The organism is Enhygromyxa salina (genome assembly GCF_000737335.2).
Lineage (GTDB): Bacteria > Myxococcota_A > Polyangia > Nannocystales > Nannocystaceae > Plesiocystis > Plesiocystis salina_C.
The window spans coordinates 1-115,343 of the sequence record NZ_JMCC02000010.1; the positions used below are offsets into that span (position 1 = coordinate 1).

Genomic DNA, 115,343 nt, shown 5'->3' on the forward strand with positions numbered 1-115,343 from the left:
TTCGCTCGGGCCCTCGGTCCGACCGACTGGGGAACGAGGCCACGCTCAAATCACACGTGATTTGTTCGTGGCCTCTTCTCTTTTTTAGCCCCAGTCGGCCCGACTCGACACGTGCTCGGCTGCGCCTGCGCGCGCGTCGACACCCTTCTCAGCGGCCGAGCGTGGGCACGAAGTGGACCGCGTAGATCGGCGGCAGGTGGCCGCGGATCTGCGTGAAGCTGTCGCCCGCGTCTTCGGTCACCCACAGGTTGCCGGTCGTCGAGCCAAACGCGAGGCGCTGGCCGGTCTGATCGATGTCGAGCGCGTGGCGAAACACGATGTCGTAGGCGTGGTCCTGCGGCAGGCCCTTGCGCAGCACGTCGAAGCTGCGGCCGCCGTCGCGGGTCCGGGTCACCACCACGCGGCCGTCCTCGGGTACGCGCAGCTGGTCGCTGATGCCGGGCACGAAGTAGGCGGTGTCGCTGTCGCGCGGGTGCACGGCGACGGCGAATCCGAACGTCGAAGGGCCCGCCTCCTCGATCTGGACCCAGCTGCGGGCGCCGTCGCGGCTGCGCCAGATGCCGCAGTGGTGCTGGACCCACAGGTGATCGAAGTTGGCCGGGCACGCGACCATGCGATGGGGATCTTGGATCACCGGATCGCCAGCTTGATCGGGGGGCATGAAGTTGGCCCGCATTCCGTCTGCGCGCACCGTCCAGGTCTGGCAGTCGTCGGTGGTCTCCCATACGCCGCCGCAGCTGACGGCGACCAGCATGCGCGAGGAGTCGCGGGGATCAACGAGCACCGAGTGGATCCCGGGATAGTCCGCGCCGCCGCCGAACCAGCGCTTGCGATCGGGGTGGCGCCACAGCGACTCGATCAGGGTCCAGGTCTCACCGTGGTCGTGGGACCGAAACAAGCCGCCCGGGATGGTGCCGGCCCACAGCTCGCCGGGTCGATCGGGGCCGCCGGGCGTGAGCGACCAGATCAATTTGAGCGCCCACGGCACGCTGCGGCCGTCGGCGCCGACGTCATCTTCTTCGTTGGGCTTGGGCGGGTACTCGGGCGCGCCGATCTCGACCCAGCTGGCGCCGTCGTCCTCGGAGCGGTGCAGCTTGGCGCCGAAGTGGCCGTGGTCGAGGGCCGCGTACCAGCTGCCGTCACGCACGTCGGCCATCGCCAGCGTCACATTGTCGCCAAGGAACGACGCGCGATCGACCGACCACCCCGATGCGTGCCGACGGACCTCGAACAAACCCTTGCGTGTAGATACCAGCAGCGTGTCGCTCACGAACTCAACCTCCGGACAGGGCCTGGATCACGTAGATCTCGGACTGGGGTGTGACGGCGTCGCTCAGGCCAACGCGATCACGGACCTGAACGCCGTCGATGAACACGTTCATGTGCTTGCGGACCGCGCCCTGCTCGTCGACGACATAGCCGCGCAGCCGCGGGTTTTGCTCGAACACGGCGGCCAGCGCTTCGCCAACGGTCACGCCCTCGACGACGAGCGTGGGGCTGACCACGTGACGTTGAAGGTTGGCCGTGAAGTTGACGGTGGGCATCGGCGCTCGCGGGTCTCGTCCATGATGGGGGGACCCGCACCGATCGAGCAAGCAACAAGCCGCTAGCCCGCCAGACCCAGGGCGCGCATGCGCAGCTTCAGCGCGTGGGCCGAGACCTCGAGCGCAGCGGCGGCAGCGGTCAGCTTGCCCCCGGCTTGGGTCACGGCGGCGGTGATTTCTTCGGCGCCGAGGTCTGCGGCCTTGCGGATCTGCGAGGACTGCTCGACGAGCGCGTAGAGGGAGGTTCGTGACAGGTTGAGCGCCTTCGCCGTTGGCGCCAGCCGATATTGATTGGCCCGCAGGACCTCGAGCAGCTGGGCCTCCGAGACCTCGCTGGGGGGCCGGTACAGGTGCCGAGCGGGCGCGCGGGGAGCCTCGAGCGTGTCGAAGATGTCTGGGCTGGGCCCGCCAACCTCGAGCATTGGCTCGGTGCGTGGCCGCAGCAGCGCGTCGAGATCACTGCCGAGCGACATCTCGGTTTGATAGCGGCCCACGATCACGAGCTGCCGGACCACGTTGCGGAGCTCCCGGACGTTGCCGGGCCAGTGGTAGCTGGTCAGCCGGGCGACGGTCGCAGCCGAGATCCATGGCTGCTCCTGGTCGCCGGTCTCGAGCAGCTTGGTCATGCCGATTGACTCGAGCTCGGTGCGAGCGAAGTGATAGAGCAGCGGGCCGATGTCGACCCGGCGGTCGCGCAGCGGCGGGATCGAGATGCGGAACCCTGCCAGGCGCTGCAGCAGCGCCTCGCGAAACCCGTCTTGATCGACGGCGCCCTCGAGGTCCGCATCTGTGGCTGCGATCACGCGGACGTTGACGGTCTGGGCCGAAGAGCCGCCGACCGGGCGCACGTCGTGGGTCTCGAGCACGCGCAGCAGCTGGGCTTGGGTGTCGATCGGGGTCTCGCCGATCTCGTCGAGGAACAAGGTGCCCTCGTGGCAGCGAACGAAGCAGCCGGTGTGGTTGCGGTCGGCGCCCGTGAACGCGCCACGCACGTGACCAAACAGCTCCGAGGCCGCGAGCGGAGCGGACAGCGTGGCCATGTTGAGGGCCTCGTAGTGACGATCCGCGCGGTCGCTCTCGCGGTGGATGGCGCGGGCGATCAGCTCTTTGCCAGTGCCGGACTCGCCGCGGATCAACACCGGGACCTCGAGGTCGCCGACGATGCGAATGTCGTTGCGGACCTGCTCGATGCCCTCGCTGCAGCCCTCGAGCCCGAAGGTGTCGATCCCGGGCTGCGACTTGCTGGGCCCGTAGTGCAGCAACAGAGCGACGCGACCGTGGAGGATCAAGATCACCCCGCGCTCGATGTCAGCGGGCTCGAAGCGGACCGGCTCGGTCAGCACCTTTCCGTCGGCGATGACCTCGATCCGGCGCTCGCCCGGCAGCACCCAGATCGCGTCGTCTTCGGGCTTGATGATGACCGGGCTGCGGCTCAGGTAGCGATCGCCGAGCGGGCGTGGGTGGCCGTCGGACAGCTGCGTGAACGCGGGGGAGCTGCGCGAGAGCTGCAGGGTGCCGTTGATGCGCAGCTGGCTGGGGACGCGCTCCGGGTTGGGATGCGCGATGATCGTGAGCGTGGGAATGACGTCGGCGCGCTGCTCGGTCGTTGTGGGTCGCGGGACTGTGGCCTCGTCGCTCATGGTGTGCTCGTTGCGGTGGGCGAAGGCGAAGTCGGCTCGGGCAGGGGGCTTGTAGTCCATCGCCCACGTGACAGAGCAAGCCGGGTGCCAAGCTCTGACCCGCGATGCCGGGACGATTGGCGGCCGATCGACGATGAAGCGGGACTGTCTGACGGTTGCCAACCGTCGCTCGGAGTGACCGACGGTCCCGGGCGGTCGCGGACGCTCAGATGTTCGCGCGTACAGATGGCAGCCGCATCTTCCATAGAAATCCGTCGAAGTAAAAGTGAACGAGCGACTGGTACACACCCCAAAAGCCCAACCAGTAGGCGGTGCGGTAACCAAACAGCTCCGGGCGATCGGCGTCAGGCATGATCCAGCGGCCCCAATATTTGAGCAGCAGCAAGGCCACGCCGAACGCCAGGATCATCCCAAGGTAGAACCACAGCGGACGTCGCAACATGTGGCCAAGCACGGGGCCGTGCGCGAGCGCGCTCTGGTAGCGCTTGCGCTGGTAGGCCCACACGAACACGCAGTACTCCAGGGCGTGGGAGAAGGCGAACGCGAGGTAGACCTTGACCGGGTCGAACACGAAGAAGCACAGCGCGAGGCCGGTGGTGCCCCCCGCCATCAGCAGCCGCGGGGCGCTGCGCAGCCGGTTGACGCGGAACTCGGCGCGCAGCCACAGCACGTGGATGACGACCACGAACGCGATCGTCACCGGCAAGCTCACGGGCATGGCTTGCTCGAGCAAGTCGATGAAGCCAGGCAGCACGGCCGCCGCGTCGTCGAAGTAGTCGACCGCGATCTCTCGGTACAGCGGGCCGAGGTACGCGAAGTAGAGCGGCAGCCAGCACAGCACCAGCGCGCGATCGATCCACCCTGGTACTTCTTGCTGGTCCTGCGCGAGGCCGCGCGCCTTGGCGTTGTACAGGCGCATGATCCCGTACTTTTGCATGTAGACGTGCCAGAAATTCCACAGCGCCGCGAGCACGCCAACGATCGCGATCAGCTGATCGATCGGGACCCCGGGCTGGACCTGGTGGCGCTCGAGCCAGGGGCGGATCACCAGCGCGAGGCCCATGAGCGCCAGGATCAACATGGACGCCGCGAACCGAGGTCCGCCGAGGCTGGCGATCGCCTGTTCGGTCGGTGGGGTCGCGGGCGCCTGCGCGCTCCGGCGGATCCGCTGCGAGTCGAACCACGTCGAGGCAAACAGCGCGGCCCCAAACCACCACCACGCGCCGTCAAAATCGATCCGCAGGCTGCGGGTGCAGACGTCGAGCAACAGCGCGGCGCTCAGCGCTCCGCCGAGCACCGTGGTCAGCTCGCCAACGGGGACGCCCGCCTCGCCGCCGTCACGGCGCAGGATCTGCACGAGCAGCACGACCAAGCCCGCGAGCGCGCACGCACCGACGGGGCTGAGCACCAGCTCGCTGTGGGCCAGGTAGGGGCTGGCCGCCCACGCCAGCAACAACACCGCCGGGAACAGCCAAAACCGGGCCGGATAGCGGGCCCGCACCTGGCTGTCCAGGTACACGTAGGGCAGGCCAAAGTGGCGGTGCAGATCCGTCAGCCCGATCGTGAGCAGGTACCAGAACAGGTAGTCCGCGCGGGCCGGCCCCAGCAGCAGCAAGGGCACCAGCACCCACACCCAGCTGAGTGAGTAGGCGGCGAGGTCGATCAGCGGTGAGACGTGCCAGCCCTCGACCTTGGCGTCTGGCTCGGGGACCCGAAACACGCCGCGCAGACCCAACTGCTGCATGTCGCGAACGGTACGCTATTTTTCGACCCTCACGGACACTGGGCCGTCCGCCGGCTGCGTCCGCTGTGGGGGGCGATTGGGCGCGGCGGGGGCTCGGCTGCGATGGCGTGTGCGGCCGCGCACAAGATCACTTTGGCTCTCGACTGTGTGTGCGGCATGTCCGTGGGCGCCCAGAACAGGCGTACACTCCGGCAAATGACGACTCGCATCGGCATCAACGGGTTTGGACGCATCGGTCGCTCGGTGTTCCGCATCGCATCGGAGCGCGACGACATCGAGGTGGTGGGCATCAACGATCTCGCCGACCCTCACAACCTTGGATACCTACTGGAGTACGACTCGGTTCACGGCCGGCTCGGAAAGCGCGTGCGCGCCGAGGACGGTGCGCTGATCGTCGGGGATCAGCGGGTGCCCTTCAGCCAGACCCGCAACCCGGCTGAGGTCCCGTGGGGCAAGTGGGGGGCCGACATCGTGATCGAGGCGACGGGCGTGCTGACCAAGCGCGAGGCGGCGGCGGGTCACCTCGCGGGCGGGGCCAAGCGGGTCGTGATCTCGGCCCCGGGCAAGGGCCCCGACCTGACGGTCGTGATGGGCGTCAACCACGACAGCTACGACCCGGCCAAGCACCAGGTCGTGTCCAACGCGTCGTGCACGACCAACTGTCTGGCGCCGGTCGCCAAGGTGCTCGAGGACAGCTTTGGGGTGGAGTCAATCCTGATCACCACGGTCCACGCGTACACGGTCAGCCAGGCGCTCTTGGATCAGCCAGCCGACAAGGACTACCGCCGCGGTCGCGCGGCCGCGGTCTCGATCGTGCCCAGCTCGACGGGCGCGGCCGTGGCCACCGCCGAGGTGATCCCCAGCCTCGCCGGCAAGATGGACGGCGTCGCGCTGCGGGTGCCGGTGCCGGACGGATCGGTCACCGACATCGTCGCGAACCTGGCCAAAGATGTGACGATCGAGCAGGTCCACGCCGCGCTGCGGGCAGCTGCAGCAGGCCCAATGGCTGGGTTCCTGGCCGTCAGTGAGGATCAGCTGGTCTCGGCCGACATCGTGGGTGATCCGCACTCGTCGATCGTCGACAGCCTCAGCACCATGTCGATCGGCGCGCGCACGATCAAGATCCTCAGCTGGTACGACAACGAGTGGGGCTACGCCAACCGCTGCGTGGATCTTGCGGTCTACATGGCTGGGCGCGAGTAGGCGCCGATATTCGCTTGCGCGCGGGCGGGCCATGGTTGGATGATCCAGCCATGAGCCCGCAACCGCGTCGACTGAGCTTTGCCGTTGGAACCACCCTGCTGACGGCGTCGCTCGCCACAGGCGCGGCCGGCTGTCAGAAAAAAGGCCCGACCGTCAACGTGGCCGAGCCGCCCGAGGAGGTCTACGTGAACGAGGGGCCGCAGCCGGAGCCAGACGAGCCTATTGGCGAGGACGGCGAGGACGGCGAGGACGTTGACGAGATCGAGGGCGAAGAGCCGCCGCACGTCAACACCCAGCCCAACGCCGCCGAGTCCGAGTCCGAGTAGCGCTTGTCGCTGGCGTCTTCGCGCTGCGATACTGGGCGCATGAGCCCGCCGCCGCGTCGACTGAGTTTTGCCGTTGGGACCAGCTTGCTGACGGCGTCGCTGTCACTCGGGGTCGCGGGCTGTGACGAGCAGACCTCCAACCCCGGGCCCGACAGGGCGGACAAGCACCCCGAGCCCGAGGGACCCACGGTCAACCAGGTCGCGCCCGAGCTCGAGCCCGTCGAGCCCGACCCCGTCGCGCCATCCGATGCCGGGCTCGATCCCGAACAGGTCGAGGGGCCCCACGTGAACGAGGGCCCCGAGCCCGAGCCCGAGCCAATTCCGCCGCCGGATCCCCAGGTCATGGTCAACCCCGCGAGTGTCCCCGATCTCGAGCCGGCGACGGAGCCCAAACGCGTCAATACGCGGCCGGAAGCTCCATCGCAGGACTGAGCCGCTTCACGCAGGCACGCCGTCGCCGATCTGGGCGAGCGTCTCGAGCAAGGAGAGAGCAGTTCGTGCGGGTGGAACTTTGGTGACCGGCTATCGTCGTGGCGGCATGCACCACGCCAAGCTCGCCCCGCCGCTCATGCTGTCGTTCTTCATGGCGGGGTTGCTCGGGTCCGGGGGCTGCGCGGATCAACGGGTCGCTCACGTCGCGCCAGACATCCCCGTCGAGTCGCCTCACACCGACGAACCCGCGGCTTCGGAGGTCGACCAAGCCGCGGACACCAGCGAGCCGGCAATCAGCTGCCCCGCGCTCGACTTCACCCCCGACCCAAGCGTCCTCGTTGCGCCCAAGCTCGCCGGGCAACCGCAGACCGGGGCGTGCTGGAAGCTCCCCAAGTCGATCCAGACCAAGCTGCGCAAGGATGTCCGCGATGCCTGGTCGTTCGCGCACGACCCCCACAAGCTCGACATTGATTTTGGCTGCGATCGGCTCGGTGCCGTCAGCGACATTCACGAGATCACCTTGCAATGGGGATCCGGCCACGGGGGCACCCTCAACCTGGCGCGGCTGCGCCGAACCGATGACGCCAGCGGGTGGGACCTGCTGGTGTTGCGCAACTCCAGCTACTACGGGCGGCCCGAGGACATGGGAACCTTTCGCGGCCAGGTCGCGGCCACGGACCTCGACGACGCGCTGACCTACGCACGCGCGGCGTTGACCGTAGAGGCCAACGAACCCCCGAAGTCCGGCTCTGGATCGTACTCCATGTCGAGCGGTGACATGCACACCTTCGTGCGGCTCACCGACACGCGCGGGCGCTCGCGCGGGATGGCGTGGTCTGGCTACATGGGCTCCGAAGACCAAGAGGTGTGGATCCCGGCGAGCTTGGCCGAAGCCGCGCTCACGGCCGTCGTCAACGCCGCCGCGCTCAGCCGCGTGGATCCAGATACCGACAGCCAGCGCTTCTTCGCGGAGCGCTTCGCCGAGGGCCTGTCCCAAAATTATTACGGCGAGTTCGCGGCCTGGTGGGTGCATGCGCGGCTCGTGCAGATGGCGGGTGTGCACGGCACGAACTCGCTGATCCCGGCCTTGGGGGCGCGGCTGTGCCCGATCGTCGACGAGCACGCACACGGCGGTCACCCGCGGGCGGACGCCTTGCTCGCGATCTTCGCGCTGATCGGGCAGGACCCGCCGCAGCTGCCCGAGGATGATGAGGCGCGAACCAACGAGTGGATCACGGCATGGGCCAGCGCGTGTGGTGTGCCGTGTCCCCAGCCTGTCAGCGGGTAGCCCGAGTTGGGGTCTTCACTTGTCGCCGAAGCTCGCCGAAGCAACGGTAGGTCGCTTTGCACAGCGGTCCCACGATCGACAAGACACGTTCGAGGCCCGTCGCGGCGGCGAACTGCTCATCGAAGAGCACCAGGCGTCGCGCTTGCGGCCGGCGCTGCTGCGCTGCGATGATGGACGCATGAGCCCGCCTCCCCGTCGACTGACCTTCGCTGTCGGCACCAGCTTGCTGTCAGCCTCGCTCTCGCTGGCGGTCGCGGGCTGTACGGAGAAGGGAGAGCAAAAGCAGCAGCAGCAGCCCAAGCCGAAGGAGCCGCAGGTCAACCAGCTCCCGCCGCCGGAGCCGGAGCCCGTCCCGCGACCCAACGAGGGGCCCGTGCCCGATCCACAGCCCGTTCCACAGCCAGATCCGCCGATCGAGCTCAACGTCAACGAGGGCCCCGAGCCGGATCCCTCCCTTCTCCCCCCTCCCAAGTCCAACGCCGTCAATTCGCCAGACTGAGCCGCGCATGGCCGAGCAAGCGCCCGACGGCGAACGAGCGATCCCCCCCACCACCCAGCACATGCTGGCGCCAGCTGGTGAGCGACTTGGCGGGGCGCACCGCAAGCAGGTTCACCGGGATCCGTGGCCCGCGTTCGAGCGCTTCGATCCGGCCCCCTGGTCCACCAAAGCCCGCCGCGCGGCCGCCTTGCAGTGGTCCGGCCGGGCTCGCAACGAGCACGGCTCGGTCCAGCAGTTTGGCCAGCTCACCCAGGTCCTCGCCAGCGCGTGCGTGGAGCTCGAGCTGCTTGGCGTGCTCGCCCGAATGATCACCGACGAGGTGCGTCACGCCGAGCTGTGCGCGCGGTTGGCCTTTGCGATCTGGCCCGAGGGCCTCACGATCGAGCCCACCTTGTTTCGTTGGCCGCAGCCGCGACCGCCCTGGCAAGACCCACCAAGCCCGCGCGCGCGCCTGGATCCCGAGCCGCGCTTGGCGTGGGCGGCCGGCTCGATCCTGACCGCCTGCTGCCTGGGCGAGACCCTGTCCAAGCCGATGCTCGAGGCCCTGGTCGTGGTCACGACCGAGCCAACCGCGGAGGCCGTGAGTCGCCAGATCCTCCGCGACGAACACCTGCACGCGACGTTTGGGTTCGAGGCGCTCGCGCTGCTGCTGCCGCGCTTGAGCGAGGCCGCCCGCGCGGACTTGCAGACCCAGCTCGCGGCAGACTTCGCCGGGTTCGAGCGCTCGGTCTGCGGCAAGGTCAGGATCGCCGACGTGGCCAACACGCAGGTCATTATCGAGCGCGGCGAGCCCAACCTCGGGGTGTTGAGCGAGCTGCAGTATGCGGTGATCTTCTACTCTTGCTTGGAGACGGAGATCTTTCCCAAGCTGCGGGCGCTCGGGCTGGATCCCGACGCGGCCTGGCGGGCTCGCTAGACCCCATATTCACGCAGTCATATTGGTCACGGAGGTGGGACTGTGCGTATTCATGCCACGGTGAACTGGGATGCAGGGTTCGTGACTGTAGGAATTAGGCATTGCGTGGATTACCAAGATTCTAAAAAGTAGCTTGAAATGAGCGCTTTGACTGGGGCAAGATGCATTGCGTTGGTCGAGAAGATGTACGCTCAAGCTCCAATAGCGCGAAACCGGCCGTGGTTGGGGTGTGCGCAATTCTCGAGCCCCACCCGCGGGGTATCGCGTCGCTTGGTCGCGCAGACCCAGGAAGAGCAGTTTTGGCGGCGCTTGTTTCCACGGTTGTTTGCCCCTGGAGGGCAGCCTGGGCCGGTTGCACGCGCGATCAACCACATCAGCGTCACGCCCATGGCGCATGTCACCTGCTTGAATCTCGAGTATCAGATCTACCTCAATCAGATCCTGCACACCTCGGGGGGGGCGTGGCTCACCCACGTCGTGTGCATTCCAGTCAACGTCGCCTTGTTGTTCTACGCGCTGGCGATCCACACGGGGTCGCCCGGCTCGATGTTCATGAACGCTGGGCTGCTGGTGCTGGCGCTGCTGGCTGCCTGGTACGTGGGCATGGCCGCCAAGCTGCGCAGTAAATTGTGGGGCGCCGTCGCGCTCGCCGTGCTTGCGGGCTTGTGGCTGGTCGGAACCGCTGGGGCGTGGTTTGCGGTGGGTGAGGGGGCCGAGCTGGCCTGGTACCTGCGGCCGATCACCCTGATCGCGGCGGCCTCGGGTCTGCAGGCCTACTCGCATCTGTTCGAAGCCAACGTCCCGCCCCGGGCAAATTTCCAAGATCGCTGGCAGCCCGTGCGTGAGTTCATCTGGGGTGATCCAGCAACGGTCACCCTGCGAAGTCGGCTGCTGCGCCTGGCGTGGACGCCGATCGGCGGGCTGTGGGGCCTCGTCGACGAGTGGTGGGCCAGCGCGAAGTTGCTGCCGCTGTACCTGCTCGAGCTGCTGTGGGCGCTGGGCTACCGCCGCGCCGAGCGGGACTACTTTCGCGGGCTCTCGCTCGAGGCCCTGGCCAGCGGTGATCCGGCGCTGGACTGGGTGGGTGTTGGCGGTGGGGCCTCGGTCGCAACGCTGGGTGAGGCGTGCGCCGACGACCAGCAAGCTTGGGTCTGGGTCTGGGGCTTGGGTCTGGGGCTTGGGCTTGGGCCTCGGGCTTGGGTCTGGGGCTTGGGTCTCAGGCTTGGGTCCAGCTCAGGCTCAACGTGTCATCAACCCCGCACGCGTCGAGGTGGACCTGACTGGGCTCGGTCGTGACCTGGCCGAGCTGGCTGCTGGGCGCGCCGCTGCGCACGATGTCGAGCACGACCTCCCCGCTGGCGAGGTGGATGAACAAGTCACGCTCGACGGTGGCCGTAGCCGTGCAGGCGTACGGTTCATAGCCGTACGTGTGGTCGTACTCATAGTCGTAGCCACCGCATCCGTATCCGTATCCGTAGCCGGAGCTCTGATAGCCCGACGAGCCGGAGCTCTGATAGCCCGACGAGCCGGAGCTCTGATAGCCCGACGACGCCGCGCCAGCGTAGTATCCCGAGCTGGCCACCACTGGGCCAAGCCCGGCCGAGCTGTCGAGCGCCCAGTCGCTTGGATCGACCTCCTCGCGGCTGTCGCTCACGACCCGCACGCGCAGCAGCGCCCCGAAGCGCTCGAGCGACAGCGAGGTCTCGTCGCCGCAGCTCGTCCAGGTGGGGTGGACCAGATCCGCCAGCACCGACACGCTGCCGTCGGCGCGCGGGACCACCAGGCCGATCGTTGCTTCGTTGTATAGCTCCAGCCGGACCAGGCGGGGTTCGTCGACTTCGCAGTCCTGATCCGCGCCGCACAAGATCTCGCGGGCTTGGGCCGCGCTCGAAGGGATGATCTGCGCGCGCGCGTCGTCGCTGTGGCGGTAGCCAGGGCGACCGCGTGGATCGAGCGAGGTGATCGGGATCTCGTTGGCGCTTGGCAGTCCGCCGCGCAGGGAATTCCAGGCCGCGAGGAAGTCGTTGGTCTGGGCGAGCGGGCGGCGATCTGGATCGACGCTCGCCTCACAGGGGGTGAAGCCAACCGCCCGCGAGCGCTCGTGCACGCGCACGCGGGCGCTGTCGATCGCCGTGACGGTGTGGGTTGGCGCCTCGGCCTGAAGCTCGATCAACAGCTTCTTGGCCGCGGTGAACTGCTGCATCCCAAGCAGCGCCTCGGCCTGGGCCAAGCGAAGGTCGGCGCGCTCGGGTTGCATGCTCGCCGCGAGCTGCAGCGACTCGTTGGCGGCGGCGAAGTGCCCGGCCGCGAGCGAAGCCTGGCCGCTGCGCACGGTGGCCTCGAACATGGTCAGCGGGTCGCGTGACGCGTCGCTCTCGATCCAGCCCGCGCCGGTCTGGCCAAGCTCGGGCGTCGCCGTGGCCGCGAGCTCGGTCGACACCACACACGAGCACAGACCCACCACCGGCAGCAGCAACAACGAGCGTGGGTCCTGGGTGAGCATCGGCGCAGCTACGCGCGAGCCCGGGCAAGGATTCCCCGCCGGCCCAGCCGGCACTCACTGCAGCAGCAAGTACGCGAGCGCGGCGAGCATCAACAGCACGATGATCGTGAAGCCCCGCGAGCCGCTCTGCGCGGTCGCGTTCAGCTCGGCCCCCGGCGTGGGCGCGAGCGCGCCGAGCTGCGCGCGGGACCGCTCGAGTTGGTCTTGCATCTGCTCGCGGTCGTCGTTGTCGAGCTTCGGGTTTCGCAGCGCCTTCTCGAGCACCGCGACCGCGTCGACGTGGCGGCCCGCGGCCGCGTACAGATCCGCGAGCGAGGTCACGGCGTAGGCGTCGAACTCTCGCTCGAGCGCGCGCTCGAGGCAGCGGATCGCCAGCTTGGGATCGTCAAACTCGACGTGACCGGCGAGATCCAGCAGCGGCTCCGAGCGGGTCGGGAATTCGTCCGCGATCTGCCCGAGCGCGGCCAGCAGCGCCCGGCTGTCCCCGGTCTCGACCTCGATCAGCGACAGGATGTGCGTCGCGTGCATGCGCGTGTCGAAGTGCTGGGGATCTTTGGCAATCGCCGCGTTGACCCACTTTTGTGCTTCGCTGAGCTCGTCGAGATCCGTGTGGGCGTGGGCGAGCCCCCGCATGGCCTCGATGTTCTCCGGCGCCGCCTGAACGTGCTCGGTGAACCATGCTCGGGCCTGCTCGGCGACCGCCCGGGCGATCGTTGGACCGTTGTGTCCGAGCGCGCGCTCGATCCGGCCGCGGGCCTCGGAGCTGTGCTGATCGTCGACCTCCTCCCAGGCGGACCACGCGAGGGCAGGCTCGTGGGCGCGCTCGAGCGAGGCCGCGAGCGCGGCGAACAGCGGCCCGTGCTGGGGTGCTGGCGGCCGCTTCACGCCGCGGGTCCACACGTACGCGGCCGTGAAGTCGCCCGCTGCCGCGAGCTCGAGCACGGCGATCAGATCCGCGTCGGGCTCGCTGCCGTTCGATGTTTGCCTGGCGATCTCCAAGGCCGTACGAAAATTCCCCTGCGCGAGCGCTTGGTTCAGCCGCGCTCGTGACTCGGGTGGCTCCGCCGCGCTGGGCGACGCGTCTAGCTGCGAGCGTGCGGCCGCCTGGTTCACCGCGCCGGGCAGAGCGTCCAGCTGCGAGCGAGCGCTCGCCGGGCTCAGCTGCGTGGGCGACGGTGGATCCGCGGGCGCCGGGCTCGAGGCAGGCGCGGGCTCGGCACTCGACCCGGGCGCGCTCGCCAGCTTCGGCGCGCGCTCGAGCAGCGCCGTGACCCCCGCGACATCGCTGGAGCCCGGGCGCAGCTCGAAGGTCTTGCCGTTCGCGCAGCGGACCGCGAGCGTGGACGAGAACCCGTTCGAGCTCAGCTCGATCGCTGGCGCCCCATCTTCGGCCAGCGCGAGCCACTCGAGCGGGTCGAAGATCGACGAGCGACACATCATCGCCAGCCCGTCGTCGAGCTCGAGCAACCAGCTCTCGCCGCCGATCGAGCTTGGCGACCCGGGCGTGCGGATCGCCGCGCGAACCCGCGACTGTGGCAACGAAGCTGGCAGCCCAGAGAGAAGGTCCGACGGGAGCGACACGCCCGCGAGTGTAGGCCAGCGCGGCGCTCAGCCAAACGCGGAAACCAACATCGTCACGCCCGCGATCGCGACCATGATCAGCACGAACCAGCGCACGACCGAAGCCCCCTTCTCGAGCTGCCAGCGCGCCCCCAGCCAGGCCCCGAGCATGGTGCCGGCCGCGAGCACGATCGCGGGCGCCCACGCGACCTGATCGGCGATCACGAACACGGGCAGCGCCACGCAGGTGGACGCGAAGATCAGGCTGGCCTTGACCGAATTGGCGCGGACCAGGTCGTAGCCAAGCTGCCCGCTGAGCAACGCCAGCAGCGGAAACCCAACCCCAGCTTGCAAGAACCCGCTGTACACACCAACCGCGAGGGCCAGCACATAGGTCAGCCAGTTTGGCTCGCGCTCCTCGTCTGGTGGGTGCAAGAAGCGCTGTGGCTTGACCACCAAGACCACCGCCCAGGCCAGCAGCAGCGCGCCGATCAGCGGGCGAAACAGCTGGTCGTCGAGCCGCGTCGCCAGCCACGCGCCCCCGAGCGCGCCCGCGATGATCGGCACCGCCAGGCCCAGGCTCGAGCGAGGGGCACGGACGCCGCTGCGGCGGAAGGTGCCGATCAAGATCGCGTTCTGAGCCAGGATCGAGACCCGCAGCGTCCCGTTGGCGGTGCCGGCCGGCAACCCAAGACCGATCAGCACCGGGATCGCCAAGAACGAGCCGCCCCCGGCCATCGCGTTGATGACCCCCGCCGCGACCCCGGCCACGAGCAACAGCGCGAGGTCGAGCCAGGGGTTGCCGAGCAAGCTCAGACCGCCGAGGTCGAGGGCCGAGATCGCGTCGAGCGCGGGCTGCACTGGCGGACGCTAGCATCCTCTGTGTATTTGGCGAGAGGTGATAGCTTGTGCCGTGCGCGTGCGGACCCGGACTCTGAGGATCCCCCGGATCGGGCTGGTCGCCTCGATCGCTCTGCTCACGGCCGGGTCGGCTGGGTGCGGGCAGCTGCTGATCGAGGGCTCCAGCGTGGGCGACAACGGCTCCGAGAGCGGCACCGGCGACGCTTGCGTGATCGGTGCGCTTGGCTGTGACTGCACGCTTGGCGGCGGCTGCGATCCAGGCCTCGAGTGCATGGCGGGGGTATGCGCTGAGCCCGTGTCCGAAGAAGAGACCGGGCCGTGCGTCGGGGTGGGTTGTCCGTGTGGCATCGAGGAGCCATGCGACGACGATCAAGTCTGCGTCGACGGCATCTGCGAGCTCGACCTGTGCGGCGACGGCAAGGTCGATCCCGGCGAGGCGTGCGACGACTCCAACGCGATCGAGGGCGACGGCTGCGACAACGACTGCACCCTGACGCAGATCCTCCAGCTCTCTTTGGGTGGGGCCCACACCTGCGTGTTGATCGAGGGCGGGCGCATTCGTTGTTGGGGCCACAACGGCGGCGGCCAGATCGGCTCGGGCGAGAGCCAAGACATCGGCGACGACGAGGTGCCTGCGACGGTCCCCGATCTCCCGCTGCCGGCCGCCGTTCAGATCGCAGCAGGCGGTGTGCACACCTGCGCCCTGTTCGAGAACGGCGACGTGCGGTGCTGGGGCTTCAACTCGGCCGGCCAGCTTGGCTATGGCAACAGCGCCGAGCAGCCGGCAATTGGTGACGACGAGACCCTCGAGGGGCTCGCGGTGGTCGACTTGATCGCCCCCGTCAACGGGATCGACGTTGGCGTGCTGCAGACCTGCGTGCGCGTGGCCGGGCAGCTGCGCTGCTGGGGCGGGGGTTCCTACGGGCAACTGGGCCTGGGCGGTGTCGCCAACATCGGCGACGACGAAGTCCCGCTCGATGTCCCCGTGGTCGCGCTTGGCGGTGAGCCGGTCAAGCTCGCGGTCGACGGCGCCCACGGCTGCGCGATCATGGCCAGCGGCGGCCTGCGTTGTTGGGGCCGTGGCGACAGCGGGCAGCTTGGCTACGGAAGCACCCAGCACATCGGCGACAACGAAGACCCCGAGATCGCCGGCGAGCTCGAGCTGATCCCGCCCGAGCTACCGCGCGGCACCACGATCGTCGACGTTGGCGTCGGCTTGGTCCACAGCTGCGCGCTGCTCTCGACGGGCGACGTGCTGTGCTGGGGCGCCAGCCTCTCGGGTCAGCTTGGCCAGGGCAGCGGCACCGCGTGGGGCAACCTCGCCGGCCAGACGCCTGCCAAGCTCGCGCCGATCCAGCTGGGTGGACCTGCGATCGCGCTCGCGGTTGGGTATCAGCACAGCTGCGCGATCCTGGAAGGGGGCGACGTGCGCTGCTGGGGCGAGGCAGGCTCGGGGCAGCTCGGCAACGGCGATGAAGAGTCGGTCGGCTTGGTCGATGTGCCGGCCGATCGCGACCCTGCGCAGATCGGCGGCCCGGCCAAGATGATCTCGGCAGGGGCCGTCCACACCTGCGCCGTGCTCGAGAGCGAGGGCGTGATCTGCTGGGGCAGCAATCAGTATGGGCAGCTTGGCTACGGGTTCACGCACACGATCGGCGACGACGAGCTGCCCGAGGTCGCCGGGCTGATCGAGCTGCTGTAGCGCGGGTGCGCCTGCAGCTCGCTGGTGTTGGGCTCGAGCACGCGATAGCCGGCTCGGCTATGCATCGACGCAGGTGTTCCGGGCGGCCATCTGCGTTCCTGCTAGTCTGCGCGCGTGCGCTGGATCGTCGGAGACCTGCAAGGCTGCGCCCGCGAGCTCGACAAGCTGCTCGCCGCGATCGCCTTCAACCCAACTCACGATCAACTGTGGGCCGCCGGTGATCTGATCAACCGCGGCCCCGACTCGCTGGCGACGCTCCGTCGCTGGCGCGAGCTGGGCGGGCGCGGGGTGATCGGCAACCACGAAGTCTACGCGCTGTGTGCCCGCGCCGGACGGTGGCCGCGCAAGCCCGACACCCTTGGCGAGCTGTTCGCCGCCCCCGACGCCGAGGAGCTGTTCGCGTCGCTGCGAGCGCTGCCGGCGATGGCGTTCCTGCCTGGCGTCGATGGCGGCCGCGACGTGTGGCTGGTCCACGCGGGGGTCGATCCGCGCTGGCTCGATCTCCACGCTGCAGCCGCGCGGATCAACGGTGCCGAGCACGACGACGACTGGCTGCAGTCTGACGACGTCTCGTTCGCTACGCGGGTGCGCTGCTGTACCGCGGAAGGCGAGCGCAACCGCTTCGATGGGCCACCCGAGCGGTGCCCGCCGCCGTTTCGACCGTGGGACTCGTTCTATGCTGGCGAGGCGTTGATCGTGCACGGTCACTGGGCCCGGCGTGGGCACTATCGGGGGGTGAACACGATCGGGCTCGACTCGGGGTGTGTCTACGGTGGTCGGCTGACGGCCTGGTGTCTCGAGGAGGACCGCGTCGTGCAGGTCTAGAGCGCCGATCAGTTTGGAGTCGCGATTGAGCTGACCGAGAGCATGGTCTCGAGGGTGACATTGACATCCTCGAGCTTGGTAATTGCGACAATCGCATTGACTGGGAATGCAACGGTTGACATTGATGGAAGGCGGCCGTGAGCTGCTGCGCAATACTCATTCTCATGAAACGCGTGTGGGTCGGACTCGCACCTGGACCCACGGCGAGCGAGAACCTTCAAAACGCGGCCCCAGTTGACTGCCGCTTGGTATATGATGATGGGGAAGCGACGCGCGGCTCAATCGCGCATGGTGCGCAATGGCGGTCGTGAGATCACAAAATGCCCAATCCCAACAACGACACCCATCGTATTCGCAACCTGGAGGCTCGTCAGGCGCTCGAGCAGCTCAAAGCGCATTATGCCCGCAACTCCGACGCAGTATTCAACACACCCGGGGCGGCGAGCGCGATCGCGCTCGCGGACTTGTTCACCGAAGACGGAGTGCTCGATCTTGGCCCCTACGGCAAGTACGAGGGTCGGGCGGCGCTGCTCAACGCGTTCGAAAACCTGCTTCCCCAGGGGACCCGGTGGAGCACCCACTACATGATGAATCCACTGATCGACGTTCAGGGCCAGCACGCCACGGGCAGCTGGTACTACCTGATTCGCATGCTCCCGGCTGGCCCTGACGCCACCGTCGTCGAACTCTCCGGGTCGTACGACGACATATACCGGCACACGCCCGGGGGTTGGAAGATCAAGCAATCGATCAGCGGCTTTTTCATCCCCCCCGTTTGATCCGCTGGCGAAGAGCCGTGCCATGAGGCATGCGCCATGAGCCTCCCCTTGACAGGGTACCGCGACACCCGGTTGTTGCGGGCCTCGGGGCAGTCCCAGATCTACGAAACTGTGCGCCGGGCCGATGGTCGCCGGGTCATCGCCAAGGTGTTCGATCTCGGCGACGAGGACATCGAGTCCCGGGTCGAGCACGAATTTGCGCTGCTCGAGGCGTTGGACGTCGAGGGGGTGGTGCGGGCGCTCGAGCTGCAGCGTGTGGGCGAGCAGCTGGTGCTGCTGCTCGATCGAGCACCAGGTGTCAACCTTGCGGTCCACTGTTGCGGTCGCGCGCTCTCGCTCGAGCGCTTCATGGCGGTCGCGGTCCAGCTCGCGGACATCCTGGCGCGGGTCCACGCCCGCCGCATCATTCACCGCGACATCAAGCCCACCAATATCCTCATTGATCCAGACTCGGGCCGGATCGAACTCGCGGACTTTGGGATCTCGGTGCTGCTCGAGAACGAGCGTCGTCATCTCTACGACCCCGCCGTGCTCGAGGGCACGCTGCCGTACATCTCCCCTGAGCAGACCGGCCGTACGGGTCGCCCGGTCGACTTTCGCAGCGATCTGTACTCGCTCGGTGTGACGTTTTACGAGCTGCTGACCGGACGCCGGCCGTTCGAATACACGGCGCCGCTCGAGCTCATTCACGCTCACCTCGCCCGGGTCCCCGCTTCGCCAGCGGTCCACCGCCCTGGTTTGCCGGACGGCTTGGTCCGCGTGGTCATCAAGCTGTTGGCCAAGGCGCCGGAGCACCGCTACCAGACGGCCACCGGTCTCGCCGCCGATCTGCGTCACCTCAATCGGCTGCTGACCAGCGCCGACGAGGGTGACAGCTTCGTGCTGGGCCGCAATGACACGCCGCATGAGCTGCAGCTGCCACATCAGCTCTACGACCGAAGCGTCGAGGCCGAGGGCCTGACCGCCGAGCTCGAGCGCGTGATCCAAACCGATGGCGCCCACTTGTTGTTGGTGACCGGGCCGGCGGGGATCGGCAAGTCGGCGTTGATCGCCAACTTCGAGGTGACGGTCGCGGGCTATGGCAGCTACGTCGGGCGCGGCAAGTTCGACCGCGATCGGCCCTACTCCGGGTTCGTGCAGGCGTTTGTCGGACTCATCGAACAGCTCTTGACCGAGAGCGAGGCGCGGCTGGGTCGCTGGCGTGAGCGTCTTGGGGTGGCGCTCGGTGGGCTTGGCGGCGCTGTCATCGAGCTGCTCCCGATCCTCGCCTTGGTGCTTGGCGAGCAGCCCGCGTCCCCTTCGCTCGAACCACACGAGGCTCGCAACCGGGTGCACCTCGGGCTCGCGCGGTTCTTGTCGGTGTTCTGCGAGGACGGTCGGCCGTTGGTGTTGGTGCTCGAGGACCTGCACTGGGCTGACAACAGCAGCGTCGCGCTGCTCGAGGCGCTGCTCGACGGCGGCCGCCATGGCGCGATGTTGATGATCGGCAGCGTGCGTACCCACGAGCCTGGCCTGGACTCGCTCGATCCCTTGATCCAGAAGCTCCCCACCGAGCGGGTCGGGGTCACCCGCCTCGGCCCGCTGTCTCGGGCCGCGGTCGAGCAGCTATTGGCCGACACCTTGGGCCGTCCCGCGTCGACGCTGGGGGCGTTGACCGAGCTCGTCATCCGCAAGACCGACAACAACCCGCTGTTCATCCGCCAGCTGCTCACGCACTTGTATGAAGCCGGGCTGATGCGACCCGGTCCGCAGGGGTGGACCTACGACGATGACGCGATCGGGGCCGCCGGGATCCCCGACGACGCGCTCGAGCTCATGGCCGCCAAGCTCGCGGCGCTGCCCGATCGGGTCCGCGAGTTGTTGCAGCGCGCGGCCTGTATCGCAGACCGCTTTGATCCCGCCACGCTCGAGCTCATCTGCGAGCGACCCAGCGCCGAGCTGACGGCGACGCTGTATGACCTGGTCGCCGCCGGGTTGCTCGATCATGTTGGCGGCGAGTACCGCTTTGCCCACCACGGCGTGCGCGAGGCCGCCCGGCTCGAAGCTGGGGTGGAACTGAGCCAGCGCCTGCGTTGGCGGATCGGTCAGCAGCAGCTCGCGCAGCTGGATCCTCGGGCGACCGAGGGGCTGCTCGCGGTCGTCGATCACCTCAACGCTGGGCTGCCTGCTGCGGGCCCGCTCGAGCCGTCCACGCGCATCGGGCTGGCCAAGCTCAATCTGCGGGCTGGCCAATGGGCGCTTCAGAGCGCCGCCTATGAGCCAGCGCTGCGCTACCTCGAGCAGGGCCTCGCGCTAGTTGTCGGCGAGCGCGAGGCCGTCGCGCGACTTGGTGAGCGAGCGCCGGGTCATCAGACGATCCTCGATCTCGAATTTGCGCGCGCTCAGGTGATGGCCGCTTGCGGGCGCTCGCAGCTGGCCCAGGAAGCGTTCACGACACTGCTGGGCTGGGCCTTGCGGCCGCGCGAGCACGCGCGTGTGGCTGCGAGCTGGATCGCACACCTGAACCTGTGTGGCCGCAACGCCGAGGCCGTCGAGTTTGGGCTCGCGGCGCTGGGCCGCCACGGTTGCACGGTCGAGCCCGCGCCCTCCGCCGCCGACGCGCGAGGGGCTCTCGAGCGAGCGTGGTGCCGGGTGCGTGGGCTCGACGGCGAGCAGTTCATTGCGATGGGGCGCTGCGCTGACGAGCGCGTCGCGGCGGTCATGACGATCCTGACGCCGACCAAGACCGCGGCCTACGTGATCGACGCAAACGTGTACATCGTGCTGATCAGCGCCCAGCTGGATTGGGTGCTGCGCCACGGCGTGTGCCCGGATACCTCGCTGGGCCTCGCTCAGCTGTCGATCTGCGTGGGCTCGATGTTGGGCGAGGTCGAGGGGGCGATCCGAACCTCGCGGGCCGCGATCGCGCTGGCCGAGTGTGTCGACTCGAGGTCGACGCAGGTGCGTGTCGACGCGGTCACGCAGCTGTTCGTAGCGCACCTGGGGCGGCCGTTTGTCGAGCCGCTCTCACGCATGGACCGCGCCTACACACGCGCGCTCGAGGTCGGAGACTTCCTGTGGGCCGGCTACACAGGCGCCGTCGCGCTGTCGATGCACCTCGAGGTTGGCACGCACCTGCAGGTGCTCGGCCGGCTGTGCGATCGGTTCGAGCGCGAGCTTGGCAACCGCGCCTCGGGCGAGGCGTGTGGGGCCGCGTCAAGCCTGCACGCGATCGGTGTCGTGCTTGGCGGTCGCGCGAGTGAAGACGCGCTCGAGCAGGCGCGCGCGTGCTTGCAGCCCGATCAGATCGAGGCCCAAGGAGGCAGCCGCTACTCGCTCTACGTGACCATCGCCAACCGTGCGTTGGTCAGCCTGGTGCTCGGCGAGTCGAGCGAAGCGCTGCAACTTTGCGCACGGATCCTCGACACCGTCGAGCGGGTGTTGTTTGCGTCGTGGGTGATCCCGCGGGTGGCGTTGACGGCGATCGTCGCTGCCCAGCGCCAGCGCGAGGCGGGCCCGCCAACGGCCCGCGTTGGCGAGCGGGCCATCGAGATCGTTCGCCGCTGGGCCGCGAACTCGAGCGAGAACTATGCGCACTACCTCGACCTCGCCGAGGGCCTGATCGCCGCCAGCGATGCATCCACGCGCGAGGCTGGGATCTTGCTGGAGCGCGCGCGCGCCCACGCGTTCGAGCGTGGCTGCCGTTGGGTCGAAGGTCTCGCCGCCGAACAGCTCGCCGCGCTCGCCGAGCAAGACGGCCTCACGGGCTACGCCGCGGGGGCGCGTCAGCAGGCATGGAACGCCTACGCGGCGTGGGGCGCAGGGGCGAAGCTCGACCAGCTCCGCGCCGCGCACAGTCACGAGTTTCCGCTCGCGGTCGCAGCCGACTCGGGCGGCACCGGCTCGAGCTCACACCGGCCCCGCGCTCCGCTCGAGACCAGCTCGAGCAGCCCCGGGCGTCGCGGTCACGCGGGCGCGCTCGACTTCGACAGCGTGCTGCGCAGCGTCGCCGCGATCAGGGCTGACCTTCGCCTGGACCAAGTCACCGCCGCGGTCCTGAATGTTGCGATCACCAACGCGGGCGCCGATCACGGCATGCTCGTGCTCGAGCACGCGGGCGTGTTTGGGATCGTCGCCGCGGCGGGCCTCGACGTCGTCGCGCCCAGCAAGCCGCTGGCGCTCGCTCGCGCTGGGGCGAGCGCGCCGACCTCACTCATCAACTATGTGCTGCGCACGGGCACGCCCGTGGTCCTCGATGACGCTGGCGCTGACCTGCGGTTTTGCGACGACCCGTACATCGCGGAGCGCGGTGTGCTGTCGCTGCTGGGAATGCCGATCACCCACGCCAAGCGCACACAAGGCGTGCTCGTGCTCGAAAACCGGCTCAGCCGCAGCTGCTTCACGCCCGAGCGTCTAGACGTGCTTCAGCTGATCTCGGGACAAGCCGCGGGCGCGCTCGAGCACGCCCGGGTCCACGACGCGCTGCGCGAAGGCGAGGCCCGCTGGCGCTCGCTCGTCGACGGCGCGCCCGACGTGATCGCCTTGATCAACGAGGACGGCGAGGTCGAGTTTGTCAACCGTAGCGGCATGCAGACCGCCACCGGGCCGCAAGTGGGCTCGCGTGGCGGCGCCGGGGAGCGGGCCCAGATGCCCGAGCTGTTCGCGGGGTCGCCTGCGGCGGCGGACTGGAACCACGCCGTCGAGCGGGTGCTCGCAGAGGGCGTCGCGGGGGAGCTCGAGATCGAAGTGCCCCGTGATGTCGGCCCCTCGCGCTGGTACACCGCACGGCTCGCGCCGATCGAGGTCGGCGGACGAGCCGAGCCTGGCGCGCGGGCGCATCGCAAGGCGATCGCTATCGCAACCGACATCAGCGCGCGAAAGCAGGCAGAGGCCGACAAGCGCTCGCTCGAGGCCCAGATGCGACAGCAGCAGCGGCTCGAGGCGATCGGTACATTGGCGAGCGGCGTCGCTCATGAGATCAACAATCCGATTCAGGGGATCATGAATTATGCCGAGCTGATCAGCGCAAGCCCACACAAGCGGGAGCTGGTTGAAGAATTCGCCGCCGAGATCTTTCATGAATCCGAACGCGTGGCCACGATCGTGCGCAACTTGCTGTCGTTCTCGCGCCACGAGGGGCTGGCGCCAGTGGCGGACACGAACCTCGGCGCGCTCGTCAATAGCACGCTGTCGCTGATTCACTCGATCGTATTCAAGGACCAGATCACGCTTCGGATTGCGATTCCGGCTGATCTGCCGCTGGTTCGTTGCCGGAGTCAGCAGATCCAGCAGATCGTCATGAACCTGGTCACCAACGCCCGCGACGCGCTCAACAGCACAATTGGTAGGGACCACGAGACCAAGCAAATCGAGATTCGCGCCGAGCGACTCTTGCGGCCGGAGCACGCGTCCCACGGCGCCTGGGTGCGCTTGACCGTCGAGGACCAGGGGCCGGGGATCCCCGCCGACATCTTGCCGCGGATCTTCGATCCCTTCTTTACCACCAAAGGGCGTGACCAGGGCACCGGCCTGGGGTTGGCGGTGTCTCACGGGATCGCCCGCGAGCACGGCGGCGAGCTGAGCGTCGACAGTGTGCCGGGGAAGGGCACCCGCTTCTTTCTGGATCTGCCTGCGGGTTGGTAGTCTTCACGCCCTTCTCGGTGCGCCCGTGCTCGGAGCTTCGCGCCTCCGTGCGGGCCGAACGACCCCGGAGTCGCGTCTCGCTGCTGCAAACCACTCGTTCATGCGACCCGTGGAGCCTGGATCTCCCGAGTCACGGAGACGCCGCCGCGGGCGGCAGTGGAGCAGGCGCTCGCGGGCGCGAAGCGATCGAAGCGTCGCCAAAGCCGACGGAAGCGAAGCCGCGAGCGGGCGCCAATCACGAAGAACGAGGCGGTCACGGCAAGCGCGACGAAAGGGTGTGCCCAGGCCAGCGCGGCACACCCAGGCGCCAGGCCGCGAAGCTGACCTGACGATCCCCGCGACGCAGGAGCAACCTCGGGCCGGGCTCGGCGTTGCCTTCGAGGTGTCGAGCTGCGCCCCCAGGCCAGGTACGCCGAGCACCGACGCGGGAGATCGATGCCTCGTGACATCGGCGTAGACGTGCGCAAATTCGCCGGAGCGCGAGGGCCAGGTTGGGCGCGTCGCCGCCCAGAAAAACCAGGCGAAACCGCGTGATCGCCTGCCACGAAAATATTCTGGTTTGACGTTGAACCGAATGCCAGCCGCCGACCCTCACTGGGGTTGCCCTGACTTCGGTGAGCGGCTATCTGTGCCCGCTTCCATGAGCGCGCGCGCCTCCTCCATCGCCGGGATCGACTTTGGCACCTCGAACAGCGTGGTCGCGCTGGCCGGGCCAGATCGTCGGCCTCGCTTCGCCGATTTTACGCTGCTCGGGCAGCTGACCCAGAGCTTTCGCAGCTTGTTGTTCTTCGATCTCGAGGACCAGCAATTCCGTGGCACAATCAACTATTCGGCCGGCCCCGAGGGCATCGAGGCCTACCTCGACGCGCTCGGCGACGGCCGGCTGATCCAGTCGTTCAAGACCCACCTGAGCTCGCGGACGCTCGGCCGCACAATGGTCGGGCCGCACTCGCTCGACCTCGACGGGCTGCTCACGCTGTTCCTCAGGCGCCTGCGCGAGCGCGCGCAGGCCAGCCTTGGCGTCCCGATCGAGCGGGCGGTGTTTGGCCGGCCCGTGCGGTTCGCGGGCGCGAAGGACGAAGAGGCGAACGCACGCGCAGAGGACCGGCTGCGCGCGGCCGCCCGCGAGGCGGGGATCGCCGAGGTCCACGTCGAGCTCGAGCCGATCGCGGCCGCGTATCACTACGAAGCGGGGCTCGAGCATGACGAGCTGGCGATGGTCGCTGACTTTGGCGCAGGCACGACCGACTTTTGTGTGATGCGGATCGGGCCGAGCCGGCGCGAAGACAGCGAGCGCGGCGCGGACGTGCTCGCAACCGGCGGGGTTGGGGTCGCGGGTGACAACCTGGACGCGGCGCTGATTCAGCATGTTGTGGCGCCGCAATTGGGGAAGGGGACGTATTATGAGGAGTTCAATAAGCGCCTGCTGATCCCACCTTCGTATTACTACAAGCTGTCGCACTGGCATCAATTGTCGTTCTTGCGGACCGAGCGGACCCGCAGTGACCTGCTGCGGCTGTACCAGCGCGCCGAGCAGCCCGAGGCGATCGCCGCGTTGGTGGCGATCATCGAGGACAATCAGGGGTTTCATTTGCACAAGTCGGTCGAGGCCGCGAAGATTGCGCTTTCGTCTGGGGCGACCGCTGAATTCCGCTATGAATATGAGGACTTCAAGGTGGTCGCGGAGGTCTGCCGGGGGGACTTCGAGGGGTGGATAGCGAAGGATGTCACGGCGATCGTGGATTGCCTGGATGAGACCCTGGCCAAGGTTGGGCTGGCTGCGGGGGATATCGATCGGGTGTTCATGACCGGTGGGACGGCGTTTGTGCCGAGCGTGCGGCGGGAGTTTGCGGCGCGGTTTGGGGCGAAGAAGCTGAGCAGCGGCGACGAGCTTTCGTCGATCGCGGCGGGGTTGGCCGCGTGTGGGCGGCGGTTGGGCTAGCGCTAGCCGGCCGCCACAGTCCCCTGAGCGCGAGGCCCCACCACTGGAACCGCTCGCATGATCAATCGAAGTCGACGAGGGCGGCCGCACCGATCCCGATCCCGATCGCGCTGGCGCTCGCGCTCGCGTCCATGAGCGCGGCCTCGATCACGACCAGCTCCGAGACTGGATCGACCTGGGGCGCGACGTGCCGCAGCTGCGCCCGCGTCTCACCACCGGCTTCAAACCGCACGGTGACCTGATCTCCCAGGGCCACGCCCGCGAGCGCCTCGGGCTCGACCGCGAAGCGCACCCACAGCGTGTCGACGTCGATCAAGCGGAGGATCGGCGAGCTCGGCCCCGTGACCGCGCCGCCGTCGAGGTAGCGCTGGGCGACGACCCCGGTGAAGGGGGACGTGAGCGCGCTGTCCTCGAGTTGCCGACGCAGCCTCGCGATTCGGGCCCGGCTCTCGGCGACGCTCGCGTCGGCCTGCTCGAGCGTCGCGGCGCTGCGCTTGGCGGCGAACACCGCCTCGTCCAGGACCAGCGCGGGCACGTGCCCCTGCGCCGCGAGGGCCTCGAGCTGGTCGGCCGCCTGGGCGCGCTGGGTTGCGTCGAGCTCGGCCGCGGCCGACCCCGCGCGCTGACGACGAAGCTCCGCCTCTGCGATCGACAGGTCCTCGCGGATCCGACGATCGTCGAGGATCGCCAGGACCTGGCCCGCGACGACCCGATCCCCGGGCTGCACGCGCACCTCGACCAGCTCACCGGCGAGCGATGGGGCGACGTCGACGGCCCGAGCCGGCACGACCACCCCGATCAGATCAGTCAGCTCGGTCAGCTCGGTCAGCCCGTCCGGCTCGACACGCGACGGCTGCCCGGAGCTGTCGGCCTCGGTCTGCGCCCGCGCTGAGGGATCGAGCGTCACCGCGGGCGACAACTCGACCGTGGTCGTTGGGTCCCCGGGCGCACACGCGACGAGCAGCGCCGCGAGGGCGGCCCACACACAAGCCATTCGATCAAGCATGTGGCTGCTCCTCCGCGGGCGCTCGCGGATCTCGCTCGCTGCCGGCCGCGACCAGGTCTCGATAGATCTGACAGCGCTCGAGCAGCAGCTCATGGCTGCCTGTGTCGACGATCTTTCCCTCGTGCATCACGACGATCCGATCCGCGAACGCGATCGTGCTCAAGCGGTGCGCGATGATCACCCGCACACACGACATCGCCGCCAGCTCGTCCATCACCTGCCGCTCCGTTCGTGTGTCGAGGGCCGAGGTCGCCTCGTCGAGCAGCAGGATCGCCGGCTCGTTGACGAGCGCGCGGGCCAGCGCGACACGCTGCCGCTGGCCGCCCGACAGCGAGCCCCCACCCTCGGAGACGATCGTGTCGTAGCCCATGCCCATGCCCATGATGTCGTCGTGGATCGCGGCGCGCCGGCCGGCCTGGGTGATCGCGTCGATCGTGACGCCTGGATGACTCATCGCAATGTTCTCCCGCAGGCTCTGTCCAAACACGTAAGGGTGCTGGGGCACAAAGCCGAGCTGACGCCTGACGCCGCGCAGGTCCAGGCCCGTGAGCTCGTGTTCGTCATAGTGGATGGTCCCCTCGCTCGGCCGATGCAGCGCCAACATCAAGCTAGCGAGGGTTGACTTGCCTGAGCCCGAGCGACCCACGATCGCCACACACTCGCCAGGTTCGACGTCGAGGTTGACGTCGCGGACCACAAACGGCGCCTTGGCGTCATAGCGAAACGACACACCCCGCAAGCTGATCTTGCCGGTCAAGCGCGGCGCGGTGGTGGTCTCGCGGCGATCCTGCTCGGGTGGGGTCGACAGCACGTCGCTGATGCGATCGATGTAGCCACCCAGGCGCTGAAACTGCAGGCCGCTGGCGACCAGCGAGGCGAGCGGCGCCAAGAACCCGGCCGCGAGCGCGTTGAGGGCCAGCATGCCACCGAGCGAGAGCTCGCCCTGCATCACCAACACGGCGCCCAGGCTCAGGATCACAAACGGCGAGGCCGTGCTCAGCCCGGTCATCGCGGCGCCGATCTTGGCCTCGAGTCGGCCGGTGTCGAGCGACACGTTGAGCTCGTCGACAAAGCGCTCGGACCAGCGCGCGACCGCCTGGCCTTCGGCGCCGGCGACCTTGAGCGTCTCGATCCCGCCAAGTATCTGGACCAGGTAATTTTGCGCGCGCGCCTGGGCCTCGAGGTTCTCGCGCATGAGATCCGCGACCCGGCGGCGCGAGGCCACAAACACGACGACCTGCGCCACGCCAAGGCCCAAGGTCACGAGCCCCAGCGCGGGGCTCAGCGCCATGATCAGCGCGAGGTAGATCAGCACCAATCCGCCATCGAGCACCGCTGACAGCGTGTTGCTGGTCAGGGTCTCGCGGATGTTGGTGTTGCTCGCCACGCGCATCATCAGATCCCCAGCGGAGCGGCGCTGAAAAAACGCGTAGGGGAGCTCGACGAGGTGTTCGAGGAACCCGAGCGTCAGGCGTACGTCGAGGTTGGTCCGCAGCTGCAGCAGCAGGTGGGAGCGGGTCAGCGCCCCGAGCACCTGAAACAAGACGACGCCGACGAGCCCGACGCAGACCACCAACAACAGGTGATGCTCGCTGCGCGGGACCACGTGGTCGACGATCAGCGCCGTCAGGATCGGCAGCGCCAGGGCCAGGATCCGCAGCAGCACCGACCCGACGACGATCCGCCACAGCAGCGCGCGCTGGCCAAACAGGTGGCCAAGATAGGTGCGCAGCCGGCTGTCTTTGAGCTTGTTGGGCTCGAACGCCGCGCCCGGCTCGACGACCACCGCGACCCCCGTGAACGAGCCGGAGAAGCGCTCGAGGCTGACCCGCCGGCGCCCCGCCGCCGGATCAACCAGCTCGACGTGGCGACCGACGACGCGATCAAACACCACGAAGTGGTTGAACTCCCAGTGCAGGATCGCGCCAGACGGGAGATAGCGCAGGTCCTCCATGTCGATCCTGAGCCCCCGCGCGCGCATGCCAAAGCGCTCGGCGCCAGCAACCAGCGAGCCGGCGTCGAGCCCATCGCGGCCGCTCCCGAGCTCGCGCCGGACCTCGTCGAGGCGCAGCTCTCGACCGTGAAAGCTCATCGCCATGGTCAAGCACGCCGCGCCGCAGTCGGCCCACTCGTGCTGCATGACGACCGGAACCCGACGCTTGTGGGGTCGGCGTCCGAGCCGGCGGAGCGCGGTGAAACGCTGGCCCAAGTCAGCCACGGGTCAGCGCTCCTTGGAGACCGGGGATCAACATCTCGAGCAGCGAGCGCGAGTCCACGCGAACCTCGGCGCGCGCCTGCATCCCGTCGTGAAACCGATAGCTGCGGCCATCGACGACAAACTCCGGGCTAGCGAGGGTCGCCTCGACCAACACCATCGGGCCCGCGATCGTGAGGCTGTCCGCCAACGCTGGACCCAAGAAGCGCTGGACCTCGGACGGACCCACGACCTCGTCGCTGACCCGCGAGATCGTGACGCGCTGGTAGGCGCGAGGGTAGCCGGGCAGCTCGATCCGCATCGCCATGCCCGGCTCGATCCGGGGGCTGTCTGCGCCCGGCATCAACGCGACCACGCGCTGCGCGTCGTCGGCTCGAACCAGTGACATCACGATCTCACCGACCCCAATGTGCTGGCCAGAACGAATCCGCAGATCACTGACGACCCCACCAACGGGCGCGCGGATCTCTCGCTCGGCCAGGGCCGCGCGGGCGTCGCGACGTTGCCGACGCAGCGCCACGACCGACGCTGCGGTGGCCTGATCTTGCGGGTCCAGCAGCCGCGCGCGCAGCTGCGATCGCCAGCTCGCTTCGACCCGCGTCAGCTCGTCTCGGGCCTGGCGGTCGTCGAGTCGCGCGAGCAGATCGCCTGGCTGCACCACTTGGCCGGGGGTGACCGCGAGCTCGCTCAGGGGCCCGCTCGCGCTCGCCGTGACCTCGCTGCGCGCCTGCAGCCGCACCACCGCCGGCCCCGCGCTGTAGATGTTGACCCGGCCGAGCACCAGATAGGCCAGCGCGCTGACAACCAACGCGACGACCAGGCGGTGGGTCCACACGACCCAGGCCCCATTCACCCGCACGACATCCCCGCCGCGGGCGACCTTCCTGCGCTCGCGCAGGGCCTCGGCGCGAAACGGTCCCTCGCTGCGGGTCTCGTGCTCGCGCACCACCAGCGCGACCTCTTCACGCCGCGCGAGGTGATCCATCATGGGCCCCGCTCGGGCCACGAACAGCCCCAAGGTCCCGCGCTCGCGCGGATCGAAGCCGTGACGGTGGGCCGCACGAGCGACGACGATCACCGCGTGCACGTCACCGCCGGCCCCACGGATCGGCGCGACCAAGAGCTGTTCACGACCGTCGCCGCCCGGATCGTCGAGCGCCCGACAATAGCGAGGATCCGCGTCGGCTCGGGTCGCCCACACCCCTCGGCCCGTTCGCGCGACAAACCCGCTGATGCCCTCGTTGGCCCAGCCTTCACGGGCGTGCGGGCCCAATGCCCACAGCGCGCCGGCGTGTGCGTCGTGCAGCAGGCAGTGGACACGATCGGCGCGCAGCAGCTCGAGCAACGCGGCGCAGACTGCCGCGGTCGCGGTCGCGGGGTCTTCGCTGCTCGCAAACCGGCCCGCTGCGTCTAGCACCGCTTTGTGCAGCTTCGCGTCGTCGATTGACTCGGGCACCGGATCGCCAGCCGGTGGCCCCATCAACGCGCTAGCGATCAGGTCGGTGAGATCAGGGGGAGAGATCTCTGGGCCGACGACAAAATAGATGCGTGGATCGGCGAGCGTCACCCACCCCTGGCTTGGGGCGCTCACGATCACGCGCGCCCGCGCCCCAACGACGGCGAGCCCCTTGTTTAGCGTGGATTCGTCGACCCGATGAAATACGACGAGTGCCACTGGCTCTGCCGCGAGACAAGCTGCCAGCTCCGTGGCAATGGGTCCACAACGTACAGTTTCAATATGCGCGCTCGAGGCGGCTTCGATTGCATCTAGTCCTTCGTCATTTCCAATCACCAAGACGGCAATGCCGTCCTCGCGGTCGGGTGACTTCAATGTTCGATCCAGGCTCATGGAGGGGGTGTGGTGGCGGTTGATGTGCTCACTGTGCGGTAATGACGTTGTTTCGACCAGCGATCACATGTGCTTATATCTCCATCGTCGTGATGGCGCGGCTGGCCGCGCTGTCATAACGCAGACCAACGAAAGTCGAAAGAAAAAACAATGAAGCACATCAATGATCGTATCGCATCTCGCCGCAGCCGTACGCCCGGAAAGGAGCTCCAGCGGGACGAGCTCGGCTCCGCCGTGGGCGGTGGCTGCTGCGTCCAGGGTTGCTCGGGCTGCGACCTCCCGGCGTTCCCGAAGCCGAAGCCGTTCCCGACCCTCCCGGGCGGCCAGCTCCCCAGCTTCCCGTAGGCTGTGTGGGCGGGCTCCACGTGGCGCCCGCCCCTTTTTATTGTGTATCTGCTCAATCGCACCCCCTCACTTGCCCCCACCTCACGGCGGGCCCAGCCGGACGATCTACCTATCATGCAGCTCCCACGCGAGACCCCTAGCATCGACCCCGAGGCCACCATCGCTCGGCACATCGCCGACGTCGCTTGTTTGCTGCGTGACGTCTCGCCAAATGCGGTCGCCCGAATCGTTGAGCAGCTCCACGCGACCCGCCTCGCGGATGGGGTTGTTTATGCATTTGGAAATGGCGGCAGTGCGGCGACGGCCATGCATCTTTGCAATGATCTGCTCGCCAACGGCGCGGGGTACCCCACGCCGCTGCGGGTCCAGTGTCTGGCCAGCAATATCAGTACATTCTCGGCGCTCGCCAACGACACCGGCTACGAGAACGTGTTCGTGGGTCAGTTGCGCAGCCTTCAATCCACGGATATGGTCATTGCGATCTCGGCCTCTGGCAACTCGGAAAACTGTGTGCGCGCCGTGGCCCGAGCCAACGAGGTGGGCGCGACCAGCATCGGGCTGGTCGGCTTCGACGGCGGGCGCCTGGCCACGACCTGCGCCCTGAGCGTCCACGTGCCCCGCCACGACTATCTCGCGGTCGAGGATGTTCACAGCGTGCTGTGCCACGCGATCGCCCGCGCGCTCGGCAATGCCTAGTTCTCGATCTTTGACGAAAGGGCCGCGAGGCCGCTCATGATGTCCGAATCAACCCATCCGACCCCCATCGACTGGTGGCCCGTCAGCATCGATGATCGCATTGGTGACGCCCTCGACGGGTTCATCGACACGCTCCAAGCCAGCCCGGTCGAGCTCGATCTCGCCGCGCTCGAGCATGCCGACGCGTGTCTGACCCACGCGATGCAGGTGGAGATCCACGACATCATCGATGGCGCCGCGCTGTCGCATTATTGCCACCTGATCAACGGCTGGGGCGACGCGCGCCTGGGCGGCGGGCAGCTCGGCGATGGGCTTGGTTTCTACGCCCGATCGGGCGCGACGCGCCCCTACATCCGCCAGTTCCATCGCGACGGGGACTTTCATCCGTGGCAGACCTTGGCCTATGCGGTCATGGCCGGCGCCGATCTCGACCGTGAATTGCCAGGGCTCGGGGTCACGCTGCGCCAGCTGTACCTCGAGAGCCGCGAGATCCCGACCGCCGAGGGCGAGGAGCTTGGCCACCTGCTGTTTGCGCTGGCCCACATGGATCCACCCGCGGACTTTTGTGTGGAGCTCGACGGTCGCACCTGCGGGCTGGTGGACATCATGGAGCTGGCGATCACAGCCCACCACCACGGGCACTTTCGGGTCTGCTGCAAGACCCACCTGAGCGAGGGTATCTGCGCCGCAGCGGCGAAGCTGCCCTCGCTGCACGGCTACCGTGAGCAGGCCCAGGCGTTCCTCGACGGGCAGCTCGACATGATGCTGTTGCTGACCCTCGCCGGGCGTGAGCGCTGCGCGGCCCAGCTGTCGGGCCAGCCGCTGGACCCGGGCTCACTGAGCGAGGCGATCTTGAAGGCGCTGGCGCGGACCAGCAACTTCGAGGATCACCTGTTCTTCGCGGGGCACCTGCTCGAGCTCGGGGTGTTTGCGGCCAGCTTTGGCTACGAGCTGCCCCAGGTCCATCGCCGCGCGATGGCCTTGCTCGCCAACCTGACCAACACGATCCTGCCCCAGTACCTCGGGCGCAGCGGGTTCGCCGAGCACTTCTTGTTTTACGGGCACTATCGCCGGGCGATCACCTTGTTGCCCACGATGCTCGCGGCGGCCGACGAACCCGGCTGGACGCTCGACCGCACGACCCTCGCGGCCTTTACCGTCGACTTCAATCTCCCGCGCGAGGCCCCGCAGCTGGTCGAGCCGCCCGGCGCGGACGCGTGGACGATCGCCCCCGCGGCGGTCCCTCGCGCGAACTTTCTGGACATCGTGCAGGCCGCCCGCGCGCAGCTGCCCGAGGGGTTCGAGCTGCGTGGAAACCGGGCCCACTATCGTCACATCAAGCCGCATCACTGGCCCAAGTCGCTGCATTACGAGCTGCTCGATCACACCAGCCAAGGCCCCTGGTACGCGCTCGAGCTGCACGTCGAAGACGACGTCGTCGCGGCGTTGATCCCGGCCCTCGCCGCCCAACAGTCGGTGTTCGCCGCGGTGTTCGGCGAGCCCCACGTCGCGTGGGTCCCGAGCTGGGGCAACGGCGCGCGGCTGCAGGCGTTCATCCCCGACGACAGTGACCCCGAGCAGGTCGCCCGCCTGGTCAGGGCTGCGATCGATCGCAGCTACGCCGAGGTCGATCGCGCTTACCAAGCGCTGCGCGAGCGGGTTGGTCCGCTCGGCCTCACCCAACCCGAGCTGTTCACGCTGCGCTGAGCCCCAGCGCCGGAGCCATCGTGGTCAATCCAACCCAAGGGGTCATCGCCGTGATCGTGGCTGGCGGCCTGGCCACCCGCATGGCGAGCGCGACCGCGGCGGTGCCCAAGGTCTTGCTGGCGATCGCGGGCAAGTCCGTGCTCGAGCACCAGCTGCAGCAGTTCCGCGCCGCGGGCATCACTCGGGTGATCGTCCTGGCTGGGCACCTCGCGGGCGCGATCGAGCTCGCGGCGGCGCGGGCCTCGGACCGCAGCTTCCACGTGGAGGTTCGGACCGAGGCCCAGGCGATGGGCTCGGGCGGGTGCCTGCGACAGCTGCACGATCTGAATGGCCCGGCCGTCGTCGTGTTTGGTGACGTCATGTTCGACGTGGACCTTGGCGCGCTGCTCGAAACCCACACACGCCAGCGCGCCACGATCACCGCGGTCGTGCACCCCAACACGCACCCGCACGACAGCGACCTGGTCGACGTCGACGCGGACCACCGCGTGACCGCGCTGCACCCCAAGCCCCACCCGCCAGGCTCGCGGCTGCGCAACCTCGTGACCGCGGGCCTGTTTGTGATCGAGCCAGCGTTCATCGAGCAGATCCCGAGCGTCCTCGAGGCGCCCAAGCTCGACCTCGTTCAGGATCTGATCACGGCCGCGCTAGCGAGGGGGCAGCGTGTCCAGGCGTGGCAGACCAGCGCGTACCTGCACGACATGGGCACGCCCCAGCGCTACGCACAGGCTCAGGCCGCGTGGGCCCAGGGGATCCCCGCGCGACGCCGACGGCCACGAGCGACCGTGTTCGTGGATCGCGACGGGACCCTCAACCGCCACGTCGGCTACCTGCGCCGGCCCGAGCAACTCGAGCTGCTGCCCGGCGTCGCCCAGGCGATCGCCCGGCTCAACCAGCTCGACGTCCAGGTCGTCGTCGTCACCAACCAGCCTGTGCTCGCGCGCGGCGAGCTCGACGAGGCCGGGCTCGCGCAGATCCACGCCGAGCTCGAGACCCAGCTTGGCCGCGCTGGCGCCTACGTGGATCGCATCTACCACTGTCCCCACCACCCCGACGCGGGCTTCGAGGGCGAGCGCCCCGAGCTCAAGTGCGCGTGTGCATGCCGCAAGCCTAGGACCGGCATGATCGACGCGGCCACGTCCGATCTGCACGTGGATCGGGCCGCGTCCGTGCTGATCGGCGACACCGAGCGTGACCTGGACGCGGCGTTGAACGCCGGCCTGCGCCCAGTGCTTGTCAGCGCTAACGCTCACGCGCTCGCCGTGGCGCGCGGCGTCCAGTGGTTCCCCGACCTCGCGCGCGCCTGCCTGGCGCTGTTCCCCAATCCGCAGCCAAACCCCCAGCCCAACCCCTCATGATGATCACGACCCGGACCCCGCTGCGCGCGAGCTTTGTTGGTGGCGGCACTGATCTGCCCAACTACTACCGCGAGTACGGCGGCGCGGTCGTGTCGACGGCGCTGCGTCTGTATGTCGACGTCAGCGTCCGCCGCCGCTCGGCGCTGATGGGTCCGCGCTACCGGCTCGACTGCGGCACCCATGAAGAGGTCGACAACATCGGCGCGATCGAGCACCCGATCGTCCGCGAGGCGCTGCGCATGCTCGACGTCGATGTCCCGCTCGAGATCGTGTCGTACAGCGACGTGCCCAGCGGCACCGGGCTCGGCTCGTCGTCCAGCTTCACCGTTGGGCTGCTGCACGCGCTCGAGATCATGTTGGGCCGCCAGCCCGCGCCCGCGCAGCTCGCCGCCGCAGCCTTCCAACTCGAGGCCGTGATCCTCGACCAGCCGATCGGCCGCCAGGACCAAACGATCGCGGCGCTGGGTGGGCTGCAACACATTCGATTCTTGCGCGACGACCGGGTCGAGGCCCGACCCGCGCCCACGCCCACGCCCACCTCGATCGCGCTCGAGCGTGGCGGGCTGCTGTTTTATCTGGGCGGTCAACGCCGCGCCGGTCCGCTGCTGCGCTCGCTGCAGACCCCGAGCGACGCCCAACGCCAGGGCCTGCGCGCGATCGCGGGCACCTGTGAAGCCTTCGGCGCCGCGCTGGACCAAGGAGCCAAGCTCGCCAAGCTCGGCGAGATCCTGGACCAGACCTGGCAGCTCAAGCGCGAGCTGAGTCCGGGCGTCGCCTCGCCCCTCGTCGACCAGGCCTACGCTGCCGCCCAGGCCGCTGGGGCCTACGGCGGCAAGCTGCTCGGCGCCGGCGGGACGGGCTGCTTGCTGGTCCTCGCCGATCCCAAGCGTCACCCGGGGATCCGAGCCGCGCTCGCGCGCTTCGCCGAGCTCCCGTTTCAATTCTCCGCGCACGGCTCGCGGGTGCTGCATGCGGCGACACCCCAGCGTGAGCACCCCAGCGTGAGCACCCCACCATGAGCACCACACGAATCGGGACATGGGGCTTTGGCCCGCACCCGTGGGTCAGCGTCGAGCGAACCCGGCAGTTCTACGCCCGCAGCCTCGCGCCGCAGTTCGAGCTGATCGACGCCGACGCGGATCCCCACGCCACGGTCGACGTGTACCTGTCGTTCGCCAGCTCCCGCTGGTACGCAGCCCCGCGCCCCTGCGAAGCGCCGATCGTGCTCGCGATGCACGGCGGCCCCGTCATCGAGCACGCGCACCTGCCCAAGTGGCTGCCGCAGCTGCGCACCACCGACACCTTGCTGGTCAACTGCGAGGCCGACGTCGAGATCATACGGGCGATGTGCGACGTGCCGCCGCAATTGGTCGTGCTGCCGCTGCCGGTCGACGCCGAGGTGTTTGTCCCCTACGACCGCGCCGACTGCCGACCGGAGTTTGGCCTGGCCAGCGATGACGTCGTGCTTGGCTTCGTCGCTCGCCTGGTCCCGCAAAAACACCTCCACGGGTTCTTGCGGGTGGTCGCCGCCGTCCGTGATCAGCTCGCTCCGCGCCCCGTCCGGGCCCTGGTGATCGGAAATTTTGCGAGCAGCTACCCGGTCCTCGACTACGGCTGCGGTGAGTACGTTGACGTGATCAAGTCCTTGGTCCACGAGCTCGGGCTCGACGACGCCCTGCGGTATTTTTCGGCCAAGCTCAGCGACGAGCAATTGGCGGCCGCCTACGCGTCGATGGACGTGCTCGTGCACCCAACCCAGGCGATCGACGAGAACTTTGGGTACGTCGTGGTCGAGGCGCTCGCGTGCGGGACCCCGGTGGTCGCGGCCGCCTACGGTGGTGTTCGGGACTCCCTGATCCCCGGGCCCGCGGGCGCGCTGTTGCCAACCTGGGCGAGCGGCTCGGGGGTCCGCATGGATCTGCGTGGGGCCGTCGCGCCGATCCTCGCGCTGCTCGAGGAGCACGACGCCGAGCTGCGCGACCGCGCGACCGTGCACTACGCCCACACACGCTATGGGTTTCAGCGCTGCGCCGGGATCTTGTGTGATGTGCTCGCGTCCGCGTGCGCCCGGGCCGAGGTCGGCGAGCCCGTGACGATCACGACCCGACCACCCGCGATCGATCGGGGCTTGCTGCCGCCCAGCGATCCGCCCTACGCGGACTTCATCGAGCCGATCGCTCACTACGTCAGCCACCCATGCCCGACCCTGCGCCCGGATCAGCGTGTGGTCTGGGCGGCCGGGATCGGCGAGTGCGACGGTGAGCTTCGGCTCCTGGATCCGACCTGGCCCGCGGCGCTTCGCCTCGATCCGCGTGACCTGGAGCTCCTCGATCGCTGCCGCGTGCCGACGCCGGCCAGCGAGTTCGCCGAGCCCCACACCGACGCGTGGGCGCGGCTGCAAGGCTACGTCGAGCAGGGTCTGCTGATCCCCGAGCAACGCGCGCTGCGAGGACCACGAGCATGACCAGCATGACCAGCTTGTCGATCGTGATCCCCTGGGCCAACCGCGACGAGCTCGCCCACACGCTGCTCGCCAACGCCCCCCAGCTCGCCCGCTACGGCGCCGAGCTGGTCGTCGTCGACTGCGGTGGCGACCCCGGCCGCTGCCTCGCCGCGCTCGAGCGGGCCGGTGTGCCCGTGACCCTCGTCGAGGTCCCGACCGACGGCTTCAACAAGGCCCTCGCGCTCAACCTCGGCGTGCACGCGGCCTCCGGCGACGCGCTCATGTTCCTCGACACCGACGTGATCTTGACCGGGGACTGGCTCGCTGACGCGCTCGCGGCCGTCGAGGCCGGCTCGTTCGTGACCGTTGAGCGGGTCCGCGAATCGGCGCCATCCCCCGACCCGATCCCCGCTGGCGAGCTGCAGTCGCTCGCCCACATCGTCGAGTTTGTGACAGCGGCGGGTGAGGTCATTCGGGTCGAGACCAATCGCCGCCAGTTTGCAGACGCCAGCCGCGGCGGCCCTGGCCTGATCTGTCTGCGCCGCGATCACTTCGTCAGCGTCGACGGCATGAACTCCGACTTGCTCGGGTGGGGCTGGGAGGACGTCGATCTCGTCGCGCGCCTGCAGCTCGCTGGTGTCGCGCCGCGGCTCGCCATGGGCGAGGCGCTCCACCTGAGCCACGACGACAGCGTCCGCGTCGTGAACGGCGGCGCTCGAGCTCACAGCGAGCGCAACAACTTCTCGGTCTGCGTGGCCAACTATCGCCTGGGCTGGTTAAGCGGTACCTTCGCGGATGACGTGCAGACTTGTGCAGCGCTGATCACCACGCGGACTTGGACCCCCCGTCCGGCCACCCTCGCGCCACAACAGGGCCACTCCGATGCTTGAACGCCAGCTCGTAGCCGGCTTTGTGCTCGCCGCGGTCACCGTGTTTGGCTGCAAAGATCCGAGCCATTCGCAGGTCCCCGCGACCACGGATCCCGCGACCACGGATCCCGATCCAGACCAGCCGGCAGCCGACCCGCTCGTGCCCGTCCACCTGTCCTTCGACGACGCCCCGCGCATGGACGATCCCGGGACGCCGCTGCGCGACGCCGCCGAGCTCAACCGCCTCAACGACGAGCTCATCGCCGTGCTCCAAGATCACGGCGCCAACGCGTCGGTGTTCTACAACTGTGATCGCCTGGTCCCGGGCGAGCGCACGATCGAAGCGTGGGACGCCGCGGGCATGACCGTTGGCAACCACACCGCCAGCCACGTCAACCTCGCGGAGGTTGGGCTCGAAGCCTGGCTCGACGACGTGCGCCGCTGCGATCTCGTGCTGCGCGAGCGCCTGAGCGCCCCGCCGACATGGCTGCGCTACCCCTACCTCTCCGAAGGTCACACGCCCGAGCTGCGTGACGGCGCTCGCGAGGCGCTCGCAGCCATGGGCTACGCCAACGCCCACGTCACGGCCGCGACGACCGAGTGGCTGCTGGCCTTCGCCTACCGCTACGCCAAGCAAGCCGGCGACACCAAGACCCAGGCCGCGCTCGTCGAGGCCTACCGCGCCCACATGCTCGGCGCGGTCGAGGCCGCCCGCGAGCTCGCGCGCTTCGAGGTCGAGCGAGAGACCGCTCAGGTCGTGTTGTTTCACGTCAACGAGCTCGCCGTGGATCACCTCGCCACCGTGCTCGACGACTATGAGGCCGCCGGCTACACCTTCGTCGGCATCGAAGAGGCCATGGCCGACCCGGTGTTCACCCGCGAAGATCGCTACGTCGGCGGCGGCGGCATCAGCTGGCTCGCGCGCATTCATGATCCCGAGCAGCCGCGGCCGCCGTATTGGTTTGGCCAGGAAGAAGGGCGGCTGACTGAAGCATTTGGCCACCTGCTCAACCCGAACGCCTACGCGAGCGAGTAGGCCCAGCGCCACCAACTCGATCCACGGCTCAGCGCTGGGCCAGCGACGGCCGGCTCAGCCCCAGCACCCGCGCCGTCGCGGACTGACTGCGCACGCGGTGCGAGAAGTCGCCAAGCCCAACGACGCGCTCGCCGAAGTTGGGCCGACCGAGATCACCCCCCGCACTCGGGGGCGCGCATCTTCTCGGCGACGACCTCCGCGGACGTCTGCATCTGATACCGCGCGTCCATGAAGTCGATGAACGCCTGATCGTAGCAGCCGCGCACGCACTCGAGCGGCCCGTCCTTCCAATGATCTGCGTGAATCGTCAGGCGATCACCATGAATCGTATATCGATAGCCGCGCTGAGCGTCATCGAGGTCTTCGGGGTTGCGCTGACCGTTCGGATATTCACGGTGGCGGATCGCAGCGCGAAACCCCTGGTCGGGCCCATAGGACAGCTCGTAGTCCTCGCGCGAGAACAGCCCGCCGCCGCCCATCGCGGCCATGGCCACGTCGCGGTGGGCACGGTGCCAATGTGGACCCCAGAACACGGCGACGCTCCACTCGCAGTCCCAGATCGTGCGATCGAGCTCGGACGCGGCCGCCGAGAGGGACGCCGTCGCCTGGCCCGGCTGCTCGACCGTGACCATCGCTGGCTGCCCACCCGCCGCTTCAGCGACGACCGCGTCCGAGCGCTTCGTGCAAGCGCCAGCGCCCAACACCATCGACAAGCCAGCGAGCGCTGCGTAGGTCCGATGCCTCACCAGCGGATCATACGCGAGTTCTTCATGGCAGCGAACAAGCCACGCAACGGCTCACAGGTTCGGCCGCGCCTCGTCGGGCGGCGCGTGCGGCGGCATCACCCGCGCCAGCGTCTCGGGGCTGACCCGGCTCGAGCTCGAAGCAGTTCACCCCACGTCGAGCTTGCAGCCTGGTCCCTCGTGATTGCCGTGGCTGTGGCCCCTCGAGCGGGGCGGAGCCTCGCCGATGCCCTCATCGACATGGGGGTGAACGCCTCATGGACGCTGGTGAGCGTCGTGCTTGGCTTGAATCATGACGTTCAAGCCCATTCTCAAGCCCATTCTCAGTTTGGTCAGCGTTGGTCTGTGCCTCGTCGCCACCGACGCGAACGCGTCGAAGGTCTGGAACCGAGACGCATCGGCCTCGAAGCGCTTCGTCACCTGTCACCCCCCTCTGTACAAGGTGCCGATTGGCATGACAGACGAGTTGGACGACGCAATCTGGGAACTCGACTACAATGAGTCGGTTCAGGTCGATACTTTCTTCTCACGCACCTACGACACACTCTACTGCAGTTGGTTCGCCACTTGGGATGACGCATTCGACTTCGTCGACGCGGCTCAGGCCCATGTCATCAACGATGAGTATCCGTACCCGTGGTTTGACGAGGACGCGTTTGGTGAGGCCCTCGCCAAAGGGTTCGCGCACTCCATCATGGACTGGTCGGGCGAAGTTCAGGCGGTCTACTGTGAGGAGAACCGGCGCGCCGAGTATACCACCCAGCATTCCGGCAACGTCCGGGTTGGCGCAACGCTCAGCACCGAACCACCGCGCGACTGCGGCCTCGACCCCGACCACGACTTCCCGGACGTGAGCCTCTATACCGTCGCGGAAGACCGCCTGTATGTCACCGACCAGACCATCTTGTCGGGGACGCCGATCAATCGGCTGACCGAAACCAATTGGTCCAATACGGCCGCGATGACTTCGCTCGGCAATATGCTCTATATCGTGCAGGGCAACTCACTGTGGGAGACCGATCCCGCCAACGGCAGCTACCGACGGCTCGGGAGCGTGGGGAGCTGGTCCAACACGGCCGCGATGACCGCGATCGACGACATGCTCTACGTCATTCAAGGCAACACCCTGTGGCGGGCCAACCCGAACGACGGCAGCTATCAACAACTCGGCTCGCCCGGGGCCTGGTCCAACACCGCTGCGATGACCGCAATTGACGGCATGCTCTACGTCGTGCAGGGCGGCACCTTGTGGCGGGCCAACCCGGACAACGGCAGCTACCAACAGCTCGGTTCGCCCGGAAGCTGGGGGGATACCGCCGCGATGACAGCTGTCAACGGGCTATTGTACATCGTGCAGGGCGACACTCTGTGGCAGGCACAGCCGAGCAACGGACAATGGCTTCGAATCGGGACAGAGGACGACTGGTGGAGCACCGTCAGCATGACGACGGACGATGGCTGGTTGTACATCGTGCAGAACGGGACGCTGTGGCGCGTCAACCCGGACAACGGCTGGTATGCCCCGGTCGGCCTGAGGGAAGACTGGCGGGGCACCGTCGTGATCACGGCGGCGTCGACCACCGCCTGCGCCCATGACGTCTGCAATCTCGGCGAGTCGCTGCAAGCGAGCTGCGACGATCCGTGCGCTGCCGAGATCTGCAGCGACGACCCATTTTGCTGCGATCCGAACGGGTCCTGGGACGCCCTGTGCGTGAGTGCAGCCACATCGATCTGCAACCTCAGCTGCGGTTGACCTCTAGCCGAATCAAGCCCAGCGCCTCAGCCCCCCGCGTGACCCTCGATCACTCCCGGCAGCCGCTCCACGTAGCAGACATGACAAGCCGGCGCATAGCTCTCATTCGCGCCCAGCTGGATCTGCTCGCCATCCGCGGTCGGCTGGCCATCGATCAAACGCATATTAAAAATCGCCTTGCGATTACAAAACTGGCAGGTCACCTTGATCTCTTCAATCGAGTCCGCCAGCTCCAACAGCCGCTGCGCCCCCGGAAACAACCGGGTCCGAAAGTCCGTGCGCAGCCCATAACAGATCACCGGCACATTGCAGGTCCGGGTGACGGCGCGCAGCTGCTCGATGACCCCAGTCGACAAGAACTGCGCCTCGTCGACCAGCGCGCAGTCGAGCTCGGCAAAGAAGGCCGGGTCGAGGGTGGTGTCATCCTCGAGCAGCAGATCCACCTCTTTTTTCAAGCCCGAGCGCGAGGCGATCACGCGACCACCAAAGCGATCGTCCAGCCGCGGCTTGAGCAGCGCGACGCGCTTGCCTTGCTGCCGGTAGTTGTGCGCCACCGCCAGCAAGTTCATGGTCTTGGCGCTGTCCATTGTCCCGTGGCGAAAATACAGCTTGGCCATGACGGTGGTCCTCAGTCGGCGGCGGGCGGGGGCTCGGCGGGTGTCGGCGGCAGATCCCGCTCGGCCAAGATATAGGCCATCAACGCGAGCGCGGCCGCGTTGCGCTCGAGGTGGTAGGGCGGGATCTTGTCGATCGTGTCCGCCGGGCTGTGGTGCAGGTCGAAGTAATGGCTGGTGTCGGGTCGCAGCGCGATGCCAAGCATGCCCTCCGCCGTCAGCGGCGAGATGTCGGCCCCGCCGCCGCCAACCACGAAATTGTCCGCCCCCAGCGTCGTGAACAGCGGCGCGTAGGGAAGCAGCGCGTCGAGATCCGCCTGACTCTGCCCGACGCCAAACCCCCACGGGGCACCCGCGCCGCTGTCGGACTCGATGCCGGCCACGTGCAGCTCGTCCGCGTGGGCCTGCGCGTATGCCTTGCCGCCGCGCAGCCCGTTCTCTTCGTTGGTGAACAACACCACGCGGATCGTGCGGCGCGGGATCAGGTTGAGCTCTTTGAGCATCAGCGCCGCCTCCATCGCCATCAGGCAGCCCGAGCCGTCGTCGGTGCTGCCATCGCCAACATCCCACGAGTCGATGTGTCCGCCGATCACCACGATCTCTTCTGGCTTCTCGCGGCCGCGCAGCTCGGCGACGGCGTTGGCGCTGACGGCATCGGGGAGCAGCTTGGCCCCGAGCGACAGCCGAACTTTGATCGTCTCGCCGCGCGCGGCCATGCGCATGAACCATTCGGCGTCCTCTGGCGTGATCGCGGCCGCCGGGATCTTGGGCTGATCCTCTGCGTAGTTGAGCGCGCCCGTGTGCAGCGTTCGCAGGCTGCTGGCCGTGACCGAGCGGACCAGCACGGCCTTGGCACCGTGGGCCCCCGCCTTCGAGGGGCCGTGCGCGCGGATCTGCACCGTGGAGCCATACGAGGCGTCGTGGCGCTCGTGGTCGTAGCCCGGCATCGCCTGGTTGATCACGACGATCTTCCCGGCCAGCTCGCTCGCGCGGCGGTCGAGCTCGTCTAGATCCGCGACGACGATCACCTCGGCGGTGATGCCCCGGCCCGGCGTGCCAACGGTCATGCCCAACCCCAGCACTGGCAGCGGTCGCTTCACCGGCCCCAGGATCTCCGCCGACTCTTTGCCGCGAACCCAGTGCGGGACCATGACCTTTTCGCGCCGGGCGTCGGTCAGGCCGTCGGCGGCCATGGTCTCGATCGCCCAGTCGATCGTCTGCTCGAGCGCCTTTGAGCCCGAGAGCCGATGGCCGAAGGTGTCAGCGACGTAGGCCAGGCGATCCCACGCGCGGGTGTCATCCTCGGCCAGGGCCGTCAGCTTGGTCGCCGCGTCGACGTACTTGGCCTCGAGCTCGAGCGCGGGTGTGCGCGGTGCCACGCTGTCGCTCGTGGGCGGGTCGACGCTGGGCGCGTCGTCGGCCGCGACCGGCAGCGGCATCTCCCCGGCCGGTTGAGCCCACACGGTGTTGGCCGAGCCTTCACTCGCGCAGCCAAGCGTGGTGAGCAGGGCAGCGACGAGGCTCGCCCGCAGGCCGGGCGCCAAGCGAGGTCGAGCGATCCCGACAGGAGCGGCGGTCTGCGACATACGCCAACCCATACCCGGCCCCCGCTTGCTGGCGCAAGCCGATGGGCAGGCCGCCAGGACAGCGGTGAAGACCCATTTTCGCGCTGACGCGTCGCATGGGCCCGTGCTCACATTAATCCTCGCGTTCTCCGGTTTCGCGCAGGCCCCGGCCCGCGCTATGGTCCAGCCCCGAGCGACCATGACTGTCACTGCCCGCACCACCTGGACCGCGCTGGTCTGCCTGCTCTGCCTGTGTACTGTGTCAACGGGCTGCTACATGAAGGCAGCGGGCACGTCGGCGTCAGCCCCCTACGATGAGTACGATGAGTACGGGTACGGCGGGGGCGACAGCGGTGGCGGCGACATGGCGGGTGCCAACGCCTACGACTTCGAGGACGACTCGGTCGAGGGTGAGATCCTGTCCCCGGCGAGCGCGTCGCTGAGCACGCGCGGTCGCTCGGGTCGCAGCGCGATGCTCGACACGCGGCGTGAGTTCAAGAGCGAAGAAGCCCCGCCAGCCCCGCCCGCGGAGCCCAGCCCGGTTCCCTCGCCGGTCGCGCCCCAGCCCACGCCCGCAGACACCAGCGTCAAGCCCTCGCAGCCGGCACCCACGCAGGTCGCGACCAAGCGCCAGGTCATCTACACCGCCAACATGCAGGTCAGCGTCTACGACGTCGAGCACAGCATGGTGCTGATCGAGTCGCTGCCAGATCTCTACGGCGGTTGGCTCCACCAGCGGCTCGACAACCAGATCGTCCTGCGGATCCCCGCCGAGCACCTAAACGCGGCGATGGACATGATCGCGGAGCTCGGGGTCGTTGACCTGCGCACGCTCGAGGGCCTGGACGTGACCGCGGCGTACACCGATCTCGAGTCCCGCATTCGGGTGCTCACGCAGATGCAAGAACAGCTCGAGCTGCTGCTCGCGCAGGCCAAGGACGTCGAGCAGGCCCTCGAGATCCGCCGCGCGCTCGGCCAGATCACCATGGAGCTCGAGCTCGCGCGCGCGCACATGCGTGAGCTCGCCAAGTCCATCGCGTTCTCTACGCTGATCGTACGTATCGTGGCGCGCGGCCCCGCCGTGGATCTGCCAACCAGCAACGATCCCTTCCCGTGGGTGCTCGAGCTTGGCGTCGAAGCCACAGAGTTCCGCTGAGCTGTCGGGCTCATCGTAAGCATATCCAACAGGGCTCCGTTGCCGCGCCGGACCCCTCACCCCCCATCAACTACGCAAGACTGGTGACTCCATGAAATCCAATCCTCTTCAAGCCTGGGCCGGGCGGTCGCGCTGGCGATTGCTGGCCCCGTTCGCGCTCCTGTTCGCGCTTGGATGCAGCAAAAACGCCGAATCGATGGCCTATCCTGGCACCGAGTACGGCTACCCCGCGGAGCTACCCGAAGCGGCAACGATTGACATTACTGGCAGCGGCGACGCCATCTACTCCGAAGACGGCGAATACGACTTTAGCGAGGAGCTCGCCGACTACGAGGGCGAGCCCATGGCCGATCGCAGCGTGCTCGCCAGCCGCAGCGCACGCGCTCCCGCGCAGTTTCAGACCAACGCCCCGCCGGCCCGCGACGCCAAGGGCAAGTCCAACGCGGAGGCCAAGAAGCAAACGGCGGCGGTCGAGGCGGCCGCCGCAGCTGCAGCCGCAGGCGAAGAGGCCAAGCCCGAGCCCAAGTCCGGGGACGAGCCCGACCACGGCCGTCAGATCATCTACATCGCTGGCATGCAGATCAGCGTGTACGACCTCGAGACCTCCATGGCCACGCTCGAGGCGATCCCCGACACCTACGGTGGTTGGGTTCACATGCGCAGCCAGACCCAGGTCGTGCTGCGGCTGCCGGCCGCCAAGCTCAAGCCCGCGATGGCGATGCTGGCCAAGATCGGGGTCGTCGAAGCCAGGACCTTGCAGGCCCAAGACGTGACCGCGGAGTACGTGGATCTCGACTCGCGCATCACGGTATTGCGCGACACGCAGACGCAGCTGCTGGATCTGCTGAGCAAGGCCAAGACCGTTGAAGAGGCCCTGCACGTTCGCCGGGCCCTCGACGAGGTCACGATGGAGCTCGAGCTCGCGCTTGGCCGCATGCGCCAGCTCTCGGATCTCATCGCCTACTCGACCCTGACCGTCAGCTTGTCCGAGCGCGGTCCACAAGACAGCATTCCCACCAGCAACGACCCATTCCGCTGGGTCGACACCCTTGGCGTCGAAGCCACGGAGTGGAGGTAAGCATGAGCCTGATCAAAAAATTGTCGTTGTGTGTCGTTGGTGCCGGGCTGCTCGCTGCTTCGGGCTGCGCCAGCTTCAAGCTGCAGAATCCGCCCCCGGGCTTCATCGAGGTCTCGGCCGATGCCTACGCGGGTGAGGCCGAGCTGCGCATGAAGGCGCCCGACAACGTGGGTCTCAACATCACCACCTTCAGCAACCGCCGCGGCGGCACCCTGGCGATCTGGGCAGACGACATGATCACCAAGCTTGGCGCCCGCGGCTACCTGCTGCAGCGGCAAGAGGCGGTCAAGTCGCGCAATGGGGTCAAGGGCACGCGCTTCGACTTCTCGTACACGCCGGCTGGCGCCGATGGCGAAGAGAAGTTCTATACGGCGGTGTTGTTCGTGACCGACAAGTGGCAAGTCGTCGTGCAGCTCGCCGGCCAGGCCGGGCTGAGCGCGGCGCACGGTGAAGACCTGGATCGGATCCTCGCGGACATCAAGATCCGCGGCTGCAAGGTTGGCTCGAAGGTGTGCAAGAGCGGCCAGCCCAAGCAATTCGACACGTCGCAAAAGCCCAAGCCAAACGTCAAGGCCGAGGACGCGGACAAGCCAGCCGCCAAGCCGGACGAAGCCGAGAAGCCAGCCGCCAAGCCGGACGAAGCCAAGACGCCAGCGCCCGCCAAGAAGCCGGCAACCGGTGACAAGCCGGAAAATTGACACTCCCACACACGCGCTCGCGCTTGGCCGAATTCTGCCGTTTCGGGTCTCGTCACTTCGCGCCTGGGCCCGGCGGGCCTAGCAAAGTCGTAGTCTGGCTCGCGCCGCGAACCGAAGTGATTCTGCGAATGGCACCATCGCACGACAGCCGATACGCTGTCGTGCGATGCTTCGATCCGTCCGCGTCTCTGTGTTGGCCTGCGCGCTCGCGCTGCCTCTGTTTGCCTGCGACGAGGAGACACCCGAGGTCGACCTCGTCAAGCTGCGCGCCGATCTCGACGCCGCCCAAGCCGACCTGAAAGCGGCCAAGGCCGCCCAGTCTGCGCACGCTGGCGACGAGGGCTGCGCCAAGGAGCTCGAGGCAGCGCAAGCCTCGCTCGCCGAGGCCAAGGCCAAGGTCGAGGCACAGGCTGCCCAGATCGCCGAGCTCGAGGGCGCGAAGGGCAGCTTGGAAGGCCAGCTCGTCGCCAAAGAGGCGGCGCTCGAGGCGGTCAAGGCCCTGCAGGATCAGCTGGCAAAGTCACTCGTCGAAGAGATCGAGACTGGGGATATTCGTGTCTCCCAGCGCCACGGTTATCTCGTGATCGACGTCTCGGACAAGGTCCTGTTTGCGGTCGGCGAGGCCGAGCTGAGCGAGCGCGGGAAAAAGGTGATCACCAAGCTGGCCGACAGCCTCAAGGCGCTACCTGACAAGTCGGTGTTTCAAGTTGGTGGCCACACCGACAATCAGCCGATCAAGTCCGAGGAGGTCAAGGCCAAGTTCCCAACCAACTGGGAGCTCTCGGCCGCGCGCGCGACCAACGTGGTGCGCTTCCTCGAAGAGACCAGCGGGGTCCCAGGCGAGCGCTTGGTCGCGGCTGGTTTCTCGCAGTTTCGGCCGGTCGCCGCCAACAACAAAGAGAAGAACCGGGCCAAGAATCGGCGGATCGAGATCGCCTTGTTGCCGCCCCGGCCCAAGTGATCGGCGTGCTCGTGACGCCTCGTGCCTGTGCTGGTAGTGTCCGCGCCGTGCTCGAGTTCGCCAGGATCCCGCTCATCGCTGCGCTCGCCCTGACCGTTCCGCTTGGCTGCGGCAAGAAGGAGGCGCCCAAAGCGGAGGAGGTCGAGGTGCTGCCCGAAGCTTCCAACGGCTCGCCGCTCGCGGTCGAGCTGGTGGAGTTCATCGGTGAGGGCGAAGAGCGCGGCCTGAAGGTCCGGCTCTACAACCACGGGGACAAGACCGCGGCTGGGGCGATGCTGCTATTTCGCTACTACGACGCTAGCGACAAGCTGCTGCTCGTCAAACCAGGGACGCCGTTCGAGAAGGACAATGACTTCACGTCGGTGTCGGGCGGCAAGTACAAGTGCGAGCCCAAGCAGAACAACACTTTCGAGCTCGACGGGCGCATGCTCGCGGTCCCGGCAGACGCGACGCGGGTGGAGATCTTGGCGTCCAGGGTTGACACGATCGCGGCCGACGGCAAGACGATCGAGGATTGGTGGAGTCAAGAGAACTTCGCCGAGTGGCCGGGGTAGTCCATGACCACTCGCTTCGCTCGCTCCCAAGGGGCGGCTTGTGGGCGTCGTTCGCCTATCGGGGCTCGAGCTCGAGCTGGATCACGCTGCCGCCTTCGACGACCTCGACGGCCAGCTCGTGGGGGCTGATCGACAGGCGCTCGCGCAGCTCCTGAACCCCGGGGCGATTCTGAAGCTCGCCGGGTAGCGGCCCCGAGGGCACGGCGACCTGAAAGTCGTCGATGTCACCTTTGAGGCTGCCCGATGCCGCGATCTCGATCGCCATCAGCACCTGCGGCAGCGCGGTCGCACCCGCGAACAGGGTCTGCTCGATCGGCCGCCCGCGCAGCAAGAACAGCTGCGCGGCCCCGACTTGGCTCGCTGGCTCGAACTGCGGCGTGAAGTCGGATTGGCCGAGGTTGGTCAGCGCCTCGTAGGCGGCGACCTTGCCGGGTCCGGCGATCCACTCGCGGCCTTCATCGGTCAAGCGGGCGCGCACACGCAAAACCGTGCCCTCGGTTCCATACGGGACCTGATGCGCGAAGCGATCGATCAGCAGCGGCGGCAGCACCCGAACTTCTTTGGTCTCGTCGTAGTGCTGGCCCGCGAACCGGGCGGCGAGCACCATGCCTCGATCCACGCGATCGAGCGCGGCCCGATCCAGCTCGACCATGTAGCCCTTGCGCGGCTCGAACAACAATTCGCGGGTCTGGGTTGGCGGGGCGAGGGCGGCGCGGTAGCGATCGATCTGCGCGTCGTCGAGATAGGGGAGCAGGGCGCTGAGCTCGAGGTCGAAGCCGCGGGCGCCAGCTGCCAGCCAGTCGGGGTACGCGAAGTGATCCAGGATCAAGTCGTCGTCGATCTCGCGGACAACCAGCAGCGCCCGCCCGCCATCTTGACGAACCACGGCGACCACGTGCTCGATGGCCAGCAGCGCCGAGATCAACTTCATGCCCGCGTGGGGCGGGAGCGGGGTCTTGCGCAGGTACACCTCGGAGCCGCCGGGGTGCCGCCCCAACAGATCCTCGTAGCGGGCCACGAACCGCCCGATCCGATCCGTGCGACCAAACAAGCGCCAGTGCACCCGAGGCACCTGCGTGGTCTCTAGCTTCGCGCGCAGTGGGGCCAGCAAGGTCGCGAGGGCCGAGACCTGCTCGGTCTCGAGCTCGCAGTCGAGGCGCGTGGGCTGGTCCGCGCAGCCCGGCACCATCGTGCGCGAGTCGAGGGCGTCGGCGTAGCTACACAGGCACCGCCCAAGCTTGCGGGCCTGGCGGGACAGCTCGCTGCGGGTCGTGTGCAGCTCGTCGATTGCGATGGCGGCGGCGTCGAGCTGCGCGGTGTCGGGCGCTTGCAAGGTCGCGCACACGGCCCGGTCGCGCTCGAAGCCAAGCTGGTCCAGCGCGATCGGATCCATGGTCCGCGCATACAGCCCGGTCGGCACCGCGGGGCTCGGCACCTCATCGAACATGCGCGGCAGCGACAGATTTGGCCCCGCCACGGTGCAGCGGACGACCGCTGCGTCGGCGCCGATCCAGTCCGGCGCGCCCTTGCCAACACCGCAGCTGGTCAGCAGCGCGGTGGCGCCCAGTATTGCCAAGCTGTGCGCTCGCGGGTTCTTGGCCACGGACGCACAGTAACAGAAGTCCGCGCCCGCTCGCGCCGGGTCCAAGCGACCCGTCCTCGCGCGAAAGTGTCCGAGTCACGTAGTGGAGCCCGCTGCCAGGGGGGCCACACGCACCCCCGCGCACAAACGGTCCCGAGGAGCGAAGCGACCCGACGCGAAGGCGGCTGCAGTCGGCGAGGTGCGAAAATCTGTGTGGGGGTATAAAAAGGGCTCTTGCGATCTCTCGCTGTGCTCGCCGCGATCGCGGTCCCGCTGCTGCTGACGATCAGCGCGGTTGCGAACCTTCACCCCGCGATGTTCTGGATCGGACCGCTGGCCGCGATCGCTTGCGCGCTTCCGATCGCGGTCAAGGCCACGACGGCCCGCGCGCAGGCGCTGGTGGGTGCCGGGCTCGCGGCGATGGCCGCCGCGTCCAGTCCCGAGCTGCCCGAGCTGCTGCGGATCACCGGCGACCCAGACGCGATGCCAGTCCACGACCTGCGCGAGGGCCCGCTGCCCGAGCAGCAAGACGGCTATGTCGCGGTTCGCGGGTATCTGCGCAAGGAGTGGGTCGTCGACGAGTACCGCGTGGCCGAGGGCGCGCGACCGGATCAAAACGAAGCAGCCAAGGCCGCGCTGCTGCCCTTGCTCGGGACCAGCGCCCTCACGATCGAAGCCGACGAGCAGCTGGGTCGGGTGATCGTCGCCCGGGTCAGCCCCGCGCAGCTGCCCGGCGCGTCGCTCGTGACCCTGCGAGGCCGGCTCGCCCCGGTTGGCCCCGAGATCGTCGACTCGCTGTTCTCGGTGCAGCTCGACGAAGAGGGGTTTGCGAGCGGCGTCCAGCTCCGGCCCAAGGCGGTCATGCTGGACACCTTTGACATGCCCACGCGCGGGCAGGCGCTCACGCGCACGGGCTTGGCGGTGGGGGCGTCGCTGCTCAGTCTGGTGCTGTTGCTGCTCGCGCTGCCACGCGCGAGCGCCAAGCCGCCAACGCCGCCGTGATCCAGACCTGACCGCAGGGGCTCGAACGGGCTCGAACGGGCTCGGCGGGCTCGTCCAGCGTCGCCAAACCAGCTACAACGCCGCCGATGGCCGAACCCAGCGTGCCCTCTGACGACCCCCCGGGCCCCACCGACGCCCAGCGCAACGCGATGGGCGTGCGCGTGTTGGTGATCATCGGTGTGACCTTGGTGGTGCTGATGGTGGTGTTCGGACGCGCGACCTCGAAGGGCTACGATCAGTTCACGGCCTACCAAGACGCCACGCTCAAAGACCCCGACAACCCGCCGCGCTGGACCACCGAAGCGCTGGATGTCGACGGCTGCGTCGATGCTTCGCTGGCGTGGATCGAGGCCTGTCCGGGGGTGTCGAGCTGGTGCGAGAGCTCGCTGCCCGACGTCATGGGCCAGTGCCTGGACACTCAATATCGCGGGGCCTACTGCGCCTCGGTCGGCGACGCCGTGCGCTCGACTCGGTTTGGCTTCGACGAGTGCTCGGCTCGCTATGACCAGATCAAGGGCCGCTACGCGCGGCGCTACGCGAAGAAGCACTGCTCGCTGATCTTCCGGGTGATCGCCGGGTACTGCGAACCCACGGGTGGTTGACAAATTGGCAGCTGGCTTCCGACAGCGTGACAAGAGTGCGCCGACAGAGGGTCGCGTGCCGGTGCAAGCTGTTGATTTTACAGGTAAAAGTAAACGGTGTAAACCTTGCTTTACCCGGGCTTGACGATGCACGAAGCCAGCGCGCAAACCGTCCTCGTCGTCGACGACGAGGCCAACATTCTGGAGGCCTTGCAGAAGGTCCTCACCAAAGAGGGCCTCGAGGTCCTGACGGCGGGCAACGGCCGGCAAGCCCTCGAGATTCTCCGCAAGCAGCCGGTGCGCGTGATGATCACCGACCTGCGGATGCCGGGCATGACCGGCGACGATCTGCTCAAGGCCGTCAAGGCGATCACGCCCGAAGTCGAGGTCATCGTGATGACCGCCTACGGCACGATCGAGAACGCGGTCGAGGCCATGAAGCTCGGCGCGTACGACTTTGTCAGCAAGCCGCTCAAGCGCGCGTCGGTGATCTCGGCGGTCCGCAAGGCGCTCGACAAGCAGGCCTTGGTCGCAGAGAACCGCGAGCTCAAGGCCCAGCTCGCCGCGGCGACCACCCGCTCGATCGTCGGCAACTCGCAGGTCATGCGCGCGACCTTGGAGATGGCGCGACAAGCCGCGAACTCTTCGGCGACCGTGCTGCTGCTCGGTGAGAGCGGGACCGGCAAAGAGCTGCTCGCCCGCTACATTCACGAGCACAGCCCGCGGGTCCGCAAGCCCTTCGTTGCAACCAACTGCGCGGCGCTGCCCGAGTCGATCCTCGAGTCGGAATTGTTTGGTCACGAGAAGGGCTCGTTCACGGGGGCCGTGCGGTCCCGGGCGGGTCGGTTTCAAGAGGCGGATGGCGGCAGCCTGTTCCTCGACGAGATCGGCGAGATCCCGCTGCAGGTCCAGGTCAAGCTGCTTCGGGCCCTGCAAGAGGGCGAGGTCGAGCCGGTGGGTGGTCGCACGACCTCGGTCGATTTTCGCCTGGTCTGCGCGACCAACCGCGAGCTAGTCGACGAGGTCAAGGGCGGCCGGTTCCGCGAGGATCTCTACTACCGCATCAACGTGGTGCCGATCCGAATCCCGCCGCTGCGCGATCGCCTGGAGGACGTCCCGCTGCTCGTCGATCACTTCTGGCGGATGTACGCCGTGCGCCACGGCAAAGCGATCGAGGGCATGAGCGAAGAAGCCGTCGATCTGATGACCCGCTACGGCTGGCCCGGCAACGTGCGCGAGCTCGAGAACGCGATCGAGCGGGCCGTGGTCCTGTCCCGTGGGTCGGTGATCCAGACCGATGACCTGCCGCCAGAGTTGCGCGATCCTCAGGCCGGCCACGGGCGACAGTTGACCTTCTCGGTTGGCACCCCGCTCGAAGAGGTCGAACGCCGGATGATCATGGAGACCCTCAAGTTCACCCGCGGCGACAAGCGCCTCGCGGCCGACTTGCTCGGCATCGCCACGCGCACGATCTATCGCAAGCTCGAGTCCGGGCAGATCCGCGACGAGAGCTACACCCCGCACCGGGAAAAATCACCAGGCGCGGCACCCGAGAAGCCCGACCCCAAAGGCGTGATCCACTGAGCCCGGAGGCACGGCGATGGAGAACCTGCTCAAGAAGTACTTTTGGCTGATCAAGCTGGTCGGCGTTGGCGTCGCGGTGATCTTTGCTGCGAGCGCGGGCGTCAACATGGTGGTCAGCAAGCTCGCGCTCGAGCCCGCTGGTGAGACGATCGCGGAGCAAGCAGGCGAGACCGAGGGCGAGACCGAGGGCGAGGACGAGGACGAAGACGAGCTGCGAGCGCGCCAGGCCCGGATGATGGACTCGCTCGCGGGCGTGAGCGACACGACGGCCTCGCGCAAGGCGGCGGCCGCGAACATGGTCGTGACCGGCAACATCTTCTGTCCGACCTGCGCACCGGAGCCCGAGCCCGACGAGGACGACGAGTCGTCGTCGCTTTCCGGCCCGCTGCGACCCGGCGAGATCAGGAGTCGCCTGCCCTTGATGTTGCTCGCCACCATGGAGTCCGACGATCCAGCCTACTCCATGGCGACGATCCTCCACACCGACAGCAACACGCTCGCGCCCTACAGCCCCAACGACACGGTTCGGGCGGGCGTCGTGGTCACGTCGGTCGAGCGCGGGCGGGTGGTGTTCCGCAACGGCGCGCAGATGGAGTACATCGAGCTCGGCGCCGCTCCGCCGCCGCAGGTCACGGCCACGACCACGGCCGCCGCGCTGCCCAAGCCGCCCGATCCCAACAGCCGCGAGATCGACGGCGCGGTCGAGGCGATCAGCTGCGACAAAGACTTCACCAGCTGCACCGTCGACAAAGCGTTCGTGGAGAAGCTGCTCGCCAACCCGGCGCAGCTGACCAAGCAAGCCCGCATCGTCCCCGCCGTCCGCGACGGTGAGACCAAGGGCTACAAATTCTACGGCATCCGGCCTGGGAGCCTTCCCAAGCTGCTCGGCATGAAGAACGGCGACCTGTTGACCTCGGTAAATGGTCAGCAGCTCGAGTCGCTCGATCAGGCCATGGACCTGTACACCAAGCTCCGCCGCGCGTCGCATCTGTCGGTGACGATCGAGCGCAAGGGCCAGCAGGTTCAAAAGGAAATTGACATCAAATGAGCATCCATCGAACTGACCTGCGCCGCACGCCGCGAAACCTTCGGAGCCCGGCAGGCTCCGAGCCGTCCCTGCGACAAGTGCTGGCCTGCTTCATCACTGCGTTGGCGCTGTGCGTGACCTCGCTGCCCGTGTTCGCGGCTCCGCCCGGGCGCTCGACCGCGCCTCCAACCTCCGCGACCGCGCCACCCACGACTGGCACGGCCGGAACGGCCCCCAGCGGCGGCGAGATGAGCGGCGACGAGGCCGGCCTTGGCCCCAACATGTGCAAGAAGTGGCCGGCCGACAAGAAGTTCACGATCACGATCCCGCGTGAGGCCGAGCTCGAGCAGCTGGTCCAGTGGATGATGACGATCTCGTGCCAGAAGTTCATCTGGAACGCGAAGATCCGCAGCGGCAAGGTCACGATCCTGTCGCCGGTCCAGGTCTCGCTGCGCGAGGCCTACGCAGCGTTTTACGCGGCGATCGAGAGCATGGGCCTGACCGTCGAGCCGGCCGGCGACTACTTCAAGATCGTCGAGAGCACCGACGCCAAGTCGCTCAATTTGCCGGTCTACGAGGACGGCAAGCCGGTCCCCAACAACGACCGCTTCGTGACCCAGCTGATCCAGGTCCAGCCGGACAACGTCAAGGACATCACCGACCTCGCCAACAAGCTCAAGGGCAAGCAGGGCGACGTGCAGGTGGTCGGCAATATGCTGATCGTCACCGACCGCGGCTCGGTCGTGCGCCGGCTGCTCAAGATCATCACCGAGGTCGACACCGGCGCAGCTGAGAACGGCGAGAAGATCTTCTTCTATCAGCTGCAGTACGCCGACGCCGAAGAGGTCGCGCAGATCATCCGCGACGTGTTTGGCGAGAGCGGCAGCAGCGGCGCGAAGAACAGCAAGGCGGCCGCCAGCGGTGGCGGCGACGCCAACTTCTCGCGGGTGATCGTCGACGAGCGCACCGGCACGCTGATCATCACGACCACGGCGAGCGACTACGTGACGATCCTTCGCTTGGTCCAGCAGCTCGACGTGCGGCTGCCGGGCGGTGGCGGTCGCATCCACGTCAAGCGGCTGCGCAACGCGGATCCCAAGGAGCTCGCCACGGTGCTGCAGAGCCTGGTCCAAGGCGGTGGTGCCGGCGCCGCGCAGACCCGCGCCAAGGGGGCGAGCAGCGAGGCTGGCGTCGGCGTCGAGCTGTTCTCTGGCGACGTGAAGATCACCGCCGACGAAGCCACGCGCTCTCTGGTGATCGTGGCCTCGGCGGCCGACTACACCAGTCTCGAGCCGGTGATCGACGAGCTCGATCGCGACCGCAAGCAGGTGTACCTCGAGATCTATCTGCTCGAAGCCTCGGTTGGGCGCACCCTCACGACTGGCGCGGGTGGCCACTTCGCGTTTCCGGTTGGCGCCAACTCGGCCAACGGCCCGGGTGTGGGCTTGATCTCGTCGGCGCCCTCGCAAGACGTCAACTCGCTGGTGCTCTCGCCCCAGGCCCTCCAAGGTCTGGCCGGCGGCGTGCTCGGTCCCTTGCTGCCCGGCTCGGGTCAGCTGCTGGGTCTTGGCTCGGACATCCCGTCGTTCGGCGTGGTCTTGCAGGCGATCCAGAGCAACGACGACGTCAACGTGGTCGCCGAGCCGCACATCTACACGGCCGACAACAAAGAGGCGCAGATCGAGGTGGGTCGCAAGGTCCCAACCCCAGGCGCCCTGCAGTTCGGCGGCGGCGCTCAGGGCAGCTCGCTGACTCCGCTTCAGTCAATCAACCGCGAGGACGTCACCCTCGACATCAAGGTCACGCCGCACGTCAAGGACGAGACCTCGCTGACCCTCGACATCGAGCTCGAGGACCGCGACGTCGTCAGCCAGGATCCGGTCCTCGGCGTCACGACCACCAAGCGCCGCATCAAGCTCGAGAACGTGCTCGCCCGCGATGACTTGCCGGTGGTGCTTGGCGGGCTGATGCGCGAGCGCGAGCTCGAGAACACCCAGCAGGTGCCTGGACTCGGCTCGATCCCAATCCTTGGCTGGTTGTTCAAGCGCCGGGTCAAGACCAAAGAAAAGATCAACCTGTTGATCATCTTGATCCCCCACGTGGTCGAGACCGCTGACGACATCCGCCGAATCCACGAGCGGCGCACCCGCGAGCGCTACGAATTCCTCGAGCGCGAGACCAGCTTCAAGCGCCGCGATCTGGCGACCAACGTCAACTACCGGACCAAGGCCGGCCTGCTGGCCAACATCGACCGCGAGGCGCGACGGCTCGAAGCCGAAGAATTGCTGCTGCGCCAAGCCGAAGCCGAGCTCACCGCTGATCGGATCACCGGTGAGATCGGCATGAGCCCCCGGCTCGCCGATGAAGGCGAGGACGACGGCGAGACCAGCGCGGCCAAGCCCCGGCCCCGGCCCCGACCCTCGACCACTACCAAATAGATGAGCGAGCCCAACCCACCCGCACGGCGCGGACCGCCGCCACCGCCCCCGCGGCACCCCGTCCAATCGTCCCCCGTCCAAGCGGACGCGGGGACCGGCGCGCCCCCGCCAGCACCCCCGCCAGGATCTGGTCCGGCGCAGCAAGCCGCCGCGCCGCCTCGCTTTCAGCTCGAGCGTCGGCCGATCGGCGAGATTCTGCTGGAGGCCGGCGTGATCCGTCCCGAGCACCTCGCCGAGGCGCTCTCGGCTCAACACCTCGAGGACGAGCGGGTTGGCGAGACCTTGGTGCGGCTTGGCCACTGCACCGAGCTCGACGTCACCAAGGCGCTCGCCCGTCAGTTTGGGCTGCCGATCAACAGCGAGCTGAGCGACGAAGACGTCGACGACTCGCTGATCGAGCGGCTCCCGATCGGCTACGCCCGCGGCAACCTGGTCCTGCCGTTTCGCTTGGATCGCGCCGACGACCGGCTCGAGGTGCTCGCCGCCGATCCGCTCAAGCTCGACGAGATCGACGATCTCTCGACGGTCTACGACGCCGAGGTCGAGGTCTGGCTGACTAGCCAGACCCGCGTGCTCGAGCTGATCAACAAGACCTACTCGAAGCGGACCAAAGACGTCGATCTCGAGAAGAAGGCCGACGACTACGGCGAGGAGGACGAGGACATCCTCCACGCCTCGGCCGAGGACGCGCCGATCATCCGGTTCGTCAACTCGCTGATCTTCAACGCCTCTAAGGCCAAGGCGTCCGACATCCACATCGAGCCGGGCGACAAGGAGATCGTGGTGCGCTACCGGGTCGACGGCGTGCTCAAAGAGGTCCGCCGCGCGCCCAAGGGCCACATGTCGAGCATCATCGCTCGCGTCAAGATCATGGCCGGGCTCAACATCGCCGAGAAGCGGCTGCCGCAGGACGGCCGGATCCGGCGCAAGATCGCCGGCAAAGAGGTCGACATGCGCGTCGCCTCGGCCCCGGTCAGCCACGGCGAGCGGATCACGATTCGCTTGCTCGACAAGTCGGCGGTCATGCTCGATCTCGACAGCATTGGGATCGCCAAGGACCACCTTCGGGTCGTGCGCGAGACCATCCACCGGCCCCACGGGATCTTCTTGGTCACCGGCCCAACCGGCTCGGGCAAGACCACGACGCTGTACTCGGCGCTGTCCGAGATCAACACGCCCGACCTCAACATCCTCACGGTCGAGGACCCGGTCGAGTTTCAGCTCGAGGGCATCTCGCAGGTTCAGGTCAATTCGAAGATCGATTTGACCTTCGCTCGCGGGCTGCGCTCGTTCTTGCGCCACGACCCCGACGTGATCATGGTCGGCGAGATCCGTGACATCGAGACCGCCGAGATTGCGATCCAAGCCTCGCTGACCGGGCACTTGGTGCTGTCGACGATCCACACCAACGACGCGGCGACCGGCATCACCCGCCTGGTCGACATGGGCGTGCAGCCGTTCTTGGTCGCTAGCTCGTTGGTCGCGCTGCAGGCTCAGCGCCTGATCCGTCGGGTGTGTCCGCTATGCTGCAAGGCGGCCGCGCCCGATCCCAAGCAGCTCGAGATGATGGGGGTGATCCCAGAGGCGTTCTTTGCAGGCGAGCCTTCGCTGCGGGTCCCGGTCCGCGACGAGCATGGCACCCCGATCGAGATTACGGCCCCAGAGGGCTACCGGCTGCCGCCGACGGGTCAGCTGTGGACGGCGGTCGGCTGCGAGAAGTGCAACGAATCTGGCTACAGGGGCCGGACCGGCGTCTATGAAGTGCTGTCGGTGACCGAAGAGATCCGCCGCATGGCGATCCGCAACGCCAGCGGAGCCGAGATCAAGCGGGCCGCGATCGCTCAAGGTCTGCGAACCTTGCGTGATGACGGCGCGCACAAGGTGCTGTCGGGGCTGTCCACGATCGACGAGGTCTTGCGCGTGACCGCCGAGGAGGCCTGAACCGCTCATGCCTGCCTACGCCTATACTGGACTCAGCCCTGCGGGAAAGACGATCAAGGGGATCGAGACAGCCGACAGCGTGCCGGCTCTCAAGGCCCTGCTCAAGCGCCAGGGCGTGTATCTGACGGCGGTCACCGAGACCACGCGCGGCGCTTCGGGTGGCGGCGGCGGGACTGGGTCCGGTGGTGGCGGACGCGAGATCGATCTGGGTCAGCTCTTCGATCGCGTTCGGCCCAAAGACGTCGCCGCGATGACGCGGCTGATGAGCACGCTGCTGTGCGCTGGGGTGACGCTGCCCGAGTCGCTGCTGGCGCTGACGGATCAGGTCGAGAGCCCGCGGTTCAAGAACGTGCTGTCCGACGTCGGCAGCAAGGTCAACGAGGGCTCCTCGCTGGCCGACGCGCTGGCTGGTCACCCCAAGGTGTTCAGCAAGCTCTATATCAACATGGTCCGCGCCGGCGAGGCCTCGGGCTCACTCGAGACCGTGCTGATCCGCATCGCCGACTTCATGGATCAGCAAGAGGAGCTGCGCGGCAAGGTCACGACCGCGATGTTCTATCCAATGGCGATGGGCTTGGTCGGCGTCGGCGTGGTGACCTTGTTGATGGTCAAGGTCGTGCCCGGGATCGCCGAGATGTTCGCCGGCCAAGGCGCCGAGCTGCCGTTCACGACCCGCTCGTTGATCGCCATCTCCGCGGTGATCTCGGGTTACTGGTGGCTGCTGATCATGCTGATGGTCGGCGCCGTCTACGGGTTCCGAAAGTGGCACTCGACCCCGGCCGGCCGCGAGCTGACCGACCGCGTCATCCTGAGTATGCCGGTCGTTGGCGGGCTCGCGCGCAAGATCGCCATCGCTCGGTTCGCGCGCACGCTCTCGACCATGCTCGCCAGCGGCGTGCAATTGCTGCAGGCCCTCGACATCGTGCGCAGCCTGCTCGGCAACGTGGTGCTCGAGAAGGTCCTGACGACGGCCCGCGACGAGATCCGCGAGGGCGCCGGCATCGCCCCCTCGCTCAAGCGCAGCGGGCAATTCCCGCCGCTCGTGACCCACATGATCGCGGTTGGCGAGCGCTCGGGCCAGCTCGAGCAGATGCTCACCGACCTCGCCAACGCCTACGATCGAGAGACCTCGGCAGCGATCACCCGCGCGACCGCGGTGCTCGAGCCGATCATGATCGTGGCGATGGGCGGCAGCGTGGGCTTCATCGTCTTCGCAATCATGACGCCAATTCTGCAGATGAACCAAATGGGGGGACATTGACACCCCGACAGGGCGCGGGCATCCGCGCCGACGATTTGACAAACGACCGCAAGAAAGTTGCATCCGCGCAGCTCCTTGCCACGATCTCAACCAGCGCACTCAGCCCCTTGGGCTTGGAGACAACCGCCATGCCGAACACCGTGATGACAACCGACGCTACCCCTACATTCGAGCCGGGCCGTGAGCCCGCCTGTGAGCCTGCCTGCGAGCCTGTCATGGGGCCGGCTACCACCCTCCCGCCGCATGCGCTGGCGCGCGCGGTCGCGGCCCGCAGCAGCCGCGGCATGACGCTCATCGAGATCCTCGTCGTGCTGGCGATCATCGGCCTGATCATGGGCGGCGTCGCAATCGTCGCGTTCAATGCGTTTGACGACGCCAAGACCAAGACGGCCGCCAAGGACATCGGCACGCTGGCCCAGAGCGTGGAGATGTACCGGCTGCAAAAGAACAAGTGCCCCAAGACGGCGCAGGACATCAAGGCCGCCGGCATCATCCAGAAGATCACCAAAGATCCGTGGGGCGGCGACTACGTGATCAAGTGCCCGGGTGAGCACGGGCCCGTGGACATCTCGTCGGCTGGCAAAGACGGCGACATCTCGACCGAAGAGGACAACATCAACTCTTGGGACGAGAACATCGGCGAGACCCCCGAAGAAGAGAGCTGAGCTCCCCAACGAAGAGCCACGAGCCCCGCCGATGACCACGATCGAGATTGAGCCGCGCTGCCGCGCCAAGTCCCCGCTGATGGGGATTTGGGCGCGCGGGCGTCAGCGCGGCTTGACCTTGATCGAGATCCTCATCGTCTTGATGATCATTGGCCTGATCATGTGGTCGGCGTCGATGAGCATGGGCGCCGCCAGCCAGGCAGAGGTCGTGCGCACGACCAACCAGCTCGCGTCCACGGTCCGCTTCGCCTACGACCGCGCCCGCTTCACTGGCTACTATTACCGGATCCACATCGACTTCGAGCAGCGCAGCTTCCAGCTGCAAAAGGCCGAAGACGCCATGTATCTGCCGTCAACCGACCGCGACGGCGAGCTGTTTGCCAAGGACGACGACAAGCTGCGCGACCAAGCAGAGCGCGACGCTCGAGCGGCCGACAGCTACTTCAGCACGGTCGCGGCCGCGGTCTACAGCGCCACCGGTGAGGACAACCCCTACGATCCCTACACGGTCCAAAAGAAAGAGGTCCCGCGTCAGCGGCCGCCCTTGTTCGAGGCGTTCGAGGACGACGCGACCTTGGGTGATCTGGGCAAGCCCATCGTGTTCCCCGATGGCGTCGAGATCCTCAGCGTCCAGACCGACGCCGACCCCGAGCCGATCACCGAGGGCGAGGCCGATCTCTACTTCTTTCCGCGCGGCCAGACCCAGCTCGCCGCGATCCAGCTCAAGGGCAAGCCCAAGCTAGGCGCCAGGATCACCGGTGAGGACGACATCGAGTACACGATCTTGGTCCAGCCGCTGACCGGCAAGGTCACCGTCGAGGCGGGGATCGTCGATCTGGAGCTGCCCGCTGTCATCGACGACACCGACGACGACCTTGGCGACAAGGCTGAGCGGAGGAGCTTCTGATGCCCGGCCCGACTACGAACTTGCCTGGTCGTGGGCCTGGTCGTGGGCCTGGCCGTGGAGGCGCAGATACGTCCGGCTTCACCTTGCTCGAGGTGTTGATCGCCGTGGCGATCCTCGCCGTCTCGCTGAGCTCGTTGATGGCCTCGCAGATGAACAGCATGGCGGCGACCCGCTACGCGCGTGACATCTCTGCGGTCGCGCTGCTCGCCGAGCAACAGATCGTCGAGATCGAGTTTGCCCACCGCCTCGACGGTTGGGTCAATTCCGACGTCGAGCTCGAGGGTGACTTCAGCGAGCAGGGCTACGACGACATCACCTGGATGTGCACGATCCACTTCATCGAGCTGCCCGAGTACAACCAGCTGCTCGAGTCAAAAGAGGGCGCTGACGAGGCCTCGGGCGCGAGCGACGACAACGTGATGGACTCGGGCGACCAGGCCTTCGGCGCGCTCGGCATCGTCTGGCCCATGGTCAAGGCCGCGATCGAGAACTCGATCCGCAAGGTCGACTGCACGCTCACGTGGAAGCAAGGCAAGATCGAGCAAGAGTTCACGATCCAGACGTTCTGGACCGATCCCAACGCGCTGCAAGCCGTGGCCGACGCTGGTGGGGGCGAGTTCACCGAAGCGGACGACGACTCGGGCACCAGCGAAGAGAGCAGCTCGAGCACCGGTGGTTCCAGCGGCGGTGGCCGTGGCGGTGGCAATGCTGGCGGCACGCGCCCACCCAGCATGGGTGGCGGCAGCGGCGGAAACATGGGGGGCAAGTGAGCTCGCTGCCCACAGTGAAGCGGTCCGCGAGCCAGCGCGGCATGACCCTGATCGAGGTGCTCGTCGCAATGGCGATCGTCACGGTCATGATGCTGTCGGTCTGGAACAGCTTCTCGGCCACGATCACCGCGACCAAGATGACCGAGGACATCCAGGTCCGGTACGCCGCGATCCGCAATTCGATGGATCGCATGTCCTCGGAGGTCGCCTCGTCGTTTCTCTCGTTCAACCGGCGGCCCGAAGAGGTCCGCCACTTCACCCTGTTCGAGGGGCGGTCGAGCTCGAGCGGCGACAACCTGACCTTCTCCAGCTTCTCGCACCTGCGGATCCGCAAGGACGCCAACGAGAGCGATCAGTCCGTCATTCAGTACTTCCTGGCCGACGATCCCGACGACAGCTCGCGCACGCACCTGTACCGGCGCGAGACCAAGCGCCTGACCGGTGACCTGCCCGAAGATCTGCGCCGCTACGCGCCGGCCTACATCATGTGTGAGGACGTCGAGAGCCTCGAATTTCGCTACTGGGATCCCACCCGCGAAGAGTGGCTGGACGAGTGGCGAACCACCGCCGTGGACCAACAGCCCGACCGGCTGCCACCGCGGGTCGAGATCAAGCTTGGGATCATGAACGACGATCGCGAGATCGAATACTTCGTGACCCAGACAACCCTGCCGATGCAGGAGAAGATCGATCTGAGCAAGTGATGGCCGCCAGCGACACCAAGCCGCCGCGCCGGAGCAGGCGCGGAACCAAGGCCAAGGCCAAGGGCCAAGAGGGCATTGCGATCCTCATGGTGTTGATCGCGTTGGCGATTCTGTTCCCGTTCACGGCGTCGTTCAACTACAAGGCCCGGGTCGACTGGCAGTCCGCGATCAACCACGGCGACGAAGTCCGGGCCCGCGCGGTGCAGCGTGGGGCGATGCAGCTGTCGGTCCTGATGTTCGAGCTGCAGCGCATGGTGTTCAACCAAAAGCAGTTCCGCGACATGATGGGCGCGATGGACATCACCATGCTCGCGCCCTACCTGATGTCGATCTTCGGGACCACGGACGGGGCCGAGGGGCTCGGCGCGCTGGTCGGGCTCGACACCAGCTCGCTCAACGAATTGGCGTTGGACGGCGGCGGTAGCTTCGAGGTCCGGCTGATGGCCGAGAGCGGCAAGATCAACGTCAATTGCCTGGCGATCGAGAAAGACGGCGAAAATTCACCGCGGGCGCGGGTCACCGAGACGCTCGAGGCGTTGATGCTGCCCAGGCTCTACGACCCGCTGTTCGACGAGGAGAAGAGCGACGGCGAGCGCTACAATCGCCAACACGTGCTGCAGGCGATCGTCGATTACATCGACGATGACACCAAGCGGTTTGACGCGTATCGCCTGCGCCAGAGCTCGCAGGATGAGCGCTACGGCTACACGGAGCTGCACGATCCCTACGAGTCACGTGACTCGCGGCTGGACTCGGTGTTGGAGCTGCACCTGGTCGAGGCCGTCGATGACGACTGGATGGCCGCGTTCAGCAGCGATCTCACGGTCTACGGCGGCTGCAAGGTCAACCTCAACTTTGCGAGCGCCGAACAGATCGCGCAGGTGCTGCGCCACGCGGTCTCGGGCGCGGATCGCTGGAAGACCGAGGGCGACAATTTCTTGATGATGACGATGCCGCTGGCGAACTTCGTGGTCGAGTCGCGCGAGTTCAGCTTGTTCGGCAAGCTCGAAGACTTCAAAGACCTGGTCGCCAAGCCCGATCAATTCGTCAACCCAATGAGCCTGCTCGGCGGCAGCAGCGACGACGACGACTACGGTGCCAACCTGCCGACCGTGCCCGATGGCATGGAGGTCCGGGTCAAGGGCGGAAGCAACAAAGACGGCGCGAGCTGGGGTGGCCTCCAGGACGTCGCCAGCGTCGAACCCGAGCGGATCTATCGGCTCGAGATCATCACCACGGTCGGCAGCGTGCGCAAGCGCCTGACCGCCGTTTACGACATCCAGTACGCCCGCAGCCAGAGCGCTGGCAAGGGCGCTTGGCTGTATTACCGGGAAGACTGAGGCAAGGAACATGGCCCAGAAGTTCGTCGGAATCGATCTCGGAAACCGCAAGGTCAAGGTCGCGGTGGTCACCGCCGGCCTGCGCGGTGCCCAGGTCATGCATGTCTGGGAGCAAGAGGTGCGTGCGTCTTCGTCCCGCGGTGGTGGAGGCGCGGGGGCCCAGGTCGATCCGCTCGATGCGGCGATCGACACGGCGCTGCGCATGCTCGACGAGCGGGGGCTTCGACACCTGCCGACTGGCGTGGCGCTACCCGGTGGATCCGGCAGCTATCGCGTGTTGAGCTTCCCCTTTGATGACCCGCGCCAGATCGCCCAGGCGATCAGCTTTGAGCTCGACGGTCAATTTCCCGTACCGATCGAAGAGCTCGCCACGGATCATCTGCCGATCAAGCTTGGCGATGGCCGCGGGCGGGCGTTGGTCGTGGCGGCCAAGCGCGCGACGATCGAGCACGTCAGCGCGCGGCTGCAGCTCGCCGACATCGATCTCAAGTTGATCACCACGGGCGCGCTGGCGATCGCGCAAGCGCTGGCCAGCACGCCGGTGCCGGGGCTGCGCGCGGGGGCTGCACCGGGCCTGCAGCCGGCCAGCTTGATCGTCGACTTTGGCCACAAGAGCACCGAGCTGGTCGCGCTTGGCAACGACGGGCCGATCGCGGCACGCAGCATGCGTCGCGGTGGGCGTCAGCTGCTGCGTGAGCTCAGCAAGGCGTGGGGCCTGGACATGGCCGCAGCCACGATCGCGCTCGAGCGTGACGGCAACACGGAGGATCCGCGGGTCCGCCAGGCGCTGCAGCCCTTGTTGCGGGAGATCGAGCACACCCGGCAATGGGTCAAGTCCGAGTTTGCCTGCGAGATCGTCGAGCTGCGTCTGTCGGGCGGGGTCGCGCGGCTGCGGGGGCTCGATCGCTGGCTCGCAACCGAGACCGGGCTCGAGGTCGGCGTGGTCGCGCCCAAAGAGAGCGGCGCGCTGCGTCAGGTTCAGGGCCGTGACTGGACCGGTTCACTGATCGCGCTTGGGACCGCGGTTGCGACGGGCCGGCGTCCGCTGATCCAGCTGCACGACGCGTTTGATACCGGCGGCGGCGAGGGGGCGTGGTTTCAGCAGCACTTCTCGACCGTCGCGGCGCTGGGCGTTGCGATCTTGGCCTTCGCTACTGTCGACAGCATGGTCCGGGTCAAGGCAGCCGAGCGCGAACTCGACGCGTATACGGCCGAGCTCGAGCATGAGACACGCACGGTGTTTGGGGTCGCGCTCGACAACAGCGGCGCGGTGCGGACCAAGCTTGGCGAGGCCGAGGGCGGCGACGTGAACGGGCAGATCCCCGAGCGTGGCGCGCTCGAGGTGCTGGAGTTGGTGACCAAGGCGGCGACCCCCAAGGTTGCCGCAAGCGCGTCGGCGATCGATGGCGGCCAGCTGCCGCCGGGCTTCACGACGGGGGTTGGCAGCGACGGCTCAACCACGATCATTGGTCCTGACGGCGGCGTCCTCCCGCTCGATCCCTCCGGCAACCCGGTGTTTCCAGCCGACGTCGTCTATCCCGGAGGTCCACCAGGAGGTCTGCTCGGCGGCCCGCCAGGCGGCGAGGGCGAGGGCGAGACCGAGGGGGCGGTCGAGGCTGGACCTTCGCCGGTCACCGACAGCAACGCGGGGATCCTCGCCGATGACCAGCTGTTGTTGGCCAGCGTCGAGATCCGCAACCTCAAGATCGAGCTCAACCTGTCAGCCACGCGCGCGACCGCTCAAGATCGGCTTGGCGTGCGGCTGCGACAGTACGGGTGCATTCGCGGGATCACCAAGGGCATGATCAAAGATCGCAACGGTCGGCAGTCGTTCGAGATGTCCGTTGACCACAATTGCTTTACGGGCAGCGTCGCGCTGCAAGGAGCGACCGACGATGGCGAAGGTTGACACGAAGCACAAAGGGCCAGGGTTCTGGGAGCGGCTGCAGCCACGCGAGCGGGTGTTGGTCATGGCGCTCGTCGGCGTGTTCTTGCTGATGGCCATGGGCGTCATGATGTTCCTGCGCCACAAGCGGCTGTCGGAGATCGACGAGCAGATCGCCGACAAGCGCGAGGGGCTGGATCTCGCCCGCACCTTTGGGCCCTCGTATCAAGAGAAGCTCGCGCTCAAGGCCGAGGCGCAGAAGAAGATCTCGTCGACGCCGCTGCTGTTTAGCACCCTGGTCGAAGAGGCCCAGACCGTCGCCGAGGTCACGGCCTCGAACCAGGCCGAGAAGCCGGCCGTCGAGGTCGCGCCGGGGCTGCAGATGCGCACCTACGAGTTTGACCTGCGCGGCATCACGCTCGCGCAGCTGACCAAGTTCTTGAGCACGGTCGAGAGTAAAGAAGGACACGTGGTCTTGACCCAAGGTCTGACGATCCGCTCGCCGAGCGGCAGCGAGGATCGCCTCAATGTCGACGTGGTGCTGGCAACGTGGGAGCGCGTGAGCCCCGAAGACGACCAAGAACAGGAACAAGAAGGCTGAGCGATGAGCGACGATCTCAACCCCCGCGAGCCCAGCTACCCCCGCGAGCCCAGCTACCCCCGCGAGCCCAGTCAGACCCTGGGACTTGGTGCGGGGGGGGACCTGCCTCCACTCGACGATCTGCCCCCGGCGCCGGGCGGCGCTGGACCTGGCGTGAGCGCCGCTGGCATGAGCGGATCCGGTCTGCGCCCAAGCGCGAGCTTGGCCGGCGGGCTGACCCCAGGCGGCATGGGCTTCGACCTGCGCGCGATCGGCCGCAAGGTCGGACGGGTCGCGCTGTGGGGTGGCGCGCTGTTCTTGCTGTTCATCATCTCGGCGTGGATCAGCCTCCCCACTCGCTCGATCGCGTGGCGGATCTCGCATGAGGCGCGCAAGGCTGGGTTCGCCATCACCGTCGAGGACGTGTCGATCCGCCCGTGGGGCTCGGCCACGCTCGAGAACGTGGTGTGGAGCTTCAAGCCCTCGCGGCCTGACTCGACGCCGGTGCCGTTCGTGATCGAGGAGCTCGACGCCAGCTTCTCGGTGCTCAAATACTTGTTGTTTGACGAGATCGACGTCGAGTTTGAAGCGACGATGGACGAGGGCACGATGAGCGGTGCCTACTTTCAGGGCGAGGAGGAGTCTCACGTCGCCTTCAACATCGCCGACCTTCCGCTCTATGGGGTGCCGAAGCTGCAAGACTCCGTCAACGCGCCGGTTCGCGGCGTGTTTGCGCTGAGCGTCGACATCACGGCGCCCAACAACGAATGGGCCAAGTCCAGCGGGCGGCTCGAGGTCCACTGTTATTCGTGCACCGTGGGTGACGGCGAGACCAAGCTGTTCGTGCCCGGCTCCAAGAAGACCAGCATGTTGTCCAAGGGCGTGACGATCCCCGAGATCGATCTTGGCACCTTGGACGGCGTGCTCGAGATCGTTGACGGCTTGGCGGTCGCCGAGGAATTCGGGACCGAGAGCAACGACATCGTGTTCAAGATCTCCGGTGAGATCGAGTTCAAGGATCCGATCGCCAATTCACGGTTGAATCTGCTGATCAAGGTGTTCATTGACCCGTCGCTGCGGCAGCGCAGCGATAACGTCGATCTGCTGGTGCTGACCGCGAGCCCCAAGGTGTTGATGGATCCGCCCGATGAGGGGTGGATGGGGGTCGTGCTCGAGGGCAACTTCAAGCACCGCCGGTTCCGCGGGGTCAAGTCCAAGTCTCGCCAAGAGCAGCTGCGAGAGAAGCGGGAGGCCCGGACCAACCGCAGCAAGGAACGGGCGGAGCAGCGCGCGGCGCAGCGCAACGCGAAGCAGCAGGCGGCGCAGGAGGCCGCGGCGGCCGCGACGGGTGACGAGGAGATCGAGCTGCCACCCCCGGAAGAGCGCACGATCCCGCCCGAGATGGGGGTGATGGTCGAGGGTGCCGAGGGCGACGACGAGGGCGGCGACGAGGGCGGCGACGAGGGCGGCGAAGAGGGCCATGGCGAGGACGAGGGGGGTGAAGAGCCCTCCGCCGAGGACGAGGGCGCCGTCGAAGAGGAGCACCCCGAGGAGCAGACGGAAGAGCACAGCGAAGAGCACTCGGAAGAGCACTCCGAGGAGCAGACCGACGAAGAGCAGCTTCCTCAGTAGGCGGGCGTCGCCGGGGGCCAGCGCTTGACGGATCCTACCGACACCGCCAGTCAGCATCCGCTCGCGCGCCTGCTTCGCTACGCGCGTCCCCACCAGCGCGCGATCCGGGCGGCGACGCTCTACTCGTTCCTCAACAAGCTGTTCGACCTCGCGCCGCCGATCTTGATCGGGGCGGCGGTCGACATCGTGGTCTCACGTCAGGACTCGTTCATCGCCAAGCTGGGGTGGACGCAGGTTGACACGCAGCTGTGGATCCTCGCCGGGTTGACCATGGCAGCTTGGGGCGCGGAGTCGGTGTTCGAGTATGCCTATGCGCTGAAGTGGCGGCGTCTGGCCCAGACCGTCCAACACGAGCTGCGTGTGGACGTGTATCGGCACATGCAGGAGCTCGAGCTGGGCTACTTCGAGGATCGCAGCACCGGCGGGTTGATGTCGGTTCTCAACGACGACATCAACCAACTCGAGCGGTTCTTGGACGACGGTGCCAACCAGCTGATCCAGCTGCTCACGACCGTCTCGCTGGTTGGTGGCCTGTTCTTCGTGGTCGTGCCGTCGGTCGCATGGATGACGCTGTTGCCGATGCCCTTGGTCATCTGGGGGTCGGTGTCGATCCAGCGCCGGCTGGTGCCGCGCTACCGCGAGGTCCGCGAGCAGGTCGGGCTGCTCAACGCGCAGCTGGTCAACAACCTTGGCGGCGTCGCCACGATCAAGAGCTTCACCGCCGAAGCCCACGAGGTCGAGCGGATCACCGCGCTGAGTCGGGCCTACGAGGCCGCAAACAGCCGCGCGATCAAGCTCAGCTCGGGCTTTGTGCCGGTGATCCGCATGATCATCGTGCTCGGCTTTGTCGCGATCTTGGTGTTTGGCGGGCAGATGGTGCTGGCGGGGCAGCTGAACGTGGGGGTCTATAGCGTGCTGGTGTTCATGACCCAGCGCCTGCTGTGGCCGCTGACCAAGCTGGGGCAGCTGCTCGATCAGTACCAGCGCGCGATGGCCTCGACCACGCGGGCGCTCGATGTGCTCGACACCCGGGCCAAGATTCGCTCGGGGGATGTGCGCTTGGCGATCGAGTCGGTCCGCGGCGAGCTCAGCTTCGAGAATGTCGATTTTCACTATGATCGACACAGTGAGGGTGACGGGGCCGAATCCACCGAGCACGTGCAGATCTTGCAGGGCTTGTCCGTTCGGATTCCGGCCGGCGACACCGTGGCCTTCGTTGGCGCGACGGGAGCCGGCAAGAGCACGCTGATCAAGCTGATCCTACGCTTTTATGACGTCGAGGCCGGCCGCGTATGCCTCGATGGGATCGATGTGCGCGAGCTGGAGTTGGCGAGCTTGCGTCGCGCGATCGGGCTCGTCAGCCAGGACGTGTTCTTGTTCCACGGCAGCGTGCGCGAGAACATCGCCTACGGTAGCTTTGACGCGTCGCTGGACGCGGTGATGACCGCCGCGAAGGCAGCCGAGGCCCACGCGTTCATCATGGCGCTGCCGGACGGCTATGACACGATCGTTGGCGAGCGCGGTCAGAAGCTCTCGGGGGGCCAGCGCCAGCGGGTCTCGATCGCGCGCGCGTTGCTCTTGGATCCGCCGGTGTTGATCCTGGACGAGGCGACCTCGAGCGTCGACAACGAGACCGAGGCCGCGATCCAGCGCTCGCTCGAGCGGATCACCAAGGGACGCACGACGATCGTGATCGCCCATCGTCTGTCGACGATCCGCCGCGCCGACCAGACCTTCGTGCTCGAGCGCGGGCGGGTTGTCGAGCAGGGGCAGCACGACGAGCTCGTGGCACAGGCGGGCATTTACGCGAGCCTGTGGCGAGTCCAGACCGGTTCGTAGAGCGGCGTAACTCCTGTCAGCGCGGCGCGTATCGGGGCGCATGCGCGCGATCTGGAACGGCGAGACCATCGCCCAGAGTGACGACACCGTGGTCGTCGAGGGCAACCACTACTTCCCGCGTCGCTCGATCGTGGCAGCACACTTTGCCGAGAGCGACACCCAAACGGTGTGTCCGTGGAAGGGGACCGCGCGCTACTTGACAGTAGAGGTCAACGGCCAGCGTAACGTTGACGCGGCCTGGTACTACCCGGCGCCCAAGGAGGCGGCCAAGCAGATTGCGGATCGCGTGGCGTTCTGGCGCGGGGTCGAGGTGGTCGAGTAGGGTCACCTGGCGTTGGCGCCGAGGCGCAGCTCACCGTTGGCGGTGTAGACCAGCTCGTTGCTCCCACCTTCGGCCCAGATGACGACGCGCCAGATCGGCGAGCCATCCTTGCCCAGCTCCACGGTCGCGCTGTTGGGGGTCCCGCCGGTGCGCTCGGCGGCGGCGGCCAGGATTTGCGGCAGCGCGGTAAAGTCGATGCTGTTGACCGCGAAGCTGCTGCCCGGAACGGGCGCCTCGCCTCCCCGGCGCAGGTGTGTGCCGTCGGGGTCGATCGTGTAGCGCTGACCCTCGACGTCGTAGACCTCGATCCCGGCGTGAGTGATCTGGATCCGCCGAAGCTCGGCGCCGATCATCTCGACCCGCTCGGGCACGGTCTGCGGCTCACGCAGGTAGTCGTCGATGATCGGAAAGGTCCGCTGCTTCTCGGCGCCAAGGGTGGTGTAGAGCGTGAAGGCCACCGCGAAGATCGTGGCCAGGCCTGCGAGGGCGATCACGACGAACAAGCGCCGCGGGACGCGGCCGGTGCTGGGCTCGGGGGGGCTCATGGCCGGAGTGTGCCACGCGTTGCGCCGGGCCCGACGAGACGGTCGAGTGAGGGGCGGTGCCAAGCGCGACCGCAGGCTGACCGAACAGGTGGAGGGGCGGACGAGCGTGGGTGGGCGCAAAAGACGCGCACATGTTGTTCGAGCTTCGGTCATTGGCCTCGATCACGGGCGAGCTCCGGCCGCGACGTGAACGCGTTGACACAAACACGAGTGCGTCCGACATGGAGGCGAAGCGCCGCCCGAGGGATTGCCACTATTCGCTGTCCTCCAAGGCCGACGACAAATAACTTCACATTCGACCTTGACCGCCTGCATCTGCCGAGTACAATGCCCGAACTTCGCAAGGTATTGAGATGGCCCGCCCAGCACAGATCTGTCGATCGCAAGTCACTCCCACCGTCGCGCCCCGTAGCGTCGTTGGAAGTCGCTCGTGGTCTGGCAGTACTGAGGCGTGTTGCTGTCCAGGTTCCTGGCGATAAGATCGGCGCGTCCGCGCGGTCGCCCAAACCGGCAGTAGCACGCCCCCTGGTGGGCATTGGCGCTGAGCTGAGCGCAGTTGCGCATGCAGGCTAGAAGCCACGCCCGAGTTGAGGCAGTCATCGCCGCGCGTCGGCGAGGGCCTTGGCCGAGCTCAAACGAATAGTCTCACGGAGAGGCAAGCCGAAAGCTGGCGACGGCACCCGATTCGAAGTCGGACGAGATCGCATGGTCCTTGGGAGTTCGACCCTCCCTCTCTCCGCTTGAATGTGCCTTTGGAGAGGCAAGCCGAAAGTTGGCGACGGCACCCGGCCGCTACCCGGACGAGATCGCATGGTCCTTGGGAGTTCGACCCTCCCCCTCTCCGCTTCATATTGACCCAACCCAAGAAAGTGCCTGGAGAGGCAAGCCGACAGTTGGCGACGGCACCCGGATGGAACCCGGGCGAGATCGTTAGATCCTTGGGAGTTCGACCCTCCCTCTCTCCGTTCATATGATTCAACGCAACAATGGAGAGACAAGCCGAAAGCTGGCGACGGCACCCGATTTGAACTTGGACGAGACCGTGAGGTCCTTGGGAGTTCGACCCTCCCTCTCTCCGCTATTCCAAAACCGAGTGAGGAGGGTTCGAGTCCCTCGCGCGCTGATCTTTACGCAATATTCTCGATGCAGTGGCCGAAATGGATAGGCGCACGGCTGCAGTCTGTGTTCATGCGGGTTCGAGTCCCGCCTGCATCTTCTTCATCACCCGCGGGCCCCTGGCGCTAAGGGGGGGCCGGCCGAGCGACGAGGTCGTCGCTCTAGACCCGAATCAAGCGCTGCGCGCTCGACTCGGGCCTACTATGCCTTCAAGGGGGCTCTCGAGAGCCCCCTCGCTTTGGCGGCGGAGCCCCTTCACTCACCCCAAACGCTCGCCTGTCGGATTCAGCGCTTGATTTGGGTCTAGAATAGCTCGGGCAGTGAGGTGATCGTGCTGGCGCGCGCGAGCAGGTTGGCCAGTTGGTCGCGCTGCGTACATGCGAGGATGGCCTCGCGGGTCTGGGGGTCGACTTCGATACCTCGGGCGGCGAGGACGGCGAACACGGCTTGTTGGAGGGCTTCTTCGCGGCCTTCTTCGCGGCCTTCTTCGCGGCCTTCTTCGCGGCCTTCTTCGCGGCCTTGGCGGAGGCCGCGGGCGTAGGTCGAGCTCCTGCGGCGCTCCCACTCGAGCTCGAGCTCGCTGAGGGTCTCTTCATCTTCGGTGGGCAGTTGCTGACGGGCTTGTTGCATGACTTCCTCGCTGACGTTGGAGACTACCAGTTGTACATAGCGCGTGAGCTCCCGGGGCGCGACGCGGAGCAGGGCCTGTATCGTGACGGTGACGCACTCGACGGCGTGAGGTCCGTCGCCGTGGATGATGGCAGAGAGGATCGCGCGTGGGTAGTCGGCGAGCGCGAGCATGAAGTCGCTCACCGGCGGGATCAGATCGTGGGTGATCGGCAACGCAGCGAGGTCGGGTTCATCGGCGAACAGATCGTGCTGCACCCAGCTGATCACGCTGCGCATGGGGCTGAAGACGACCGTCCAGGCCGGGCACCTGTGCCGATAGCGAGCTGCTGCGCGGTACAGGACCATGGACCAGAGCTTGTCGGGGTCCTTGCCGAGCTGGACCTCGAACACGATGGCTACCTTGGCGCCGTCGTTGTCCGAGGCGACGATGAGGAGGTCGGCGTGGACCGTTCGGCCGGGGTAGACGGGGTCTTCGAACTCGGTGCCAGCGGGTTCGAGGTTGTCGTAGAAGCGCTGGGTGCGAGCGCCCGCCGCTCGGGCCAGATCGATGACGAGTTGGGGGTGCTCTCGAAACAAGAGCAGGAGGTTTTGATGGGTTTCGCTGGGCATGGTGGTTGTCCTCTGGCCCCTCCTCTCATGAGAAAATTGCCGGAATTGGCGCGCTTCGCGGCGAAAATTGGTGAATTTGTGCGTAGCTGGTCCAGATCGCCAGAAGCGCGAATTGGGGTGGCCCAAAGGTGGGCCAGTGTTGGCGGTTGGGGGAGGCGCTTGCCCGCTTGTGGACCGGTTCGGCGGCGGGCTGGGTGTCCGAGCGGGCCGTTTGGGAGATTTTTTCACGGACCTCCAACCCAGACAGGTTCCGGTCGGCTAGGGAAGGGCGGTGCCCACTGGACTCACGCAAGCCGAGCGAGCCGAACTCGCCCCCAATGGCTGGTCGAAGGAGCTGCTCACCGGCTTCAAGGCCGGCGAGCGGGCCGCGTTGACCGAGGTCTACCGGATGCACGCCGAGCCGGTCGCGCTGTTGCTTCGGCACGGGTTCTCGTTCGAGGCCAGCGGCACGCGGCACCGCTTCGTGGGCTACGGCTCGGGCTTCGAGCTGCAGGACGTCCTGCACGAGACTTTTCGACGCGCGTTCGAGCCGCGGTCGCGCGCCAACTACGATGGGATCCGCCCGTACGGCGCCTACGTGACCACGATCGCCCGCAACCTTGTGTTGCGATCGTTTCGTGCGCGCGAGGTGTTGTTTCCGCTGGAGGACGGCGAGCACCCGACCGCGGCCACGTTGGCGTTGCTCGACGAGGGTCCAAACCCCGAGCGCGAGCTGCACGACGCCGAAGTGCGCGAGCTCGTGACGGCGTTCTTGGCGACCCTCGACTCGGACCAGCAGCGGTTGGTCCAGCTGCGCTTCGTCGAGGGTCTGTCGCAGCGTGATGCAGCGGAGGCGCTCGGGCTTGGGCGCCAGCGGATTCGCACCAGTGAGAAGCAGCTGCGGCGGGCGCTGCTGATCTACCTGCGCGAACACGGCGAGGCCTCGCTGATCGAGGGGGTGGTCGCGGCCGTGGGGCTGCCGGCGCTGTTCGGCGCCGAGCTGTTGCGGGCGCTCGATGAGGTGACCCGATGAGTCGACCCAGCAAGCTGCGCCGCGCGATCGAGCGCGAGATGGTCGACGGGCTGCGAGCCGGTCGGCGGCGGGTGTTGGTCGAGCGGCTGCGCGGCAACGAGAGTGAGCGACGCGGCTGGGATCGGGCGATCGCGGCGCTGCGGGTGCTCGAGGATCGAGCTGTCTCGCGCACGGAGATCGATCAGGTCGAGCGCTGGCTGTTTGATGACCTGGCGACGCAGGGCGTCGTCGAGGCCGCGCCCGCGGGGCGTGGGCGGGGTTGGACGTGGCTCGGCGCGACCCTGGCGACCGTGGCGACAGCGGCGACGTTGTTGATCTGGATCGGCGGCGGCGAGGGCGACCCGCAGCCGGCGATCACCACGGGCGACACGGGCGAGCTGATCGGGCGCGGTGGGCTTGGGATCGCGCGGCCGCTCGGGCTCGAGCTGGTCTGCGGGACGCCGCCGCGGCCTGCGAGGGATCACGGCTGTGCGCTCGACGAGCTGCTGGGGTTCTCGGTTCGGCTTGGCGACGAAGCGCTCGACCCTCGCGCGGCCGCTGCCTTGGCCGAGGCGCCGCTGCATCTGAGCGTGTTTGGGATCGCCGAGACCGGCGAGGTCCGCTACTACCTGCCCAACCCTGGCGCCAGCGAGCTGCCCGAGCTGGCGATGACCAAGGGCTGGACGGCGCTGCCGACGTCGGTCCGGCTCGCGGTCAACCATGGCCCCGGTCGCGTGCGGGTGTTTGCGCTGGCGAGCGCGCTCGAGCCAAGCACCGCCGACATCGATCGCTTGGCCGCGTCGCTGGCCGAGCAAGCGCGGGCCAGCGTCGATGATCCACCCTGGCATCTTCGTCTCGAGGCCGATGAGCTCGCGCCGCTATGTAGCGACGTCGATCGCTGCGCGTCGGCCGAATCCGAATTCCTGCTGCTCAACCCTGATCCCGCGAGGGATCCCGCGAGGACTCGCCCATGAACGCCGTAACTCATGCTCTGTTGCTGATGGTCGCTGGCGCGCTGGCGCTGCTTGGCCCGCAGGCCGCCCACGCCGGGCGCCCCGAGGGTCCGCTGCCGCTGGCGGCGGTGGCCCCGACCGTCGTCGCCGAGCCGGCCCGCTTCGCGCTGGTGATCGGCAGCAACGAGACCACCAGCAAGGAACAAAAACCGCTGCGCTTCGCCGACGATGACGCGGCCCGGATCGCCGAGCTGTGGCGCGAGCTCGGGGCCGAGGTCGAGCTGCTGACGGTGTTCGATCAAGCCAGCCAGGCGCGGTTTTCTGGGTTGGTCAAGTCGTCGCAGCAGCCGACCAAGTCGAAGCTGGATGCGGCGTGGGCCCGGTTGCTGACCAAGATGGACGCTGCGGCCGCGGCCGGGCGCGAGGTGGAATTGCTGATCTACTACGCGGGCCACGGCGACGTGGGGCCCGACGGGCAGGGCTTCTTGACGCTGGCCAACGGCGACACGCTGACCCGCCATGATCTGTTCTCCAAGCTGCTCGGCGCGTCGCCGGCGGATCACAACCATGTGATCGTAGACGCCTGCCGCAGCGAGCAATTCGTGCTCTCGCGCGGGGAGTGGCAGCCTGATCATGGGCCGGCCGACTACGGCGACAGCATCCGCGAGTACCTCGACGGCAACCATCTTGGGGCCCACCCAAACACCGGCGTGGTGCTGGCCCACTCGGCCGATCAGCAGACCCACGAGTGGGAGCGCTGGGAGGGCGGGATCTTCACGCATCAATTGCTCAGCGGGCTGCGCGGCGGGGCCGACATCAACGGCGACGGGCGGATCGAGTACTCGGAGCTGGGCGCGTTCGTGTCGGCGGCCAACAGCGGCGTCGGGGACACGCGGGCGCGGCTCGAGGTCGCGGTTCGTCCGCCCCGCGGCGACGAGCGGGCGCCGCTGTTGGTCCACGAGCGCATCACGGATCAGCGGGTGCTGTTGTTCGCCGGGGGCGACTCGGGGCGCTACAGCTTGGAGGACGCGCGCGGGGTCCGGCTCGCCGATCTCAACCATGCGAGCGGGCAGCCTGCGTACCTGCGGCTCCCGAGCGGCGCGGTGTTCTTGTATCGCCACGCGCGGGCCGACGGCAGCCGCGACGGCGAGGTGAAGATCGCTGCCAACGAGACGGGGGTGGTCGCGCTTGGTCGCTTGGAATTTCACGAGCCGCAGTCCGACGCCCGCGGTCCGCTCGACGACGCCCTGCGCACGGGCTTGTTCAAGGTCGCCTACGGGCCGGGCTACTACGCGGGCTACACGGATCAGGAGCAGCTGCTCGCCGTCGCCGATCCCGACTGGGAGGTCCACGTGTGGCAGCGCGATCCCCAAACGGGCGAGCTCGTCGAGGTCGCGCGGGTGACCGGCGAGGATCCGGCCGACGACGCATCCAAGACCGAGACCGTGATCATCGAGGAGGTCGAGGTCGATCCGGAGTGGAGCTGGGACTGGGATCGCACCTGGCTGTCGTTCGCGGTCGGGGCCGAGTTCAACGTGCTCGCGCCGACCGGGCGGATCCAGCTGCCGGACGCCCGGATCAAAGCCAACGAGCTGCCGGGCTTCGATGACAAGGGGTTTCCATCGGCGCTGCGTGGCGTCGATGTTCGGGTTGGCGCGTTCTCGGGGCGGACGCCGACTCGCTACCCCGTCGTCGAGGGCTTCTTTCGCACGGGCTACACCGAGGGGCACGCGAGCTTCATCCCATCGGACGACGTCGACGGATTTGACCGCGGCGACGCGATGCAGCTGGACTACCTGACCGTTCCGCTGTTCTTTGGCGGCAACATCTACTTTCCTCGGAAGTGGCCGGTGCGGCCCTACGGCGGGCTCGGAGCTGGGTTTGACGTGATGCGACTTCGCTATGCACGGCACGACGCCGATGACTACGTGGCCGCCGGGTTGCGGATCGGCTTCGAGCTCCACGGTGGCATCGACGTTCGGATCACCAACTACTTCGGACTGTTCGGCGAGGTCCGCCAGCTGTGGAGCGCGCGGATCAAGACCGGCGCGGCGCTGCCTGACTTTGGCAACACCGGGTTCTCGGTGATCAGCGGCTTGAAGTTTGGGATCCCGGTCGGCCCAGGCGCGGCGGCGACCCAGCGCGAGGCGGAGCGTCGTCGGGATCACAAGCTTCGCGTGGTCAAGCACGTGGAGACCAAGCCCGCGCCCAAGGTCCACACGATCGTGGTGCCCGGTCCGGCGCCCGCTGGTGCGCCAGCTCCCGTCGCGCCGCCGGCCCCCGCCGTAGAGGTGACCGCGCCCGCGCCCACGCCAGCACCGATCGAGCCGCAGCCGGTCGCGCCGCCTCCAAGTGGAGCGATCGAGGTTGACCCGAGCGCGGGCCAGTAGCACCGACGACCACGACAACGAGCGGCTCACCCACGCATGGGGCGAGCCGCTCGTTCGCGTTGGTTGCGTTGGCGATTCAGGCCGCGTCGAACTGCGCGACTTCGGTGCTGCCCTGCATCGCCATGGTCGAGGACTGCCCGCCGCTGATCACCTGCGTGACCCGGTCAAAATACCCAGTCCCCACTTCGCGCTGGTGACGAACGGCGGTGTAGCCCGTGGCTTCGGCCGCGAACTCCTCGGCCTGCAGCTGGGCATACGCGCTCATGCCCGACGCCTTGTAGCCCCGCGCCAGCTCGAACATCGAGTGATTCAACGCGTGAAAGCCCGCGAGCGTGACAAATTGGAACTTGTAGCCCATGGCCCCGAGCTCGCGCTGGAACACGGCGATCGTCGCGTCGTCGAGCTTGCGCTTCCAGTTGAAGCTGGGCGAGCAGTTGTAGGCGAGCAGCTTGCCGGGGTAGCGCGCGTGGATGGCCTCGGCGAAGCGGCGGGCTTCGTCCAGGCTCGGGGTCGAGGTCTCGCACCACAGCAGATCGGCGTAGGGCGCATAGGCCAAGCCACGCGCGATCGCAGCCTCGATCCCGTCCCGGACTCGAAAGAAGCCGTCGGGGGTGCGCTCGCTGCCAAGCAAGAAGGGCCGGTCGCGCTCGTCGATGTCGGAGGTGAGCAACTTGGCGCTGTTGGCGTCTGTGCGGGCGATCAGCACGGTCGGCACGTCGCAGACGTCGGCCGCGAGCCGGGCGGCGACCAGCGTGCGCACGAACTGACTGGTGGGAACCAGGACCTTGCCGCCGAGGTGCCCACACTTCTTCTCGGACGCGAGCTGATCTTCGAAGTGCACGCCCGCGGCCCCGGCCTCGATCATGTTCTTCATCAGCTCGAACGCGTTGAGCGGCCCGCCGAAGCCGGCCTCGGCGTCAGCGACGATCGGCGCCAGCCACCTGCGGCTCGCGGTCCCGGACTCGCTGCGCTCGACTTGATCGGCCCGCTGCAGCGCGTTGTTGATGCGCTTGACGACGGCGGGCACGGAGTCGGCCGGGTACAAGCTCTGATCGGGATACATCTGCCCGGCCAAGTTGGCGTCGGCGGCGACCTGCCAGCCCGAGAGATAGATCGCCTCGAGTCCTGCGCGGACCTGTTGAACGGCCTGGTTGCCGGTCAGGGCCCCGAGCGCGTTGACGTAGTCGCGCTCGTGGAGCAGTTGCCACAGATGCTCGGCGCCGACGCGGGCCAGCGTGTGCTCGACGACCACGGATGGGCGCAGGCGCTCGACGTCGGCGTGGGTGTAGGGGCGTTCGACGCCGTCAAATCGGCGCGCGCGGAGGGTCTGATCTCGAGTGTTCATGATTCGTCTTTCATCAGCACGAGGTGCGGGTAGGCGCGTAGGGTCGAGAATTCGGCGAGCTCGTCGGCGAGGACCAGCTCGAGCAAGAGATCACGCGCGAGGGCGAAGCGTCCGGCCTCGAACTGCGCGTCGCCGAGTTGGGCGCGGATCGTGGTCAGCTCGTCGGCGACCACCGCTCGCAGCAACGCCTCGTTCACGGGCTGGCCGTCGTCGAGGGTGACGCCGTGGTGGCGCCACTGCCATAGCTGCGCCCGCGAGATCTCGGCCGTCGCGGCGTCCTCCATGAGGTGATAGAGCGGCACGCAGCCGTGGCCGCGCAGCCAGGCCTCGAGGTACTGCAGGCCAACCCGCACATTGAGACGCAGGCCGGCCTCCGTACGCGCGCCGCTGGGGACCGCGAGCAGCTGCTCCGCGCTGATCTCGAGGTCTTCACGCAGGCGCCCGAGCTGGTTGGGCGCCGCGCCAACGACCGCAGAGAATGCTCGGCGTGCTGTGGGGATCAAGCCCGGGTGGGCGACCCATGTGCCGTCGTGGCCGTCGGCAGCCTCGCGGCGCTTGTCCTGCGCGACCTTGTCGAGCGCGGCCTGGTTGGCGGCGGGGTCGTCCTTGCGGGGGATCTGCGCGGCCATGCCACCGATCGCGTGGGCACCCCGTTTGTGGCAGGTCTTGATCAACAGCTGCGAGTACGCGCGCATGAACGGCTGCAGCATCCCGACCTGCGCGCGGTCGGGCACGATCCGGCTGGGGTCGGCACGGAATGTCTTGATGTACGAAAAGATGTAGTCCCAGCGACCGCAGTTGAGCCCGGCCGCGTGCTCGCGCAGCTCGTACAGGATCTCGTCCATCTCGAACGCTGCGGGCAGGGTCTCGATCAGCACGGTCGCCCGGATCGAGCCGCGCGGGAGATCGAGCAATTGCTGGGTCGCCACGAACACCTCGTTCCACAGCCGGGCCTCGAGGTGGCTCTGCAGCTTGGGCAGATAGAAGTAGGGGCCGGTGCCGCGCGTGAGCAGCTCGCGGGCGTTGTGGGCCATGAACAGGCCAAAGTCGACGAGCGCGGCCGGAGCCGGGCGACCGCGCCACAGCAGGTGTGCCTCGGGCAGGTGCAGGCCGCGTGGGCGCACGAGCAAGGTCGCCAACTTCGAGGCTTGAGGGTGAAGCCGGTAGTGCTTGCCGGTGTCGGCGTCGCGGTACTCGAGCTCGCGCCGAACCGCGGCGCGCAGTGCCGTCTGACCGCCGATCAGGTTGGCCCACGTCGGTGCGCACGAGTCCTCGAAGTCGGCCATGAACATGTCGGCCCCGGAGTTGAGCGCGTTGATGATCATCTTTGGCTCGACGGGGCCGGTGATCTCGACGATGCGGCGCTGCAAGTCCTCGGGTGTTGGCGCCACGCGCCAGTCACCACGGCGGACCGGCTCGGTCTCGGGCAAGAAGCGTGGCAACTCGCCGGCGTCGAAGCGGGCTTGCGTCTCGCGGCGCTGGCCGAGCAGCGCATCGATGCGATCTGCGAAGCCCAGGCACAGCTCGCCGACCAGCGAGAGCGCGGCGGGGGTCAGGATCTCGGCGCCGCCCGGCACCGCGCCAGCGGCGGACCCGGCGATCTCGAGACTCCCCTTCATTTTGTCCGACATGGTTTACAGATTCTAGGCATCCACATGTGGATTTCAATAAAATATGTAGTTTCAAGTAGTTGGCGATGTGAAGATGAGTCATGGACGAGCGGTAAAGTTGTGAAGTCTGTAAATTGTGCGCGCAGATCCAGCGCCCTTCGGATTACTCTGGGGCCGGTGGCCACGACCAACCTGGGTTCGAAAGTCCGCGCGAAACGTCGCGCCCGGAGCATGACGCAAGCCGAGCTCGCGCGGCGGCTGGGGATCTCGGCGAGCTACCTCAACCTCATCGAGCACAACCAGCGCCCGCTGACCGCGACGTTGCTGATCAAGCTTGCCCAAGAGTTTTCGCTCGAGCTGAGCGAGTTCGCGGCCGACGATGATCAGCGCCTCGCCGCGCACATGTTGGAGGCGTTCGCGGATCCCGTGTTCGAGGAGCACGGCCTGAACTCGGCCGAGGTCCGCGAGCTAGCGAACAGCTCCCCGGCGATCGCTCGGGCCGTGCTCACGCTCTACGAACAATTCCAGCGCGCCCGCGAGTCGCTCAACGAGCTCGCGCAGGTCTCCTATGCCAAGCAAGAGGGCCACGCCGACGGGGCCGTGAACTTGCGCGGCGAGGTGCTTCCGTCCGAGGAGGTCAACGAGTTCATCCAGCATCACATGAACTACTTTGGTGAGCTCGAGGACCGCGCCGAGCAGCTGTGGGTCGACGCCAAGCTCAAGCGTGGGGCTCGGTTCGCGGGCATGGCCGAGTGGCTCGAGCGACAGGGGATCGGCGTGCAGTCGTCGGAGGGCGAGGGCCGGATCGTGCGTCGCTATGATCGTGAGCTGCGGCGCATCAGCCTGTCCGAAGCGCTGCCGCCGTCGAGCCGCAACTTTCAGCTGGCGACCCAGATCGCGCTGATCTGCCACCACGATCTGCTCGAGCAGCTCAGCGAGGACGACCCGATGTTGACCGGTGCGAGCTCCCGCATGCTCGCGCGGCTGGTGTTGGCCAACTACTTCGCCGGGGCGGTGCTCATGCCCTACGCCAGCTTTCATCGGTCCGCGGTGTCGCAGCGCTACGACATCGAACTCCTGGCGAATCGCTTCGGCACCAGCTTCGAGCAGGTCTGTCATCGGCTCACGACGCTGCGGCGGCCCGGCGCCGAGGGGGTGCCGTTTCACATGCTGCGGGTCGACATCGCGGGCAACATCTCGAAGCGCTTCTCGGGCTCGGGGATTCGCTTCGCTCGCTTCTCTGGGGCGTGTCCGCGCTGGAACGTGTTTCGGGCGTTTCAGACGCCCGGGCTGATCCGGGTGCAGACCTCGATCATGCCCGATGGCGATCCCAACAAGTTCTTCTGTGTGGCTCGCACGGTCGCGCATGGGCGCGGCGGCTACGGTGCGCCGCGGGCCACGTTGGCGGTTGGGCTGGGGTGCCCGATCGATCGCGCGCCGGAGCTGGTCTATGCCGATGGGGTCGACCTCAGCGACGAAGAGGGGATGCTCGCGGTCGGGGTGACGTGTCGGCTGTGTGAGCGGCGCGACTGCGAGCAGCGGGTGCTGCCCTCGCTGCGCCAGCCGCTGCAGCTGCGCGAGGATATCCGGGGGGTGTCGATGTACACGGATCCTGAGCGCAGCTAGGAAGAAGCCACAGGTCTTCGCCCGGGTCATGTTCGAGCTTGGGCTCCGCGGCGTGTTCCACGGCTCGAAGCAGCGCGCCGCCGGTCGCTTGCGTGGGCGCGGGCGCTGCGGCTATTCACTCGCCGTGCGAGAGCGCTGCGCTGACCACCCCTGGCTGCAGCTCGTGGATCCCCGCGAGGCTCGCCCATGATCGTGCAAGCCTGGATCGCGGTCGCGGTGGTCGCGGCGGTGTTCGTGCTGCTCGCGGTTGCTCGGCATCCGCCCTACTTGATCTTGCTGGGCGGCCTCGCGGTGCTGCTGGTCACCGGGGTGGTCGAGCCCAGCGCCGGGTTCTCGGGGTTTGCAAACCCGGGGCTGATCACGGTGGCGATCTTGTTTGTGGTCGCGGCGGGCCTGCGCCAGACCGGCGCGCTGGCGTACTTGGTTCAGCGCGCGCTCGGTCGGCCGCGCTCGGCCACGCAGGCCCAGCTGCGGCTGGTGCCGCCGGTCGTGGTGGGCAGCGCGTTCGTCAACAACACGCCGGTCGTGGCGATGCTGATGCCGGTGGTCATGGATTGGTGCAAGACCACGCGGATCCCCGTCTCGAAGCTGCTGTTGCCGCTCAGCTACATCGCGATCTTGGGCGGCCTGTGCACGCTGATCGGGACCAGCACCAACATCGTCGTCAACGGGCTGTTGGTGGCGCAAGGTATGCCCGGGCTGGGGATGTTCGACATCACTTGGGTCGGGCTCCCGTGCGCGATCGTGGGCGTGAGCTTCTTGCTGATCTCGGCCCGGTGGTTGCTGCCGAATCGTGACGGAGAGCTTGGCGTACCAGAGGATCCGCGCGAGTACACCGTCGAGATCACCGTCGCGGCGGGGGGCCCTCTGGTCGGCAAGTCGATCGAGGCGGCTGGGCTGCGGCACCTGCCCGGGCTGTACTTGATGGAGATCCACCGCGGCGGTCACATCGTCCCGATCGTCAACCCGAGCGAGCGGCTCGAGGCCGACGATCAGCTCGTGTTTGTGGGGGTCCTGGACTCGGTCATGGACCTCCAGCGGATCCCCGGGGTCGGGCCCGCGACCCGGCAGGTGTTCAAGCTGGACTCGCACCGGGCCGAGCGCTGCTTCGCCGAGGCGGTGGTGTCGTGGAGCTGCCCGCTGATCGGAAAGACGATCCGCGAGGGCCGGTTTCGCAACAAGTACGACGCGGTGGTGATCGCGGTGTCGCGCAACGGCGAGCGCATGCCCGGGCGCATCGGTGACATCGAGCTGCGCGCCGGGGACACGCTGTTGATCGAGGCGCTGCCCTCGTTCGTCGAGCAGCAGCGCAACTCGCGAGACTTCTATCTGGTCAGCCGGCTCGACGGCGCGGGGCCGCCGACCAAGGCGCAGGCGCCGATCTCCCTCGTGATCTTGGCGGGCATGGTCGCGCTCGCGGCGACAGGCTTGCTCTCGATGTTGCAGGCGGCGTTGCTCGCCGCGGCGGCGATGCTGCTGACCCGCTGCTGCTCCGAAGAGACCGCCCGCCGCAGCATGGACTGGCCGCTGATGCTGGCGATCGGGGCGTCGTTTGGGCTGGGCAGCGCGCTCGAGACCACCGGCGCCGCGCAGACGATCGCGGAGGTCGGGCTGGGCTACGCCGGGACCAACCCGCTGCTGGCGCTGATCGTGATCTACGCGGCGACCACCACGCTGTCGGAATTGGTGACCAACAACGCGGCGGCGATCATCGTGTTTCCGATCGCAATGTCGACCGCGGCGCAGCTGGGCGTCAACCATATGCCCTTCGTGGTCGCGGTGATGGTCGCGGCCTCGTCGAGCTTTGCGACGCCGCTTGGGTATCAGACCAACCTGATGGTCTATGGCCCCGGCGGCTACAAGCTCTCGGACTTCTTGAAGATCGGCGTGCCGATGAACCTGCTGATGTGGACGGTCACCTGCACGCTGGCGCCGCTCATCTGGCCGTTCTGATCGCCGGGGCCGGTTCGGCAAGAGACTCCTGCAAGATCGGCGCGACGTCTGGGTTGAAGAGGCGCCAAACTGCGTTGGTGCTATGTATCCGGCATGATCGCAGTCGGAACCCAAGCACCCACATTCAAACGTGTCGATCACCTTGGCCGGGAGCAGGATCTCGCGGCACTGCGGGGAAACCGCCACGTGATGCTGTTGTTCTACCCGCTCGACTTCACCCCTACGTGAAGCGCGGAGGTACCAGCGCTGGAAGCGTTGGCCGAGGAGCTTCGCGCCGCTCACACCCAGGTGATCGGAATCTCGATTGATACGGTCTACTGCCATGCGGCCTGGGCCGAGCAGCTTGGGGGGGTCTCGTTTCCGCTGATCTCCGACTTCCACCCGAAGGGCGAGATCGCCAAGTCGATGGGCGTGTATTTGGCCGATCGGGGCATCACGGATCGGGCGACCGTGATCCTCGACGCCGGCGGGACCGTCCGCTACGCCCAGAGCGTTGGCCCGCCCAACCGCCGCGACGTCGAAGCGCTGGTGGCCGAGTGCCAGGCGATCGACGCGAGCTGGGCGGACGAGCTGCCCGCCGCCGTCGCGCCCCAGGGGTTGGCGGCCGGCGCCGAGCTGTACATCAAGGACTCGTGCATGTTCAGCCGCTGGGCCATGTCTGCGCGCCGCAACCTGCACCTCGAGCAAACGTTGCCGTTGCGCAACGTCAGCCAAGATCAGGCGGCGCTCGATGAGCTCGTGCGCCTGGGCGGCAAGCCGCAGGCGCCAGCGTTGGTGATCGGCGATCAGGTCATGTACGAGTCGGCGGAGATCGCCGCGCACCTGGCGAAGAACTGCAGCTGGACGTAGCGCCGCAGTCGGCGACGTATCAGGTCCAGGCCCAGGTCATTGAGCCCGCGACAGCCACTTGCCGCCTGCGACCTGATACACGAGCGCCCCCACGAGCAGCACGGCGTACCCAACTACGGCCTGCTGCAGCAGCGCGTTGAACCCAATGTTGATCATCGCGGCCAGCGCATATGCTGACCCAACCACGCTCGCGAGCGTGCTCAGGCCGTAGCTGATCGAGACCGTCTGCGCCCGATCCTGATCGACCAGACACGAGACCACGTGCGGGTAGAACAACCCGAGCACGGTCCCGAGCGGCGCAGTGGCGAGGGTTGCGAGCACCAGCTTGAGGGCGACCGGGAGGTGCAGCAGGTTCCCGACCATCCAGTCGAGGGTGAACATCACGAACATGACCGCGAGCACCGCCAACCCCGCCAGCGCGCGGGTGTCGTGGAGCTTGGTCAGCCGCGGATAGATCGCGCTGCCGACCCCGCTGGTCAGCAGGAACAACGACAACACCGCGGCCATGCTCAGCAGTGGTTGGGTCAAGAACAGCTCGAGCTTGGCCATGATCGCGACCTCGCAGAGCATGAAACAAAACCCGGTCACGAGCAGATACAGCAGCACTGGGATCGGGGCTCGGGCGTCGCGCTTGAGCGCCGCGACGCCGATGAACAGCAGCGCGATGCCAGACAGCACCACGACCGTGGTGATCTTGATCCAGGTGACGTACCACCCGAGCGTCTTGGCGTCGCCCTCGGGCGGAAGCAGCTCATAAGTGTCGAGCTCGAGGTCCTTCATGAAGGGCCGATCGTCGACGAAGGTCTGGCCCGGCTCACCCTCGATCGTGTCGCGGTACTTGTGGTCCCGGAGCCGCTTTTGATTGAGGTAGCGGATCTTGCGGGCGTTCTTTTTCTTGTTGCGGCCCTCACCGCGCGCGACCGCGACGACCCGATCGAGCTCCTCGTCCGTGAAGCCGTCGGGTGACAGCACCAGGTCGTCATCGCTGCGCCCCTTGTCATCGACGATCATGATGCGATCTTCGAAGTTCTCGATGCCGCGCTGGGCGAACACCTCGCGCATGTTGTAGATCCGCTTGTGGAGCGGCTGGTGGTCGAACACCATGATCCCGCCGGGCGCGAGCAGATCCAGGTAGGTGTTGTACGCCTCGACCGTGTCCAAGTACTTGGTGGTGTGCCCGGTGACGGCCGTGGTCGCGGCGTTGGAGCCCAGGTAGATCAGGTCGTACTTGGTGCCCTCGGGCCGGGTGGTCAGGAAGTGGCGGCCCTCGTCGATGACCAGGTCGATGTTGGGCTTGTCGAGGAACTCGGCGATCCGATAGCTGGCGATGAGCTCGCTCTCGCGGCCGAATTTTTTGACCAGGCCGTTGAGCTCGACGCCGGTGATCTTGGCCTTGTGGTGGGCCAGCTCGTCAAAGCGGATCATCTCTGCGCCGGTGCCGGCGAACATCACGAGGATGTTCTTGGGCTCGCGACCCAGCGCCCACGCGGCGTCGGTGCCTTGCAGCACCGAGACCGAGCGCACGCGATCTCGGTAGGGCCACACGTGGACGTTGCTGCGCGAATTATTGTGGATGATCGCGTGGGAGGTCTTGCCGCCGTCGGAGACGCGCTTGACCACGGCGACCCGCGAGTGCTCGTTCCAGGCCCGGTCGAGCTCTTCGTAGGTGCCGGCGGCGCCCCACTGGGCGTAGGACACGGTCCGATCGGCGTAGTCGATCAGCCGCTCGGAGCCCAGCGCGACGACCAGCGCGACGCTGGCGACGATGATCCGCGAGCGCCGCTCGGTGCTGGCCAGCAGCAAGGGCGCAAACGAGAGCACGATCAGCACGACCACGACCGTGGGCAGCCCGCCGAAGTGAAACGCGACTGGCGTGAGCGCGCAGGCCAACGCCGCGCCGAGCAGGTCGGCCGCGTAGATCGAGCCGATCTCGTCGCGGCGCAGCTGGTACATGGAAGTCAGGATCCGCCCAAAGCTGAAGAAGGGCAGGACCATGATGATCACGAACACCGCGGTCTTCTTGGCCAAGTAGTCGAGCTGCTTGGCGATCACGACCGACGATGTGACGGGCATGATCCAGCTGAACAACACGAACGCGAACAGCAGCCCGCCGACGCACAGCGCCGCGAGCACCATCAGCTCGCGCTGAATGTTGAACTTCTCGAGGGTGGTCGGCCGGAAGTGCACGTACAGGCTGCCGAGCGCGAGCCCAAGAAACGCGATCGGCAGGGCGAGGTAGGCGTTGTCGGCTCCGAGGTGAAAGTCGACGAGGCGCGAGAGCACCAGCTCGAACATCAAGCAGCACAGCGCTGTAGCGAAGACGAGGCGGCGGTAATCTAGGCGGGGGGCGGGCGCGGACGCTTGCATGGGTTCAGTCTCGAGGAGTGCCAGGGCAGGGAGGGCCGGTAAAAGTACCGCTTCGCCAGCGGCTTACGTACACTTTGGGAGTGAGGCGACTCCTCCAGCGCGGCCGCGCGAGTTTGACCTGGGTTGGGCTGGTTGGGGTGTTGGTTGGGCTCGGGTGCCCGGCGGACGACGTCGCGATGGAGGACCCGGACGACGGCGCCAGCGAAGCGCCGCCGCCACCCAGCTTCGAGGACCCCCCGAGCCTGGAGCTGGTGGTGAGCGCCTCGGAGATCCAGGACATCACGCTGGCGGTGGCCGGCTTGCGATATGACACGCGGGTCGAGATTGACGGCAGCTCCTGGGCGCTGGGTGGTTCCGGGCCGGCCGGGCTCGAGGGCGACGAGCTCCGGCTCGCGCTGGGGGGGGCGATGGTGGTGGGGCGCCACGAGCTGGCGTTGGCCCACAAGGTTGGGTCGGTCGAGCTGCGGTCCGAGCTCGTGGAGATCCAAGTGGTGCCGAGCATGCCGGGGTCGCTGAGCGCGACCTTGCAGCCCGAGCAAGTTGACAGCGGGGATCACTTGGTTGTGCACGGGCAAGGCAGCGAGGCGGTGTTGGGCGTGGTCGACTCCGCCAGCGCGCGCGTGCAGGTCCGGGCGGGGGCTTGGTCGGCGGCGGGCTTCGAGCTCGAGCTGCCGGGGTTGGTCATGGGCGGGGCTATGGGCGGGGTCGGGGGCGCGGGGCTGGATCTGTCGGTCGTGCCGGGGGTCGGCGACGAACAGGCGCGGTGGGTGGTGGCGGCCTACTTGGCTGACGATGGCGCCACGGTCTACGCGCGGATCGTGAGCGTCACCGGGCCGGGGCTGGTGATCGGCGATCCGGGCGAGCCCTTCGCGGTGTGGAGCCTCGACGATGACGAGCAAGCCGCGGCCCTTGGCCCGCATGAGCTCGCGCGGATCGAGGCGGTGACCTTGCTCGATCGCATGGTGGTGCTCGGCGTCGAGGCGCGGCGCGACGCCGAGACCTCGAGCCCAGGTGACCGCTTGTTGGTCACTCGATGGCTGGCGTCGAACGGCGCCCCGGCGCTGCCGGTGCTGCTGCGTGGGCCCAACTCGAGCGACCTGGATCTGCCTGGTGACGCGCGGCTGTGGAATTTTGCCGGGCATGACGCGGCGCTGGGGGTTCGCGTGGGTCTGGGGTTTCCGTGGCTGCTGACGATCGGCGGCAACGGGCTGCCGAGCCTCGGTTCGGACCCGGGCCAGCTCGCCAGCGTGCCGGTCGCGGCAACGTGGATGCGCAGCGCCGATGGGGCGTTCGGCTCGCGCCACGCGTTCGCGCTCGAGGGCGGCCCGCAGTCGCCGCGCCTGCGCGTGGTTCGGATCAACCGGTGGTCCGAGCAAGCTGATGATCCCAACGACATTGTCGACCTGGTCGAGCTCCCGGCCATGCCAACGGGCTCGCCCAGCCTCGCGCTACTCGACGGCGTGCCAACCTTGGTCATGCCGATGGGTTCCGAGCTCGACGTGTTGGCGCTGCGCTCGACCGGGGTCGACGTGATGCTCGAGTCGCTCGCTGGGCTTCGCTGTGACGAGGTCGCCGTTGTCGGACCCAGCTTCGATGGCGTCGGCGACACGCTGCCGCTCGCGTGCCTGAGCGGCGGGGAGCTGCGAACGGGCGTGCTGCGCGTGGATTGAGCGCGCCTTGGTTGTGGCTATACTCCGCGTCGTGGCAGCCCGCAGGAAGCTCAAGATCTTCGCGCTCGCAGCAGGTGTCGTGGTGCTTGGGCTCGGCGCGGCGGCTTGGTCGATGTGGCCCGAGGTTGATGAGATCCCGACGCAGCTCGACGAGCTCGACCCCGAGGTCTCGATCGCCGAGCTCACGCTCGATGCCCAAGGTCCCGAGCCGGCCCTGCGCCTGGGGGATCTGCAGGGCAAGACCGTGTTCATCATGATCGAGGGCAAAGAGAGCATGACCGGCGGCGAGGGCAAGCTGCTGCGTCGCGCGCTGCACCGCTGGACCCTGCCCGCGGACGTCGTTGGCTTCAGCGTTGGCGACGCGCCGGCCGGGGCGATGATCATGAAGGGCAAGATCGAGAGCGACTTCGTCGGCCCGATGCGCGACGAATTGAAGCTGCCGATCTACGTCGACTTTGGCGGCAAGTTCACCGACGCGTTCTCGCTGCCCAAGGGGCACCTGGGGTTTGTCGTGCTCGACGCCAAGGGCGAGGTCGCGCTGCGTCATGCCGGCGACGCCGACGAGGCCACGCTCGCCGAGATCAAGCAGCTGCTGCGGGCACAAGAGCCCGCTCCGGGGCCGCAGGCGCCAGCGTTTGTGGTTGGCGAGCTCAACAACCAAAGCTGCGCCGACCGGGCCTGTGTGCTGGTGTTTCTAGACGCCAAGGTCACCCGCGCCGAGATCCCCGGCTTCGAGGACGGGGGCTTCGAGGGCGAGATGCAGGAGGTGTTCGAGCAGATCAAGCAGCCGTCGATCCGGCTCGCGCGGATCCTTGCCGCAGACTGGGAGCCCGAGCAGCGCGCGGGGATCGGCGGCGTGATCGTGGGCGAGGCGGAGGGCTGGGAGGTCGAGGGCTGGGCGTTCGTGCCCGAGGCCCCCGATGCTCGCGCGGCGTTTGGGATCGACGGGGCGGGGCTGGTGATCCTGGATGATCAGGGCCGCGTGGCGTTCTCGGAGTCTGGGCGGGTGCCGTTTTGGAAGCTGTCGATGGCGGCGGATGTGCTGGGGATCGAGGCCAAGGAGTACCGCGGCCGCAAGCGCGACAAGAAGTAGAGAACAACTGCCCGCAGGAGATCAGTCAGCTCGACTCTTGCCCATGTCGAACGTAAGTTGTCGCGGCAAATGAATTCGATCGTTGTTGTGGATCTTGACTCCCGGACGTCGACGGCCTTTGTCAGGGTCATGAATCTCGACTTCTCGGTCGAGCGATAGCTGTCGCAGGACACTTCGGACCTGCTCGCTCGTGGCGGGGCTCTCGTTGCAAATACCATCGAAAAAGTCCCAGAACCGGACACCGTCGTTCTCTGGCGTGTGAAGCCTGCGAGGCAGTTCGTTGGCGAGCGCGCTCATGATCGCTAGGCTCGAGTCCTCAGAAAAATCGAATACTTGCTGGGTGTTGATCGCAATGTCGTTACGTGGATCGTAGCCCAACATACCCAAGCCGTGACGTCCGTAGTGAGCAAAGCGGTTCTGGAGCATCCAGTGTAGCTTTGCCATTTCGTCCCTGGCCCGCGCGTGTCGGGACAGGTGTACAAACCAATATTCTCGGTGGGCCTTGGGTGACAAGATGAAGAAGGGCGTGAAATACTTCGCACCACTTTGCTGGACCAAGTCTTGATGCAGGACAGATTGCACCAGGCGGCGCCAACGTGGGTCACGGTGCTCTTTGCAAGAGACGAGGACCTCAAATTGGTCCGCCATGTCGACCAAACCCATCTGCTCGAGCCACTGCGAGTTGATCGTACCAAGCCTGGACATCTAGTCGATGAGCCAATCTGTAGCGAACGTGAGCAGGAACTCGGCTCGAGGCAAGCGAGCCATGATGTCTCGCAAAGTTGCCAGTGGCACGTTCGTATAGCCATACTGGTCCAACAAGAAGATCGCTCGCCCCGCGCGGCCTTTGGTCTCCACCTGGGCGACGATCTCTGCCACCCGGTCCTCGAAGCTGCCTCGGAGCACATGGATTCGGCCCTGCTTCTCGTAGGCAATCGCGGTTGGGTCGATCCGGAGCGTCGCTTCGAGGACCTCGATATTCTGACGCCTTTTCTCGATGAAGAAGAAGTCTGCCTCGATGGCGAAATTCTTGTTGCGAGCAGCATTTGCTGCGGCCTCAGCGTCCCTGATCGCGTGGATCATTTGGAGCGGAGAGCCGAGGTGGAGTCCTCCTCGCTCAGTCGTGTAACATCCTCCACCGGCGAACCCATCGACGAGCGTGAGACGAAACTTGTCGATGACCGGTCTCGTCGTGAGGACTTCGACATAGGTCCTGAGGTATCGATCCAAAACCTCGTGTTTGGCGAGGCTGTGATCATTGATGAGCGGAGGTGTCTCTCCTGGTGCCCAATTATACTCTGACTTGCCCATGAGGTAGCCCCGTCCGTCAGTACTTGAAACCGAGTTGCCCCGAAGGTGTGTGCCTGGTGACACTCGTCCAGATACGGTCGCCCAGTGGGTGTTTGGAGGCAAAAATTAGACGGTACAGTTCACTTCCCGCCCTCATGATTGGTATCATCCGATTTTGTGTGCCTGTGTAGCCCAGACCGGCGAGAGAATCTACGAATTGACTGGCGGTCTCGAGCGCGATGTCCCCCGGTCCGAGGCGCTCACGCCACCCGGGGACACCCAACGCGCGTGCGACGACTTCGTTTGTGGGGTCGATATAGTGATCTTTGTTGCGACGTAGATCGGAAGTTGGAAAATTGACGATCAGATCCAAGTGCTCGACCTGAGAGAGGATCCGCAAAGTCTCGAAATGGAGCGGTGCGAGACCGAAGGGGTCGACCAGCACGAGATTGAGGCCGGGGGGCAGGAGCCGGACGAGCTCGTGGACTCTGGAGTTCGAGTCGCCATGGAGTATCTCTACTCGATCGCCATACCGCGCCGTTCGGTGGCGCAGCGCGTCGACGTTGACCTGCGCCAGGTCGCAGAGGACCACGCGAGAAAACGGCGCTGAGTCGTGCGCGAGCGCGAGCAGGGGGCTTCCATCGAAGATCTCACCGCGTTCGCGGACGCAGACCCTTCCCGGTCCGGCGAACAGATCTACAAATCCCGACTCACTGAATTTTCGCCGCGCTTCCCGCGTGGCTTCGATGTAGGCACGGAGGTAACCGTGCTTATCGTTCTCGGCCCACTCGCCGACGCACTGCACGACATGCCCGTCCTCGAGCGGTCGCGGACAGTTTCCCTCAGGTGTTCTTTGACCACAATTTTGACACTTCAAACTGGTCACGGAACCGAGTAGACCGTACACTCTGGGCGGTTGGCAAGAATTTTCGAGCGACGGTGTCAGCGCCTTGTCTCGACGAGATCATTGGCCTTGACGGTGGCCTTCGCTCGTGATCTGCTGACCGCCGTGAGCGACCACAGCAGCATCGAGTGGACCGACGCTACTTGGAATCCGGTTCGTGGTTGTACAAAAATTTCTCCCGGTTGCAAGCATTGCTACGCTGAGACCTTCTCCGAGCGCTTCCGCGGTGTGCCAGGACACCCCTTCGAAAACGGCTTCGACCTACGCTTGGTATTCTCGAAACTTCCCGAGCCCCTACGCTGGGCCCGCGCACGTAAGATCTTCGTCAATTCGATGTCCGATCTATTTCACGAGCGCGTTCCTGATGTCTACATCGAAGAGGTGTTTCGGGTGATGGTCGAGGCTGACTGGCATGTATACCAACTGTTGACCAAGCGCGCCGATCGTCTTCGCCGGTTGACCCGGCAACTGAGTGCGGGGGCGGTCGAGCACGACCACATCTGGTTGGGGGTCAGCGTCGAAGATCGCAAGTACGGACTCGCTCGGATCGACGAACTACGTCGGGCGCGAGCAGGGAAGCGGTTCTTGTCGATCGAGCCGCTGCTCGAGGATCTGGGGGAGGTCGATCTTCGCGGGATCGACTGGGTCATTGTCGGCGGCGAGAGCGGCCCAGGCGCGCGACCAATGGCCGAGGCCTGGGTTGCTCGGCTCCGTGACCAGTGCCGCGCCGCGAAGGTCCCGTTTTTCTTCAAGCAGTGGGGCGGGGTCCAGAAGAAGAAGAACGGGCGAAGGCTGAGGGGAGTGGTCTATGACGAGTTCCCGGCAGCTGAGGTCGGTGTGGTTCCACCGCGGGCTCATCGAACGGCGCGGCTGCACGTGGCCGAGGATCGGGCCAAGGAGCTCGAAGGTCGGCTCGGCCCGGCGCCGCTGCTGGAGATTCGGCGCGCCGTTTGAGGGGGCGGTTTCGAGTCGGCACGAACGCCGACCGCCAGAGTAGCCGGGACACCGACTCGGCGAGGGTCCAGCCTGGCCCGCTCTGGCCCGCTCTTGTCAGGGGGCGTAGGTTACGCAATTTTGCGGCACGGACAGCTGAGGCGGCGGGGACTGCCCATCTGCGAAGGGGGAGCGGCGGACCAGCCGTCCTGGTACCGTCCCCGCCATGCTCGGTTTGTTCGACCTCCTCGATCACCAGATGAACTGGCCCATGTGGGCTCAGATCGTGTTCGCGTCCATGTTCGTGGGTGTGGCGATCTTGTGGATCGTTGGCGGCTACTACCACATTCGTTACTACGTGCTGCGTCGCCACGAGCCCGAGACCTGGAAGTGCCAGCCCAAGCGCTTCTTGCGGCCAGATCAGTCCCGCGAGGCCGCGCTGCTGAGCACCTTCAACCTGGCGCTTGGTGGGTTCGTGTCTGGCAACTTGGTGTACGCGTACCTCAATGGCTGGGAGGCGCCCAAGCTGTTCACGGATGTCGCGGAGTACGGCTGGCTGTATACGCTGGGCAGCACGGTGCTCTTGTTTGTGTTGATGGACGGGCTGGCCTATTACGCGCACCGGGGGTTTCACCTGAAGCCGCTGTTCAAGCACATTCATCGCCACCACCATCGCTACATCGCAACGTCTCCGTTCGTCGTGGTCGCCATGCACCCGCTCGAGCTGCTGGGGCTGCAGGCGGCGACCTTCTTGCCGCTGTTCGTGCTGCCCTTTCATGTGGTGTCGGTGATGTTCGTGCTTGGCTATGTGCTGATCTTCAACATCATTGATCACTCGGGGGTGCGGCTGGTGTCGCACTTTCCCTGGCAAGGTCCCAGCACCTACCACGACGATCACCACGTGTACTTTCACGTGAACTTTGGCCAGCACCTGATGCTGTGGGATCGCATGCACGGGACCTTGCGCCGCAAGGGTCGCAAGTATGGGATCAACACCTTTGGCGGCAAGGGTACGCCCTCGGGCGGCGACGGGGACGACGAGTTCGTCGACTACTGACGCGCCGGCTGCTCGCGCGACGGGTCGCGTAGCTCCTCGCGCAGCTGGTCGCGCAGCTGGTCGCGCAGCTGGCCGAGCATCGGCGCCAGGTTGTGGCCCACGCCAGCGACCGGGCGCAGCTCGATGTCGTAGCCAAGCCGAATCAGCTGCGCGACGCTGGCCTGGTCCGCGTCGAAGCCCACGATCGTGTCGCGCTCGCCATGCAGCGCGATGATCTGCAGCGCCTGCGCGGTCGGGTTCGCGGCCTGGGTTGGCCACAGCGGCTTGGGCAGCCAGCCGGACACGGGCATCGCGGCCGCGAACAGCTCGGGGTGTCGGATCGCCAGGCCGTAGACCAAGATCCCGCCTTGTGAATGACCGGTGACGATCGGCTTGCCGATCGTGGGTCGCGCCACGGCCAAGGCCGAGATCGCGGTCGCGACTTCGTCAGCGCGCTCCGAGATCTGCAAGCTCAACGCGGCGAGCTGCTCGGGGCTGGCCTGCGCCTCGTTGGCGGTGATCGAGAACCACCGCAGGTGGCCCGGGGTGTGGGCCGGCTGGGTGCCGCGCAAGAAGATGCAGCGCGCAGGCGTGTCGAAGATCGCGGCCGGGTGATCGCTCGTGCCCGGGTCGCGCAGCAACGCCTGCTCCATCAGCCGCGGGAACGCGCCGTTGCCATGCAGCGCGACGATCATCGGGAGCGGGTCGGTTGGCTTGGCCCCGCCGGTCACGACCTCGAGGTATCCGATGCCGGCGATCTCGGGCAGCTCGAGCGCGGGGACGATCGGGGCTTGCTCTGCGGGCTCGGGCGGCGCTGGTTCAGGGGTGGGCTCCGGGGCCGCAGGTGCCGGCGCGTGGGGCTTGGGCGCAGGCGCGCGATCGCAGGCAGACGCGATCGGTGCCATGCACAGCACGAGCGCGGCGACGAGCGAGCGACAGCGTGCGCCGGTCATGCCTGCATGCTCGCACATGTTCGTTGTGGGGATGATGACCATCCAGCGCCTGGCCGCGAGGGCGGGGACGGGGCGTCACACTCCTTGCTATGCTCGCGGGCTCCGGGCGCTTGGCGCTCGTACCGGTCGCGCGTTCGCAGGCTCATGGACCTCATCAATCAGACCCCCGTCGTCGCCGATGTCCGCGTCGCGACCCTCGATGGGACCCGGCATCGCTACGGTCTGCTGACCGCCAAGGCGACCTTCGTGGTCGGGCCCGACGGCAGCACCGCGCTCGACACCCAGGCGCCGGTGCCGTTGTTCGAGGCCGACGAACCCACGGATCTCGGCCTGCTCCCCGGCGACGCCGTACCCCGTCAGGATCGCGTGTTCGAGGTCATCGCCCTCGCCAACGCCTACGGGGCCCACTGCGGGGCTGGCCGCGCGCAGATGATGGTCGACATGGCGGTCGGCAACTACCGTCGCACGCTGCTGGTCTCGGGGGATCGATGGTGGGCGCAGCACGCCGGCAGCGCGCGGATCTCCGATCCCAAGCCGTTCCAGACCATGCCGTTGAAGTGGGATCGGGCCTACGGTGGTTCGGCAGAGTGTTGGATCGACGGCGAGAGCGTGATCGACCTCGAGCACAGCATGAACAAGTACGGGCGTGGGTTTGACGCGCACAAGCTCGCTGTCGATGTTGGCAAGGCGTTCTCTGCTCCGGCTGGGTACCCGCGGCTGGCCCCGGATCACTTTCGCCTGCTGCCCAACCTCGAGCACCCGCAGGCGCAGATCCAGCGATGGGACGACGAGCCGCGGCCGTATTGCTGGGCAACGGTCCCCACCGAGATCGGCACCCACGTGCAGCGGGCCCACGACCACATGCACCAGACCGGCCAGCCGCTGTCGCAGGCCGACATGCTGCGCATGACCTACCACCGGGCCCACCCCGATTGGATCATCGACATTCCGGCGCAAGACGAGGTCGTGATCCTGCGGGGGGTGACCGACAGCGCCCGCTGGGCGTTTCGGATCCCGCGCTTGCGGGTGCTGGCCGACTACGAGCTTGGCGAGCGCACGGGCACCCGCGAGCTCGAGCCGCAATTGCTGATGCTGCTGCCCGAGCAATCTCGCTTCTATGTGGTGTACCGCCACTTCTTCACGATCGACGAGGTCACCCCCGACATGAGCCGTTCGTTTCGCCTGCGCCTCGCCGAAGGTTGGTTTCAGCCATGACCAAAGTGACGATCCAACGCGACATCTGCCTGAACATGGTAGTGCCGCTGACCGCGACCCACGACTTCATCCCGCTGCCGCCGTTTCCTCCGGTGCCGCCGCCGATGCCGGCCGCGCCCTTGGCCCTGACCGCGTGCGCGATCGAGTCGCCAGTCAACGCCTGGTGGCCGCCAGGCTACGCGCTGGGCGGCAACAAGTTCACGACCAGCGTGGTCCACTGCGGCATGACGATCTGCCAGATGGGCCACGACTGCGGCAAGTTCATCCCCCACGTGCAGGTCGCCCCGGCGCCCAACAACACGCTGACGCTGCTGCACATCCCGCTGTCCTCGCGCAAGGCCAACTTCAGCGCGAGCACGGTCAAGATGAACGGCAAGCAGACCGCGTGCATGACCATGATCGGCTGGCCGCCAACGCCGATGACCTACTGCTCCAACCCGATCAACATGCCGCTCGCGAGCGCGCCAACTAGCCACCTCAACACGGTCACGGTTGGCATGACCTTCGGCGACTGGTTCGCGGGCGCGTTTGCGATCGCGGCGGGGATGCTCCTGGATTGGCTGATGTTCAGGATGGGCGGTGGAACCAAGGGCTTTGGCCAGGGCGCGGGCAAGATGATCGCCCAGAGCCGCGCCGGCCAGTATGTGTATCAGATCCTCGCAAGCAATTTCATTGGCAGCATCACCACCGACGTGACCAAGTGGGGGATCAAGCAGGGCGTGGGGGTGCTGACTGGCGCGGTGCGGATCCTTGCCACGGGCGAGGGCGAGATCGGCGTTAGCCACACGATCGGCGGGCCGTTCTTGGGGCTCAAGCTTGGGGTCTCGGCCACCTACAGCAGCGACACGGGGTGGTCTGGCAAGGGCGGCGCGAGCGGCAACGCGGGCCCGCTCACGGGCAATCTGGACACCAGCGGGGCCGGCATCGCGGGCAATCACCCGCTTGGGCTCGGGTCCGAGAGTCACTCGCACAGCTGGGAGAAGGGCTCCACGTCAACCACCACAGAGATTGGCGATCCCTTCGGCGGCTTTCACAATCGGACCACGACGACCGGCCCCGACGGGACCACGACGATCGCGGACACGCGGCCTTCATCGGTGAGCAATCCGCTATGAGTGAAGCGAGTGAAGCAGGCGCATCGGGCGGGCGTGAACCAATCGCGGAGGCCTACGACGCCATCGTCGACTTTTACCCGCCCGAGTCGATGCCCGACATGGTCTACGGGCTCGTCAAGCTCACGTATGATCTGATCGGTGATCAGGCGATTCCAGCCAAGGTCGAGCCGCTGTATCACGACATTCGGCTGCCCGAGACCGAGCCGCGCTGGTCCCCGGGGAGCGACTTTTGGCCAATGAAGATGCAGACCGACGTGGTCGTGCGCGGCAGCGCGTTCGCCCCCGGCGGGGCCCCGGTGCCGTCGCAGATGATCCGCGTGACGGTGGGTGGCCAACAAAAGCTCATCGCCGTATTTGGTGATCGCGCCGTAGACTGGCCGGCGCGCGGGGATGTCCGGTTTGGCCCGCCCAAGCCCTACACGCAGATGCCGATCGTGTGGGGCAACGCGTATGGTGGCTATGACCCGCGGGTGCCGGTGGGCAGCGACGAGATGACCGTGGCCATGCGCGGGCGGCTCGAGTACGACCACCCCGGCGTGTACCCGCGCAACCCGTTTGGCAAGGGCTACGTGGTCGTGGACGAGCCGGCGCCGGGGTTGAGCTTGCCCAACCTCGAGGACCCCCAGCAGCTGCTGCGGCCCGAGACGCTGATCACCGGTGACCCGCGTAGGTGGTACCTGCAGCCGCTGCCGGCCTGCTACGAATTCACCAACGCGATGATGTTCCCGCGCAACGCGTGGCTCGGCGTCGAGGCGTGGTTTCACCCGCCGAGCGACGCCCCGCTGCGCGAGGTCCTGCTTGGGGCGCTGCCGACCAATTGGCACGAACTCCCGGTCGTCGCCCCGCCCGATCCGCTGCCGCCACCGGTCTTGCAAGAGGGTCCGATCGGGCTGGTGTTTCCGCCGCTCGAGGCCGGCACGCCGATCATCATTGAAGGCATGCACCCCGAGCGGCCGCACGTTGGCTTTCACTTGCCGCGCGCGCCCAAGCTGGACTTCTTCATCGAGGGCAAGGTCTACGCTTCGCAGACCCAGCTGACGACCGTGTTGATTCAGCCGGACCTGGGTCGCGCCTCGCTGACCTATGTGGCCCGGCACTGGGATCTGCCGCGGGTGTTCGTGCCGGGGATTCACGCCAACATTCCGCTGGCGTTGGTCATTGATGATCAGCACACGGTCCCGTACTTGTGCCCGCCAACGCTGCGCGAGCAGGTCAAAGCCGGGTCACCTGGGCAGGCGGGGCCCGAGCGGGCCTGAGCAGGCCTGAGCAGGTAGGATCGCCGCCATGGCCGAGATCATCCAAGCTGTCGCCACCGCCCGCAGGCTCGCTGGGGCCCATCCCCAGGCGACCCTGCCGTGTCCGGGCTGTGCGGCCAGCGTCAAGGCGCAGAACCTCGAGCGCCACCTCGCCAAGCTTCACGCGGGGGCGCTGCAAGCCGCTGGCGGTGAGACGCAGCGGGTGACCCTGGGCGGCGCGGATCGATGGATCGTGCGCCCGGCGATCGGGCTGGTTGTCGTGTGGGCGGTCGTCGTCACGGGTGTGTTCGCGTCGGGCGTGGCGCTGACCAACCCGCTGATGGCTGGGATCGGCGCGGCGTTGCTCGTGGTGTTCACGGTGTTGTTGCTCGCGCTGCTTGGCGTGTTCAGGGCCCGGTTGGTGCTCGAGCACGATCACGTCCAGCTGCGCTGTGGGCTGGGGTTGGTGTCGCGGTCGCTGCAGCTACCGACCGAGCTCGAGGTCGGCAGCCTGATCGAGCGCAAGGACAGCTCGCTGACCAACCTGAGCAGCAACGCGGTCGCCGAGGATCGGCGCGTGGGTCGATACCTGCGCTTGGTCAACGGCGGGCGGGCGATCACCGTGGGGGCGGCGAAGGCTGCCGGCTTGGGTCAGCACTGGGCCGCGGGCGGCTGGCGAGCAGGGAGCAAGCGCCGCGGGTGGGACATCAGCGTCGATCGCGAGACCATGATCGCGCTGGAGTACTACCTTGCCGGGCGCGGGTTGCTACAGCCGAAGGTGTGAGCGGCCCCATTTTGGGCTGCCAGCCGCCGGCCTAGACGCCGAGCGGGTCAAGCGCCTGGGCGTGGCGGTCTCGTCGGAGTCGCGATTCATGGGTCCCGGGCTAATTTAGCGACCTTTGGTTGAGGGAGCCGTCTCGCCGCAGCTGCTTGGATTGCTTGCGTTGCTTCGTCAAGGTTCCCGCGCGAGCTTGCTGTGGGTGTGACCGCACGTCGCCTCTGAGCTTGGGTGACTGCCGCGTGACCCCGGCTCGACTAAACTGCGCCCCGGGATTCAAACATGAAATCAGCATCGCTTGTGTGTGTCATGGGGCTCGGCATTGCGCTTGGTGGGTGTGGCGACAGCGGCAGCGTCGACGCGGGTTCAGGCGGCAACGACGAGACGGGTAATAGTAACAGTAATAGCAACAGTAATAGCAACAGTGCAGAGGGCGCCGAGAGCAACGGCGACGGCGATCCCGGAGACGGAGACCCCGGCGACGGCGATCCCGGAGATGGCGACGGTGATCCGGGCGACGGCGATGCCGACGGTGGCAGCAACCAAAAATTCGACACGCTCGCGGTCCCGGACGCGGCGCTCAACTGTGGCGGCGGAAACGACGAGCCAGAGTTCTCGTACCTGTGGGCGGCAAACAGCGAGCAGGGCACGATCAGCAAGATCGACACGAAGACCGTGACGGAGATCGGTCGCTACATCGTCCGGCCCGACAGCAACGGCTCGCCCTCGCGCACCTCCGTCAGCCTGTCGGGGCACGTCGCGGTCGCCAACCGCTTCGGCGGCGTGACCAAGATCTACGCCGACGCGCAGTTTTGCAAGGAGTCGAACGGGATGCCCGGCATCCAGACCTCGAACAGCAACCAATACCTGGCGTGGGGCACGGAAGAGTGCATCGCTTGGCACAAGCCAATGCAGTACCAGTCGCAGCGGCCGGTCGCGTGGGGCCCTGGCGAATTCAACGAGGGCACCTGCGCGTGGGAGGACGAGGAGCTGTGGACCGCGGCGACCAACGGCCAGTCGATCGATGTCTACGTGCTCGACGGTGACGACGGCTCGACCAAGGAGATGGTCACGCTCAACGGCATCGCGCCCGAGTACTTCGGCATCTATGGGGCCGCGGTCGACGGCAACGGCGACTTTTGGGGCTCGCAGCTGGGCTGGGGCACGCTGGTTCGGGTCAACCGCGACGACATGACCTACGACACCTGGCCGTCGCCGCAAAACGGCTCGTGGTACGGCATGACCGTCGACTCCGAGGGCTACGTGTGGCTGTGCAGCGACTACGTTGGCCGCTTCGATCCCGCGAGCGAGACCTGGCAGACCGCCGCGGTCGGGGGCTACACCGGTTGCATGGCCGACGCCGCAGAAGATGGGTTGTTGTGGATGTCGGACGGGCAAGGGGTGATCGGGGTCAACCGCGACACCTTGCAGGTCGAGAAGCAGTGGAACGCTGCGGGCTCGTATGGGGTCAGCATCGACTTCGAGGGCTACGTGTGGACCGTCGCGTTCGGCAGCAACGTCAGCAAGATCGATCCCGTGACCGGGCAATTCTGGACCTACAACGGCTTGGTTGGGGCCTACACCTACTCGGACATGACCGGCTACGCGCTCAGCAACGTGGGGTCGCCGAACGGCTGATTCCCGGTTAGCCGCGGTTCAGCACCGGGTGGGCGAACAGCTCGTCGCCCAGCCCGTGCAGATCAGCCCGCGCGCCATCACGGTCGATGTGCAGCGCGGACAGACCGGCTGCCTTGGCTCCGCGGACGTCGTCTCGGAGCGTGTCGCCGATCATCAGGAGCTCGCTCGCTGGCAGCTCGAGCTTGTCCGCGACGAGCTCGTAGATGCGCCGCTCGGGCTTGGCCAAGCCGACCTCACACGAGAACACCAGCACGTCGAAGTGGCGGTCGAGCCCCAGCTCGAACACCGGCTGCTTGTAGGGACTGGCAAGGTTCGACAGCAGCGCGACACGCAGCCCCTCGGCGCGTGCGCGCGCGAGCGTGGGGATGCTGTCGTCGTACAGGCGGATCTTGGCCATGCCCGCCGCGACGAGGCGCTCGAAGTACGCGGGGGCAGGCCCCCGGCGCGGACGGAAGTGAGCATGGAACGCGGAGATCGTCGGGAACTCTGCGGTCAGGGCCAGGTGCCGAGCGTGCCGCCACTTCCACGGCGGCAGCGTGAGAACCAGCTCACGGTAGGCCCGCGGTCCTGGGCCACGGGTGACGAGGGTGCCGAACAGATCAAAGACGAGGCCACGGATCGGCATGGTCGCTTGTCTCATGAACCGGGCTATCGTGCAGCCAAACGTCGGTCCAGGTTGGTCGCTCACTTGCGAGCGTGAGTTGCTACAATCGCGCCCAGTCATGGACCATCTCCGATTCGAGTTGTCGCTTCCTCTGGCTCTGACCGCGTGCTTGTTGACGGCGGGCTGCATTGACGACAGCGAGGTCAGCGACGCCGAGACTGGCGAGACCAGCACGACCGAGGACGCGGGCGACGGGGATCCCGGAGACGGCGACGGAGATGGAGACGGCGACGGCGACGGAGACGGAGACGGCGACGGCGACGGAGACGGAGACGGCGATCCCGGAGACGGCGATGGCGATGGCGATGGCGATGGTGACGGCGACGGCGATCCCCCGCCCATGCTCCCGCTGTGCGGGACCACCCCTCCCGACGGGGCCGAGCTCGCGCCGCCCTTGCCGAGCTACAACGGCACCTGCCCGGTGTTGGAGTCGGGCATGGAGAACATCATCGCAACCGGCGGCGGGGACCGGAGCTTCATCTTCGTCGCGCCCTCGGATCTGCAAGAGGACGAGCAGCTCCCCGTCATCTTCTTGTGGCATTGGCTGGGCGGCAGCGCCAACGCGGTCTACCAAAAGGCCGAAGTTCAGGACGCTGTCGACCACTACCGGTTCTTGGCGGTGATCCCCAACGGCCGCGACATCGACGAGTTCGTGCCCTTCAAGTGGCCGTTCGCGGTCACCGATCTCGACTTCTTGATGGATCAGGACTTTCAGCTGTTCGACGATCTGCTCGCGTGCACGGCCGAGCAGTACAACGTGGACAAGGAGTGCGTCTCTTCGATGGGCGTCAGCGCCGGGGCGCTGTTCACCAGCATGCTCGCGAGCCGCCACGGGGATCGCTTGGCGAGCATGCTGTCGCTGTCTGGCGGCGTGGGCGGGCTCGTCAAGAACTGGCAGCCGGGCGGCAACATCATGCCGGCGATGGTGCTGTGGGGCGGACCGACGGACTTTTGTATCGCCATCGACTTCCAGATCGGGTCGCAGGATCTCGAGGTCGAGCTCGAGGACAACGGTCACCCGGTGATGGAGTGCATCCACAACTGCGCCCACGCGACGCCGCCGCTCGAGCCGCCGGTCGACCAGCCGGATCTGCCGGTGTTCGGGATGGTGTGGGAGTTCATGTTGGCCCACCCGTATTGGCTCGAAGATGGCTACTCGCCCTATCAAGACTTCGCGGAGCTGCCCTCGCCGTTTCCCGAGTGGTGCGCGATGGGGGCCGGCAACGCGAGTCCGCGCGTGGGCGAGTGCGGGCCGTCGGAGTGCTGAGCTTGACCGCCCACCGATCCACACGCTGAAATCACGTGCGCGCCAGCAGTGAATCGCGGTTACCCTCGGACACCATGTTCAAGAAGATCGCCTTCACCATGTACCCCGTGACTGACGTAGCGAGGGCGCGCGCGTTCTATGAAGACACGCTCGGCCTCGAGCTTGGCAACCACAGTCAACACGGCGCAAACGCCGAAACCCACTGGATTGAGTACGATCTGCCAGGTGGCGGCTGCCTCGCCCTCACCAACGTCGTGCCGGACAAGCCCGCGGCGGACGCCGGCGGCACGGTGGCGTTCGAGGTGGAAGACCTCGACGAGTTGATGGCGGACCTGCGGGCCAAGGGCGTGGAGTTTCGCAGCGACGTGATCCACAGCCCCGTGTGTCGGATGGCGGTCTGCGTGGACTCCGAGGGCAACGCGATCCTGCTGCATCAATTGAAGTCCACGACGTAGGCCCGAGCCCCGGGTTCTGCGCGTCAGAAACTGCAGCGCCCGGGGGTCTCGCAACCCCCGGGCGCATCCATGTCACGCCGTCACCTCCAGGATGACTCCGGCGCCTACGGTCTTGCCACCCTCGCGGATCGCAAACCGCATCCCGGCCTCGCAGGCGACCGGCTTTTTGAGTGAGAAGCTGATCTCGGCCCGGTCGCCCGGGTTGACCGACCCAACCTCACCCACGTTGATGATCGCCGTCACGTCGCCCGCACCAAAGAAGAACTGCGGGCTGTATCCGGTGCCGAACCCGGTGTGGCGACCGCCCTCTTTCTCGGTCAGCGTGAAGATCTCCGCCTTCCCGAGCTTGTGCGGCTGGATCGAGTTTGGCGCGATCGCAACCTGTCCACGCTCCACGGCGTCACGCTCGACCCCGCGAAGCAGCAAGCCAACGTTGAGCCCCGCGTCCGCGGACGGGATGTCCTTGTGGAACGCTTGGATCCCGGTGATCACCGCCTCGATCGGCTTGCTGTCGCTGCGACCGACGATCTGGACCTTGTCGTTCAGCTTGGCCGTGCCACGCTCGACGCGACCCGTCACGACGGTGCCGCGGCCCGGGATCGTGCACACGCCCTCGATCGGCATCAGGAACGGCGCCTGCAGATCCCGGATCGGGACCGTGAGGTGCTGGTCCATCGCCTCGAGCAGCGCGACGACACACTGGGTGTCGTCACCCTGGAGGGCCAACAGCGCGGAGCCCCGGATGAAGGGCGAATCCTCGAATCCCTGCGACTCGAGCATCTCGGTGACCTCGAGCTCGACCAACTCGAGCATCTCGGGATCAGCGATGTCCACCTTGTTGACGAACACGACCATCTGCGACACCCCGACCTGACGCGCGAGCAAGATGTGCTCACGGGTCTGGTGCTGCGGGCCCTGGCTGCCGTCGACGAGCAGGATCGCCCCGTCCATCTGCGACGCGCCGGTGATCATGTTCTTGATGTAGTCGGCGTGGCCGGGGCAGTCGATGTGCGCATAGTGGCGGCTGTTGGACTCGTACTCGACGTGCGAGGCCATGATCGTGATGCCGCGCTCCTTCTCCTCCTTGGCGTTGTCGATCTGATCAAACGCCTTGGCGGTGCCGCCGAATTGTTGCGCCGCGACCTTGGTGATCGCCGCCGTGAGGGTGGTCTTGCCGTGATCGACGTGACCGATCGTGCCAACGTTGAGGTGTTGCTTGGTGGACATTGGACTGTTGCGCCTGCTTTCTACTCATGGTTGATGGTGGGTACTGACAGCTAATTCGAGTCGCCGGCAATCGCTGGTGTTGCGATTACTGCGATGATTGGCGGGGTGGGAATCGAACCCACCGTGCGCTCGCGCGCTGCGGATTTACAGTCCGCTTCGCCACCTTGGCTGTTCCCGCCAGCGATCCGGTCGCGTGTCTGACAAACAGACACCGACCCGGAGCGTTGAACTTCGGTCCGGCAGGCTGTCTGCCGGTTCCTGGTAGTCCGCTCCGTAGGGCGTGCTGGGGCGTTTTAGCGGCTTAGCCTGCGGCCAGCCGACCAGCCCACACGATCCCACGGAGCGGCAAATAAGCTAGATACGTCGCGTTCACTTGCTTGGCTCCTTTCGTGGGTCGGGGTTGATCGTCCAGCCGCGACTGCGCGGCGAGACTCGGATATCTAGATGAGCTCTACCGCAATGTCAAGGCTTCAATGTCGATTGATTGAAATAGCCCGAATCTGACGTTCACCTACATTGGCGGCGAGCCGGCTCCGCGCTGGATCTAGTTCAATCGAACGACCTCGCCGCGCAGCACCACGTCGGCGCTGGCTTTGATCGAGACCTCGCCCTGCTCGGCCTCGAGCTCGATCTGCTCGGCCTTGATCGCGAGCTTGCCGGCAAGTTCGACGCGGACGTCGGGCTCGAGCAGACGCACGATCGGGCCGTCCTGATCGTGCGAGAGCTCGAGCAAGGCCTGGCCTGCGCGCGAGACCACCCGCACGGCTTCGTCGGGCTGTAGCTCGAGCCGCGCGGCCTCTTGCTTGTCAACGCGGGGGCGCTTGGCGAAGCCATCGATCACGCCAGTGACGATCCAATCGTCGCCGGCCTCTTCGCCCCAGGTGGCGCTGTTGTCGGGCCGGATCATCAGCACGCGATCACCGGCGCGGACCGAGAGGCCCTGCAGCCGCGGGACCCAGCGCTCGCGCAGATCCCCGCTGTCTGGATCGCTCAGGCGCACCCGGACCCGGCCCTGCAAGGTTGGGTGACGATCGTCGAGACACTCGCCGACCAAGCAGGTTGAGCGGGGCCCCAGCGGCGGCTCGCGGCGCGCGACTGGGGTCTCGAGCAGCTGCTCGAGCGTTGCCTCGGTCGAGGTCTCCTCGCTGAGCGTGTCGCCCTCGGGGGCGGCCTGGCGGTGATCGTCCATCGCGGGTCCTGGCAGCATGGTAGGCGCAAAGCAGCACAGCGACCAGCGCCTGGAGGTTGGGTGGTCGCCCGTCTGCGCGGTGGGCTCTGTGCCATCCGCCATCCGCCATCCGCCAAGCAGCTCAGTGCCCGTCTCGGCGTCGCAGGTGCGCCCGCAACATGTCGCCAAAGCCAGCGCGCTCGAGCCGGCTGCACAGCTCTAGCTTGTCTGTGTTGAGCGCCGCGGCGCTCGCGTACAGATCCCAGTCGTGGCGCGCGAGCGTGCTCAACAAGTAGCCCCGGCGGACCTGCGCCTCTGACAGGCGAAAGGTCTTGAGATACGCAGTCTCGCCGTCGCGTCCGGTGATCTGTTCGCCGATATGGTTCTCTTGCCGGAGCCGAAAGTCCGGCAAGAAGCGCTCGAGCCGATAGCTCTTGCCGAGCCGGTACACATGCTGGACATGGACGTCTTGCTCGAACAGCCCGCTGGCCATGCTGTGGTGTGAGGAGGTCCAGTCGGCGCGCGCGCGGGCGAGCTCGACGCGGAGATCCTCGAACGAGTTGATGTTCTTGTCGCGTAACGGGCGGACCAACGCGGCGGCCTGGGTGGACAGGCACGCGTAGCGAAACACCAGCTCGCCGTAGCAATCGCTGAGCAGCGTGCGGTGGAGCCGACGGTAGTCTTCGGGGTGCGGGAGCACGAACGCGCCCGCGAACACGTCGGCCACGAACAACAGCATGCCAACCTGACCGTCGCGGATCTCGAACACCCGCAGCGCCTCTTCCAGACCGGGCAGCCAGGCGCCTGGCGTGACCATCTCTACGCGCGGGCTGAGCCCCTGCGACAGCACCCGCTGCGAGTACTCGCGCCGGAGCACGTTGGGCCCGGCGAAGTGCAGGGCCAGGTAAGCCTCGAACGCGGTGTGCAGCGGCAAGAAGCGCAGGCGTGGCACGGCGACGCCCCGCTGGCGCTCGCGCTTGGCCATGCGGTGGGCGAAGCGAACCTGGAAGTGCTGGGACTTGGACTTGGCGGCGTTGGCGGGCTGGGTACCGAGCGAGGCAACGGGCGTGTCGTCGTGCGACCACGACGCGACGAAGGCGTGGGGGATGAAGGCGAAGTAGCTGGTGTTGTCGGGCAGCGAGACGGCGGTGGGGCCACCCCAACACTGCTCGCTCAGGCGCAGGTCTTCGATCGGTTGATCGCGCGTGAGCGGGACCAGCCGCACCGACCCCCACACCTGCGAAGTGCCGAGCGACAGCCCGTTCAGGGCGATCTGGGTCGGCTGCGGGCTGGTCATCGGAGGTGGTCCTTGGCCGCGAGCAGGTCGTGGGCCCGTGCCTGTAGGTAGTCCTGCAGCTCGTGGAGATTGGCGCTGCCCGCCGCGAAGCGCACGAAGGTCAGCAGCGTGGGGATGCCCTCGACGTCGCGGATCCCAAGGCTGTGCATGGCCGGGTGGATCGACTTCACCATGTACGAGCCGGCGTCGTAGGAGGGGCTGAGGTGGATCAGCGAGACGGCGCCCTTGGGGTCCAAGCGCTCGCGAAACACCCGCACGACCTCGGCGGCGCCGCCCGGTGGATCATTGTCGTAGCCGTCGGACACCACGATGAGGAGCTCCGGGCGCAGCGCGAGGGCGTTGAGGATCGGGGTGGCGAGATCCGTGTGCCCGCGCGGCCGCAGCTCTGCCAGCGACGCGATCGGCCAGGTCCAGTGGGTCGTTAGCTCGCTCGCCGCCGCGCCGAGCAGGTAGTGGGCTGCCAGGGCCAGGGCCAGCGGACGCTTGCGCTTTTGACCCGAGCCGCGCGACGAGTAGCTGTTGTCGGCGACCAGCGCCACGCGCCCGAGCTTGGCGCTTGGGTGGCGGACGATCTGCTGGGCGGCCCGCTGCATGGCGGCGTCGAGCGCCTCGAACTGCGCCGTCCGTTCGCGCAGTGAGAGCGACAAGAAGTAGATCGCAAGGCGCGTGAGCGAGTGGCGAGAGAGGTCGGTCTCGGCGACGGCGGCGACCCCGAGCGCGGCCGCGCTGGACTGCAGGCGCAGCCGCTCTCGCGTGGTCAGGCGCGGCGCGATGCCGCGCAGGAAGGTCTCGCGTGGGATCTTGTGGCGCGCCGCGAGCCCCTCGGCGACGGTGTAGGGCAGCTCGTAGACCGCTCGCTTTTCGTAGTGGGCCCGGCGGAAGGTCTCGAACAGCGGGGTCTGGTACCTGCGCAGACGCTTCACGTTGAACAGCACCGCCGACTCTTCGGGCTGCAGCCGCAGGTGAAAGTGTGCGGCGATCTTGGCGATGCGGCGCCGATACTTGAGCGCGTGCAGCTGTGGATCGCGGCGGCCCGCCAGGTAGTCCGCGACGATCCTGCGGGTCCGACGGTTGTTGACCCGGCGATCGACCAGCGCCTCGAGCAGCCGATACACCCGCGGCGGCGGGAGCTCGGGCAGGGCGGCTGCGATCAGTCGGCCTTCTTGCTCGCGCTGCTGCGCGGGCACCCCCGCCGGGGTCGTCAGCAGGTTGAAGATGATCTTCGTGCGGTTGAAGTCGTTGATGCCCGCGGCCAGGCAGTGGGCGTAGAGCCGCCGGTAATTGCCGAGCACGTACGCATGAAAAAAGCCGATCGACAGGGCCTGGCCGGTCGCGTCGCCGTAGAATTCGTCCTGGCCCGTGCAGGCGAGCGCGGCGTTGATGAACGAGAGTAGATCCTCGCGCTCGAGCTCGAGCAGGCGCGTGGACATGGACTCGCGGGCTGTCATGGTCAGTCGAGCAGGGGAAGCGCCGGTCGGGGCGATGTGGAGCGACAGCGAAGTATCCGCTACAGAGGCGAGGTCCGGAAGTCGCTTCCGAGTCCCGCGACCGGCCCGCTGATGATAGCCCACTCGGGCGGCGCGAGGAGCCTAAAATATGAGGGTTTGCTCGCTCAGAACGACGCACGAGTCCAGCGCCCGCGCGTGGACTTGAACACCCGCGTGGGCATGTCCGCGTCTTTCTCGAGGTCTGGCGCATCATGCAAATGATAGCTAGCGATCGGGTCGAGCTGCGAGACGCACATTCGCAGCAGCAGATCACCCTGCTTGCTCAGATCTTGCTTGCCATTCTCCCAGCGCGAGACCGTGGACGGGGAGACCTTGAAGTACTTGGCAAAGTCTTCGCCCGACCAGCCAAGGTGCTTGCGCAAGAACCGGATCTCCGGCCCGCGAAGCCGCGAGGGATTGTCCATGATCGCCGCAGCGATGACGTCGTGAAGCCCCTCGATGTTGGTGACACCGAGGTGCTCGGCGCCACAATTGGCGCACGTGAATACGGTTTGCTCGACCTCGAGGCGAAGCCCCGAGTTCTCCAGATACGGCCGAGTTTGTATGGTCTTCTCAAGTGAGCCCTGCGCGCCGCAGTCGTAGCACATTTTCATGATTGAACTCCCTAACTCCTGCGCCAAGCGGTGACGACGATTGTCTCTGTCTTCGAGTCGAACGCGACGACGACACAAAAGCGCGACGTGTTGACCTGATAGCGATGACTGCTGCCCTGGTATCCGTCGTGGGTGACGATCCCGCCGCGGAGGACATTGAGGGCGTCCTGTTCCGTCATTTGATCGTTCGCTAGTTCGACGCGAGCGTGCTTTGTGAAGATGACCACGCCGCCCGCGCCGAGGCAGGTTCGGATGATTCTCTTGGCGTGGGCGGGGCTGAAGGGCTCGCCATCGAACACACTGGGAGGCTGACGCACGCTTGATAATTTGTCAAGGCGGAGAGAGCGCGCATGCGGCGGAGTCGGCGCATTGTTGCCGGTGGCATGTCAGGGGGGCCGGTGGCAGCCCCTTCTACGCCTACGGCACAGCCAGGCGGTCCAGCGGCGCTCGCCCGTGTGCGGCGCTCAGCTGCAGTAGCCGCCAGGCCGGCTCGCCGCCGATCCCATCCCAACCAAAGCGCCAAGTCCAGCACTCGGTCTGCCCCGGCACGTTCATGCGGTGCGACGCATCGAGCCCGAGCACGTCTTGGAATTGATAGATCGCCAATTTCGCCGGGGACGCCGACGCAGCGCGGATCATTGCCCAATGTAGATCATGCCCGCTGCATCCCAGGTATGCCCGCGCGAACGCCTGATCCCGAGCGGGCGCGTGTTCGTACCAACCGCGGACCGTGTCATTGTCGTGGGTCCCGGTATAGACCACGCAATTCTCGGGATAGTTGTGGGGCAAGAAGGGATGGGTGGCGTCACCGAAGAACGCGAATTGCAGCACCTTCATGCCCGGCAGCCCCAGCTGGTCGCGCAGGGCCTCGACGTCCTCCGTGATGATGCCAAGGTCTTCGGCGATCACCGGGAGGTCGCCGAGCGTGGCTTGCAGAGCCTCGAACAGGGCGGCGCCCGGGCCCGGGACCCAGTGGCCGTCGGTCGCGAGCGGGCTGCTGGCGGGGATCTCCCAGTAGCTGGCGAACCCACGAAAGTGGTCAACCCGGATCAGATCCGCGAGCGCCAGCTGCCGCCGCGCGCGGGCGATCCACCAGGCAAAACCATCGCGGGCCATGGCCTCCCAGTCGTACAGCGGGTTGCCCCAGCGTTGCCCCGTCTTCGAGAAGAAGTCTGGCGGGACGCCGGCGACGACCGTGGGCTCGAGATCTTCGCCCAGCAAGTAGAGCTCGGGTCGGCTCCAACAATCGGCGCCGTGGGCCGCGACGAAGATCGGCAGGTCGCCGACGATCTGCACGTTGCGATCATTGGCGTATTGCTTGAGCTCGCGCCATTGCTGATCAAAACAAAATTGCACGAAGCACCAAAATTGCACTTCGTCGCTGTGTTGCTCGCGGATCGCCGCGAGCGCTGCCGCTTCGCGCCGGGCCAGCGCTGGGGGCCAGTCTGTCCAAGCGACGAAGTCACCGCCACGCCCCTCTTGTTGATGCAGCCCGTCCAGAGTCATGAACAGGGCGTAGTCGTCGAGCCAGCTGGCTTCGGCCTGGACATAGGCCGAAAACGCGGCGCGCTGCTCGGCCGTGGCGCCCGCAAAGAACCGGCCCGCAGCCTCACGCAGCTTGGCCATGCGCCACGGGATCACCCGGTCGAAGTCGACCCGATGTGGGTTGAATTGCGCGAGCTCGTCGGGCCTGGGCGGGGTCAGCCACCCGGCTGCAATCAGGGGTTCGAGCGCGACCAGCAGCGGGCTACCCGCGAACACCGAGACGCTGGCGTAGGGCGAGTTGCCGGCCCCGACCGGGTTGAGCGGCAGCACCTGCCACAGCCGCTGCCCGGCGCTGACCAGCCACTCGACGAAGTGCCGCGCAGAGGGGCCAAGATCGCCGATGCCGTGCGGCCCCGGCAGCGAGGTGGGGTGCAGCAAGACTCCAGAGGCGCGTGAATCGAAGGTGGTCATGGTTGGGTGTCGCGGTTGGGGTGGGTGAGCACGACGACGGACTGCGCCCCCACGCGCAGGGTGCCGGGCCGAGGATTGGCGCCTGGGCCAAGCGCGTCGCTGCAGAGCGCGACCAACCACGGGCCGGGTGGCAGCGAGAACGGCACGAGCTCGAGCGAGGGATTGAACAGCAGCAGCAGCTCGTCGCTGGCCTGGCCAAGCCGCACCGCCAGCGCTTGGTGAGACGTCGTGTCCCAGTCGGCGACCTGCATGATCGCGCCGTCGGGGCGCCGCCACTCGACGGGCGGCCCGCTTGGCTCTGGGATGCGCGTGGCATGACTCATGCGATCGCTGAGCCAGCGGTCGCGTCGCAGCGTGGGGTGCTCGCGGCGAAGCGTGATCAGCTCACGGACGAACGCGAGCAGCTCGTGGTCGGCCGCGGCCCAGTCGATCCATGTGGTCGGACCATCTTGGCAGTAGGCGTTGTTGTTGCCGCGCTGGCTGCGACCTAGCTCGTCGCCCGCGAGCAGCATCGGGGTGCCCTGCGACACGAACAAGCTGGTGAGCAGCGCCCGGACCAGGCGGCGGCGCTGGGCTTGGATCTCGGGATCCTCGGTCGGCCCTTCAACGCCGCAATTGTCGCTGAGGTTGTGGTCGTGGCCGTCGCGGTTGTCCTCGCCATTGGCAAGGTTGTGCTTGCGCGCGTAGCTGACCAGATCCGCGAGGGTGAAGCCGTCGTGGGCGGTGATGAAGTTGACCGAGGCGCTGGGCTTGCGCAGGTGATGAACGCCGGGCCCAAACCGATCGCTCGAGCCCGCCAGCCGCCGGGCAAGCTCGCCGCGGCTCACGTCACGACCCAGCCACGCCCGGCGCATGCCGTCGCGGTAGCGGTCGTTCCACTCGAGAAAGCGGCCCGGGAACCGGCCGAGCTGGTACCCATCGGGGCCTAGATCCCAGGGCTCGGCGATGAGCTTGACCCGGGCCAACACGGGATCTTGTTCCAGCGCGACGAGCAAGGGCGCGCGCGGATCGAATGCCGTGCGCGCCCGCCCGAGCGCAGTCGCGAGATCGAAGCGAAACCCGTCGACGCCCATGTGCTCGACCCAATAGCGCAGCGAGTCCAGGACCAGCTGGATCACGCGAGGCTGGCCGAGGTCCAAGCTGTTGCCGCAGCCGCTGAAGTCTTGGCTGCGGCTGGGATCCTCGGGCAGCGAGCGGTAGTACAGCGCGTTGTCGAGCCCGCGCAGGCTCAGGGTCGGGCCGCGCTCGTCGGCTTCGGCGCTGTGGTTGTAGACGACATCGAGCACGACCTCGAGGCCCGCGCGATGCAGGGCCTGCACCATCGCGCGAAACTCCGCTCGGGTCGCGGTGGGATCGTCTGGCGTGCTCGACCACCGCGGATCGGGGCAGAACCACCCGAGCGTGTTGTAGCCCCAATAGTTGGTCAGCCCGAGCGGGGTCAGGTGTCGCTCGGACAAGCAGTAGTGAACCGGCAACAGCGAGAGCGTGGTGACCCCGAGCGCGCGCAGGTACGCGACGCTGGCCGGGTGCGCGAGCCCAGCGTAGGTGCCCCGCAGCGGCTCGGGGGTCGCCGGGTTCAGCTTGGAGAAGCCCTTGACGTGGAGCTCGTAGAGGATCGTGTTGGCGGCGGGGACCCGCGGTGGCTCGTGCTCGAGCGGCGGCAGCGGTGCCGCGACGCGGGCGGTGAGCGTGTGCCCGGCGTTGTCTTGGGGGTTCAGCGCGCCGCTGCCTGCAGCGTGGCCAAACTGGTAGCCAAACTGCAGCTCGGACCACTCGAAGCGACCGACGATCTCGCGCGCGTAGGGATCGAGCAGCAGCTTGTTGGGGTTGAAGCGGTGACCCTGGGCGGGGGCGTAGGGGCCGTGGGCGCGCAGACCGTAGTCCAAGCCCGGACCCGCGCCGGGCAAGAACCCAAACCGCACGTCGTGCGCGCGTCCGGGCAGCGCGAGCCGACGTTCATCGCCGCTGGCGTTGAAGCTGCACAGCTCGATCTTCGTGGCGTGCTCGGACACGACCGCAAAATTGACACCGCCGTCGCGGACCGTCGCGCCGAGCGGATAGGGCAGACCCCGCGCTTCGTCAAAGCTGGCCCTCATGTGTTGGGCTCGAGGATCACCGTGGCCAGCGGCGGTAAATTGAGCGTGATCGATTGCTCGTGCCCGTGGGCGGCGATCGGCTTGGCGGTGATCGGTCGGGGCTTGGCGCCGGGCTTGTTCCCGGTGCAGGGGTAGTCGCTGCCGGCGTAGCGGAGCGCATCGGTGCTGAGCGAGACCCGCCAGTTGCCAGGCATGGCCACGCCGATCCGGTAGCCCGGTCGCGGCACCGGGGTGAAGTTGCAGGCCACCATCACGCACCCGCCCGCGCTGTCCTTGCGCACGAACACCAGGACCGAGCGCGCCTGGTCGTCGACGATCACCCACTCGAAGCCCTCGGGCGCGCAGTCGAGCTCGTGCAGGGCCGGCCGGGCCCGGTACAGCCGGTTGAGATCGGTGATCAGCGCCTGCACGCCGCGGTGCTCGGCGCTGCCCTGTGTGCTTGGATCGAGCAGCTCCCAGTCGAGCGCGCGATCGTGGTTCCACTCGCGCTGCTGGGCAAACTCGCCGCCCATGAACAGCAGCTTCTTGCCGGGGTGGGTCCACATGTACGCGAACAAGGCCCGGAGGTTGGCGAACATCTGCCAGCGATCCCCGGGCATCTTGTTGATCAGCGAGCGCTTGCCGTGCACGACCTCGTCGTGGGACAGCGGCAGCACGAAGCGCTCGTCAAACGCGTACATGATGCTGAAGGTCAGCTTGTCGTGGTGGTGCTTGCGATACAGCGGATCGTTGGCGAAGTAGCCAAGCGTGTCGTGCATCCAGCCCAGGTTCCACTTGTAGTCGAAGCCCAGCCCGCCGGTCTCGGTCGGCCGCGAGACCCCGGGCCACGAGGTTGACTCTTCGGCCACGGTCACGCAGCCGGGCGCCTCGGCGCGGACGACCTCGTTGACGCGGCGGACCAGCGAGATGGCTTCTAGGTTCTCGCGCCCGCCGTGCACGTTGGGCACCCACTCGCCGGGCTCGCGCGAGTAGTCGCGGTACAGCATCGAGGCGACCGCGTCGACGCGCAGGCCGTCGATACCCCAGCACTCGAGCCAGTACAGCGCGCTGCCGACCAAGAAGTTGCGGACCTCGGTGCGGCCAAAATTGTAGATCAGCGTGTCCCAGTCTTTGTGGACGCCCTCGCGCGGATCGGCATATTCGTAGAGCGCCGTGCCGTCGAAGTGGACGAGCGAGTAGGCGTCGTTGGGAAAATGGGCGGGAACCCAATCGAGGATCACGCCGAGTCCGTGCGCGTGGCAGGCTTCGATCAGGGTCGCGAGGCCAGCGGGATCGCCAAACCGGCTGGTCGGCGCGAACATGCCGGTGACCTGGTAGCCCCACGAGCCGTCGAAGGGGTGCTCGGCGATCGGCAGCAGCTCGATGTGGGTGAAGCCGAGCTTGGCGACGTACGCGGGCAGCTGCTCGGCGAGGGTGTCCCAGGTCGGGAAGCTGTTGTCGGCGCCGCGCCGCCACGAGCCGAGGTGGACCTCGTAGATCGAGACGGGCGCGGTCGGGGTGTTGGCGAGTCGCCGCGGCTCCGACAGCGGCTTGGCGCGGGGAAACGGCGCGACCACGCTGGCGCTGGCCGGGCGCAGCTCAGATGCGAACGCGTAAGGATCTGCCTTGCCCGGGAGCACCCGGCCGTCGCGGGTGCGCAGCTCGTACTTGTACTTGGCGCCCACGCCCACGCCCGGGATGAACAGCTCCCACACGCCGTTGCTGGGGTGCAGGCGCATCGGGTGGCGGCGGGGCTCCCATTGGTTGAAGTCACCGATCACCGCGACACGGGCGGCGTTGGGCGCCCACACGACGAAGCGGACCCCGGCCACACCTTGCTGCTCGCGGGCGTGGGCGCCCAACACCTGCCACGGGCGCAGGTGCGAGCCCTCGCCGAGCAAGTGACGATCCAGCTCGCCCAGCGTCGAGCCGAACCGGTAGGGATCGTCGATCCGCTCGGTGTGCCCGTGGGGGTAGTGAACCTGCAGCTGGTAGGCCCAGCCCAGCGCGGGCGGGTTCGTGTCGAGCAGCAGCTCGAACAGGCCGTCCGGGTGGATCGAGGCGAGCGGGGCGACGACGCTGCCATCCGTGTCGAGCAGCTCGATGGACGTGGCGCCCGGCAGCAGGGCGCGGACCCACAGGCCGGCGTCCGACAGGTGCGGGCCAAGCACGGCGAAGGGGTCGTCGTGCTCGGCGC

At 67.2% G+C, this 115,343-nt stretch carries 92 protein-coding genes and 6 tRNA genes (1 of these 98 running past the window's edge); 64 read left to right on the plus strand and 34 right to left on the minus strand.

What is annotated here, in order from left to right; all coding sequences use genetic code 11:
• Window positions 1-148 precede the first annotated feature (148 nt).
• From DB30_RS05040 to DB30_RS05055, 4 genes are all read right to left on the minus strand, one after another.
• Complete coding sequence (locus DB30_RS05040) at window positions 149-1,270, minus strand: WD40/YVTN/BNR-like repeat-containing protein (protein ID WP_052546832.1); 1,122 nt, start codon at window positions 1,268-1,270, stop codon at window positions 149-151.
• A gap of 4 nt (window positions 1,271-1,274) precedes the next feature.
• Entirely contained in the window at window positions 1,275-1,544 is a 270-nt protein-coding gene (locus DB30_RS05045; RefSeq protein ID WP_052546833.1) for a MoaD/ThiS family protein, read from the minus strand.
• 62 nt (window positions 1,545-1,606) lie between these two features.
• A complete protein-coding gene (locus DB30_RS05050; protein WP_052546834.1) occupies window positions 1,607-3,244 on the minus strand; it encodes a sigma 54-interacting transcriptional regulator in 1,638 nt (545 codons plus the stop codon).
• A 145-nt stretch (window positions 3,245-3,389) separates the two neighbouring features.
• Window positions 3,390-4,928 (minus strand): hypothetical protein, encoded by a 1,539-nt coding sequence (locus DB30_RS05055; protein ID WP_052546835.1) that lies wholly within the window; start codon window positions 4,926-4,928, stop codon window positions 3,390-3,392.
• A gap of 195 nt (window positions 4,929-5,123) precedes the next feature.
• Here DB30_RS05055 and gap point away from each other — a divergent pair, with 195 nt between their 5' ends.
• The 7 genes from gap to DB30_RS05090 all read left to right on the plus strand — a co-directional run bounded on the left by gap (window position 5,124) and on the right by DB30_RS05090 (window position 10,888).
• A complete protein-coding gene (gene gap / locus DB30_RS05060; RefSeq protein WP_052546836.1) occupies window positions 5,124-6,131 on the plus strand; it encodes a type I glyceraldehyde-3-phosphate dehydrogenase in 1,008 nt (335 codons plus the stop codon).
• A 50-nt stretch (window positions 6,132-6,181) separates the two neighbouring features.
• Window positions 6,182-6,457, plus strand: coding sequence for a hypothetical protein (locus tag DB30_RS05065; RefSeq protein WP_052546837.1), 276 nt, complete (start codon window positions 6,182-6,184; stop codon window positions 6,455-6,457).
• A gap of 39 nt (window positions 6,458-6,496) precedes the next feature.
• Entirely contained in the window at window positions 6,497-6,889 is a 393-nt protein-coding gene (locus tag DB30_RS05070) for a hypothetical protein (protein ID WP_052546838.1), read from the plus strand.
• Window positions 6,890-6,971: 82 nt separating this feature from the next.
• Window positions 6,972-8,177 (plus strand): hypothetical protein, encoded by a 1,206-nt coding sequence (locus DB30_RS05075; RefSeq protein WP_205632914.1) that lies wholly within the window; start codon window positions 6,972-6,974, stop codon window positions 8,175-8,177.
• Between the two features lie 178 nt (window positions 8,178-8,355).
• A complete protein-coding gene (locus DB30_RS05080; RefSeq protein ID WP_153258235.1) occupies window positions 8,356-8,676 on the plus strand; it encodes a hypothetical protein in 321 nt (106 codons plus the stop codon).
• A gap of 7 nt (window positions 8,677-8,683) precedes the next feature.
• Window positions 8,684-9,592: a hypothetical protein gene (locus DB30_RS05085; protein ID WP_052546841.1), complete on the plus strand. Its 909-nt coding sequence runs from the start codon at window positions 8,684-8,686 to the stop codon at window positions 9,590-9,592.
• Between the two features lie 387 nt (window positions 9,593-9,979).
• Complete coding sequence (locus DB30_RS05090) at window positions 9,980-10,888, plus strand: hypothetical protein (protein WP_146658068.1); 909 nt, start codon at window positions 9,980-9,982, stop codon at window positions 10,886-10,888.
• Here the strand turns inward: DB30_RS05090 and DB30_RS05095 are convergent.
• From DB30_RS05095 to DB30_RS05105, 3 genes are read right to left on the minus strand one after another with little or no spacing between them, the layout of a single operon-like run.
• Window positions 10,809-12,095 carry a tetratricopeptide repeat protein gene (locus DB30_RS05095; RefSeq protein WP_052546843.1) on the minus strand — a complete coding sequence of 429 codons (1,287 nt, stop codon included), beginning with the start codon at window positions 12,093-12,095 and terminating at the stop codon, window positions 10,809-10,811. The genes DB30_RS05090 and DB30_RS05095 overlap by 80 nt on opposite strands.
• 54 nt (window positions 12,096-12,149) lie before the next feature.
• The gene (locus tag DB30_RS05100; protein WP_146658069.1) at window positions 12,150-13,676 is read right to left on the minus strand and encodes a tetratricopeptide repeat protein; all 1,527 of its coding nucleotides are present in this window, start codon (window positions 13,674-13,676) and stop codon (window positions 12,150-12,152) included.
• Between the two features lie 27 nt (window positions 13,677-13,703).
• Window positions 13,704-14,516 (minus strand): sulfite exporter TauE/SafE family protein, encoded by an 813-nt coding sequence (locus tag DB30_RS05105; RefSeq protein WP_052546845.1) that lies wholly within the window; start codon window positions 14,514-14,516, stop codon window positions 13,704-13,706.
• 58 nt (window positions 14,517-14,574) lie between these two features.
• Between DB30_RS05105 and DB30_RS05110 the strand changes: the two genes are divergently transcribed.
• From DB30_RS05110 to DB30_RS05130, 5 genes are all read left to right on the plus strand, one after another.
• A complete protein-coding gene (locus DB30_RS05110; RefSeq protein ID WP_146658070.1) occupies window positions 14,575-16,218 on the plus strand; it encodes a hypothetical protein in 1,644 nt (547 codons plus the stop codon).
• Window positions 16,219-16,332: 114 nt separating this feature from the next.
• Window positions 16,333-17,043 (plus strand): metallophosphoesterase, encoded by a 711-nt coding sequence (locus DB30_RS05115; RefSeq protein ID WP_052546847.1) that lies wholly within the window; start codon window positions 16,333-16,335, stop codon window positions 17,041-17,043.
• A 320-nt stretch (window positions 17,044-17,363) separates the two neighbouring features.
• The gene (locus DB30_RS05120; protein WP_052546848.1) at window positions 17,364-17,822 is read left to right on the plus strand and encodes a nuclear transport factor 2 family protein; all 459 of its coding nucleotides are present in this window, start codon (window positions 17,364-17,366) and stop codon (window positions 17,820-17,822) included.
• 36 nt (window positions 17,823-17,858) lie between these two features.
• Window positions 17,859-23,444 (plus strand): protein kinase domain-containing protein, encoded by a 5,586-nt coding sequence (locus tag DB30_RS05125; RefSeq protein WP_052546849.1) that lies wholly within the window; start codon window positions 17,859-17,861, stop codon window positions 23,442-23,444.
• 640 nt (window positions 23,445-24,084) lie between these two features.
• Window positions 24,085-25,386: an Hsp70 family protein gene (locus DB30_RS05130; protein ID WP_052546850.1), complete on the plus strand. Its 1,302-nt coding sequence runs from the start codon at window positions 24,085-24,087 to the stop codon at window positions 25,384-25,386.
• 61 nt (window positions 25,387-25,447) lie between these two features.
• Here the strand turns inward: DB30_RS05130 and DB30_RS05135 are convergent, their stop codons facing one another.
• The 3 genes from DB30_RS05135 to DB30_RS05145 are packed head-to-tail and all read right to left on the minus strand — an operon-like array spanning window position 25,448 to window position 30,282.
• Window positions 25,448-26,392: an efflux RND transporter periplasmic adaptor subunit gene (locus DB30_RS05135; RefSeq protein ID WP_165703632.1), complete on the minus strand. Its 945-nt coding sequence runs from the start codon at window positions 26,390-26,392 to the stop codon at window positions 25,448-25,450.
• Window positions 26,385-28,610, minus strand: coding sequence for a peptidase domain-containing ABC transporter (locus DB30_RS05140; protein ID WP_052546852.1), 2,226 nt, complete (start codon window positions 28,608-28,610; stop codon window positions 26,385-26,387). Before DB30_RS05140 ends, DB30_RS05135 begins: the two co-directional genes overlap by 8 nt.
• Entirely contained in the window at window positions 28,603-30,282 is a 1,680-nt protein-coding gene (locus tag DB30_RS05145) for an HlyD family efflux transporter periplasmic adaptor subunit (protein ID WP_052546853.1), read from the minus strand. The genes DB30_RS05140 and DB30_RS05145 overlap by 8 nt, the downstream gene beginning before the upstream one ends.
• A 633-nt stretch (window positions 30,283-30,915) precedes the next feature.
• Between DB30_RS05145 and DB30_RS05150 the strand changes: the two genes are divergently transcribed.
• Genes DB30_RS05150 through DB30_RS05180 form a run of 7 tightly spaced genes read left to right on the plus strand, consistent with a single transcriptional unit; the run spans window position 30,916 to window position 38,910 of the window.
• On the plus strand, window positions 30,916-31,497 hold the full coding sequence (locus tag DB30_RS05150) for a D-sedoheptulose-7-phosphate isomerase (protein ID WP_052546854.1): 582 nt from the start codon (window positions 30,916-30,918) through the stop codon (window positions 31,495-31,497).
• Between the two features lie 36 nt (window positions 31,498-31,533).
• Window positions 31,534-33,204 (plus strand): hypothetical protein, encoded by a 1,671-nt coding sequence (locus DB30_RS05155; RefSeq protein ID WP_052546855.1) that lies wholly within the window; start codon window positions 31,534-31,536, stop codon window positions 33,202-33,204.
• 20 nt (window positions 33,205-33,224) lie between these two features.
• Window positions 33,225-34,562 (plus strand): HAD-IIIA family hydrolase, encoded by a 1,338-nt coding sequence (locus DB30_RS05160; protein WP_052546856.1) that lies wholly within the window; start codon window positions 33,225-33,227, stop codon window positions 34,560-34,562.
• Window positions 34,559-35,581 carry a GHMP family kinase ATP-binding protein gene (locus tag DB30_RS05165; RefSeq protein WP_052546857.1) on the plus strand — a complete coding sequence of 341 codons (1,023 nt, stop codon included), beginning with the start codon at window positions 34,559-34,561 and terminating at the stop codon, window positions 35,579-35,581. The genes DB30_RS05160 and DB30_RS05165 overlap by 4 nt, the downstream gene beginning before the upstream one ends.
• Entirely contained in the window at window positions 35,578-37,026 is a 1,449-nt protein-coding gene (locus DB30_RS05170; RefSeq protein WP_052546858.1) for a glycosyltransferase family 4 protein, read from the plus strand. The genes DB30_RS05165 and DB30_RS05170 overlap by 4 nt, the downstream gene beginning before the upstream one ends.
• Complete coding sequence (locus DB30_RS05175) at window positions 37,023-37,895, plus strand: glycosyltransferase (protein WP_052546859.1); 873 nt, start codon at window positions 37,023-37,025, stop codon at window positions 37,893-37,895. Before DB30_RS05170 ends, DB30_RS05175 begins: the two co-directional genes overlap by 4 nt.
• Entirely contained in the window at window positions 37,888-38,910 is a 1,023-nt protein-coding gene (locus tag DB30_RS05180; protein ID WP_052546860.1) for a polysaccharide deacetylase family protein, read from the plus strand. Before DB30_RS05175 ends, DB30_RS05180 begins: the two co-directional genes overlap by 8 nt.
• 152 nt (window positions 38,911-39,062) lie before the next feature.
• Here the strand turns inward: DB30_RS05180 and DB30_RS05185 are convergent, their stop codons facing one another.
• The gene (locus DB30_RS05185) at window positions 39,063-39,656 is read right to left on the minus strand and encodes a hypothetical protein (RefSeq protein WP_052546861.1); all 594 of its coding nucleotides are present in this window, start codon (window positions 39,654-39,656) and stop codon (window positions 39,063-39,065) included.
• A 289-nt stretch (window positions 39,657-39,945) separates the two neighbouring features.
• Between DB30_RS05185 and DB30_RS05190 the strand changes: the two genes are divergently transcribed.
• Window positions 39,946-41,406, plus strand: coding sequence for a Kelch repeat-containing protein (locus DB30_RS05190; RefSeq protein ID WP_052546862.1), 1,461 nt, complete (start codon window positions 39,946-39,948; stop codon window positions 41,404-41,406).
• Between the two features lie 26 nt (window positions 41,407-41,432).
• Here DB30_RS05190 and DB30_RS05195 read toward each other — a convergent pair whose 3' ends face one another.
• Together DB30_RS05195 and DB30_RS05200 are read right to left on the minus strand one after the other, a co-directional pair.
• A complete protein-coding gene (locus tag DB30_RS05195; RefSeq protein ID WP_052546863.1) occupies window positions 41,433-42,023 on the minus strand; it encodes a thymidine kinase in 591 nt (196 codons plus the stop codon).
• An 11-nt stretch (window positions 42,024-42,034) separates the two neighbouring features.
• Window positions 42,035-43,606, minus strand: coding sequence for a M20/M25/M40 family metallo-hydrolase (locus tag DB30_RS05200; protein WP_165703633.1), 1,572 nt, complete (start codon window positions 43,604-43,606; stop codon window positions 42,035-42,037).
• 178 nt (window positions 43,607-43,784) lie between these two features.
• Here DB30_RS05200 and DB30_RS05205 point away from each other — a divergent pair, with 178 nt between their 5' ends.
• The 5 genes from DB30_RS05205 to DB30_RS05225 all read left to right on the plus strand — a co-directional run bounded on the left by DB30_RS05205 (window position 43,785) and on the right by DB30_RS05225 (window position 48,032).
• The gene (locus DB30_RS05205) at window positions 43,785-44,741 is read left to right on the plus strand and encodes a DUF4349 domain-containing protein (protein WP_165703634.1); all 957 of its coding nucleotides are present in this window, start codon (window positions 43,785-43,787) and stop codon (window positions 44,739-44,741) included.
• Window positions 44,742-44,832: 91 nt separating this feature from the next.
• Window positions 44,833-45,819, plus strand: coding sequence for a DUF4349 domain-containing protein (locus DB30_RS05210; RefSeq protein ID WP_146658075.1), 987 nt, complete (start codon window positions 44,833-44,835; stop codon window positions 45,817-45,819).
• Window positions 45,820-45,821: 2 nt separating this feature from the next.
• Window positions 45,822-46,517: a hypothetical protein gene (locus tag DB30_RS05215; protein ID WP_052546867.1), complete on the plus strand. Its 696-nt coding sequence runs from the start codon at window positions 45,822-45,824 to the stop codon at window positions 46,515-46,517.
• A 166-nt stretch (window positions 46,518-46,683) separates the two neighbouring features.
• Window positions 46,684-47,478 (plus strand): OmpA/MotB family protein, encoded by a 795-nt coding sequence (locus DB30_RS05220; RefSeq protein WP_146658076.1) that lies wholly within the window; start codon window positions 46,684-46,686, stop codon window positions 47,476-47,478.
• A 47-nt stretch (window positions 47,479-47,525) separates the two neighbouring features.
• Complete coding sequence (locus DB30_RS05225) at window positions 47,526-48,032, plus strand: hypothetical protein (RefSeq protein WP_146658077.1); 507 nt, start codon at window positions 47,526-47,528, stop codon at window positions 48,030-48,032.
• Window positions 48,033-48,087: 55 nt separating this feature from the next.
• Here DB30_RS05225 and DB30_RS05230 read toward each other — a convergent pair whose 3' ends face one another.
• Window positions 48,088-49,635 (minus strand): hypothetical protein, encoded by a 1,548-nt coding sequence (locus DB30_RS05230; RefSeq protein WP_052546870.1) that lies wholly within the window; start codon window positions 49,633-49,635, stop codon window positions 48,088-48,090.
• A gap of 213 nt (window positions 49,636-49,848) precedes the next feature.
• Here DB30_RS05230 and DB30_RS05235 point away from each other — a divergent pair, with 213 nt between their 5' ends.
• From DB30_RS05235 to DB30_RS05315, 17 genes are all read left to right on the plus strand, one after another.
• Window positions 49,849-50,616, plus strand: coding sequence for a hypothetical protein (locus DB30_RS05235; protein WP_146658078.1), 768 nt, complete (start codon window positions 49,849-49,851; stop codon window positions 50,614-50,616).
• An 86-nt stretch (window positions 50,617-50,702) separates the two neighbouring features.
• A complete protein-coding gene (locus DB30_RS05240; RefSeq protein WP_052546872.1) occupies window positions 50,703-51,218 on the plus strand; it encodes a hypothetical protein in 516 nt (171 codons plus the stop codon).
• Between the two features lie 126 nt (window positions 51,219-51,344).
• Window positions 51,345-52,781: a sigma-54-dependent transcriptional regulator gene (locus DB30_RS05245; RefSeq protein ID WP_052546961.1), complete on the plus strand. Its 1,437-nt coding sequence runs from the start codon at window positions 51,345-51,347 to the stop codon at window positions 52,779-52,781.
• 16 nt (window positions 52,782-52,797) lie between these two features.
• Window positions 52,798-53,829, plus strand: coding sequence for a type II secretion system protein GspC (gene gspC / locus DB30_RS05250; RefSeq protein WP_052546873.1), 1,032 nt, complete (start codon window positions 52,798-52,800; stop codon window positions 53,827-53,829).
• The gene (gene gspD / locus DB30_RS05255) at window positions 53,826-56,246 is read left to right on the plus strand and encodes a type II secretion system secretin GspD (protein WP_146658079.1); all 2,421 of its coding nucleotides are present in this window, start codon (window positions 53,826-53,828) and stop codon (window positions 56,244-56,246) included. Before gspC ends, gspD begins: the two co-directional genes overlap by 4 nt.
• Window positions 56,247-58,187 carry a GspE/PulE family protein gene (locus tag DB30_RS05260; RefSeq protein ID WP_052546875.1) on the plus strand — a complete coding sequence of 647 codons (1,941 nt, stop codon included), beginning with the start codon at window positions 56,247-56,249 and terminating at the stop codon, window positions 58,185-58,187.
• 7 nt (window positions 58,188-58,194) lie between these two features.
• The gene (gspF, locus tag DB30_RS05265; protein WP_052546876.1) at window positions 58,195-59,448 is read left to right on the plus strand and encodes a type II secretion system inner membrane protein GspF; all 1,254 of its coding nucleotides are present in this window, start codon (window positions 58,195-58,197) and stop codon (window positions 59,446-59,448) included.
• A gap of 215 nt (window positions 59,449-59,663) precedes the next feature.
• The gene (locus DB30_RS05270; RefSeq protein ID WP_052546877.1) at window positions 59,664-60,113 is read left to right on the plus strand and encodes a type II secretion system protein GspG; all 450 of its coding nucleotides are present in this window, start codon (window positions 59,664-59,666) and stop codon (window positions 60,111-60,113) included.
• 31 nt (window positions 60,114-60,144) lie between these two features.
• Window positions 60,145-61,020: a pilus assembly FimT family protein gene (locus tag DB30_RS05275; RefSeq protein WP_052546878.1), complete on the plus strand. Its 876-nt coding sequence runs from the start codon at window positions 60,145-60,147 to the stop codon at window positions 61,018-61,020.
• Window positions 61,020-61,790, plus strand: a complete 771-nt coding sequence (locus tag DB30_RS05280; protein WP_146658081.1) for a type IV pilus modification PilV family protein — start codon at window positions 61,020-61,022, stop codon at window positions 61,788-61,790. Before DB30_RS05275 ends, DB30_RS05280 begins: the two co-directional genes overlap by 1 nt.
• 14 nt (window positions 61,791-61,804) lie before the next feature.
• A complete protein-coding gene (locus DB30_RS05285; RefSeq protein ID WP_146658082.1) occupies window positions 61,805-62,494 on the plus strand; it encodes a prepilin-type N-terminal cleavage/methylation domain-containing protein in 690 nt (229 codons plus the stop codon).
• Window positions 62,494-63,834, plus strand: a complete 1,341-nt coding sequence (locus tag DB30_RS05290) for a type II secretion system protein GspK (protein WP_052546881.1) — start codon at window positions 62,494-62,496, stop codon at window positions 63,832-63,834. Before DB30_RS05285 ends, DB30_RS05290 begins: the two co-directional genes overlap by 1 nt.
• Window positions 63,835-63,844: 10 nt before the next feature.
• On the plus strand, window positions 63,845-65,743 hold the full coding sequence (pilM, locus tag DB30_RS05295; protein WP_052546882.1) for a pilus assembly protein PilM: 1,899 nt from the start codon (window positions 63,845-63,847) through the stop codon (window positions 65,741-65,743).
• The gene (locus DB30_RS05300; RefSeq protein WP_052546883.1) at window positions 65,730-66,320 is read left to right on the plus strand and encodes a hypothetical protein; all 591 of its coding nucleotides are present in this window, start codon (window positions 65,730-65,732) and stop codon (window positions 66,318-66,320) included. The genes pilM and DB30_RS05300 overlap by 14 nt, the downstream gene beginning before the upstream one ends.
• Before the next feature lie 3 nt (window positions 66,321-66,323).
• Entirely contained in the window at window positions 66,324-67,931 is a 1,608-nt protein-coding gene (gene gspN, locus DB30_RS05305; protein WP_052546884.1) for a type II secretion system protein GspN, read from the plus strand.
• A gap of 24 nt (window positions 67,932-67,955) precedes the next feature.
• Window positions 67,956-69,770 (plus strand): ABC transporter ATP-binding protein, encoded by a 1,815-nt coding sequence (locus DB30_RS05310; RefSeq protein ID WP_052546885.1) that lies wholly within the window; start codon window positions 67,956-67,958, stop codon window positions 69,768-69,770.
• Window positions 69,771-69,810: 40 nt separating this feature from the next.
• Window positions 69,811-70,092: a DUF427 domain-containing protein gene (locus DB30_RS05315; protein WP_052546886.1), complete on the plus strand. Its 282-nt coding sequence runs from the start codon at window positions 69,811-69,813 to the stop codon at window positions 70,090-70,092.
• 2 nt (window positions 70,093-70,094) lie between these two features.
• Here the strand turns inward: DB30_RS05315 and DB30_RS05320 are convergent, their stop codons facing one another.
• The gene (locus DB30_RS05320; protein WP_052546887.1) at window positions 70,095-70,637 is read right to left on the minus strand and encodes a hypothetical protein; all 543 of its coding nucleotides are present in this window, start codon (window positions 70,635-70,637) and stop codon (window positions 70,095-70,097) included.
• A 649-nt stretch (window positions 70,638-71,286) separates the two neighbouring features.
• Here DB30_RS05320 and DB30_RS05325 point away from each other — a divergent pair.
• The 5 genes from DB30_RS05325 to DB30_RS05345 all read left to right on the plus strand — a co-directional run bounded on the left by DB30_RS05325 (window position 71,287) and on the right by DB30_RS05345 (window position 71,852).
• A tRNA-Ser gene (locus DB30_RS05325) sits at window positions 71,287-71,376 on the plus strand.
• A gap of 15 nt (window positions 71,377-71,391) precedes the next feature.
• A tRNA-Ser gene (locus tag DB30_RS05330) sits at window positions 71,392-71,481 on the plus strand.
• Window positions 71,482-71,512: 31 nt separating this feature from the next.
• Window positions 71,513-71,602: transfer RNA gene (locus DB30_RS05335), tRNA-Ser, on the plus strand.
• A gap of 23 nt (window positions 71,603-71,625) precedes the next feature.
• Window positions 71,626-71,715, plus strand: a tRNA-Ser gene (locus tag DB30_RS05340).
• A gap of 64 nt (window positions 71,716-71,779) precedes the next feature.
• A tRNA-Cys gene (locus DB30_RS05345) sits at window positions 71,780-71,852 on the plus strand.
• A gap of 204 nt (window positions 71,853-72,056) precedes the next feature.
• On the opposite strand, the gene DB30_RS05350 is transcribed toward DB30_RS05345, so the two are convergent.
• On the minus strand, window positions 72,057-72,992 hold the full coding sequence (locus DB30_RS05350) for a hypothetical protein (RefSeq protein WP_052546888.1): 936 nt from the start codon (window positions 72,990-72,992) through the stop codon (window positions 72,057-72,059).
• Between the two features lie 271 nt (window positions 72,993-73,263).
• Between DB30_RS05350 and DB30_RS05355 the strand changes: the two genes are divergently transcribed.
• From DB30_RS05355 to DB30_RS05365, 3 genes are read left to right on the plus strand one after another with little or no spacing between them, the layout of a single operon-like run.
• Entirely contained in the window at window positions 73,264-74,004 is a 741-nt protein-coding gene (locus tag DB30_RS05355) for an RNA polymerase sigma factor (protein ID WP_052546889.1), read from the plus strand.
• The gene (locus tag DB30_RS05360; RefSeq protein ID WP_052546890.1) at window positions 74,001-74,957 is read left to right on the plus strand and encodes a hypothetical protein; all 957 of its coding nucleotides are present in this window, start codon (window positions 74,001-74,003) and stop codon (window positions 74,955-74,957) included. The genes DB30_RS05355 and DB30_RS05360 overlap by 4 nt, the downstream gene beginning before the upstream one ends.
• Window positions 74,954-77,326, plus strand: coding sequence for a caspase family protein (locus tag DB30_RS05365; RefSeq protein ID WP_146658083.1), 2,373 nt, complete (start codon window positions 74,954-74,956; stop codon window positions 77,324-77,326). Before DB30_RS05360 ends, DB30_RS05365 begins: the two co-directional genes overlap by 4 nt.
• A 76-nt stretch (window positions 77,327-77,402) precedes the next feature.
• Here the strand turns inward: DB30_RS05365 and aceA are convergent, their stop codons facing one another.
• Entirely contained in the window at window positions 77,403-78,671 is a 1,269-nt protein-coding gene (gene aceA, locus DB30_RS05370; protein WP_052546892.1) for an isocitrate lyase, read from the minus strand.
• Window positions 78,668-80,302, minus strand: a complete 1,635-nt coding sequence (aceB, locus tag DB30_RS05375) for a malate synthase A (RefSeq protein ID WP_146658084.1) — start codon at window positions 80,300-80,302, stop codon at window positions 78,668-78,670. Before aceB ends, aceA begins: the two co-directional genes overlap by 4 nt.
• A gap of 156 nt (window positions 80,303-80,458) precedes the next feature.
• Between aceB and DB30_RS05380 the strand changes: the two genes are divergently transcribed.
• The 3 genes from DB30_RS05380 (at window position 80,459) to DB30_RS05395 (ending at window position 84,709) form a co-directional block, all read left to right on the plus strand.
• Complete coding sequence (locus DB30_RS05380; RefSeq protein ID WP_276204333.1) at window positions 80,459-81,907, plus strand: helix-turn-helix domain-containing protein; 1,449 nt, start codon at window positions 80,459-80,461, stop codon at window positions 81,905-81,907.
• A 186-nt stretch (window positions 81,908-82,093) separates the two neighbouring features.
• On the plus strand, window positions 82,094-83,860 hold the full coding sequence (locus tag DB30_RS05385; RefSeq protein WP_052546894.1) for an SLC13 family permease: 1,767 nt from the start codon (window positions 82,094-82,096) through the stop codon (window positions 83,858-83,860).
• Between the two features lie 93 nt (window positions 83,861-83,953).
• Window positions 83,954-84,709, plus strand: a complete 756-nt coding sequence (locus tag DB30_RS05395; protein WP_240480170.1) for a redoxin domain-containing protein — start codon at window positions 83,954-83,956, stop codon at window positions 84,707-84,709.
• Between the two features lie 36 nt (window positions 84,710-84,745).
• Here DB30_RS05395 and DB30_RS05400 read toward each other — a convergent pair whose 3' ends face one another.
• A complete protein-coding gene (locus DB30_RS05400; protein WP_146658087.1) occupies window positions 84,746-87,076 on the minus strand; it encodes a hypothetical protein in 2,331 nt (776 codons plus the stop codon).
• Window positions 87,077-87,156: 80 nt separating this feature from the next.
• On the opposite strand from DB30_RS05400, the gene DB30_RS05405 reads away from it, so the two are divergent.
• On the plus strand, window positions 87,157-88,746 hold the full coding sequence (locus tag DB30_RS05405) for a hypothetical protein (RefSeq protein ID WP_146658088.1): 1,590 nt from the start codon (window positions 87,157-87,159) through the stop codon (window positions 88,744-88,746).
• 31 nt (window positions 88,747-88,777) lie between these two features.
• Window positions 88,778-89,839, plus strand: coding sequence for a hypothetical protein (locus DB30_RS05410; protein WP_052546898.1), 1,062 nt, complete (start codon window positions 88,778-88,780; stop codon window positions 89,837-89,839).
• Window positions 89,840-89,860: 21 nt separating this feature from the next.
• Here DB30_RS05410 and DB30_RS05415 read toward each other — a convergent pair whose 3' ends face one another.
• From DB30_RS05415 to tcmP (DB30_RS05425), 3 genes are read right to left on the minus strand one after another with little or no spacing between them, the layout of a single operon-like run.
• Complete coding sequence (locus DB30_RS05415; RefSeq protein ID WP_052546899.1) at window positions 89,861-90,544, minus strand: class I SAM-dependent methyltransferase; 684 nt, start codon at window positions 90,542-90,544, stop codon at window positions 89,861-89,863.
• The gene (gene tcmP, locus DB30_RS05420; protein WP_146658089.1) at window positions 90,545-91,150 is read right to left on the minus strand and encodes a three-Cys-motif partner protein TcmP; all 606 of its coding nucleotides are present in this window, start codon (window positions 91,148-91,150) and stop codon (window positions 90,545-90,547) included.
• Between the two features lie 16 nt (window positions 91,151-91,166).
• Complete coding sequence (gene tcmP, locus DB30_RS05425; protein WP_052546901.1) at window positions 91,167-91,934, minus strand: three-Cys-motif partner protein TcmP; 768 nt, start codon at window positions 91,932-91,934, stop codon at window positions 91,167-91,169.
• A gap of 204 nt (window positions 91,935-92,138) precedes the next feature.
• Between tcmP (DB30_RS05425) and DB30_RS05430 the strand changes: the two genes are divergently transcribed.
• Both DB30_RS05430 and DB30_RS05435 read left to right on the plus strand, forming a co-directional pair.
• Window positions 92,139-92,987 (plus strand): DUF5131 family protein, encoded by an 849-nt coding sequence (locus DB30_RS05430; RefSeq protein ID WP_146658091.1) that lies wholly within the window; start codon window positions 92,139-92,141, stop codon window positions 92,985-92,987.
• Between the two features lie 205 nt (window positions 92,988-93,192).
• Entirely contained in the window at window positions 93,193-94,023 is an 831-nt protein-coding gene (locus DB30_RS05435) for a sterol desaturase family protein (RefSeq protein WP_052546902.1), read from the plus strand.
• Here the strand turns inward: DB30_RS05435 and DB30_RS05440 are convergent.
• Window positions 94,017-94,955 carry an alpha/beta hydrolase gene (locus DB30_RS05440; protein WP_146658092.1) on the minus strand — a complete coding sequence of 313 codons (939 nt, stop codon included), beginning with the start codon at window positions 94,953-94,955 and terminating at the stop codon, window positions 94,017-94,019. The genes DB30_RS05435 and DB30_RS05440 overlap by 7 nt on opposite strands.
• A 144-nt stretch (window positions 94,956-95,099) precedes the next feature.
• Here DB30_RS05440 and DB30_RS05445 point away from each other — a divergent pair, with 144 nt between their 5' ends.
• The 5 genes from DB30_RS05445 to DB30_RS05465 all read left to right on the plus strand — a co-directional run bounded on the left by DB30_RS05445 (window position 95,100) and on the right by DB30_RS05465 (window position 100,936).
• Window positions 95,100-96,170, plus strand: a complete 1,071-nt coding sequence (locus DB30_RS05445; RefSeq protein WP_052546904.1) for a DUF2169 domain-containing protein — start codon at window positions 95,100-95,102, stop codon at window positions 96,168-96,170.
• Window positions 96,167-97,285, plus strand: coding sequence for a hypothetical protein (locus tag DB30_RS05450; protein ID WP_052546905.1), 1,119 nt, complete (start codon window positions 96,167-96,169; stop codon window positions 97,283-97,285). Before DB30_RS05445 ends, DB30_RS05450 begins: the two co-directional genes overlap by 4 nt.
• On the plus strand, window positions 97,282-98,541 hold the full coding sequence (locus tag DB30_RS05455; protein WP_052546906.1) for a DUF2169 domain-containing protein: 1,260 nt from the start codon (window positions 97,282-97,284) through the stop codon (window positions 98,539-98,541). Before DB30_RS05450 ends, DB30_RS05455 begins: the two co-directional genes overlap by 4 nt.
• 28 nt (window positions 98,542-98,569) lie before the next feature.
• Complete coding sequence (locus tag DB30_RS05460; RefSeq protein WP_052546907.1) at window positions 98,570-99,304, plus strand: hypothetical protein; 735 nt, start codon at window positions 98,570-98,572, stop codon at window positions 99,302-99,304.
• A 303-nt stretch (window positions 99,305-99,607) separates the two neighbouring features.
• Window positions 99,608-100,936, plus strand: coding sequence for a Vgb family protein (locus tag DB30_RS05465; RefSeq protein WP_052546908.1), 1,329 nt, complete (start codon window positions 99,608-99,610; stop codon window positions 100,934-100,936).
• Window positions 100,937-100,943: 7 nt separating this feature from the next.
• Here the strand turns inward: DB30_RS05465 and DB30_RS41225 are convergent, their stop codons facing one another.
• Window positions 100,944-101,561: an HAD family hydrolase gene (locus DB30_RS41225; RefSeq protein WP_052546909.1), complete on the minus strand. Its 618-nt coding sequence runs from the start codon at window positions 101,559-101,561 to the stop codon at window positions 100,944-100,946.
• Window positions 101,562-101,658: 97 nt separating this feature from the next.
• Here DB30_RS41225 and DB30_RS05475 point away from each other — a divergent pair, with 97 nt between their 5' ends.
• Both DB30_RS05475 and DB30_RS05480 read left to right on the plus strand, forming a co-directional pair.
• The gene (locus DB30_RS05475; RefSeq protein ID WP_052546910.1) at window positions 101,659-102,867 is read left to right on the plus strand and encodes an alpha/beta hydrolase family protein; all 1,209 of its coding nucleotides are present in this window, start codon (window positions 101,659-101,661) and stop codon (window positions 102,865-102,867) included.
• Between the two features lie 74 nt (window positions 102,868-102,941).
• Window positions 102,942-103,322 (plus strand): VOC family protein, encoded by a 381-nt coding sequence (locus DB30_RS05480; RefSeq protein WP_052546911.1) that lies wholly within the window; start codon window positions 102,942-102,944, stop codon window positions 103,320-103,322.
• Between the two features lie 72 nt (window positions 103,323-103,394).
• Here DB30_RS05480 and tuf read toward each other — a convergent pair whose 3' ends face one another.
• The 10 genes from tuf to glgB all read right to left on the minus strand — a co-directional run.
• Window positions 103,395-104,549, minus strand: coding sequence for an elongation factor Tu (gene tuf, locus DB30_RS05485; protein ID WP_052546912.1), 1,155 nt, complete (start codon window positions 104,547-104,549; stop codon window positions 103,395-103,397).
• Between the two features lie 97 nt (window positions 104,550-104,646).
• Window positions 104,647-104,729 (minus strand) — tRNA-OTHER (locus DB30_RS05490).
• A 364-nt stretch (window positions 104,730-105,093) separates the two neighbouring features.
• Complete coding sequence (locus DB30_RS05495) at window positions 105,094-105,738, minus strand: hypothetical protein (protein WP_146658098.1); 645 nt, start codon at window positions 105,736-105,738, stop codon at window positions 105,094-105,096.
• A 121-nt stretch (window positions 105,739-105,859) separates the two neighbouring features.
• Complete coding sequence (locus DB30_RS05500; RefSeq protein WP_052546914.1) at window positions 105,860-107,014, minus strand: ARPP-2 domain-containing protein; 1,155 nt, start codon at window positions 107,012-107,014, stop codon at window positions 105,860-105,862.
• Window positions 107,011-108,462 (minus strand): hypothetical protein, encoded by a 1,452-nt coding sequence (locus DB30_RS05505; RefSeq protein ID WP_205632915.1) that lies wholly within the window; start codon window positions 108,460-108,462, stop codon window positions 107,011-107,013. Before DB30_RS05505 ends, DB30_RS05500 begins: the two co-directional genes overlap by 4 nt.
• Before the next feature lie 164 nt (window positions 108,463-108,626).
• Window positions 108,627-109,115, minus strand: coding sequence for a type II TA system antitoxin MqsA family protein (locus tag DB30_RS05510; protein WP_146658099.1), 489 nt, complete (start codon window positions 109,113-109,115; stop codon window positions 108,627-108,629).
• 11 nt (window positions 109,116-109,126) lie between these two features.
• Entirely contained in the window at window positions 109,127-109,432 is a 306-nt protein-coding gene (locus DB30_RS05515) for a DUF4258 domain-containing protein (protein ID WP_146658100.1), read from the minus strand.
• Window positions 109,433-109,532: 100 nt separating this feature from the next.
• The gene (gene malQ / locus DB30_RS05520; protein ID WP_052546918.1) at window positions 109,533-111,071 is read right to left on the minus strand and encodes a 4-alpha-glucanotransferase; all 1,539 of its coding nucleotides are present in this window, start codon (window positions 111,069-111,071) and stop codon (window positions 109,533-109,535) included.
• Complete coding sequence (glgX, locus tag DB30_RS05525) at window positions 111,068-113,167, minus strand: glycogen debranching protein GlgX (protein WP_052546919.1); 2,100 nt, start codon at window positions 113,165-113,167, stop codon at window positions 111,068-111,070. Before glgX ends, malQ begins: the two co-directional genes overlap by 4 nt.
• On the minus strand, window positions 113,164-115,343 hold the 3' portion of the coding sequence (glgB, locus tag DB30_RS05530) for a 1,4-alpha-glucan branching protein GlgB (protein ID WP_052546920.1). Its footprint extends 34 nt past the window's final position; 2,180 of the gene's 2,214 nt are visible here — the last part of the coding sequence; the start codon falls outside the window, past its right edge; the stop codon is at window positions 113,164-113,166. Before glgB ends, glgX begins: the two co-directional genes overlap by 4 nt.

What these genes read in the sequence shown, in the direction of transcription:
- tcmP (WP_146658089.1), bottom strand. Translation starts at nt 91,150, where the DNA reads ATGGGCAAGTCAGAGTATAATTGGGCACCAGGAGAGACACCTCCGCTC.
- DB30_RS05190 (WP_052546862.1), top strand. Translation starts at nt 39,946, where the DNA reads ATGACGTTCAAGCCCATTCTCAAGCCCATTCTCAGTTTGGTCAGCGTT.
- DB30_RS05055 (WP_052546835.1), bottom strand. Translation starts at nt 4,928, where the DNA reads ATGCAGCAGTTGGGTCTGCGCGGCGTGTTTCGGGTCCCCGAGCCAGAC.
- DB30_RS05445 (WP_052546904.1), top strand. Translation starts at nt 95,100, where the DNA reads ATGGACCTCATCAATCAGACCCCCGTCGTCGCCGATGTCCGCGTCGCG.
- DB30_RS05130 (WP_052546850.1), top strand. Translation starts at nt 24,085, where the DNA reads ATGAGCGCGCGCGCCTCCTCCATCGCCGGGATCGACTTTGGCACCTCG.
- DB30_RS05180 (WP_052546860.1), top strand. Translation starts at nt 37,888, where the DNA reads ATGCTTGAACGCCAGCTCGTAGCCGGCTTTGTGCTCGCCGCGGTCACC.
- DB30_RS05270 (WP_052546877.1), top strand. Translation starts at nt 59,664, where the DNA reads ATGGGGCCGGCTACCACCCTCCCGCCGCATGCGCTGGCGCGCGCGGTC.
- DB30_RS05480 (WP_052546911.1), top strand. Translation starts at nt 102,942, where the DNA reads ATGTTCAAGAAGATCGCCTTCACCATGTACCCCGTGACTGACGTAGCG.
- aceA (WP_052546892.1), bottom strand. Translation starts at nt 78,671, where the DNA reads ATGAACACTCGAGATCAGACCCTCCGCGCGCGCCGATTTGACGGCGTC.
- DB30_RS05220 (WP_146658076.1), top strand. Translation starts at nt 46,684, where the DNA reads ATGCTTCGATCCGTCCGCGTCTCTGTGTTGGCCTGCGCGCTCGCGCTG.
- DB30_RS05315 (WP_052546886.1), top strand. Translation starts at nt 69,811, where the DNA reads ATGCGCGCGATCTGGAACGGCGAGACCATCGCCCAGAGTGACGACACC.
- DB30_RS05090 (WP_146658068.1), top strand. Translation starts at nt 9,980, where the DNA reads ATGGCGCATGTCACCTGCTTGAATCTCGAGTATCAGATCTACCTCAAT.
- DB30_RS05050 (WP_052546834.1), bottom strand. Translation starts at nt 3,244, where the DNA reads ATGGACTACAAGCCCCCTGCCCGAGCCGACTTCGCCTTCGCCCACCGC.
- DB30_RS05440 (WP_146658092.1), bottom strand. Translation starts at nt 94,955, where the DNA reads ATGACCGGCGCACGCTGTCGCTCGCTCGTCGCCGCGCTCGTGCTGTGC.
- gap (WP_052546836.1), top strand. Translation starts at nt 5,124, where the DNA reads ATGACGACTCGCATCGGCATCAACGGGTTTGGACGCATCGGTCGCTCG.
- DB30_RS05215 (WP_052546867.1), top strand. Translation starts at nt 45,822, where the DNA reads ATGAGCCTGATCAAAAAATTGTCGTTGTGTGTCGTTGGTGCCGGGCTG.
- malQ (WP_052546918.1), bottom strand. Translation starts at nt 111,071, where the DNA reads ATGACCACCTTCGATTCACGCGCCTCTGGAGTCTTGCTGCACCCCACC.
- DB30_RS05500 (WP_052546914.1), bottom strand. Translation starts at nt 107,014, where the DNA reads ATGACCAGCCCGCAGCCGACCCAGATCGCCCTGAACGGGCTGTCGCTC.
- DB30_RS05385 (WP_052546894.1), top strand. Translation starts at nt 82,094, where the DNA reads ATGATCGTGCAAGCCTGGATCGCGGTCGCGGTGGTCGCGGCGGTGTTC.
- DB30_RS05510 (WP_146658099.1), bottom strand. Translation starts at nt 109,115, where the DNA reads ATGAAAATGTGCTACGACTGCGGCGCGCAGGGCTCACTTGAGAAGACC.
- aceB (WP_146658084.1), bottom strand. Translation starts at nt 80,302, where the DNA reads ATGTCGGACAAAATGAAGGGGAGTCTCGAGATCGCCGGGTCCGCCGCT.
- DB30_RS05435 (WP_052546902.1), top strand. Translation starts at nt 93,193, where the DNA reads ATGCTCGGTTTGTTCGACCTCCTCGATCACCAGATGAACTGGCCCATG.
- pilM (WP_052546882.1), top strand. Translation starts at nt 63,845, where the DNA reads ATGGCCCAGAAGTTCGTCGGAATCGATCTCGGAAACCGCAAGGTCAAG.
- DB30_RS05120 (WP_052546848.1), top strand. Translation starts at nt 17,364, where the DNA reads ATGCCCAATCCCAACAACGACACCCATCGTATTCGCAACCTGGAGGCT.
- gspC (WP_052546873.1), top strand. Translation starts at nt 52,798, where the DNA reads ATGGAGAACCTGCTCAAGAAGTACTTTTGGCTGATCAAGCTGGTCGGC.
- DB30_RS05280 (WP_146658081.1), top strand. Translation starts at nt 61,020, where the DNA reads ATGCCCGGCCCGACTACGAACTTGCCTGGTCGTGGGCCTGGTCGTGGG.
- DB30_RS05360 (WP_052546890.1), top strand. Translation starts at nt 74,001, where the DNA reads ATGAGTCGACCCAGCAAGCTGCGCCGCGCGATCGAGCGCGAGATGGTC.
- DB30_RS05065 (WP_052546837.1), top strand. Translation starts at nt 6,182, where the DNA reads ATGAGCCCGCAACCGCGTCGACTGAGCTTTGCCGTTGGAACCACCCTG.
- DB30_RS05455 (WP_052546906.1), top strand. Translation starts at nt 97,282, where the DNA reads ATGAGTGAAGCGAGTGAAGCAGGCGCATCGGGCGGGCGTGAACCAATC.
- DB30_RS05260 (WP_052546875.1), top strand. Translation starts at nt 56,247, where the DNA reads ATGAGCGAGCCCAACCCACCCGCACGGCGCGGACCGCCGCCACCGCCC.
- tuf (WP_052546912.1), bottom strand. Translation starts at nt 104,549, where the DNA reads ATGTCCACCAAGCAACACCTCAACGTTGGCACGATCGGTCACGTCGAT.
- DB30_RS05125 (WP_052546849.1), top strand. Translation starts at nt 17,859, where the DNA reads ATGAGCCTCCCCTTGACAGGGTACCGCGACACCCGGTTGTTGCGGGCC.
- DB30_RS05155 (WP_052546855.1), top strand. Translation starts at nt 31,534, where the DNA reads ATGATGTCCGAATCAACCCATCCGACCCCCATCGACTGGTGGCCCGTC.
- DB30_RS05365 (WP_146658083.1), top strand. Translation starts at nt 74,954, where the DNA reads ATGAACGCCGTAACTCATGCTCTGTTGCTGATGGTCGCTGGCGCGCTG.
- DB30_RS05320 (WP_052546887.1), bottom strand. Translation starts at nt 70,637, where the DNA reads ATGAGCCCCCCCGAGCCCAGCACCGGCCGCGTCCCGCGGCGCTTGTTC.
- DB30_RS05170 (WP_052546858.1), top strand. Translation starts at nt 35,578, where the DNA reads ATGAGCACCACACGAATCGGGACATGGGGCTTTGGCCCGCACCCGTGG.
- DB30_RS05450 (WP_052546905.1), top strand. Translation starts at nt 96,167, where the DNA reads ATGACCAAAGTGACGATCCAACGCGACATCTGCCTGAACATGGTAGTG.
- DB30_RS05045 (WP_052546833.1), bottom strand. Translation starts at nt 1,544, where the DNA reads ATGCCCACCGTCAACTTCACGGCCAACCTTCAACGTCACGTGGTCAGC.
- DB30_RS05080 (WP_153258235.1), top strand. Translation starts at nt 8,356, where the DNA reads ATGAGCCCGCCTCCCCGTCGACTGACCTTCGCTGTCGGCACCAGCTTG.
- DB30_RS05400 (WP_146658087.1), bottom strand. Translation starts at nt 87,076, where the DNA reads ATGCAAGCGTCCGCGCCCGCCCCCCGCCTAGATTACCGCCGCCTCGTC.
- DB30_RS05085 (WP_052546841.1), top strand. Translation starts at nt 8,684, where the DNA reads ATGGCCGAGCAAGCGCCCGACGGCGAACGAGCGATCCCCCCCACCACC.
- DB30_RS05070 (WP_052546838.1), top strand. Translation starts at nt 6,497, where the DNA reads ATGAGCCCGCCGCCGCGTCGACTGAGTTTTGCCGTTGGGACCAGCTTG.
- gspN (WP_052546884.1), top strand. Translation starts at nt 66,324, where the DNA reads ATGAGCGACGATCTCAACCCCCGCGAGCCCAGCTACCCCCGCGAGCCC.
- DB30_RS05475 (WP_052546910.1), top strand. Translation starts at nt 101,659, where the DNA reads ATGGACCATCTCCGATTCGAGTTGTCGCTTCCTCTGGCTCTGACCGCG.
- DB30_RS41225 (WP_052546909.1), bottom strand. Translation starts at nt 101,561, where the DNA reads ATGCCGATCCGTGGCCTCGTCTTTGATCTGTTCGGCACCCTCGTCACC.
- DB30_RS05460 (WP_052546907.1), top strand. Translation starts at nt 98,570, where the DNA reads ATGGCCGAGATCATCCAAGCTGTCGCCACCGCCCGCAGGCTCGCTGGG.
- DB30_RS05505 (WP_205632915.1), bottom strand. Translation starts at nt 108,462, where the DNA reads ATGACAGCCCGCGAGTCCATGTCCACGCGCCTGCTCGAGCTCGAGCGC.
- DB30_RS05195 (WP_052546863.1), bottom strand. Translation starts at nt 42,023, where the DNA reads ATGGCCAAGCTGTATTTTCGCCACGGGACAATGGACAGCGCCAAGACC.
- DB30_RS05200 (WP_165703633.1), bottom strand. Translation starts at nt 43,606, where the DNA reads ATGTCGCAGACCGCCGCTCCTGTCGGGATCGCTCGACCTCGCTTGGCG.
- DB30_RS05205 (WP_165703634.1), top strand. Translation starts at nt 43,785, where the DNA reads ATGACTGTCACTGCCCGCACCACCTGGACCGCGCTGGTCTGCCTGCTC.
- DB30_RS05240 (WP_052546872.1), top strand. Translation starts at nt 50,703, where the DNA reads ATGGCCGAACCCAGCGTGCCCTCTGACGACCCCCCGGGCCCCACCGAC.
- DB30_RS05415 (WP_052546899.1), bottom strand. Translation starts at nt 90,544, where the DNA reads ATGTCCAGGCTTGGTACGATCAACTCGCAGTGGCTCGAGCAGATGGGT.
- glgX (WP_052546919.1), bottom strand. Translation starts at nt 113,167, where the DNA reads ATGAGGGCCAGCTTTGACGAAGCGCGGGGTCTGCCCTATCCGCTCGGC.
- DB30_RS05135 (WP_165703632.1), bottom strand. Translation starts at nt 26,392, where the DNA reads ATGCTTGATCGAATGGCTTGTGTGTGGGCCGCCCTCGCGGCGCTGCTC.
- DB30_RS05465 (WP_052546908.1), top strand. Translation starts at nt 99,608, where the DNA reads ATGGGGCTCGGCATTGCGCTTGGTGGGTGTGGCGACAGCGGCAGCGTC.
- DB30_RS05275 (WP_052546878.1), top strand. Translation starts at nt 60,145, where the DNA reads ATGACCACGATCGAGATTGAGCCGCGCTGCCGCGCCAAGTCCCCGCTG.
- gspF (WP_052546876.1), top strand. Translation starts at nt 58,195, where the DNA reads ATGCCTGCCTACGCCTATACTGGACTCAGCCCTGCGGGAAAGACGATC.
- DB30_RS05210 (WP_146658075.1), top strand. Translation starts at nt 44,833, where the DNA reads ATGAAATCCAATCCTCTTCAAGCCTGGGCCGGGCGGTCGCGCTGGCGA.
- DB30_RS05350 (WP_052546888.1), bottom strand. Translation starts at nt 72,992, where the DNA reads ATGCCCAGCGAAACCCATCAAAACCTCCTGCTCTTGTTTCGAGAGCAC.
- DB30_RS05175 (WP_052546859.1), top strand. Translation starts at nt 37,023, where the DNA reads ATGACCAGCATGACCAGCTTGTCGATCGTGATCCCCTGGGCCAACCGC.
- gspD (WP_146658079.1), top strand. Translation starts at nt 53,826, where the DNA reads ATGAGCATCCATCGAACTGACCTGCGCCGCACGCCGCGAAACCTTCGG.
- DB30_RS05095 (WP_052546843.1), bottom strand. Translation starts at nt 12,095, where the DNA reads ATGCTCACCCAGGACCCACGCTCGTTGTTGCTGCTGCCGGTGGTGGGT.
- DB30_RS05300 (WP_052546883.1), top strand. Translation starts at nt 65,730, where the DNA reads ATGGCGAAGGTTGACACGAAGCACAAAGGGCCAGGGTTCTGGGAGCGG.
- DB30_RS05495 (WP_146658098.1), bottom strand. Translation starts at nt 105,738, where the DNA reads ATGGACGATCACCGCCAGGCCGCCCCCGAGGGCGACACGCTCAGCGAG.
- DB30_RS05165 (WP_052546857.1), top strand. Translation starts at nt 34,559, where the DNA reads ATGATGATCACGACCCGGACCCCGCTGCGCGCGAGCTTTGTTGGTGGC.
- DB30_RS05245 (WP_052546961.1), top strand. Translation starts at nt 51,345, where the DNA reads ATGCACGAAGCCAGCGCGCAAACCGTCCTCGTCGTCGACGACGAGGCC.
- DB30_RS05150 (WP_052546854.1), top strand. Translation starts at nt 30,916, where the DNA reads ATGCAGCTCCCACGCGAGACCCCTAGCATCGACCCCGAGGCCACCATC.
- DB30_RS05290 (WP_052546881.1), top strand. Translation starts at nt 62,494, where the DNA reads ATGGCCGCCAGCGACACCAAGCCGCCGCGCCGGAGCAGGCGCGGAACC.